This window comes from Leucothrix arctica (genome assembly GCF_003172895.1).
In the GTDB taxonomy this organism is placed as follows: domain Bacteria; phylum Pseudomonadota; class Gammaproteobacteria; order Thiotrichales; family Thiotrichaceae; genus Leucothrix; species Leucothrix arctica.
This window is the reverse complement of sequence record NZ_QGKL01000010.1, coordinates 1-115,343: the sequence shown is the minus strand read 5'-3', so window position 1 is coordinate 115,343 and position 115,343 is coordinate 1. Positions and strand designations below refer to the sequence as shown.

Below are 115,343 nucleotides of genomic sequence, written 5' to 3'. Positions count from 1 at the left end.
AATTGCTTCCAACGGTAGAGGTAGCTATACACGCTTAGGTGAATAGCTAAGCTTGCCGTTTTTTGTTAATCAGCCCTTGCCAACACAATGGACTGGTGACTTAAACAAAATGAATACCAAAGAAACTACATTGGATGTGCTTTTTTATTTATTCGAAAACTACTCTGATGTCGATGACGTCTCGCAGAACAAAGATGCGCTTCACAGCTACCTTCAAGAAGCGGGCTTTCCTCAAAATGACATTAGTAAGGCATTTGACTGGCTAGAAAGCCTAGCGGACAAAGAGCAAGTCTATATTACTGAACCTAGTGAGAAGACAACGCGTATTTTTTCACGCTATGAGTCACGTTACCTAAACTTCGAATGCCAAAGCTACTTACTGTTTTTAGAACAATCTAAGGTTCTGACACCTGAAATGCGTGAGCGCACTATTGATCGCATTCTTGAGTTAAAGGACAAAACGCTAGACCTAAACAAGCTTAAATGGGTAGTTCTTATGCTACTACTTAATCAGCCTGACTCTGAAGCTTCTTATATATGGATGGACTGCGTTGCAATGGGCAACGAACCAATTTGCTATCACTGATAATAATGACTCTATTTCACTAAAAACCGTCATTATTGGCATTAATAAGTAAGTAGTTTCCGTCCTAGCCTCTTTACTACTGTTCTGAATACAGTGTATGGTTGCCACAAATTTATAACCGTGACTGATAGTAATATGAGTGAAAATCTCGTCATTGTAGAATCACCTGCTAAAGCAAAAACAATCGAAAAATACCTAGGTAAGGGCTTTGAAGTGCTTGCCTCGTATGGACACGTGCGTGATTTAGTCCCGAAGACAGGCGCAATCGATACCGAGAATGGCTTCATTATGAAGTACGAACTCATCGACAGAAACAAGAAACACGTCGACCGTATCGTTAAGGCTCTGAAGAAAGCAAAAACCCTACATCTTGCGACCGATCCGGATAGAGAGGGTGAGGCTATATCGTGGCACCTATACGAATACCTAAAAGAAAAAGGTCTTCTAGAAGGTAAAGAAGTAACACGAGTTGTATTTTACGAGATAACTAAGAAAGCGGTTCAAGAAGCCGTCGCTAATCCTCGTGAACTCGCTATGCCCATGATTGATGCACAGCAAGCACGACGCGCATTAGACTACTTAGTAGGTTTCAACCTATCTCCTCTACTTTGGAAAAAGATCAAGCCGAGCCTATCTGCTGGTCGAGTACAAAGTCCTGCGCTCCGTATGATCGTTGAGCGTGAAGAAGAAATTGAAGCCTTTGACCCGAAAGAATACTGGACACTTGAAGCAAGTGTTGAGAAAGGCGATCAGCCATTCACCGCTAAGCTTCATACGCTTGCCGGTAACAATTTAAAACAGTTTGATTTAAACAACACTGAATTAGCGATGGGCGCTAAGAACACTGTTGTTACAGAATCAGGCTTAGTCGTTAATGCCGATGGCGAAACAACGACAAAGGGTAAGTTAACAGTTTCTCGCTTAGAGAAGAAACAACGTAAGCGCCACCCTTCAGCTCCATTTACAACGTCGACACTTCAGCAGGAAGCTTCCCGTAAGCTTCGTTTTACGACACGTAGAACCATGAGCGTTGCTCAGCAGCTGTATGAAGGAATTGACTTAGGTGACGGCCCTGTTGGTTTGATCACTTATATGCGTACCGACTCCGTGTCTTTGGGTAACGAAGCACTGGAAGATGTACGTGGATTGATTGATAAGCGCTACGGTGCGGACAATGTTAATCCTGAAATACGCGAATTTAAGACTAAGTCTAAAAATGCACAGGAAGCTCACGAAGCGATACGCCCTACTGCTTCTGCAAATATTCCTGATGACATCAAAAAGCACTTAACTGACGAACAATACAAACTGTACAACTTGATTTGGAAGCGTACAGTTGCAAGCCAGATGATCCATGCGACACTGGATACTGTATCTGCTGACCTTTCTAGTGGAGATGGCAACTTCTTCCGTGCAACAGGTTCAGCTGTTCGCAACCCGGGTTTCATGTCTGTCTACCAAGAAGACGTTGATGCGGATAGCGACAAAGAAGACGGTAAAGAAGTTAAGGAAAGCAAAGAGAAGATACTGCCATTAATGGAAGAAGGCGATGTGCTCGACCTTCACGCTGTTTCGGCTGATCAACACTTTACGGATCCACCACCTCGCTTCTCAGAAGCAAGTTTGGTTAAAACGTTAGAAGAGTTCGACATCGGTCGTCCATCTACTTACGCAAGTATCATCTCGACACTACAGTCTCGTGAATATGTAGAACTTGAAACTCGACGTTTCTACCCTACTGATATTGGTCGTATCGTTAATCGATTCTTGACTATGCATTTCACACAGTACGTTGACTACAACTTCACTGCGAACCTTGAAAACCAGCTAGATGAGATATCTCGTGGTGAGAAAGAATGGATTCCTGTACTAGAAGAGTTCTGGAAGCCGTTCCATGAACTAGTTGTAGACAAAGACGAGTCAGTAACGCGCGAAGAAGTTATGCAAGCGCGTGTTATCGGTACTGATGAAAAATCAGGTAAGCCTATTTCTGTACGTATGGGCCGTTTTGGACCGTTTGTACAAATCGGTCATCGTGATGACGAAGAAAAGCCACTATTTGCAAGTTTGCGCCCTGGCCAGAAAATGGACAGCGTTACTTACGAAGATGCTTTGGAGCTATTTAAACTTCCACGTTCTTTAGGTGAAACTGAAGAAGGCGAAGCAATCAGTACTAACTTTGGTCGTTTTGGACCTTACGTAAAGTACGGTAGCAAGTTTGTGTCTTTGCCTAAGGAGAATAATGATCCTTACGAAGTAACACGCGAACAAGCGCTTGAGTTGATTGCCGCGAAGAAGAAAGCTGACGCTGAAAAACTTATCCAAGACTTCCCAGATGAAGGCATCCAAATATTGAATGGACGCTGGGGACCTTATGTCACCGATAAGAACAAAAACGCACGTGTTGCTAAAGATGTCGATGCTAAAACACTAACACTTGAAGACTGCATTAAAATGCTTGCTGAAGCACCTGAACGTAAAGGTCGAGGCAAGAAGAAAGCGCCAGCTAAGAAGCCTGCTGCTAAGAAAGTTCCAGCGAAGAAAAAGCCAGCCGCTAAAAAACCGGCAGCGAAAAAAGTCGCGACTAAAAAGACTCCAGCCAAAAAAGCCGCTGCGAAGAAACCTACTGCTAAAGCGACTGATGACGCTACGACAACAGCTAAGAAAGCACCTGCCAAAAAGCCAGCGGCAAAGAAAGCTGCTCCAAAAAAGGCCGCGCCTAAAAAAGCAGTTACAAAAGACACACCAGCATCTAACTCAGATACTAGCAGTGACTAAATACTATGTTGGTTACTTGCGAAATATCTGCCATTGCTGAGCAGGCAAAACAAGGCAAAGTAATTGCTTATCCAACTGAGGCCGTTTTCGGCCTTGGTTGTTTGCCTGATAACAAACAAGCATTACAGCGTTTGCTAGATATCAAGCAACGTCCCATTGAAAAAGGTTTGATTCTAATTGCTGCAAACTTTGAGCAAGTTAGACCCTACCTCGCACCAAATATCCAACCGACGACAGAGCAAATGACCCCGAACAACATTACTTGGGTCTTCCCTGTGGCGGACAATGTATCACCGCTTTTACGAGGCCGCTTTGACAGCATTGCGATTCGTATTAGTAAGCACCCTTTAGTTCAAGCTCTCTGCAACTCATTAGATAGCCCACTAACCTCAACCAGTGCGAACATCACTGGAGAGTCGCCTTGTTATAGCGCGCAAGCCGTAGTGGAACAGTTTCAAGACCAGCCATTAGCACCAGATGCTGTATTGGATGGACCAACCAGTGGGCAATTAAATCCTACTGAAATCCGCGATGCTATTAGCGGAAAAACTCTTCGTCACAGCTAATAATTATGCCTTTACTAACTTTACAAAATGTCCAACTCAGTTACGGCGGCCCTGCCCTACTTGACGGTGTTGATCTAACTATTGAGCCGGGTGAGCGCATCTGCCTAATCGGCAGAAATGGTGCCGGTAAATCAAGCCTAATGAAAATCATCAAAGGCACGCACAAACCAGACTCAGGTAACCGAGTGCTTGAGAAAGGCACTGTTATTACGCAGCTTGAACAGGAAGTGCCACACCACCTTGGTGGAACTGTTTATGATGTTGTAGCTGATGGCTTGTCAGAAGTTGGCGCACTCCTTAAAAAGTATAACCAGCTAAGCGCACAACTAGATAACCACGATGAAAAGTGGATGAATGATCTAGAAAAAACTCAACAAAAATTAGAAGCCTGTGACGGCTGGAAATTTGGCCAAAATATTGATAGCACCATCTCGCTATTAAAACTCGATCCTGCTGCTGACTTCACTAAGCTATCTGGTGGTGTAAAGCGTCGTGTGTTACTTGCTCGCGCTTTAGTACAAGACCCAGATATTTTGTTACTTGATGAGCCAACCAACCATCTTGATATTAGTGTTATCAACTGGATGGAAGAATTCTTATTAAGCTATAAAGCAACGGTCGTATTCATTACCCATGACCGTAGTTTCTTACGCAACCTAGCAACCCGTATCGTTGAGCTTGACCGTGGAAGAGCTAATAGCTGGCCAGGTGACTACGACAACTTCCTACGTCGCAAGCAAGAAGAGCTAGAAGCTGAAAGCGCAGAGAACGCCCGCTTTGAGAAAAAGCTTGCTCAAGAAGAGATATGGATACGCAAAGGTATTAAAGCGCGTAGAACCCGTAATGAAGGCCGTGTACGTGCATTGAAAGCTATGCGTGTAGAACATCAGAAGATTCGCCAAGTACAAGGCAAAGCTAATATTCAAGTAGAAAGTGGCGAACGTTCTGGTAAACGTGTAGTTGAAGCTGAAAATATTAGCTATAACCCAGCGGATAAAAACCTAGTCAATAACTTCTCGACGCTAGTACAGCGTGGCGACAGAATTGGTTTAATCGGTCCGAATGGTGTGGGTAAAACGACCCTACTGCGTCTCTTGCTTGGAAAAATCGAGCCTGACTCCGGTACAATCAAACTAGGAACAGGTCTGGAAGTTGCTTACTTCGACCAGCTGAGAGATCAGCTCGACGAAAACAGCACTGTAAAAGCCAGCCTAGACCGCGGCTCAGACAACATCACCGTTAACGGCAAAACTAAGCATGTGATTAGTTATTTGCAGGATTTCTTGTTTACACCAGAGCGTGCAAACTCCCCTGTTAATGCACTGTCAGGTGGTGAGCGAAATCGTCTGCTACTTGCAAAGCTATTCATCAAGCCAGCTAATATTTTGGTACTCGATGAGCCAACCAATGACCTTGATGTTGAGACATTGGAGCTACTTGAAGACCTACTAACAAACTATGAAGGTACTGTACTTATCGTAAGTCACGACCGTACCTTTATTAATAACCTTGTTACTAGTTGCATGATCTTTGAAGGCAACGGTGTTATTCGTGAGTATGTTGGAAGTTATGACGACTGCATGGAGCAACAAGCTGAGCGTGTTAAGCAAGAAACGTCTAAGCAAAAAACCGTTACTAACAAACAAAAGCAATCAAAGAACAGCGCGCCTGCAGCTAGCGAGAAAAAACTTAGCTTCAAAGTGCAGCATGAGCTAGATAGCTTGCCTAAAGAAATCGAAAAGCTAGAAAAGAAAATTGCAGCAACGGAAGAAGAAATGGCTTCAGCAGCTTTCGCAGTGAAAGACCATAAATCAGCCGCAGCAGTAACAGACAGCTATCAGGCCTTGCAGCAAGAGCTAGAACAGAAGTATGCTCGTTGGGAAGAACTTGAGGGTTAATCCTAATGAAGATTGCAGATTATCGAAGAGAATATACGCAGAGCGGTTTGTATCGAGCAGATTTAGATACAAACCCTTTTCAGCAGTTTGATCGCTGGTTTACCCAAGCGATTAAGTCTGATTACCCTGATGCAAATGCAATGACACTGGCAACAGTGTCAGCAACAGGGAAGCCGACTCAGCGTACTGTTTTACTGAAAGGTTATGACAGTAAAGGGTTTGTCTTTTTCACTAATTACGACAGTGGAAAAGGTCATGATATTGCTGAAAATGATCAAGTGTCATTATTGTTTTCATGGTTACAAGTGGAGCGCCAGATTGAGATATCAGGCACTGCGGTCAAGCTTTCGAGTGCTGACTCAGCGGAGTACTTCCACTCTCGCCCAGAAAGTAGCCAACTAGGCGCATGGGCTTCTCACCAGAGTCAGAGCATTGAGTCACGAGAAGACCTATTGAAGCAGTTAAATGAAGTCACTGAGCGCTTTAGTGGCGATACTATTCCTTTACCTGAACACTGGGGTGGTTATTTAGTCGTACCCAATACCGTTGAGTTCTGGCAAGGGCGTGAAGGACGTTTACATGATCGTTTTGAATATACGCTAAGTGATAAAGAATGGCATATGAAGCGTCTGCAACCATAACGCTAAGCACTTTATTTTAAGCATAAAAAAACCCGACCTAAGTCGGGTTTTTTTATGCTGCGAAGACAGTGAAGTGGATTACTTCAACTGCTTAGCCAGCACCATACTTTTCAGCACACTAATCGCAGTGTATAACTGGAAGTCTTCTTCAACTAAGTTATCGCTCTTAGCTTCAGCAAGCTTCTTCTTTTCTTCGTCAGTTATTTTGTCGTCTTTAGTCGCTTCTTTTGCAAGATCTTGAGCCGTCTTAGACTTATCATCTTCTTCACCCGATGGGTTCGACAAGTGACCTGCTAAATCTGCTTCTGACAAAGGCGCAATCGTTTCTTCATCATCCGTCTTCTTCTTACCATTGGTAAGCTTCAGCGGCTCAGCCTTAATGTCTGGCTCAATACCTGTCGCCTGAATCGAACGACCAAGAGGCGTGAAGTAACGCGCAGTTGTCAATTTAACCGCCGTAGACTGATCGACAGGCAGTACAGTTTGTACCGAGCCCTTACCGAACGTCTTAACACCAACGATCAAAGCACGCTTGTGATCTTGTACCGCGCCAGCAACGATCTCCGATGCCGATGCAGAACCTTGGTTCACTAATACAACTAAAGGAGCACCTTCAAGGATATCGCCTTTCTCAGCGTCATAACGCATCACAGCGTCTTCAACACGGCCTTCAGTGTAAACAATCTTGCCTGACTCTAGGAATAGATCACTAACGCCAACAGCACCGTTTAACACGCCACCTGGGTTATTACGCAAATCTAGAACCAAACCTTTCAGCGCGCCATCATTCTCTTTAACTAACTCAGCGATACCTTCAGCAACACCTTGTGTCGTCTTAGACTGGAAGCTTGAAATACGAACATAGCCGAAACCATCTTCAAGCATACGCTGCTTAACACTCTTCACGCGGATAATGTCGCGAACCACTTTAATAGTGAACGGACGATCTTTACCTTCCCGAACAACCATTAAGTTAATCGGTTCGCCAGGCTTTCCACGCATCAGCTTAACTGCGTCACTAAGGGTCAACCCTTTAACAGGCTTATCATCTAGACGAATGATCAAATCACCCGACTCGATTCCCGCTTTTTGTGCAGGCGTATCATCAATAGGTGAGATAACTTTAACAAAGCCATTCTCCATCCCTACTTCAATACCTAGTCCACCAAACTCACCCGATGTACCCACTTGAAGTTCTGTAAAAGCATCTTCATCAAGGTAAGCAGAGTGAGGATCTAGACCGGTAAGCATGCCACTAATGGCATCGCTCATTAATTTCTTATCATCCACTTCTTCCACGTAATCACGCTTGATACGCATATAAACTTGAGTGAATTTTTGTAACTCCTCCAGAGGAACTGAAGTAGCCTTATTATCTTTAAACGCAGAAACACTTAAACTAGCAGTAAATGCTACCCCTAATACAGCTCCAGCAATAAGCCCGGTAGTTAGTGTTTTATTGGTTTTGATTCGCATATTTTCTCCAAAGTAAACACCTGCAGTTATGGCAAATGTTAAAATCTCGCTCGTTTTTATTCTATAGTTAATTGGCGGCTCAAAGAGTGTAAGCATTAAACAAAGTTTTTGCACTTCGTTTCTTAAGAAACATTAACAATGTCTTTACTTACGACACTAATATCCGACTTTTAAGGGTTATTTACACCAAGCCGCAGGGTTTTTAGGTACAGATCCCTTACGAATTTCAAAATACAACGCCGTATCTTCATCTTCACCAGCATTACCTACCGCAGCAATAACATCTCCAGCTTGAACAATATCACCTGTCTTACGGTAAACTGCTCGATTGTACGTATACAGTGTGCGGTAACTTTTATCGTGCTGGATAATAACTACGTAGCCGTAACCACGTAATGGACCCGCATATTCAATTTTACCACGCGCCACCGCATGTACTCGCTGACCACCTGGTGCTTTAATAAGTACACCTTTCCACTTCTGCTTTTGGTTTCTAGCACTGCCGTACTTCTTAGAGATCGTTCCTTTAACAGGCCATGACAAACGTCCACGTAACGATGAAAACGGCTTATTGGCCGTAAAGTTCAACGTTGTCCGCTTACCCGACTTTTTAGTACTCTTTGGTGCTGCCTTTGGTGTCGCTTTCGGAGCAGCCTTTGCTACTTTAGCAGGTGCTTTTTTAGCCTCCGCTTTCTTCTTCGCTAGCGCAGCTGCTTTTGCTTCTTTAGCAGCCTGAGCTTTTTGTGCTCTTATCAGTTTTTCAAAGACAGCTTGCAGCGCAGCTTCTTCCTTTTTAAGAGTGTTGAGCTTCTTTTGCTTACTCACTTCAACACGCTTAGCCTGTTTTAGCGCCGCAGCATTTTTGTTCAACTCACTCTGTAGGCTTTTTCTGTCATCACCCAACGTCACTCGTAGCGACTTCAAGCGCTCTCTGTCTTTAGAGATATCACCTTCAATTTTCTTAACACGTGTCAATTTTTTACGTACTGTCTTAATTCGGTCAATACGACTCTTATTCAAATACTCGAAGTATTTCGTGGTTCTACTAATGTCAGAAGGGTCATCCTGCTTTAACAATAAGCGCAAGTGAGACTCTTCACCTGAGCTATACATCGCCAACAGCTGCTTAGCCAACGCTTCTTTTTCAACCTCAACCTCTGCTGTTAACGTCTGCTTTGTCTTATTGGATTCGATTAATTGCTTAGTAATGGATGTAATTTTGTTTTCAGCATCGTACTGCTTGCGCGAGAGTCGATTGATCTCGGACTTATTTTTGTCGATGACCACTTTAATGTTATTCGAATTATCTCGAGCCTTTTTCAAGCTACTATTAGCTTGTGTTATCTCAGCCTTAATTTTTTGGCGGTCTGTCTCGGCATACGACACAGAACAAAAAGACGTCAAAAAAATAACACTCAAAACTAGAAAACGATAAGACAAAACAAACACCTAAGACATAATTATTTTAGTAGGCCTAGCTTATAACTTTAGTTGTTTCATATATCAAGTAACTTGAACATTAAACAATGCTAATGCACTTAATCCAAAACACCAAACTGCCCGTATTGTGTAAAAGTTTGATACTTTACACTGATGCGAGTGCGTGAAGCTTTACCAGCGACCAAGCAAACGGTATCTTAACGCCCTATCAATTCACCACATGGTTTCAAGATGCAAGAATATACTGCTTTTTTTCAAAACAACCTCATTCTATTTCTCGGCTTCTTTGCCGTTCTAGCGGTTATTATCTGGACTGAAAAGACCCGCATGAGCCGTAAATATCACTTAGCTTCAATTAACGAAGCCGTAAAACTAATGAATGACGACAGCACAATCATTGTTGATGTACGTGAAGACCGTGAAATCAAAGACGCTGTAATCTCAGGCTCTACACATATTCCAATGACTGAGTTTGCAACTCGTCACTCGGAGCTGGTTAAATTCAAATCAGCCCCCATTGTTGTATATTGTTCAAGCGGTAACCGCTCTGGCGGCGCATGCAACACACTTACAAAAGAAGGCTTTGAGAACGTCCACAGCCTAGTCGGCGGAATGGCAGCTTGGGAAAAAGCAAGCCTACCTGTTACTAGACGATAAAAACGAGAACTAACCTATGCCAGCACAAGTAGTTATGTACAGCACACGATTTTGCCCTTTCTGTATGCGAGCTAAAAGCTTACTGAAAAGCAAAAACGTCGAATTTGAAAACATTGACGTTGGAAACGACAAGTCACTGTGGCAAAAAATGGAAAAATTAAGTGGCCAGAACACCGTTCCACAAATTTTTGTGAATGGTAAAGCACTTGGCGGCTTTGACGACATTAATCACCTTGACCGACAAGGTAAATTAGACGCATTATTAAACACTGAAAAATAAAGGATAGACCCATGGCAGAAGAAGAACAGGCAGCAGCAACGACACCTAAGGCAGAACCACAGTTTGTTATTGAGCGTATTTACCTAAAAGATGTGTCGTTTGAAGCTCCAAACAGCCCTGCAATCTTCACAAAAGATTGGGAGCCAGATACTAATCTACAGCTTAATACTCAAGTAAACCCTCTAGGTGATGGTCACTATGAAGTTGAACTGATGATTACTATCACAGTTAAGAGCAAAGAAGAGACTGCATTCTTGGTAGAAGTAAACCAAGCGGGTGTTTTCAACATCTCTGGCTACCCAGCAGAACAGTTGAACCACCTATTGGCAAGCTACTGCCCTAGCAACCTATTCCCGTATGCACGTGAAGCGATTGCAAGCCTGATCTCTAAAGGTAGTTTCCCAGAAATGCACTTGTCTCCAATCAACTTCGACGCGCTATACGCACAACGTCAAGCTGAAGAAGCAGCTGCTGCAGTGACTGGCGGTACAGAAGAAGCTTAATGACTAATAAGTCTACTAGCTTTTCAGTGTACGGAGCGGGGTCTTGGGGCACCGCTCTGGCACTACAACTCGCGCGAAATGACATTAGTGTTCAACTTTGGGGTCATCGACCTGACAGGCTTGAGCAATATAAAAACGCGAGAGAAAATACTGACTATCTACCCGGTGTTGCATTTCCTGACACACTGACTTGTCATAGCAGTATCGAGTCATTAGTCGCTCATAGTGACTACCAACTCATCGTTGTGCCTAGTCATGGCTTCCGCCAGCTACTAGAACAACTAAAACCACTCCTTACCTCAGAACACAAAGTACTTTGGGCAACCAAAGGCTTAGAGCTAAGCAGCGGTAAACTACTACACGAACTTGTGGAAGAAGTCCTTCCTCAAGTCAAAGAATACGGTCTGGTATCAGGCCCAACCTTTGCCAAAGAAGTCGCTGAAGGCCTACCTACTGCAATGACGGTAGCGGCCACAGATGAACAACTCGGCGAAGCAGTCGCAAAGGCATTCCAATCAGAAAATTACCGCGTATACACCAGTACAGATGTGATTGGTGTAGAACTCGGTGGTGCAGTTAAAAATGTTTTAGCCATTGCCGCAGGTATTGCAGATGGCCTTGGTTTTGGCGCTAACGCGCGTACCGCAATTATTACTCGTGGGCTTGCTGAGATTTTGCGACTTGGTAATGCAATGGGTGCACAGTCAGAAACACTGATGGGACTTGCAGGAATCGGTGATCTCATACTGACCTGTACGGACAACCAATCACGTAATCGCCAACTAGGCCTCGCACTGGGTGCAGGTAAGACATTAGAGCAAGCGATTAAAGATATTGGTCAGGCGGTAGAAGGGGCTAAAACGTCCCAAAGCATCAACTTACTCGCTGAACGCGCAGGTGTGGAAATGCCTATCTGTAGCGCTGTACAACAAATTCTTTATGAAAATCTTTCTCCTAGAGAAGCCGTAAAGACGCTCATTTCACGCAAGCCTAAACCCGAATTTTAAGCCACTGAGATACAAGTTTTCTTTAGGTTTTCAGGAATCTATGGTAAAAAGTATTCAGTGAAACATGTAGTTAACATTCCTACATCAAGGTATCTAATCCCTCAAGGAGACACTGAAATGCTAGACAATCTAAATATGAGTGATGCTGTAACACTTGGTAACGGCGCACTAATCTTGATCGCATCTATTCTTACAATGATCAGCTCAGGCTTCATTTGGCTACTTGTTCTTATAGGTGCAGGTATTATGCAGTCTGCGTTTACTGGCTTCTGCCCAATGACGATGCTTTATCAAAAGTTGAATTTGTTTACTGATAAGTAAATAGATTAACTTTAGATAGAACACAAAAAAGGGACTCGTTTGAGTCCCTTTTTTTATGACTAAGCCAAAGCTTACTGATCAAAGCCAAACAAGATTGACACAAGGTAACACTAGTTGTTATAAATTAATTATAATTTTCAAACTCCTGAATTGCAGGTACTAGATATGACAACCATCAAACTAACAGACGAAATTATCAATGATGTGAAGTTCCTTGCTGATGAACAAGGTCGCTCACCTCACTGGGTCATGCTCGAAGCAATTAAGAAATACGTAAGAGAGTCAAAGCAAGCTATTGAAGACGAAAAAGCATGGCTACAATCTGGTGTAGATGCTTTAAAAAATGCCGAAGAAAAGGGCTATGCTTACACAGCAGAAGAAATGAATGATGAACTTGACCAGCTAAAGAACACATTACAGAAGAAGTAAATATGAGCTATTCAATTCGTTATACTACTGAAGCCGCTAACGACCTACGTGAGTTGATTACGTTTGAAGTTCAAAATACAGGTGAATCCAAAGGTGTAGATCATCTAAGAATGATGTTGGAAAACCTAGCTGATAACCCTAAAATCGGCACGAAGTATGAAGAACATTCTGGTATTCGTCAAATCCATATTCCTTATGGAAAGTCTGGCTACTCTGCGCTTTATAAAGTGCATGATGTTGTGGAGATTGTGGGTATTCTTAGAATTAAGCACCAAAGACAGAATAATTACACCTGACCTTAACAGGAACACATTGTTACGTGCTCGAGGTATCAACATGGAAGGGCATAAGGAGCTGCTTAGGCTGTGAATCACTGAAACGAAAGTCGTTTATTTAGCGATTTAGGAAGCCTCGAATTTTAGTGTGTTAAGTCTAAACAGAAAAAACATAGTTATTTCTTATAACTTCTAATTGACCTTACTGCATTTAATCATACGCATACCAAGATTGATATGTATTAGACGTGGTAGGGCTACCCGCTCTTTTTTTATTATTACACTCTCTACATAAAAGCTGAATATTGGAAATATCATTGAGACCATGTCTAGCCAGCGGAACTATATGATCATAATTTTCTAAATTTATTAACCCGGAAAGATCTTTATCACACAAAACACACCGCCCTCTATCTCTAAAAAACACGGCTCTTTGAACCCATTTTGGGATTGTTTTGCGCAGTAGCGTCCCGTTTTTTTTAAATAGCTTACTCACACTGTCAGGAATGCCATCTTCAACTTGATACTCTATATTTCTTGAAACCATATCATTGAAAAGCAGCATTAATTCCCTATTCTGGTACAACACATGAAAGACTTCTTTAACAGTTTGGTCGATTAAAGCTTCGTATTCGCCAGTAAATCGAAGCTCAGCCATATAATCATAGATATCATCTTCATCACAACTCAAGAAATCCTTACTCTTCCCAACCAAATAAGCCTCAAATGATTCATGCTTAATGTTGTGAAATTCCAGAGCTAACTCAATTGGCAATTGCCTATACTCATCACCTCTTAGGGCAGTAGGAAGACTAGATAATCGTTCTAAGTTATTTTTTCTCTTATCTAAATCTACGGATGACGCATTTTCATAAAAAACATCATCTACTATAAACTCGATAAATTGATGAAGTGAAGAGTACCTATCAAACGGACCTACTAGATTTATGTAAGCTCCATCGCCATAGAATTCGTTTAAATTCACAAGATAAGAAAACTGGTCATGCAGTATATTTCGTATAATATTGCAGAAGTAGTATGTTTCATAAAATTTTGCTTGTATCAACAGTCTCTCCTAGAATTCAATATTTCGAATATCAATTTAATGTGACTAACGCCCGCATAATTCGATCATTTAAAACCCTGAGAGCACCACTCAGAAAGAATACAGACTGCTACTCAATAACCTCAACCATTACACAAGACTTTCAAATTGCTCAAAGCGGTTACGGTAAACTGGTGGCCAGTGCGATACACCCGAAATCATGTGCTTTCTAACTAAAAAAATCTGAAAACACCACCAGCACCAAGTACACAACCATAATAGAAACCTTACAATTCCAAATACAACTTTATCTAAGCCTTAATTTATTCTCTGTCCCTAATAGTAGTCTTCGGATATTTTCCCTATGTTTAAAAACAACCATCGCAGTCATGAAACAAGCAAAAAGGTTAAAATAAAAGGTACTTTCAAATACTGGGAAAAAAGAGAGAACTACAAAGAGCATAGCTGCGCATACTGAACCAAGAGAAACGTACCTTGTTGAAGCAACGATTAGTACGAAGAAACCAAGGCATATTAGCGCCATAAGCCAGTTCACCATAAACAATACAGTGACCGCTGTAAGCACTCCTTTACCGCCTTTAAATCCAAAAAATACGGGCCAGTTATGCCCTACTACAGCACCTGTGCCAGCAATTAGCAGACTTATACAAACTTGTGCACTTTCAGAATAGAAGTAGACACTGAGGTATAACCCAATTAAACAAGCTATTACCCCTTTTAAAATATCACCGACTAGAACAAAAGCCGCCGCAGATTTCCCAAGCACTCTAAGTGTATTAGTCAGCCCAGCACTTTTGCTACCATGCTGCCTAATATCTTTTCCATAAAAGCGGCTAACAATCAAAGCAGTATTTAGGCTACCTAGTAAATACCCAGAAGATAGGGCTAGCATTAACTTCACAATATCCACCAACGTCTTACCCTTCTAAGATTTATTTACTTCATCGCTAAACAACAACGCTGTTATAGCACTTTAGGCACTGTCATCACTGCTTGAACATAAAGCCACATTTAGAACAAGTATATTTCGGCTTAAGAAGTAATAGCACCAAACCAATTGGAAACAGAATGATTACAAAAAACCAGAGCCAGAAACCTCTTTTCCCGTTAGATATACCTGCACACTTAGGACATGATAACTGCGCCATAACCCCCCTCCAGAATTTCTCTTAAAGTCAGTGCTAGCTGAATGACAGAAGGTATTCCACCCTCAACTAGCACAACTCACTACCTAATCAACCAACCCAAACACGAGCATTACGGAACATACGCATCCACGCGCCATCTTCCGCCCACTCATCAGGAGCCCAAGAGTTAGTCACAGCACGCTGCACACGCTCAGGATGAGGCATCATAATCGTCACACGACCGTTATCACTACACAGACCTGTCAATCCGCCCACAGAACCATTCGGGTTCTCAGGATAGTGTTCAGTCGCCTGACCTTGTGCATCAACATAACGTAGCGCTACTTTCTGTGCAGCCACTAGTGCGTCAATCGACACCTCAGTATCAAACACAGCACGACCTTCACCATGTGCCACAGCAATCGGCATCTTAGAACCAACCATGCCTTGCAAGAATACAGACGGCGACTCAGTCACCTCAACCATAGCCACACGTCCTTCAAACTGCTCAGAGTGGTTACGGTAGAATGATGGCCAGTGCGATGCACCCGGGATCATGTGCTTCAACTGAGACAACATCTGACAACCGTTACAGACACCCAGCGCAAACGTATCTTCACGTTCAAAGAACTCGCTAAATGCCTGACTCGCTTTCTCATTGTTCAAAATAGTTTTTGCCCAACCGCCACCAGCGCCCAATACGTCACCGTAAGAGAAACCACCACAAGCAACTAAGCCCTTAAAGTCAGCGAATGACACGCGACCGCTTAGTACATCAGTCATGTGAACATCAACGGTACGGAAGCCCGCTTTATCGAATGCTGCTGCCATTTCGATCTGACCGTTAACGCCCTGCTCTCGCAAGATCGCCACTGCTGGACGATTACCAGACGCAATCAAATCAGCCGTAATATCTTCATTTACATCAAAACTTAGGTCTGCGAACAAACCTGTATCTTTTGCATCTGCAATGCGTTCAAATTCTTGATCGGCACACTCCGTGTTATCACGTAGCGACTGCATACGGTAACTAGCTTCTGACCAGAACTGATGCAAGGTCACACGTGCGTTACTGTAAACAGTCTCGCCAGCCAAACTAAACTCAACCGTATCTTGGTCGTTTAACTGACCGATCACGTGCGTGTAGTCTGCCAAACCAGCATCAGCAAAGGCTGTTTCAACGGCTACTAGATCACTAGCTTTCACTTGAATAACTGCACCAAGCTCTTCGTTGAATAAAGCCTGTGTTGCATCAGCCGCAACCTTATCTAGCTCAACACTCACACCGGTATGACCTGCAAATGCCATTTCAGCAACAGACGCCAATAGACCACCGTCAGAACGATCGTGATACGCCAACAACTTGCCTTCAGCACTTAATGTCTGAATCGCTTTAAAGAAACCAAGCATCATGTCAGTGTCTTTAAAGTCAGGTGCGTACTTACCGACTTTCGAGTAAACCTGTGACAACGCAGACGCTGCCATGCGGTTCTCGCCTTTACCCAAGTCGATCAACATCAACTTAGTGTCACCTTTATCAGTGCGTAACTGAGGTGTTAGCGTGTTACGAATGTCTTCTACACAAGAGAAGCTCGTCACAACCAGTGACAATGGTGATGTCATTTCACGTGGCTCATCGCCCTGCTGCCAAACTGTCTTCATCGACAGAGAATCTTTTCCAACAGGGATACAGATACCTAGCTTCGGACAAATCTCTTCACCCACCGCACGTACTGTGTCGTAAAGTGCTGCGTCTTCACCGTCATGACCTGCTGCGGCCATCCAGTTTGCAGACAACACCATGTTAGACAACTCACCGATGTTTGCTGCTGCAATATTCGTAATCGCTTCACCAATCGCCATACGACCCGATGCTGCTGGATTAACCAATGCAATCGGCGTGCGCTCACCTAGCGCCATCGCCTCACCTGTATACGACTTATAATCCGTTGCTGTTACCGCAACGTCTGCCACAGGCACCTGCCAAGGACCAACCATCTGGTCACGATTAACCATACCCGTGATGCTACGATCACCGATAGTGATTAGGAATGACTTAGACGCAACCGTCGGCATACGAAGTACACGCTCAATCGCTTCAGCAAGATCAATACCCGAGTAATCAAACTCTGGCTGCGTGAATTCAACATGCTTCACGTCACGCAACATTTTTGGCGGCTTGCCAAGTAGTACGTTCATTGGCATATCAACAGGCTTGTTGTCGAAGTTTGAATCAGCAACTAACAAGTGCTGATCTTCTGTTGCATGACCCACAACGGCATATACCGCGCGCTCACGCTGACAAATATCTTCAAACTGCGCTAGCTTAGTTTCATCAACGGCCAACACATAGCGCTCTTGCGCTTCATTACACCAAATCTCCATTGGTGCCATGCCCGGCTCAGCGTTTGGTACAGAGCGAAGTTCGAACTTACCACCACGACCTGCATCATGAATAATTTCTGGAATCGCGTTAGAAATACCACCCGCGCCCACATCGTGCATAGACAGTAACGGGCTATCGTCACCTAGTGCATTACAACGGTCGATAACTTCCTGACAACGACGCTCCATCTCTGGATTACCCCGTTGTACCGATGCGAAATCTAGCTTCTCAGCACTAGTACCACTCGCCATTGACGACGCTGCACCACCACCTAGACCGATCAACATCGCTGGGCCACCTAGCACAACAATCGGAGTGCCTTCTGGTAGCTCTTTCTTCTTAACGTTGTCTGGACGAATGTTTCCTAAACCACCTGCCAACATAATTGGCTTGTGGTATCCGCGCAACTCCATGCCTTTAGGGCCAGGCACTTCTGCTTCAAAGCTTCGGAAGTAACCACACAGGTTAGGACGACCGAACTCATTATTAAATGCTGCCGCACCAATCGGACCTTCCAACATAATGTTAAGCGCCGAATCAATACGTGCAGGACGGCCGAAGTCATTTTCCCACGGCATTTCATATTCTGGAATTCTTAAGTTCGATACTGAGAAACCACACAGACCTGCTTTCGGCTTAGAACCGTTACCCGTCGCGCCTTCGTCTCGAATCTCACCACCAGAACCTGTTGCAGCACCGGGGAAAGGAGAAATAGCTGTTGGGTGGTTATGTGTTTCAACCTTCATCAACATGTGAACAGGCTCATCGTGATGCGCGTATTCATTGCTACCAAATTTCGGGAAGAAACGACTTGCTGCTGGGCCTTCAATAACTGAAGAGTTATCACTATAAGCTGTCAGTACGCCTTCAGGTGAACACTTGTACGTGTTACGAATCATGCCAAATAGCGTTTCTGCTTCTGGCTTACCATCGATAATCCAGTCAGCGTTGAAGATCTTATGACGGCAATGCTCTGAGTTTGCCTGTGCAAACATCATCAACTCAACGTCTGTTGGGCTACGCCCTAGCGCTGCGTAGTTATCCGCTAGGTAGTCAATCTCGTCTAGAGAAAGTGCCAAACCTAGCTCAGTGTTTGCATCGCTTAGTGCTGTTTGAGCGTCTGTGCCCAAGTCAATAAAGCGTAGTTCAGCAGGTTCTGCGTGACTAAACAGATCATCTACACCTGAGTAATCAAACTGAACACTTTCCATCATGCGGTCATGTAATTCCGCACAGATTAGTGCTTTCTGATCTTCGTTAAGCGCTGCACTTGATTCGATGTAGTAAGCCGTTGCGCGCTCCACTCTTGAAACAGTGGTTAGACCACAGTTATGAAGAATGTCAGTTGCTTTACTCGACCAAGGAGAAATCGTACCTTGGCGAGGCGTAACCAAAAACAACTCACCTGACGGCGTCGCTGTATCCTGTTCTTCGCCGTAGCTTAGTAGGTTTTCAAGCAATTCTAATTGCGTCACATCTAGGTATTGCTCTACATCAGCAAAGTGCTGGTAGCGTGCGTGTACTGCCGTCACAACAGGCACATCGCTTTGTAGTTTTGTCAGTAACTTAGATTGAATAAAGTCAGAAAAGGCTCTGCCACCGGGGATAATTAGCATTGGTTGGCTACATCGTTAGGAATGGAGCGGCTATAATAGTGCATCTAGCCTTTAGGTTGAATGCCGATTTTTAATTTTTTCGTGCAAATACAGGGCAGCTTACCTATCATGTGCCGCTTATCTGAATTCAAGAATGGCTGAACACCCCCAATATGCGTCTAAGTAAGATCAAACTGGCTGGATTTAAGTCCTTCGTTGACCCAACTACCCTCGATTTCCACAGTAATTTGACCTCAATTGTTGGTCCGAATGGCTGTGGAAAATCTAATACCATCGATGCTGTTCGTTGGGTTATGGGTGAATCCTCCGCAAAGCACCTTCGCGGTGCGTCGATGGAAGACGTTATTTTTAACGGTTCGTCCTCTCGTAAAAAAATTGGTCAGGCTTGGGTTGAGTTAGTCTTTGATAACTCAGACGGCAGTCTTGGTGGCGAATACGCTCAATACAGTGAGATATCGACCAAGCGACTTATCAGTCGTGACGGCAAGTCTCAGTATTTCTTGAACGGCACACGCTGTCGTCGTCGTGATATTACCGATATTTTCTTAGGCACAGGTCTTGGTCCACGTAGTTACGCGATTATCGAGCAAGGCATGATTTCTCGCCTGATTGACGCGAAGCCAGAAGAGCTACGTGTTTATATTGAAGAAGCGGCCGGCATTTCAAAATACAAAGAACGTCGTCGTGAAACAGAAAATCGCATACGCGCAACTAAAGATAACCTCGAACGCCTTGATGATTTACGTGAAGAAGTTGATAAGCAACTCGGCACGCTAAAACGTCAAGCCAGTGCGGCTGAGCGTTATAAAGATTTCCGTGATACTGAGCGTCGTCTTCATGCAGAGCTATTATTTTTACAGCTACAAGCGATTGATCAAGAGTTAGAGATTCAACAAGCTCAAATTACCGAGCAAGCAGCAGAGCATACTGAGCACTTCAAAGAGCAGCGCGCAATTGAGTCTGACCTAGAGGCACTCCGTAACAAGCAGACTGAAGCCAATGCCAACTTTAACCAAGTGCAGGCCGGCGTATATGAAGCAGGTTCGGAAGTCTCGCAACTGCAACAGCAAATCAAACATCAACATGAAATTGTTGAGCGCGATAAGTTGCAACGTGAGCAGGTAAATCAAGAATTACAAAGTGCGCGCACTCACCTACAGCATGATGAACTTCGCTTGTCTGACGCCCTAGCCTCTTTGGAGTTACTAGAGCCTCAAGCTGAAGAAGTGTTGGAAGTACGTGAAGCACAGCAAGAAGCACTAGACACCGCCGAAGAGTCACTCAACAATTGGAAACAGCAATGGGCGCAGGCGCAGCAACAGCTGACAGAGCCAACACGCCAGTTGAGTGTTGAGGCAAGTAGAGCACAGCAGTTACAGCAGCAAATTAGTCGTAACCAACAGCGCCTTCAACGTTTAGAGCAACAACAATCTGAACACACTGAAGATGCAAGTTCTGATGAAGACATTGAAGCGTTAAACGAACAACAGGCGTTACTCTCTGAGCAGTTACAAGAAGCCGAGTTAATACTTGAAGATATTAAAGAACAAACCTTAGCGCAGCAGACGAGTCAACGAGAACAACAGCAGCAACAAGACCAACTTCGTAGCACTTTGCAGCGCGCAAAAGGACGTTTGAGTTCTTTAGAGACACTGCAACAAGCTGACTTAGGTAAAGACAAGAAGTCACTAAACCGTTGGTTGTCAGAGCAGAACCTCGACAATTTGCCGCGTTTAGCTGAGCAAATTAAAGTGTCGTCTAAGTGGGAAAAAGCCGTTGAGGTTATTCTTGGCCCAACGCTTGAAGCACTTCAGTTGCCTGACAAGCAGAAGCTAGAAAACATTATTAGTAATGGCTGCACTCAAGCGTTAGAACTGTTAATTCCGAATACATCAAAAAATGACTTCAGTGCTGATAGCTTAGCTAATCAAGTGATTGCGCCTGAAACATTAAAGCCATTACTAGCAAATATTATTTGTGTGAAAGACCACAAAGAAGCGTTAGTGATGCAAGGTAGCTTGGCTTTTGGTGAACGCTTGATTACGCCAAATGGTGATTGTTACGCAGCTAACTGGGTGCGTTTTAGCGGTAACAAAGACAATAACGAAGGCGGTGTTCTGGCCCGTCAAAAAGAAATTGAGTCGTTAAAAGCGCAGATTGATCTTGATGAGGCGGCACTTGCTGAAACAGAACAGCAATTAGTCACACTTCAAGAAACTCGAAAGCAGTTAACTGATAAGCAGCAACAGCAACAGCAGCAGCAACAGCAGCTTCACCGCTCTGAAAGTGAAGCGAATGCGCAATTGCACAGCCTTAAGCAGCGCCAAGAGCAGCAACAACAGTTTGCCGCTCGAACCTCTGAGGAAGTAGCTGAGCTTAAAGAACAGCAAGAGCAAGATGCGGAACAGCTGACGACGTCAGAAGAAACTCAAGAATTAGCACAAGCGCAGATTGAGCAGTTAAATGAATCACTTGAGCAGTTGCGTGAACAGCAGCACTCGTTAGAGCAGGCAGTGAGTCACTGTCGTGGATCTTTGCAGTCAAGTCGAGATCAGCATCAAGGCTTACAGATTCAAATAGAAACACAGCGCAATAATAGCCAGAACAGCCAGCAACAACTGACTCGTATTACCGATCAAATTGAAACACTGCAAGCACGTCAACTGAGTCAAACCGAGTCACAGTTAGATGACAAGTTGATTGCTTCGTTACAGCAGCAGTTAGATTTGATGGTGGCTAAGCGTGAAGAAGTTGAAGAAGAGCTGATGCAAGCGCGTCAGTTACTGAGTGATATTGACCAAAATATACGTGAGCAAGAGCAAGCTCGCGGTAAAGCAGAAGCTAAAGTTAATACGCTCCGTGAAAAAATAGAAACACTTAAGCTTAGCTGGCAGAGTGTGAATGTTCGCCGTGAGACACTGGTTGAGCAACAAAACGAAATAGACTATGAAGTGGATTCATTCCAACAGGAAATGGATCTTGAGAAGCACATTAAAACTCACCAAGATGAGTTGATTGCGATTAAGCAAAAAATACAGAAGCTGGGTGCGATTAACTTAGCGGCTATTGAAGAGTTCAGCGCTCAAAACGAACGTAAAGTTTACCTTGATGATCAGCATGCTGATTTGACCAAAGCGATGGATACACTTGAAGCAGCTATTCGTAAAATTGACCGTGATACACGTGGACGCTTTAAGGATACGTTTGAGAAGGTCAATGAGCGTATTCAAGATATGTTCCCTCGCCTGTTTGGTGGCGGTAAGGCTTATCTAGAAATGACCGGGGATGATTTACTCACCACGGGTATTGCGATTATGGCTCGCCCACCAGGTAAGAATCTAAGTAGCATCCAGTTGATGTCAGGTGGTGAAAAAGCGTTAACCGCTGCGGCGATGGTATTTGCTATCTTTGAGCTAAACCCTGCGCCATTCTGTATGCTTGATGAGGTTGATGCACCACTGGATGAGGCTAACGTAGGGCGCTTCTGTGCACTGGTAAAACACATGTCTGAACGAGTACAATTCATCTTTATCACACACAATAAGACAACGATGGAACTGGCAGAAAATCTCATTGGTGTTACCATGCGTGAACCAGGTGTATCACGTATGGTCTCGGTTGACGTGGACGAAGCTGCAAAAATGATTCAAGAATAATTGCTTAAGTTGGTAGGCTAAGGAAACAATATGGACATAGTTAGTATTCTAATTACGGTGGCGCTAGTCATCCTGATGATTGCGTTCTATATCATGGGACGTATGTCACAAAACAAACTCCCTCAAGAACACGATAAAAGTATTCCTCGTATAAATGATGACTTCGGTGAGGTGACCTCTTCTATAAAGGAAGATGTAGCTGCAACTGACGGCTCAACACCCGTTGTTATTGAGAACGACTTTGATGTACTTGAAGAAGAAATCACTGAAATTAAGCAGGCTGCTACGCCACGACAGTTGGTGTTATTCATTGCGGCTAAAGAAGACAGTTCGCTGTCTGGCGATAAAATATTAGAAGTGCTTCCTAAGTACCAAATGGTTTTCGGTGAGATGGATTTATTCCACTACCCTATCGAAAACGGTGGCGAGCCTTCTAAGCTATTTAGTATCGCTAATGGTGTTGCACCTTGGACGTTAAACCCTAAGGACATGGCTGGTTCAGAGACACCTGGGCTATCTATCATGATGCAATTACCAAGCGCTATAGATGACAGAGACGCGATTGAAATATTGGTTTCAACGACTCAGTTAATCTCCAAAGACATCAACGGTATTCTGAAAAATGATAGCCAACAGCCTTTTAGCAAGCAAGATGCTGAAGCGTTAATGGCATCATTGGACGACTGATATAACTAGATAGACGGTAAGCTGGACTAAGCATTGGTTCAGCTTATCTGAATGATAATCGATCAAAAGAACACTCAATAATTACAATAAAAATGCCATTGAGGCAAAGTGAGTAAACTATGATCGGTACGAATAAAGAAGTCTTAGACGAAATTTTCCAGTCGGCAGATGTACCACCAAACACTGGATCTGATGCAGATCAAAAAGAACAGAAGATTAAGCCTCACATGCTGAGACGAAATATTGAAGACTACCAAGAACGTAAAGCGCTTGAGCGAAAGCTACTTGATCTATTTGATGATGACTACCCTCTGGACTAATCACTCATGCTAACGATGGAATTTGTTAGCTTCTGACGTGATATTGATTATCCGTTAGAAGCTAGTTTCTATAATGCTCTGATTAACGCAAAACTCCCATTCCCGAAGCTTCTAAAGTCATACCCGCCTGCTGTATTTACTCTTTAAAAAAGCTTACTTCACTCACAGAATAATCATTTATTTTATCCAATGTATGGCGTGCTTTACGCTCCCCGTCAATCAACCGAAGTACATTTTGTTGAGCCTTATCATCAGACATATACGATAGTTTGAAGTCAACCTTATCACTATTTTTTGGCATACCAATAACCTCAAAGATCATCGATGTAGTGTGATTACCGAGTTTAATACGCCCTTTCCCAAGGCTAAGTTGGATTGGTTTTTTTGTGATTTTTCCACCTTTATCTACACGCTGTAACGCAGTGACATCAAATCCAGATTTTATATAAGCAACAATCAGCTCCTTATACTCCTTGCTACCAGCAACCAAATCTTTCTTATTGTCAGCATTTATCTGACGCATTGATCGATCTAAACCGTAAAGCGGTGCATTTAGTTCAAACCCCCATTTGCCGCTACTCAGGTGAATAAACTTTAAAGTAGCCACGTTGCTATCGTGCGCAAGCGCGGCTGAAGACAGACTTAGTAACACAACTAAAACCATACGGCATAAACGTTGAATCATATGCACACTCTTAAAATTGGAGTCAAAAAAAGCGCGTGCTTCGAGCTAAGCAGTTAACTTAAAGGCACGCGCTAGATACGTTGAAATGACTTTATCGAACAGTTACATCGTTCTCAACAAAGCTACCTGTTAGACAAGCAGGAATATTTGGCGCAGTGTTTTCGAGGGCATGATAGTGATAAGCACCTGACGTAAACTCCGCTGTTGCGTGTGTGTGACCATTACACTCATCTACTGTTGCAACGGTATCTGGCAGCACATTTTCATCATTTACTGAATCATAAGCACCATAGATTGGGTAACCATCTTTAGCTAGACCAGAGAAAATTGCTGGCTCATCAAAAGCAATTGTCGAGTTGCTACAGGTCATACCGTAGTCTTGAGTATAGCTATACTGATCTGACTCAAGCACTGTATTCGTTGACTGAGGAATCATGTGCCAGTGGTAATAACCGGATGGGTCGGGATGTCCTCCACATAGATCAAGCGCTGGAATATTTCCGCTACCTGTTCCACGGACAGCAGGGTCAGTAATCGTAACACTGGGGGGGTTACCTTTTAACGGAACACCATTTAGACCTACACCCACACTAGCAATCGTGCCAATCTCGTAGACTTCAGAACGAACTTCTGGCGTTATTGGTATCAGATAAGTCACTTCTAAATCTGACTCAAGTGCTGCTGATACGCAGTAATTTAAAGAGGTATCACCCATACTTGTTGCATCATTGAAGTTAACCGTTCCGTCTTCATTTACAACATCATAACCATCAGCATCCATCGACTGAACAGCATCGATCAAAGACTGAAAACCTGGGTTTGTATCGCCGTCATAGATACCCATACCGGTATCACTTCGAGCGACGGTAATATCATCTGGGCAATAAGGACCAACAGTCCCTTCACCTTCTGTATCACCCGAACCGTTGGCAGAAAAGACCAACACGTTACACAGTGTTGTGCTGCCATTTTCTAGCGTACAGCTGGCTTGGGTAACACTTTTTAATGCACTACCAAACATAGCACTGCTGAAGAAAGTAGTGGTAGTAGTCGTTTCACTGTCATCGGTTGTTGAGTCTGAGTCACTAGTTTCGGTACTGTCTGTAGTATCTGTAGAAGTGACGACTGGTTCAGACTCAGAAACACAGGCAGTCAGCATCAGACTTATACCAACAACACCCATCAATAAGGTGGGGCGAACGGACGAAATGAAACGCATAATAACTTCCTCAATATTAACTTATTTTAATAGTCACAGTACGATAACGGAACAATGTGTAGTAAGTATGGAAGATTATCAACATTACGCTTAATGGTTAAGTAATGGCTTAAAAGTATTTGTTTATTTTTTATTAGCTACTTTTGATATTTAGTAAATACGAGAGGTTTTCGTTTAGCTTTGATACGAATCCAATTGATAGACTTGAGGACTTTGGGCATCGTCACAATCTTTTCGATGAGATCATGCTTACCAGAAAAATCTATTAATCCGATTCCTAATAATATGGTTAGTAAGCCCTGTCCGGGTAATACCAACATCAATATGCCCATGACAAGTAACATTAACCCTAATAGATTTTTACCCGTGATGAGTAATGTTCTAACAACAGGATGATGTTTCGCCCATGGCTTAATATTTTTTCGAGATACACTGAAGTAATCATCCGGTATACGGATAACGACAATTGGAACAATAAGCAAGGAAAGTACAAACATTACTGCCGAAGCAATGCCTACCAAGACTAGCCATTCAGAATTTAATTGTTCTAAGTTGAACATAAAATACCAAAAAACCGCTGGTGGCGGCAAGGCCACCAGCGCAAATATTGAATTGGTATATCAGTCAAAGCAACTTAGTCAGCTTGATTACGCAAGAAAGCTGGAATGTCTAAGTAGTTCTTGTCAGAACCCGCATCTTTCGCTGCTGGCTCAGATGTAGTGTGGTTAATGTCACTACCTGCAACTTTCTTTTGCGTCTGCTCGATTTGAACAGGACGTAACCGTGTTGTTGCTTGACGCTGCGTAGTAGGCACTGAAGACTCATTCAAACCTTCTAGACCAGTCGCAACGATAGTTACACGGATCTCATCAGTCATCTCTGGGTCAATTACCGTACCAACAACCACTGTCGCATCGTCAGAAGCAAATTCGCGAATCGCGCTACCCACTTCTTCAAACTCATGGATACCCATGTCTAGACCAGCGGTGATGTTAACCAAAATACCGCGAGCGCCATTTAGGTTTACATCATCAAGTAGCGGGCTAGAGATAGCAGCGTTAGCCGCTTTAGTTGCACGCTCTTCACCACTTGAACTACCGGTACCCATCATAGATAGACCCATGCCGTTCATAACAGTTCGAACATCCGCGAAATCCACGTTGATCAAACCAGGGCGTGTAATTAGCTCAGCAATACCCTGAACAGCGCCTAGTAGTACATTGTTAGCCGCTTTGAAAGCGTCCAATAATGTGATGTTCTTACCCAAAGATGTTAGTAGCTTAGCATTTGGAATTGTAATCAAAGAGTCCACACTCTTAGATAATTCAGCAATACCTGCTTCAGCCATTTTCATACGCTTAGGGCCTTCGAATGGGAAAGGCTTCGTCACAACAGCAACGGTCAAAATACCTAACTCACGTGCTAGTTCAGCAACAACAGGTGCAGCACCTGTACCTGTACCACCACCCATTCCAGCAGTGATGAATAGCATGTCTGTACCAGCAATTAATTCTTTAATACGTTCACGATCTTCAAGTGCGGCTTCACGACCAATTTCAGGATTGGCGCCGGCACCTAGACCTTTTGTTAGCGAGTTACCAAGCTGAAGAATTGTACCAACACCTGAACCTTCAAGTGCTTGAGCATCTGTATTTGCACAGATGAAATCAACACCTTCGATTCCTGAGTCGACCATGTTCTTAACAGCGTTACCGCCACCGCCACCAACACCAACAACTTTAATAACTGCGTTCTGACCTTCTGAATCCATTATTTGAAACATACCTTTTCTCCTTGTACTACCAATTCAATGTGACTAACAATTGACCTCTAGGTTTTATTCGTCCTAGATGGCTTCCCCTCACGAAAGACTAAAAGTTTCCGTTAAACCAGCCCTTCACTCTTTCCCATATCCCTACAGATGGGCCTGTTACAAATGCACCGCCTCTACCCGCGGCCATTTGCTGTGCTCCATAAATCAACAGACCAACACCTGTTGAATGGATAGGGTTGTCTACTTCCCCTTTTAAGCCACCCACTTTACGTGGAGATCCTAGGCGAACAGGCATGTGGAATATTTCTTCCGCAAGCTCTACCGCACCTCTAATTTTAGATGATCCACCTGTTAAAACGATACCGCCACCAATACGTTCGGCATAACCACTGCGACGTAACTCTGCCAAGATCAGTGAAAACAGCTCTTCATAACGAGGTTCAATCACCGATGCCAGTGTTTGGGTGGAAAGCGTTCTCGGCTCTCTCTCACCCACACCCGGCACCTCTATAATTTCTTCATCAGTAATCAACTGGCGCAATGCGCTGCCATGTTGAATTTTTAATTGCTCTGCAAATTGCGTCGGCGTACGGACTGCAACTGCGATGTCATTTGTAACTTGGTCGCCCGCAATTGGGATAACCGCTGTATGTTGAATCGCGCCATTTAAGAAGACGGCGATATCACTAGTACCACCACCGATATCAACTAGACATACACCTAGCTCTTTCTCATCTTCTTCTAGCACTGCGTAGCTTGAAGCAACCTGCTCTAAGATCAGGTCATCAACATCCAAGCCACAACGCTCAACACACTTAATAATGTTTTGTGCCGCACTTTGTGCACCTGTTACCAAGTGAACACGTGCTTCTAAACGTACACCCGCCATACCGATTGGATCACGAATACCGTCTTGATCATCAATCACGTATTCCTGAGGAAGTACGTGCAAAATACGCTGATCAGCAGGAATAGCTACCGCACGTGCAGCATCCATGACGCGCTCAAGATCAGCTTCAGTCACTTCTTTGTCTTTAATCGCCACAATACCGTGAGAGTTCAAACTACTAATGTGGCTACCAGCAATACCTGCGTAAACAGAGTTGATATTCACACCAGCCATTAGCTCAGCTTCTTCAACCGCTCGGTTAATTGACTCAATCGTTGAATCAATATTAACCACTACACCTTTTTTCATGCCGTGTGCAGGGTTCTTACCGATACCAATAATTTCAACTTCACCGCTAGCGGCTACTTCACCAATAAGCGCCACGACTTTAGACGTTCCAATGTCCAAAGCGACTACCATGTTTGTTCCATCTGCACGTGACATACTGTGTACTACCCCTTTTTCCGGCTGGCTTCTTGTTTTATCTGCCAGTTACTCTTCCATTTCACTGCAAAACCGTTGGTGTAACGCAAATCTACGGTATGAATTTTCTCAATACTATCCACCAACTCACGTTTGTAACCAACCACAAAACGTCGTAAGCGTTTTTCCTGCTTTTCACGGCCAATATTTACCGTCAAACCATTCTCTAACTTCAACTGCCACGAGCCACGCGCATCCTCACGAAACTCAACAATCTTGACAGGAAAGTCTCTTGTCCATTGCTGCACTTTCAAGTAGTTCTCAACCATCATTCGCCCGTTATCTTCAGGGCTAAACAACACCGGTAACTGTCCTACTTTATCTGGCAACTCAGCATCAATGATTTCACCATATTCATTAAGCATACTGCCCTCGCCCCAAAAGGCGATTGGTCGCTCTTCGTATATGGTGACCTCTAATTTTTTTGGCCACATTTTAGTCAAAGAAGCAGAATAAACCCACGGGTTAAACTCTAACTCTTCTTCTAAACCTTTTGCATCCAACATAAACAAATTGGTTGCTACAAACGGCTGCACGATAGGGCGAAGCTCGTCTTTCGATAAATACTGCAAGCCATTCACTCTATCTGAACTACCAATCGTTACCGACTCAATCGTCAAATTTTCAGGACGATTAAACCAAATATAACTCGCACTAATCAGTAGCACTGGCGCCAATACCAATAAGGTCGTCGATAAGCGCTTCAGGCCTTGAGCCGATACGCTTGGTTTTTTCCACGACATACCACCACTGGTATTAGGCTGCTTTACCGTCTTACGACGGGTAGCTTGTGGGCGCTTCTTCTTAGTGACTTGAGTGGCCATAATGCTACCTTGTCGTCTCTAATATTTTCACAACGAGTTGCTCAAAACTAATACCAACGGCAGCTGCTGCTTTTGGCACTAAGGAATGACTTGTCATGCCTGGCGCCGTATTCAATTCGATCAACCACGCTTGACCCCATCGGTCTTGCATAAGGTCGATTCTTCCCCAACCTGTTGCACCTAGTAAGTCAAATGCTTGCTTAGCCAATACTTGTATTTCTTTCTCAGCCTCTGCTTCTAAGCCACACGGTATTAGGTAACGCGTGTCATCCGACTTATATTTTGCTTCGTAGTCATAAAAAGCACTGTCAGTTTCAACACGAATCACAGGTAACGCTTGCTCACCGACAATCGCGATGGTGTACTCAGTACCCGTCACCCATTGCTCAGCAAATACTGAACAATTGTACTGACTTGCTAATTTATAGGCTTCTGGAAGCTGCTCTGCCTTAGTCACTTTCGTCATACCGACGCTAGAACCTTCATCAGCAGGCTTAACCATCAATGGCAAACCGTATTCAGCAACCACTGCATCAAAATCGGTATCATCAGTTAAAATCGCATAAGCAGGTGTTTTCAAACCACAGCCCGTCCAAATGCGTTTAGTCATCAACTTATCCATACTGATCGCCGACGCCATAACGCCACAACCGGTATAAGGAATTTGTAATAGCTCTAGTGCGCCTTGAAGTACACCATCTTCACCGCCACGACCATGTAATATATTGAATACACGATCAAAACCGCCAGCCTTAAGTACTTCTGCTATATCTCTTCCTGCATCAACGCCATGAGCGTCAACACCTGCAGACACCAATGCTTTAAGTACTTCAGCACCACTATTTAGGGAAACTTCGCGCTCTGCGCTCCAGCCACCCATTACTACTGCAACTTTGCCAAAATCACTCATTATTCGCTCGCCTCAATTGATAGCTGCTCAGGTAACGCGGCTGAAATAGCACCCACACTTCCTGCGCCTAATGTTAGTAACACATCACCATCCTGAAGCTGATGCTTCAAGTTTTCTAAGATATCGTTATTGTCTGCGATAAAGACTGGATCAACCTTGCCGCGGTTGCGTATTGCGCGTGAAAGAGAACGGCCGTCTGCCCCTGGAATCGGCTCTTCACTAGCTGCATAAACATCCAACAATAATAACACATCTGACTCTGAAAGCACCGCTGCAAAGTCTTCAAATAGGTCACGAGTACGCGTAAAACGATGCGGTTGAAACAGTACCACCATGCGGCGATTCGGCCATGCAGTTTTCACCGCTTTCATCGTCGCAGCCATCTCAGTTGGATGATGTCCATAATCATCCACTAACATCACTTTGCCGTTCTCTGTTGCTAGGTCACCATGTACATAAAAGCGACGACCCACACCTTGGAATTTCGCCAAGCCACTTTGAATCGCTTCATCACTGACGCCAACTTCTGCTGCAACAGCAATCGCTGCCAATGCATTTTGGACGTTGTGCTCACCCGGCATGTTTAGCTCAATAGACAACGTCTCTTTGTCTCTGCGCTCAACATCAAAATAACTCTTTGGTCCGTCATAACGAACATTCACTGCGCGAACATCAGCGTCAAAGTGAATACCGTAACTAACAATCGTACGTGACACATCTGGCAAAATTTCACAGACATGCTCATCATCCACACACATTACAGCGATGCCGTAGAAAGGCAGGTGATGTAAAAATTCGACGAAGGTTGATTTCAGCTTTTCAAAATCACCACCGTAAGTGTCCAAGTGATCAGCATCGATATTTGTAACGATCGAGATCATCGGATTAAGCAATAAGAATGACGCATCACTCTCATCCGCTTCTGCAACCAAGTACTCGCCTGTTCCTAAGCGTGAATTACTTGCTGCGCTTTTTAGCTGACCGCCAATAATAAAGGTTGGATCAAGCCCACCTTCCTCTAACAAACTAGTCACTAGACTGGTTGTTGTCGTCTTACCGTGCGTACCTGCCACTGCGATACCGTTACTGAAACGCATAATTTCAGCTAACATTTCTGCGCGCGGTACCACTGGAATGCCATTCGAGCGTGCTTCGATAACTTCTGGGTTATCGTCACTCACTGCTGAAGACGTTACGACTACATTTGAACCATGAACATTTTCAGCGGCATGACCAATGTGAATCTTTACACCAAGATCTTTCAAACGATCAGTCATTGGGCCCTGAGCAATATCAGAACCTGTTACGCGATAGCCAAGATGCGAAATAACTTCCGCAATGCCACCCATACCCGCACCACCGATGCCAACAAAGTGGATCTGTTTGATGCGTCTGCGCGCTAATTCATTCGCTGGCTTCATGCCGTAACTCCAGTGTTAAACGTGTAATTTGCTAGCTCTGCAACGATTGCTGCAACTTCTGCTGTTGCATCAGGCCTTGCTAATTCTTTGGCTTTTTCGCCCATTTGCAGCAAGCGCTCAGGCGACTGTAATAATCGCGTTAGATGCTCTGCTAATGAGGCAGCCGTTAAATCTGTCTGTGGTAACAAAATCGCTGCACCATTCTCAGATAAATACAAACCATTCGCTGTTTGATGATCGTCTACCGCATAAGGGTATGGCACAAGTACCGAAGCCAAACCTGCAACGGCAACCTCTGCCACTGTTAATGCACCTGAGCGACAAATTATTAAGTCAGCCCAACCGTATGCCTCAGCCATATCTTCAATAAAAGGGGTAACCGTTCCTGTTACGCCTGATTTTTCATATTCAGCAATCGTCATTTCATCTTTGTTACGACCCGCTTGATGACGAATCACAGGACGAGTCGCTTCATCTAATAATGAGACTGCTTGCGGCACTGTTTCGTTAAGCGCTTGAGCACCTAAACTGCCACCAATCACTAACAGATTAAAACAACCTTCACGACCCTTCATTCGCTCTGCTGGTGTCGGTAGGCTAGCAATATCTTTACGCACTGGGTTACCCACAGGCACCGACTTAGCTTTTGCCGAGATAAAACTGCCCGGAAAACCCTCCAATACTTTGCGACTCAACTTACTTAACAAGCGATTTGTTAAGCCAGGAATTGCATTTTGTTCGTGAATCACGACAGGTATGCCCATCAATGACGCAACCAAGCCACCCGGCCCTGCAACAAACCCACCCATACCTAATACGGCGACTGGCTTGTGTTTGCGCATAATACCCACTGACTGATAAATCGCTTTAACCAGTTTAAACGGAGCCAACACAAGTGCTGCTGCGCCTTTACCACGTAAACCTGAAACGTCTAACCACGCCATTTCGATACCCGCTTCTGGGATAACGCGTGCCTCTAAACCTTTATGCGTACCCATCCAAATCACAGGAATACCCTGCTCTTGAAGTGCACGAGCAACGGCTAGTCCAGGGTAAACATGTCCACCTGTACCGCCTGCTGTAATCAATACTGGTCGCTTACTTTCCACCGAGCAGACCTCCAAATATTGATGTTGATTTACGCTTTTTCATCGTTTTTGCTCTCTTAGCGGGCACTTTACGTGGCGTTGCTGCTTTATTTCTTTGTTTCTGACGGCTTAACTCTTTCTCAGACAAGCCGAATAGCGCGATTTGTGTATCTCGATGCACTCGCATCAACAAGCCCATCGCGATCATAATACTGAGCAAACTACTACCACCGTAGCTCACGAATGGTAGCGTAAGTCCCTTTGGCGGCAAGATTGCTAGGTTTACACCGATATGGAATAACACCTGAAAACCAATCCAAAAACCGATACCGTAAGCAACATATGCGCCGTAGTGTAGCTTCGCTTTATCTGCATTAAAGCCGATAACAAATGCGCGTTGTACTAACCAACCAAATAGCGCCAGTGTTACCAAAATACCAACGAAGCCAAACTCTTCTGCTAATACTGCAAACACATAGTCATTATGTGCTTCTGGTAGGTAGAATAATTTTTGTACGCTAGCCCCTAAGCCAACACCAAACCAACCACCATCACCAATACCCATTAACGAGTGAACAGTTTGATAACCTTTACCCTGTGCATGCTCCCACGGGTTTAAAAAGGCAATCACTCGCGCCACACGATAACCACCTGCCATTACCATTCCCACCATTGCGACTAGCGCAATCATAAAAATAAACAGCAAGCGATGTAACTTTACACCACCCAAAAATAACAGCGACAAACCGGTTGCCGTTACCATGATGACGCTACCAAAATCAGGCTCTAAGATAAGCAACGTATCGATTATCGCAACCACCATTAGGGGGATGATTAATGGCTTATAAGATTTTGACTCTGCAAGCGCTTTACCATGTCGAACCAAATAGCCCGCCATGTACAAAATCACACTCACCTTAGTGATTTCAGACACCTGAATTGATACAGGGCCAAAACCTAACCAACGTGAAGCGCCGTTCACTTCTTTCCCGACTATCAATACAGCGACTAGCATCAGAAAGATCGGTATTAAAATAGCGGGGCCAGTACTTTGCCAGACCGTCATACGGAACTGGTAAACCACATAAGCCGACAGGCAACCCAGCGCCAAAAACACCATTTGACGATTCAAGTAAAAGAATGCCGAACCATTATTTTTCTCAGCAATAGCGATAGATGCTGAGGTCATTACAACCGTTCCAAACCCTATCAATAGAAGCAAATTGATCAGCAATGCACGATCAACGTAGCGCTCCCACTCAGGGTAAAAATCAGCAAGAATACGCTTTAGCATTGAAGTTCCTTCTTCACCGTGTCTATAAAGACATCACCGCGATTTTCGTAACTAGTAAACATGTCAAAACTTGCGCATGCAGGTGAAAGTAAAATGTTGTCACCGATATTTGCTAACTGATGTGCCTGTTTAACCGCACACGTCATATCTGTTGCAAAAACAATAGGAATATCGCCTTTCAGTGCTAATGCAATCTGCTCTGCATCTTCACCGAATAGCACCACTGCTCTTGCATAATCTTGTACTACATTAGCTAACGGCGTGAAATCGGCGCCCTTGCCCTGCCCACCCGCAATTAAAACTGTCTTATTTGGAAGACCTTGTAATGCAGCTACAGTCGCTCCAACATTGGTTCCTTTTGAATCGTTAAACCAGTTGATACCGTTACTTTCTGCAACCCACTGTGTGCGATGCGGTAAACCTGCAAAGGCACGTAATACTTGTAAGCATGGCTTAAGTGGCAAACCTGCCGCTTCTGCCAATGCAAGCGCTGCCAATGCATTTGTTTCGTTATGACTACCGGCAACTTTCATATCAGCCGTCGATAATAATTTTTTCTCGCCTTTAGCTAACCACTTGACGCCATCAGTAATAACTAAACCGTAGTTATCTCCAGTCGGAGCATCTGCTCCAAATGTGATTGCATAAGCATCATTCGCCAACGTCACGACTAACTCATCATCACGGTTAACAATCTTGTTTTGGCAACGATCATAAATCTTCGCTTTAGCGGCAGCGTAAAGATCCATTCGACCCGAGTAGCGATCCAAATGGTCTTCAGAAACATTCAAGATGCTCGCTGCTTTGCACTTTAAGCTATGCGTTGTTTCAAGCTGAAAACTAGACAACTCCAATACATATAACTCAGTGCTTTTTTGCGTCAGTAACTCTAGTGCTGGCATACCGATGTTTCCACCAGTCCCTGCTTTTACGTTCGCTTGTTTCGCCATAAGGCTTAGTAAGGTAGCAACTGTCGTTTTACCGTTTGACCCTGTTACTGCAACAATTGGCTTCTTAGCTTCGCGAGCAAACAGCTCGATATCGCCAATCACTTCAATCCCTAAAGAGCGCGCCTTTTCAATCTCTGGTGTCGCCAAAGCAATACCAGGACTAGCAATGATTCTAGTCGCAGCACACATAACGTCAGCGTTTAAGCTACCGAAGTAACATGCCGTCTCTGGGAATTCACTCAGTAACTCATCTACATTTGGTGGTGTTTCACGAGAGTCCATGACCGCAAAACTCACACCTTGTGCCGATAAAAAACGCGCAACCGATAGCCCAGTCTTACCAAGACCGAGTACCAATGTATGCCAATTTACCTGCTCAAACTGCTTCATGTTTTAACGTACCTTTAGGGTTGCTAAACCAACCAAAACTAGAACAATCGTGATAATCCAGAAACGAACAATAACCTTCGGCTCTGCCCAACCTTTTAACTCGAAATGATGATGAATAGGTGCCATGCGGAAAATACGTTTTCCTGTCATTTTGAATGAAGCCACCTGCAATATCACAGACACTGCTTCCATTACAAAAACACCACCCATAATCGCTAGCACCACTTCTTGACGCACGATCACGGCAACAATACCAAGACCTGCACCTAGCGCTAACGCACCTACATCACCCATAAATACTTGTGCTGGGTATGTGTTAAACCATAAGAAACCTAAGCCAGCACCAAAGATCGTGCCGCAAAAGATAACCATCTCACCGACGCCTGCGATGTATGGAATGCCTAAGTAGCCAGCGAACACACTGTTACCACTCAAGTAAGCAAAAACACCCAAACCTGCTGCAACCAAGATCGTTGGCATAATCGCCAAACCATCTAAGCCATCTGTTAGATTTACTGCATTACTAGAGCCAACAATTACCAAATAAGCCCAAGGAATGAAGAAAATACCCATGTTAAAAAATGCATCTTTAAACACAGGAATATAAAGCGTTGTCTCTGTCTCTGTTGGCGCTAGTACATACAGTACTGTGACACCAATGAAAGCAATCAGAGAAAGACCAAGGTACTTCCAACGTGCTGACAAACCTTTACTGTTCTGATACTTCAACTTTAAGTAGTCATCTAGACCACCAACCACACCAGAGCCTAGTGTTACGAACAGTGTTACCCAAATGTAGTAGTTACTTAGGTCACCCCATAACAGCGTTGAAACACCAATCGCTAGTAGGATTAACGCGCCACCCATCGTTGGTGTGCCCGCTTTAACCAAATGCGTTTGTGGGCCATCATCACGAATGCTTTGACCAATTTTAAGTTCCGTCAAACGACGAATCATCAATGGGCCCATCGTCAGACTAAGGCTTAGCGCTGTTAAGACACCTAAAATCCCGCGTAACGTAAGGTATTGAAAGACAGCAAAGAAACTAAAGTATTCCGCCAACCAACCAAAAAGAAGAACTAGCATGTGATAGCTGCCTCTTGGGTTGCTTCCGTTACTTCTAATGCTTCGATCACTCGCTCCATGCGCATGCTGCGAGATCCTTTCACCAATACCGTCATATTATTATTCATTTCTTGTTTTAAGTTTTCCAAGAGCGGTTCTAGCTCAGCAAAGTACTGTGCATTTTCCCCGAACGCCTTGGCTGTTTCTGCCGTGTACTGTCCCAAGCAAAACACTTGGTCAATATTTTTTGCACGCGCATACTCACCAATCTCTTGGTGTAACTCAATCGCATTTTCACCTAGTTCGCCCATATCACCCAAGACCAATATCCTTTCGCCTTGACTGAAACTAGACAGCACATCAATCGCTGCCTTTGCTGATGATGGGTTTGCGTTATACGTATCGTTAATTAAGCGCGAACCCTGTTGCCCATTTACCGAAGCTAAACGACCTTTTACCGGTTGAACTGCTTCCAACCCTTGCTTAATTTCAGCAAGTGTCGCACCAACGGCTATTGCCGCACTCGCCGCTGCCAAAGCATTGCGAGCGTTGTGGAGGCCTAACAAGCGTAATGTAATTTCTATAGACTCATCGTCTGTAGAAAGTACCAACGTCCCTGTTGGTGAGACCTCTCCATGTACTGTAGCGGCATTGTCGATACCGAAACTGATCACACGTCGCTCTGTATTGCATGACATCCAAAAGTCAGCATAAGTATCGTCGGCATTAATCACCGCAACACCCGTCGCTGTTAACCCGTGGAATATCTCTGCTTTAGCGCGTGATACACCTTCAATGCTGCCAAACCCTTCAAGATGCGATGCCCCTGCATTATTCAGGATAGCCACATCAGGCTTAGAAATTTGAGTTAAAAATTCTATTTCACCGAAATGGTTAGCGCCCATTTCAATCACAGCAAAGTCATGCTGCTCACGAAGTCGTAACAACGTTAGCGGCATGCCTAGGTCATTGTTTAAGTTACCCATTGTCGCTAGTACTTCGCCTTTAACGCTCAAGACTTCACTTAGCATTTCTTTAACTGTCGTCTTACCGTTGCTGCCCGTCAAACCTACTAAAGGCTTTTTGAACTGCTGACGCCAAGCGGCTGCGAAATCAGCTAAACCTTTGCGCGTATCCTGCACAACGATTTGCGGTAAATCACAGTCTATTTTCTTATGTACAAGTGCCGCGCCTGCTTTACCTGCAAGACCTTCAACGAAGTCATGTGCATCAAAACGCTCACCGGCTATCGCAATAAATAACTGATCTTGCCCAACAGTCCGTGAGTCAGTCGCAACAGAGTCGATACAGGTATCTTCGCCGTGTAACTCGCCATTCGCCATTACAGCTATTTCAGAAAGCATCCAAGTCATGCTATCGCTCCCTTTAATGAATCACGAATCTTTTCACGATCATCAAATGGCAACTCAGTACCATTAATGATCTGCACTTGCTCATGACCTTTACCAGCCACCAACACAACATCACCGGCTTGCGCTTGCTCAACAGCAAGTTGAATAGCCGCTTCACGGTCATGCTCAATAAATACTTTTTCAGGCTGTTTAAAACCTGCAATAACGTCAGCCATAATTGACTCAGGGTCTTCTGAACGAGGGTTATCGTCTGTTGCAATCACAACATCAGCCAAACACTCAGCCACTTCTGCCATCAAAGGACGCTTGCCCTTATCACGGTCACCACCACAGCCAAACACACAAATTAGTTTGCCCGAGCAATGCACTCGTAACGCACCTAACACAGAGCTTAGTGCGCCCGGCGTATGTGCATAATCAACCACGGTTAAAAAGTCCTGAGACTGATCAGTCGTGACTTTCTCAATACGTCCTGGCACAGTATGTAGCGCTTCTAACGCTGCAACCGCATCTGCTGCTGTGTAATCTAGTGCGATCAATGCACCTGTTACCGCCAACAAATTACTCAGATTAAAGTCACCTAATACACCCACTCGAAGTGAGTACTGCTGACCTTGCCAATGAATACTTGCACTTAAACCGTTATGGTCATAACTCGCACCCGTTGCAACTAATGTTGTTTCAGAGAAGTCGCTTGGCTGACCAATTGCGTAGCCAATTACTTTCGTCTCAGATCCAACCAATTCAGCCGCTAGCTTCACACCAAACGCATCGTTTAAGTTAACGACCGCAGACTTTGGTGAGTGCTCTAAAAATAGTTTTGCCTTGGCATCCGCATACGCTTCGACCGTCCCATGATAATCAAGATGATCACGGGTTAAATTTGTCAACACAGCCACATCAAAACCAACACCCGCTACGCGTTGCTGGTCAAGAGCATGTGAAGAGACCTCCATCGCCACACAGCGACTCCCTCGCTTACTGAGGCGTTGGAGACTTTCATGAACAGTAATAACATCAGGAGTGGTATGCGTCGCTTTTTCTAAAGCGTTGGGGTTACCAATCCCTAGCGTTCCTATCACAGCACACGACCCACCACAAGCATTCATTGCTTGTGCTAAAAAGTGGCTTACAGAGGTTTTTCCATCGGTCCCTGTTATTCCGACAATCTGCAGTTGCTGACTCGGATAGTCATAAAGACGGGCTGCAATTCCGCCTAGGCTTGCTGGTAAATCTTTTATCGCAATCACCGGAATCGTTAACTCAGGCACTTCAACAAACTCGTTAAACTCCCAAATTATCGCTACTGCACCTAAGCTTTGTGCCTTTAGTGCGTAACTTAAACCGTGCTGCTGTGTACCTTGCAAAGCTACAAACAAACAACCTACTGTTACTTTTCGGCTATCTAATGCCATTGACGTAACCTGAGTTTCATCAACACTAGACGACACACCACTAACACCTTCTAGTAAGTAACTTAGAGAGCAACTCATCAAGATGCTCCCTTTTTAACACTGACAGCAATTTGCTCTTTACTTAAATTATCCGGTGGGATATCCAAAATACGCAAACTGCTAGACATAATTTTTGAGAACATCGGCGCAACCAAACGGCCACCCGTAGCTCTTTCAACTCTTGGTTCATCAACGGTTACTGCAACGATCAAACGAGGATTGCTTGCAGGTGCAAGACCAATAAAGCTCACTACTCGACGGTCTGTACGGTATTTTTTATTAATGTACTTGTAGGCTGTTCCTGTTTTACCGGCAACCGTATAGCCTTCGATCATTGCACGACGCCCTGTTGCACCTTCTTTTACAACAGCCGTCATCATTCTTAGTACTGCATCTGCATTTTCAGCCTTCATCACCTCAGTACCTTGAGGTCGTTCACTAAGCTTAAACAGTGTCGACGGGAACATCACACCCTGATTTGCAAAAACAGTGTAAGCCTGAGCCAACTGCAGCAAACTAATTGAAACGCCGTAACCGTAACCATGTGAAGCACGGTCAACCTCGCCCCAACTATCGTAATAACTTAAGCCACCATTAGTTTCAGATGGCGCACCCGAGTTAGGTCGCATACCAAAACCAACACGGTTTAAAAACTTCCAATGTTCTTTCGCTTCCATCAACAACGCGATCTTACTTGCGCCAACGTTACTAGACTTAGCCAACACCATATCTAGTGTCAACGTGCCGAAGTTACGAGGATCTTTAACCGTTACCTTACCTAATTTAATCGTACCCGGTGAGGTATCAATCGACACATTAGGGCCAATGACACGTGCTTCCAAAGCCGCGGCAATAGTTAAAGGCTTAATCGTTGAACCTGGCTCATACGCATCCATCAACGCACGGTTACGATAATTCTCAGCCTTTAGAGAGCCACGTGCGTTTGGATTAAAGCCTGGCATGTTAGCCATTGCTAACACCTCACCCGTCTTCGCATCCAACACAACCACAGAGCCTGCTTTAGCACTCAACTGGTGAACCTGTTCTTTTAATACTTTGTACGCTTGATATTGAATACGGCGATCGATGCTCAACTGAACATCTTGCCCAGGAACCATACGTTCAACCTGCTCAATATCCTCAATCAGACGACCCGCGCCATCTTGAATAACTTTCTTCTCGCCAGACTTACCCGCCAGCAATTCATTTTTTGCAAGCTCCACACCTTCAACACCACTGTCGTCGATATTGGTAAAACCAACAACATGACCGATTGACTCAGCCATAGGGTAAAAGCGTCGATATTCTGATTTAGAACCAACAGCAGGAAGTTTCAACTCATCAACATCTCGACCCAAAGCAGGCGCAGACTGTCTTGCTAGGTAAAGAAATCGTTTACGCTTGTTCGTTGTTAACAGCTTATTCAACTCGCCAGACTTCATATCTAGAAGCTCTTCAAGTCTAATAAGGTTTACATCTAAGTTGTCCAGGTCATCCTGTGCTTCTGCCGCTTCTTCTGCGTCATCACTTTTAGATAATTTCACTAAAGCCGCGCGTGCACCGAAGAATTTAACAGGGTCACACCAAATAGACTCAACAGGTGAGCTAATTGCCAACGCTTCATTATTGCGGTCAACAATCATGCCGCGATAAGGAGGGATTCGCATGGTACGCATCTGGCGCTTATCCGCTTGAACCTGCAACCACTCCTGCTGGAAAATCTCTATATAACCGGCACGAAACAGCAGCACGACCATACCGGCGAGCAAAAATAGCAACAAAGCCAAACGCCTCCCCCTATAAACGGGCGAAGCTAGTGCTGTATGTTTAGCGCGACGAGTCACTCTTTAATAATCCTTATATCTACTGCACGAGGGATGTGCATTCCTAGTTCACGACGCGCCTGTGCTTCCACACGCACCTCATTTAAATCAGTACCTTGCTGTAACTTCAACTGACTCCATTCAGCAGTCAAAACGTTACGCTGTTGTTGCGACTCTTGAGACTCAACGAATAATGTACGTGTGTAGTTACGCTGAGTAACCACTTGAATAGCTGTAAACATCACGCCTACATACAAACCCAATAACACATACAGTTTCCAATGCCTCATGCCTTCCTCTCTAAAATTCTCATTACCGAACTACGTGACCGGATATTCTCTGATACTTCATCCGTGCTCGGCTTTATTGCTTTTCCTATCGTACGAAATGGTAGCTCGATATCACTTTCTAGAATTGGCAGCCCTCTCGGAACTGGCTTTGGCGTTGACTGTGCCTTGAAGTAACGTTTAACCATTCGGTCTTCTAAAGAATGAAAACTTATAACAACCATGCGACCATTCATTACCAACGCTTTAGCACCGTCTTCTAAACACTTCTCCAAATCCGCTAACTCTTGATTAATGAAAATTCTAATCGCCTGAAAGCTTTTTGTTGCTGGATTCTTTTTCCCATGAAATTTACGAGGTACCGCACCAGCGATTAACTTAGCCAGTTGCATAGTTGTTACTAACGGTTCTGTCTCGCGAGTTTCAATAATCTGTCGAACAATACGGCGAGCAAAACGTTCATCCCCGTACTTCCACAACACATCCATAATTTCCGTGTCTTTCGCCGTCGCTAACCACTCTGCAGCTGACATACCTTGCTCAGGATTCATTCGCATATCCAACGCACCATCACGTTGAAAACTAAAACCACGCGTTCCATCATCAATCTGTGGTGATGAAACACCTAAATCCAACAACACACCGTCCACCTCCTGTGGCCACCCTGCATCTGCTAGCGCCTGATCAAACTCCGCAAACGAACCATGGTAAATACTTACTCGTGGATCATCGCCGTATAATTCTTTTGCAACTGCTATAGCCTGCGGGTCTTTATCTACAACTAGCAAGCGCCCCTCTGCTCCTAATTGCTCAATAATTTTTCGTGTGTGCCCGCCCCGGCCAAACGTACCATCGATGTAAATCCCATCAGGCTTTACTGATAGTGCGTCGACGGCTGCATCTAGCAACACCGTCACATGTTGAAAGTCATCAGCCATGTAACCTATTTCCTGCTTTAAAGTGAGAATTGATCCAAAACGTTATCGTCGTCAGAATCTTCTTGAGCTTCAGTAAGCCATATGTCTCGTTGCGACAACCATGTTTCCTCACTCCACAATTCAAATTTATTAGCTTGTCCAACTAATACCACTGGCTTATCAACACCAGCGTATTCCCGTAAGGGAGCAGACAACCGAATTCGTCCTTGCGTGTCTAACTCAACCTCAGAAGCATGACCCAACACCAGACGCTGCATGTTTCGTACTCTTCTGTTGCTGTTCGGTAAACGCATAAGCTTTCGCTCAACGTTTTCCCATTCATCCATGGCATAAATCAGTAAGCAGCGATCTGTGTGATCCACTGTTACAATCATTTGGCCTGTTGAACTTGACTGAATCGACTCACGGTAACGCGAAGGGATCGCGATGCGCCCTTTCGTATCAACATTGAGATTGGATATTCCACGAAACATTGTGTTGTTTTCCGATTCAGCGGGAGTTTCAAGTAGAGGAAAACCACAATTCCCCACATAACTCCACTTTTTGCCAATATAGCTACCTAAGCCCCACAGGTCAACACTGTTTTTCTAAAAAACATCTATAAAAGACAAATACTTAGGGGAAAAAAGAGACAAGAAAACTGAATGAAAATGAGATTGTTTTTAATAAACATAATAGTGTTGGGGCTATTTAAGGACGCACATTACGCTAAACAGCTAAACTATTGATTTATATAAAAATGGCGACTTTTTAGAACAAAAAGTCGCCATTTCAAAAGAAGTAAGTCGAGTTAGCCGATAAGCCGGGTTCTGTCTTGGACAATCATTCATCTGAGTATACGTCGCCGCATACTTCAAGCAACCTACCCGGGTACAACGCGGGTCGCGCCATAGTACCCCTATTTGGTCTTGCTCCGGACGGGGTTTACCTTGCCACAAACTGTTGCCAGCTGTGCGGTGCGCTCTTACCGCACCCTTTCACCCTTACCACTTACGTGGCGGTCTTCTCTCTGCTGCACTTGCCGTCAGCTCACGCTGCCCAGAAGTTATCTGGCGTCCTACCCTATGGAGCCCGGACTTTCCTCCCAATCTAGGCTGAAACCTAAATTGCGCGATTGTCTGGCCAACTCGACGCGGGATACTAACAAAGAAGACTGATGCATCATAGCTCTTTCAGCGCCATTGCCTTTTTATAACAGGCGTTTTTGTTTTCACCGGTGATTTTGGACGCTAAACCAGCACTTTGCTTGACTGATAGCTCAGCCATCAACAGCTTCAATAACGGCTCCAATGCCATGCCCGATGTTTCTTCGGTGGGGAGCGCGCCCTGAATCATCAACACAAACTCACCTTTTTGATGATTTGAGTCAGATTCTAACCAATCTAGTAACTCTGTAGCGGTTCCCGCGAATGACTGTTCAAACAACTTTGTTAGTTCACGACACACTACAACCTGCCGATCTAGCTCAATAATATCGATCAAGTCACGCACACTCGCCACTATGCGATGACTTGACTCGTAATAAACTTGAGTACACGTTTGCTGCGTCGCCTTTTGATACATCTGCTTACGACCAACCGTCTTAGCAGGCAAGAAACCTTCAAAGACAAAACGGTCAGTCGCCAAGCCAGCAACTGACAAAGCCGCGATAATGGCGCTTGCACCTGGGATTGGGACAACTTTGACACCCTCTTTACGCAGATGCTGCACAAGATGATAACCAGGGTCACTAATTAATGGCGTACCGGCATCACTTATAAGGGCCAAGCTCTCACCCGCTTTCAACCACTCTGTCAACTGGCCAAGCTTATCTCGCTCATTATGGTCATGTATCGCCACAAGCGTTTGCTGAATACCAAAATGAGTTAATAAGCGTCGGCTATTACGCGTATCCTCAGCGCACACTTTATCTACACCAGACAATACTTCTATTGCACGATGCGTCATATCACCCAAGTTACCGATAGGAGTCGCTACTATATATAAAGTGCCGGCTTCGATTTGCATACCATATTTCCTGTCAAAAGTGTCTGGCGTAGCGTCACATGCTAAGGTATTTAACACTATAAAAATAAACGACGTACACCCATGAACGAGCAGCAATATACACCAAAAACCACTGCCGCTGCGACCACTCGCCAACTTAAAGGCGAGTCACAAGAGCAGCGAGCGTGTGAATACTTACAAGCACAAGGACTCACGCTGATCACCCAGAACTTTAGCTGCCGCATGGGCGAGATTGATCTCATTATGCAGCAGGGTGAAAGCTTAGTATTTATAGAAGTGCGATTTAGACGGAATAAAGACTTTGGAGGGGCGGCAGCGAGCGTTACCCGAAGTAAGCAACGAAAGATCATTCGTACTGCACTTTTTTACCATCAAAAGTATGCGCCAAAGAGTTGTATGCGTTTTGACGTTGTCGCCATCGAGGGTGATAATGAAATTAATTGGATCCCTAGCGCATTTGATGGCTTTTAGGGCTACTCACCACTTACAACATAGTCGAACCAAACATGTCATTCAATCACAGCAGCTTAGTTGGTTTCTTTCGGGAAGCCGCTCCCTACATTCACATGCATCGGGGAAAAACGTTCGTTATCGCCATTTCGGGCAGCATTTTACAACATGACGCGATTCGTAAGCTGCTTAGTGATGTAGCCCTACTGTCAACACTTGGGGCTCGCATCATTCTCGTTCACGGTGCACGCGCACAGATTGAGGCACAGCTAACTGCTCATAAACACCAAGGTATCATTCACAACGGCTTGCGGATTACCGACGACAAGACACTTGAGCTATCCAAGGCTGCGATTGGTGCGGCAAGGCTCGAAATTGAAAACCATCTAAACCGAGCATTAAACCGACCACCTATTGTTAACAACAGCCTAGGTATTATCTCTGGGAACTTCTTAACCGCAAAACCGGTTGGTGTTATTGATGGCTTTGACCATCTGCATACTGGAAAAGTACGTAAAGTTAACGAGCTACAACTTGAGCAATTACTGGAAAACGGCAATATCGTATTACTCTCGCCATTGGGCTATTCCCCTACGGGACAAATTTATAACTTACGGTTTGAAGAAGTCGCGGGCTTTACTGCCAGCAAGCTTAAAGCGGACAAGCTTATTTTCATTCACGACAAAACAAACTTGCCTGAACTACCCGAAGAGCTAAATCTAAAGAAGCTGGATGAAATCAAAAGCACCTCTAATGAACAGATGTTCCAAGAAATCAGCCACGCCATGCGCAATGGTGTTGAGCGCGCCCATTTGATCGCAGCTGATACAGATGGCGGGTTACTGCTTGAGCTATATACCCGCGATGGTACTGGCACCATGATTGACAACAGTCAGTATGACGAGCCAAGAGAAGCTAGTATCGATGATGTACAAGGAATTTTGGACCTGATTCGGCCACTAGAAGATCAAGGTATTTTAACCAAACGATCAAGGGAACAAGTAGAGCTTGATATTGCAAACTTCAGCATTATTGAGCGTGATGGGAAAGTAATCGGCTGCGCAGCGCTATACATCATTGAAGAAAACAGGTCCGCAGAGTTAGCTTGTTTAGCAATACACAAGGATTACAGATCAGGACAAAGAGGAATAAAACTAGTCAGCCATATTATAGCACTGGCTAAAAAAGCAAACGTTAAAAAGCTAATATGCCTTACCACACAATCAATAGATTGGTTTAAAGAACGTGGCTTTGTGTCAGATAGTATAGAGAACCTTCCATCACACAAAAAGGCCCTCTATAACTCCAGTAGAAAATCTAAAGTAATGTCTAGAAACATATGACTCTTACAAAAAATTATCGTCTGCCATTCAGATTAACATAAGCTTCGCGTAGCCTATGAACATTTGCTTTTAAGTAAGCAGGACTTAAACGTTGATTCTCATAAAAATCATCTTTGAGATTTTTATGAGATGCTGGGTTCTGAAGCTTATTTAAACGAATAGGGTTACCGCCACTCACTAAAGGGTCTTTAATAGTTGAACCTTGACTATAAGACCAGTGCTCATTACCTCTTACGAGTAAAGCCCCACGTTTGAAGTCTTTTCTCGGTGTCAAAGGTAGGGTAAGTTGAAGCCCTGCCTCAATATTATCTGTATCAAGATATTTAACGTAGCTAGAAACATCTGCGGCACCAAATTGTCGAGTAAGGTCTAACCTAATTCCGGTATCTTCTTCAAAGAACTTACCATAACCAAGCTCTACACTCGCCGCATACTTCGGAAAATCCTGTCTCACAGAAACCAAACCCACATTAATTAAATCAGAGTCACTATCATCCTTTGATTCAAAAGTAGCGGCTTTGGCATATATCCCCGAATTTCCTGAACTTGACGTCAAACTAGCTTCTGATTGCAAGGTATAGTACATATCGTTTTGTACTTCCAATACTCCTGCACTACCAGCAACAACAGAAGTACTTGAAGGTTTAATCACCTGCTGAATCAAAGCTTCATTTAAACCTGACTGTTGGCGCGACTGGGCAAAGACACGCCCATCATCAAACAGAGTACTATTTGAAACTGGAGCAGAGCCTGCAACATGCAAACTAGCACCACGCCACAAAGGCACATCAAGATCAGCTCTTGCAGCCAATGAGTATTCACCCTCAGACCACTCATGACCTATAACAGTCTTCACCTTAGGTTGAATGCTTATATCAAACCAAGTTTTATTTTTTGAAGCCATACCCTCAAGCCACTGAACGCGCTTAGGCGATAAAAATGCCTGCGTTGGGTACCAAACCCGTAACCGATCTGTAAACCGCGCCCTGCTCTTTAGATCATTTTTAACAAAATAATCCTTAAGCGTCACCAATGGAAATCGCACTGCAAGCTTCGCAAGCTGATTATCGAGTACAACCAAATTAATCATTGTATCGTGCTTAACATACCTAAGCGCCGCTCCAGCAACCAAGGCCATACCATCTAAATAACTATGATTATAAACTTTATTTTCATAGGCAATCACTAACTCACCATTAGCAGTTTTACCCAATGAAATCCTCTCTAAACCATAAGACTTAAGCGTTGCCAGCAATGAACTAAAATCATCACCTTTACTGTCAAAAGATAATGGGGTTTTATTAGAAATTTCATTATTTCGCTTATCTGCTGTTATAGACTTCGACACAGACAATCCAACTACTAACTCGTCATGGTCATCGTTTTCTGAACCAAAAGGCATACTTGCAGTGAAAGCCACGGGTAACTTCAATAACTGGCTAAAATCATACTTTGCACCAAGGTTATACTTATCTGACGCGTACTCTGCCATAACGCTAAAACTATTGGTTACATCATACTTTGCACTTGCAAAAGCACCTTCTAACTCAGGATTATCCCCAGCACCATAACCTATGGAAAAGACACCTTTTCCTAGCTCTTTCGTACCCACAATATATTGACTACGAAAATGAACAGCTTGACCCGCAATGTCATTCGCCCCTATGGCAAAATCTGGCAGACCATAACCAAGCTTAGGTAACTTCACCTTAACATTAGCGGACAAATCTCTTCGTCCTGCATTAATACCGTTATCTTGGACCTGACCAGGATTATAATATTCGGTTAAACGCCCCCCTATTTCTAAAAAAGGCGTTAACCCTATCGTCATAACGTGATTAAAGGTTTCACTGTACTGATCTTTATAAAATTCTTCACCGAAGTTATTGTACTGATAAGCAAATCGCCCTTGCTCCAAGGTATTAGCATTTGGTAAAAACAGGGTACCAGTTGCGCCCGTATAAGTTACATCATCGGCCAAGAGAACATCGCTACTCAGCACCATCATCCCTAGAGTTAGTGAACTCAAATATTTAAAACTCATCTTCCAAATCCCTCGAAAGTTATCTTTTTACAACCAAAAAAGGCAACTCTGTTTCCAGAGCTGCCTTTATTTTTTATACCAAACTAATTGGCATTAGTTACCACCAACACTACCAGTGGTGACTACACATTCTTGCTCAAAGTCAACAACAAGAGGATCAGATGCGGTACCTGGTGTAAATGGTATAACTACCGGTGGGCCAAACGTCACACTATCTGATGCAAAGATATTGTAAGCCGTGTTTTCATCCAAACCAGAAAATGTCAACAAGCCATCGGTATCAGACTGACTCGATGAAACTACACTCTGACCAGCCTCATCAAGTAGATACACCGTTGAATTAGCTACTGCCTGAGGTGCTTGAAATTCATCTAATGACTCATCACGACATGATGTTTCAACCTGAACATTTACATCAACCGTAACGGGGGCGGCTTCGAGAACAACATTTTTTAGAAGCTCAAAATCAGTTGGACAAAAGTTATACCCCACTTCAGGACTATATTCGTTACCGTTAACAGTAAGAATATCAATATCTTCCCCTGATGCTCGGTCATATACTGTCATTTTCACATTCTCTCGCGGAGATCTAATGCTTAATAAAAAGCCATCACCGTTAACCCTTGTAGTACGTGAATAACCCGCATCTAACCTTGTATTTACAGACAATTGGCGGCGATCAACAGCACCGTCTGGCGTCCTAAATACAACAACATTTATGCCAAAGCAGTATGGAACACGAAATGCTAAGCTCCAATAACTAAGGTGAGTTACAGCAAATCTTGCTCTCAGGTTATCACTATCTGCCTCTTCAAAAACATTAGCCTCACCGTCATAGGTCCATTTTGCCGTCTCTTCATCATAGCTCCACACAGGAATTGAATCGCCAATAGCAACCAGTTCGTTAGTATTTGGGTTTATTGTTTCTTTAGATACTAAGGAAGTAAGCAGCAAGCCTTGCTCTTCAACCCCGTCACCATCTATATCCACCCCTGTTGAGCCATCGAACTGAGTAATATCCTTACCCTCAGAATCAGTTACTTCAAGTGATACAAAGCCAGCAGAAATAAAGCCTGTTGTATCTGACTCTTGAGCATCATCAGAAACGATAACCTCAGGTGCCTCAGACTCGTTCTCTAGGCTATCGCCAGCTTCAAGACCACCTGGAAAAGCGTCCAAAGCTACATCTGAAGAGTTTTGATAGACTGCGGCGGTTACAGTAATCTCACCAACAGAGGGCTCTCCGTCCTCTGTCTTTAACTCAACCAACTCAGGAACCAAAATCTCAGCGACCACTGTGCTTTCTTCACCTTCATCTGCCGTCGTCTCTTCAATTCGAGACACACTACCTTGGACTGATACGGCAATACCTTCATCATCAACAACTTCAACAACTTCCTCTACAAAGGGCTGCTCAGTGGCTAATGAAATAACTTCTTCAGTTTCACCTTCATCATTAACCTCAACGATAGCAGCTGTCTCTCCAGCTTCTGGTAAAGCGGTAAGTGTTAACAACTCTTCGACATCAGCTTCTTCACCAAGAATGACTTCTTGAGCTACTTCAACGAAGCCTGGGTCATCTACTGTAACGAGTAAACTACCCGAGCTAACACCATCCGCTAACACAATAGAGACGAAGCCAAATTCATTCGTTGTCAATTCAGCACTAGCATCATCAATAAGACCTAAGTCACGATCATCAACGGATACTATTACTCCTGCTACACCTGCCCCAGTCTCATCTTGCAACCTAAGAGATACCGTTGAAGCTATCTCATCAGGGGTGACTTGCAATACAGCCTGCTGAATTTCTTCAGGATCATTACTACTACTACATCCCCCCAACAGGATAGAACCCGCTAAGAAAAAACCTAATTTATTAAATTTCATTTTAAACCTCATACACCTTTATTAATTACGGACTTATAAGAACACACAATAAAATCACCCTACGAGAATAATTATAACTCCGACCAAAACGCAAAGTACATAACGGGACTGATAATATTTATTATTGATACAACAAACATAAATAACAAGCTAAAAAACCTATTTCAACTCACCAAAAAAACAAACCACCAAGAAATAAACGATTTTTCTCAATAGACAGACACAAGTGGAGAGCAGCCACTATTAAAAATAAACCACTTAGAGAAACTGAAGTTAATTAACAATTAAGAAACTATTTATTTAAGGAAAATAGTTAAAAACCTAAAAACACTATCCGGCCAATTTTTTATTATTCTCGCCATATTCGTATTGGTAAACATCACCGTAGTACGATGAATAGCCATAGCCATCTTTAACTTTGGTGAACAGAACACCTAATAAGTTCGACCTTGCCTGCTTCAACTTCTCCAAAGTTATTTGAATCGCTCTTTTATCAGCAGCATCAAACGCAGAAACGAGCACAGTCGCTTTCGCTCGGTTTGAAATCACCAAAGCATCTGCTAAGCCAATAACAGGTGGAGAATCAACAATTATGATATCGAAACGATCAGGGGCTAAATCAAAAATACTCTCCAAACGCTTACTTGATAACAACTCGGATGGGTTTGGCGGTATCGGCCCAGATGTAATAGCAAAAACGCCATCAACAAGCGTTTTTTGAAGAACATCTTCAATTTCAACCTGATGAGACAAGAAGCTACTCAAACCTAGAGAGTTATCTAACTTCAATTGTTTATGAACTACCGGCTTTCTCATATCAGCATCAACCAATAAAACACGGCTACCCGCATGAGCAAAAGCAGTCGCAATATTCATGCAGCTACTAGACTTACCCTCTGAAGGAATAGAACTTGTCACAGCAATGACTTCAGGAACACCATCAGCACTAGAAAAGAGTAGGTTTGTTCGTACCGCACGGAAAGCTTCAGCACTACCCGATGATGGATGATCAAATGTTGCTAAGAAGTGACTCCCCGCTTTCCCCTTAACCATAGGAATAATACCAAGTAATGGCAACCCCAGAGCCTTCTTAAGCTCCTCACTAGACTTAATCCCATTACTCATAAACTCAAGTAAAAAGGCAATAACCACCCCTAACATCAAGCCTAAAACCCCGCCTAAAGCGAAGTTCATTTTTAAATTTGGTGACTGAGCCTTGTATGGCAAAATGGCGGAATCAACTACAGATATATTATTTGTACCTATCCCAGCCGCTATCGATACCTCGGTCGCACGTAGCAACAATCCTTCATATACTTTTCTCTTAATACTGACCTGTCTTAACAAGCTTCCGTACTCAATTCCTTTATCACGCTCAGTCAGTAACAAATCTTTTTGCTGACCTAACGAAGACTTTAAATTCGCCTCTTTCTCTTTAGCGGCTAAATAAACAGCCTGCAAAGAACCTCTTGTCGCTCTTTTAATGGCCGCAGTCTCAGTCTCTATTTGTTGTTGGAATTGATAAATTTGCTTCCGCATACTGATCATTAATGGGTAGCCTGACTTATACTTTTGTAAGTTTTTTTGATACTCCCCTTGCAACTCAACAACCGTCTGCTTTAACGACTGCAAAGCAGGGCTTTCAAGCGCTCTTACCACCCCTTGAGAAGAGCTAAGCTCACGATAACGCGCCTCAGCCTCAATTCGCTCACCCTGAGCTATTGTCAGTGCAGCACTCAACTCTGCAGTTTTTTGGGCACTTAAACTCTGAGAGCTCTCACCATCGATCTGAACAATAGATTCCTTTTTCGCATAATCAATCAGAGTTTGCTCCAACAACTCCAAGTCACTAGCCGCTTGAGTCACTTTTATGTCCAAAAACTTCTGCGCATCCTTCGCAGCATCAAAACGCCTAGCTAACGTCATTTCAATAAAGTGCTTAGAAATAGAATTAACAATATTCTTCGACAGTTCAGGGTCTGAACTATCGTAGCTCACCTTTACGATTTGAGACTTCTTAACAGGCGCAATCGTCAAGCCAGAGATAAAACGCTCCTCTGCTGGATACTCTCCCAGCGGAAACCCCGCAGCTTTTTCCTCGCCATACAGAGTCGCTTTAGAGACTTTTACAACCCTATCCAATAGCCCACCACCACTCGTTAAACCTGAGCTGAAGTACTCCTCTAACCCTAGGTCATCAATAACCTTGCTAGCTAGCGTGTAACTCTTTAATAATTCGTACTGTGTTTGGTAAAATTCATCATTGCCACTTTCTCCAAGTGCCACATCAAAACTCAATACCTGTCCGCTATCTTCCGATTCAATCTGGATTTTTGCTGACGCTCTATACGTTGGCTCAATGCCTAACGTAAAAACAAAACACGCCGCAAATACTAGAAACGCCACAAGGATAATCAACCAAAGGCGCTTTCTTAAAACAATGAACAACTCCTTAAGGTCAATTTCATCGTCACGATCACCCTCAGAAGGCGTTGGCATTACATGCTGAGGCAACTCTGAAGACATATACAGCTGCTTACCGTCATTACCATTGTTAATGACAAGATGTTGGTTATCCATTCAAACAATCCATTAAAGAGAAATATATCTAGATTTAAAGCAAGCCATTAAGCAAACTAAGCGGTGCCAAAACAGTTGAAGCTTCTTTCAACCAGTAACGACTATTAGAGCGATGGACAACAATACGATCATCGTGAGCAATATAAGGATCAACACTTTTACCTGCACGGATAGCAGATAAGTCAACATGGTATAACCGCTCTTCACCATTACTCCGTCTAAACAAAATAATCTTTTCTGGCGCAGCAAGCCCAGTAAGACCACCGCCTAATGCAATTGCCTGCAACACCGTCATTTTATCTTTATAAGGGTAGACACTCGGCCTAACGACCTCTCCCTCAAGCGTCACACGCTGCTCTAATCGGCTAACAACGATACGGTCCTCATTTTTAACTAAAGGGTCACCCTGCTGACCATTTCTAATCGCGCTCAGATTAACCGAATAACCCCTCACACCTGAGTTGCTCTTTCGGAAAAGCACGACAGAGTCAGCCACCGCAAACTCTGCCAAGCCACCTGCTGTTGCCACGGCCTGAAGCACTGTCACATTTCCCTTAATTGGAAATACGCCCGGTCTTTTAACTTCACCCTCAATGGTCACCCTCTGAGCAGTGTGCTCTACAACAAACACCGTTACCTTAGGATTTTGAAGCAAATCTTTACGAAGCATACCTTCTAAGCGGTGCTCTAATTGTCGCGAAGACAAACCAGCGGATAACACACTACCCAGCAAAGGCATACTGATATAACCTCGAGCATCTACCCTTGTTGTTAACGTCAGCTCATCCGCATCAAATACTTTAATATCCAGCAAATCAAAGAAACCAATTTTATACTCGGCACTTTCTCCTATACCCTTCCCAATCAATGGTGGGTATTTAATAGTTGCAGCCCGAGCAGCGCTCACACTTGGCACATCTCGATAACTCGGACTACTTTTTTCGCTATTACTTTTGACAGGCATACAAGCAGTCAATAGTGAGTAGCAAAGGCACACTAAAAGAATTTTTTTCATAGAAAAGCCAAACCTAAATATTGTTATCTAATTTATCGTCCAAGAAAACGAGATAACCATCCCGCTTTAGACGTTAAAAAATAAGAATCACGCCTCTAAAAACTGACTAATCTCAGCAAGCTTTGACGCCATCAGCGCACTATCGCCGCGCGTTTCTAAGTTCAAACGCACAACAGGCTCAGTGTTAGACGAGCGTAAATTAAAACGCCACTGGTCAAACTCAAAACTAATCCCATCGGTCGTATCAAAGCTGATAGCTAATGGCTCATAGTACTTACGAACTGCGTCAATTGTAGACTGTGCATCCGTTAAGCGGAAGTTAATTTCACCCGGAGATGGATAAGCACTGATACGCTCATTCACTAACGCTGATAACGGTTGCTGCTTTACACATATCAGCTCAGCCACCAGTAACCAAGGAATCATGCCACTGTCACAGTAAGCGAAGTCTCGGAAGTAATGATGAGCACTCATCTCCCCCCCATAAACCGCATCTTCAGCGCGCATACGCTCTTTGATAAAGGCATGACCTGTCTTACACAACACCGCAGTACCGCCACTTGCTTCAACGATATCAATCGTATTCCAAGTCAGTCGTGGATCATGAATAATGTTAGCGCCAGGCTGCTTTTGCAAAAACGCCTCCGCCAACAAACCAACAATGTAATAACCCTCAACAAACGCCCCTGTTTCATCAAACAAGAAGCAACGGTCAAAGTCACCATCCCACGCTATCCCCATGTCCGCACCATGCTCGATCACTGCACGACGCGTATCCTCTCTGCACTCTTGCAACAAAGGATTAGGAATACCATTGGGGAAATTACCGTCTGGCTCATGGTGAATCCTGATAAAGCTCACTGGTATTTGCAAACGATCAAACGCCGCTGCCAAGGCATCAACCACATGACCTGCGGCACCATTACCTGAGTTAACCACCAACTTTAGCGGTGCAATATTGGAAGGCGTGATATATGTCATTAGGTGCTCAACATAACTCGCCAAGCATGACTGCTTAGTCAGTGACCCACGTGCTGTCACGTCAGGAAACTCATTTAGCTCAGCTGCGTGCTGGATCTCTTTCAGCCCCGTGTCACCACTCACAGGTCGTGCACCCTCACGTACTAACTTCATCCCGTTATAGTTCATCGGGTTATGACTTGCCGTCACCTCAACACCACCCGCAACACCCAAGTGGAAAGTCGCAAAGTAAATCTCTTCCGTGCCTGTCATGCCAAGATCAATAACGTCAATATCGCTATCCATCAAGCCACTTGCCAAGGCCTGTTTAAGTGACTCAGATGTCAAACGAATGTCACCACCCACCACAACCGACAAACGCTCATCACCAGACGTATTGCTGTGCAGCCACACACCGTAAGCGCGACCGATACGGTACGCTACATCTTCATTTAACTCAGTGCCTAACTCACCGCGAATGTCATACGCCTTAAAGCAACTTAACTGACTCATTACTAATCCCTTATCCATATCCATCATCTATCGCGCTTACGACTGTTAAGCTGACTTCTTATCCGAACGACCATATCGATCTTCAAATCTCACAATATCGTCTTCACCCAAGTAGCTACCCGACTGCACCTCTATCAACTCCAACAATACCTTGCCGGGGTTAGACAAACGATGAGTTGAGCCTAATGGAATATAAGTCGACTCGTTTTCAGACATCAAAAACACATTTTCATCACACGTCACTTCTGCCGTACCACGCACCACAATCCAGTGCTCAGCTCGGTGATGATGCTTCTGTAACGACAAAGTCGCACCCGGCTTAACGGTGATGCGTTTCACCTGAAAGCGGCTACCACTATCAATCGAGTCATAAGCGCCCCACGGACGGTTCACTTCACGATGAATCGTCGCTTCCGTGCGACCTTCATCTTTCAATCGATCAACGATTTTCTTAACGTCTTGAACATTATCTTTATGAGCAACCAAGATCGCATCTTTCGTATCAACCACGATTAAGTCATCAACACCGACCAATGACACCAAACGACGCTCACTGTACACAAGGTTGTTCGACGACTCGTGCAGCATCGTGTCACCCCGTAGCACGTTACCGTTACCGTCTTGCTGTCCCACACTCCAAACGGCTGACCATGCGCCTACGTCATTCCAACCTGCATTTAGCGGCACAACCACGGCGTGCTGAGTCTTTTCCATCACGGCATAGTCAATAGAAATATCTGGGCATTGCTCAAACGACTTCGTGTCTAAACGAATGAAGTCACCGTCAGAATGTGTCTGTACCATCGCGCGCTCACAAGCTGCCAATACCAACGGCTGGTACTCACCAAGCGCTTGTAAAAATGAATCCACGCGGAACATAAAAATACCGCTGTTCCACAAGTAGTCACCACTGCTCACATAAGACTCAGCCGTCTCGTAGTCAGGCTTCTCAACAAAGCGCTTAACCGCACTCGCAGTAGTACCCTGACCTTCTGCCTGAATGTATCCGTAACCCGTCTCAGGCTGTGTTGGAACGATACCAAACGTCACCAACTTACCAGCTTTAGCCTCTACTTCTGCCAGCTCGATCGCTTCATGAAACGCCGCTTTGTCTTCAATAACATGGTCAGCGGGTAACACCAACAACACCGCGTCACTCTGCTGCTCACGTGCTTGCAACGCTGCCAACGCTATCGCTGGTGCAGTGTTACGCCCTACTGGCTCTAACACGATACCTTGGTTGTCTAGGTCAAACTCACGCAACTGCTCTGCCACCATAAAGCGATGATCTTCGTTACACACCACCAACGGACTCTCTAAACCCGCAATGCCTTGTAAACGTAACAAGGTTGATTGAAATAACGTCTCATCACCTACGACAGGTAAAAACTGCTTAGGACGCTGCTTGCGTGACAAAGGCCAAAGTCGAGAGCCCGAACCACCTGATAAAATTACTGGAATCATGTCTTACCCTCTTTATTTACGGTAATCGTTTTGATGCTCTAAGAACCAAGCGTAAGTCTGCTCAAGCCCCTCTAACAAAGAAATATTCGCTCGCCAGCCCAACTGAGCCAAACGCTCAACATTCATTAACTTACGAGGTGCGCCATCTGGCTTCGATGCGTCAAATGCCAACTCACCTTCAAACCCAATCACTTGCTTTAAACTCTCAGCTAACTCACGGATAGTGCAGTCAACACCGGTACCTACATTGATATGAGACAGCATAGCTTGTGTATGTGACTGATAAGTTTCAGTATCTAAGTCCATCACATAAATACTGGCAGCTGCCATGTCGTTAACATGCAAGAACTCGCGCATAGGCGTGCCAGAGCCCCACACAACAACCGAACTATCGTTGTTTAGCTTCGCCTCATGAAAACGACGCATCATCGCAGGGATAACGTGACTGTTCTCAGGGTGGAAGTTATCGTTTTCGCCATATAAGTTCGTCGGCATGACACTACGATAATCAACACCATGTTGGCGGTTATACGACTCACAAAGCTTGATACCGGCAATCTTAGCAATCGCATACGGCTCATTCGTCGGCTCTAACACATCCGTTAGGAGTGCTTCTTCTGACATTGGCTGTGAGACCGCTTTTGGATAAATACAACTAGAGCCTAGCAATAACAGTTTGGTGACACCTGCTTGGTAAGCTTGATGAATGACGTTGCACTCGATCATCAAGTTGTCATAGATAAAATCTGCGGGGTAAGTGTTGTTAGCGAAGATACCGCCAACCCTAGCGGCTGCTAGGTAAACTTCGTCAATCGACTCTGTTGCAAAAAAGTCTGCAACCGCTTGTTGGTTTGTTAAGTCTAGCTCAGCGTGCGTACGAGTGATGACTTCTACACCACCCGCTTGCATTAGTTGCCTGACTAAGCCCGAGCCAACCATACCTCGGTGTCCTGCTACATAAATGCGTCGCACGAGTTACTCCTTGGCTTGTGTTACGGCAAAGCCATTGTCGGCTAACAACTTATGTCGCTTCGCTTTATCTAAGTCAGACGCGACCATTTCTGAAACCATTTCTGGCAAGGTAATTTGAGGCACCCAACCTAGCTTTTCTTTTGCTTTTGTTGGGTCACCTAGTAGCGTCTCAACCTCAGCAGGACGGAAGTAACGAGAATCAACCTGTACGACTACATCACCGACTTTTACGCCTGGTGCGTCGTCACCTGTTACAGCGATAATCGTTCCTTTCTCTTCGACACCTTCGCCACTCCACTCAAGCTTGATACCAAGCTCAGCTGCTGAGAACTCAACAAACTGTCGTACCGAGAACTGAACGCCTGTTGCGATAACGAAGTCATCTGCAGTCTCTTGCTGAAGCATAAGCCATTGCATTTCGACGTAGTCTTTTGCATGACCCCAGTCACGAAGTGCGTCCATGTTACCTAGGTACAAGCATGGGCTTAGGCCTTGTGCAATGTTAGCCAACTCACGAGTTACCTTACGTGTTACGAAGGTCTCACCACGACGCTCTGACTCATGGTTAAACAAAATACCATTACACGCATACATGCCGTAAGACTCACGATAGTTAACCGTTATCCAGTAAGCGTACATTTTAGCAACGGCATATGGAGAGCGTGGGTAGAAAGGTGTTGTTTCTTTCTGTGGTGTCTCTTGTACCAAACCGTAAAGCTCAGACGTTGATGCTTGGTAAAAGCGAGTTGTCTTTTCGAGACCACACATACGGATAGCTTCTAGCAGACGAAGTGTACCTAGCGCGTCTGTATCCGCTGTGTACTCAGGGCTGTCAAATGAGACTGCAACGTGACTTTGTGCACCTAGGTTGTAAACCTCGTCTGGACGAACCTTTTGGATAATACGGATAAGGTTACTTGAGTCCGTGAGATCACCGTAGTGAAGAATTAGGTTTCTTTCGTTTACGTGCGGCGCTTGGTAAATATGGTCAATACGAGAAGTATTGAACGATGAAGCACGACGTTTTATACCGTGAACGATGTAGCCCTTTGATAAAAGGAACTCGGCAAGGTATGAACCATCTTGGCCTGTTATGCCAGTGATTAAAGCGACTTTATTAGACATTGTTAAACCCAATATTTGAAATATTGTTAAAAAGAGAGGAGATGTAAAATTTTGAAACTAAAGAGTTAAGGAACTCGTTTTTTTACCGGAACTGCTGGGCTTCCGACGCAAATCATTCCAGCAGGCATATCTTTAAATACGGAGCTTCTCGCTCCAATCACAGCACCTTTACCAATCGTGACACCCGGTGCGATATAAACATCTGTTGCGAGCCATGCTTCGTCTTCAATCACAATAGGCTTTTGATAAATATCGAAAGAGTCAGACTGATAATCGTGGCTACCGGTACATAGGTAAGACTTTTGGGAAACCACCGCATTTTTACCAACCCGTATGTCACCAAGAGAATATAAATCTACGTGATCTCCTATCCAAGAGTAGTCGCCAATTGAAAGCTTCCAAGGGTAAGTAATTCTTGCGCTTGGCCGAATGATAACGCCCTTACCAATCTTTGCACCAAATAAACGAAGTAAGTAGCGCCTCCATCCATACATAAACTGAGGCGAACAAGCAAAAAGAGTTGACTGAATTAACCACCAGAACTGGACATGAAATACTGATTTTCCTCGAAAATTACTGGATAATTTAAACTTACTTAAATCTTGATCACACATCATCAAAATACCAATATAAAGGCTATCTATGGCCATTAAATAGAAGTCTGGCGATATTACTTCTCTTAACAACACTAAAATGAAAAACCCAAGATATGAAAAAAACAGACGAGACCAGCAGTAAATATTCTGTAATCGCACCTAAATAAATATTAGAAAATAAAAAAACATAAAAAAATATCAAGAGTGGCTGGTGCAAAATATAAATAGTGTAGCTAGCATCTGAAAGCTCTTTTATTAAGAAAGATTCACGACAACCCAGCATATAAACTAGCGCTATTAAAAATATAACTAGAGATCCAACATACATTACATCTACCATATTATTAATAGTATTCGAAGAAAAGCTATCTAAACTTGAAAAAGCGTAAAGAGTTAAAAAGACAAAAAAAGACAAAACAGCATACTTAATATTTAAAATAGACACGAAAATATCTTTATTTACAAAACAAATAATTCCGATTAAAAAATAAGGGAAATAATAGAATAGCGGATAGAAAGAAACAAATATAAAATTACCATCATAAATAAACTTTGCAATTGCTAACCCAGTTAAAGATAACACTGGCAAAATAAAAAATAAAACTAGCAGCAATGAAAACCTACCTAACCTAACCCTATAAAAAAACCCGCAAAAAAAATAGGTAAGAAAAAAATAAATCAACAAATTCCCTAAGAACCACAAATGACCTAACCACTGACCACTATAAAAATAATTTAAATCAAAAGTAAAAGACTTGTTGTAGCTAAAAAAGTGCATTACTGGGTTGATAAAAAGACCACAAAAGAAAAGCGGAACAGCAACCCTAACTAATCGACCGGATAAAAAATTAGGCTTAGACTTACTAAAAACAAGCATATAAAAAAAGCCTGATATTAGATAAAATGCTTCCATTCGAAACATGTGAACAAAATTAGCCAGGAAACTTATTAGTTGCGATCTCTCATCTGATACCACATTCCAGCTATTACCGTAGCCATAAATCAACCCTGCATGATAGAACAGACCTAAAACCATAAAAACTGCTCTACAGAAATCAAGACCATGAAGTCTGTTATAAGGCTCTTTCATATATTCTCATCTTTAATAATCTAAAACAGCATTAAAAACGCTTGTTAATCACTTTACCTTCCCAACTACTTATCATTGATGGGATTGAGAAGTATTCTTTAAAACACAAAAACGCCTTATCTTCCTTTTTGATTTTTTCGTCATTAGATAAAGCGAGCCAACTCTCTAAGTTGCTCTCAGTACCAGAGACAGTATCGTCAGAGACAAACCCAGCACCACTAAAGTTGACCTCTTGATGTATGTTAATTTTATTTGATATTAAAATTGCTTTCTTACACGCGAGAGCTTCAACATTTGCTATTCCAAAGTTTTCTTGATGACTTGGTAAAACAAAAGCTTCACAGTTGTAAAAAGCACCCCATTTAGATTCACCAGATAACATTCCTGGAAAAAAAACATTCGACTTAAGTAGCTTGCTTTTATTCACTCTCTCCAAGATAGATTGACCATAATTAGTTTCTATACCTGGGCCTGCTATAACTAACATAGGAACCTTCAGCCTATCTTGAAATTTATTTGTAACAACGTTTTCATAAGCGTCTAACAAAATATCAACACCTTTTTTCTCATGTATTCTACTGAGAAACAAAAAATAAGGACGTTTTTTTGGAAAATCACAAGCGTCAAAAAATGAAACTCCCATACTTTCTTTGTAAATAGGTGGTGACTCAACACCTAAACCAACAACAGTTTCAGCTCTAGGGTAATAAGGAGAAAAAGATTGCCTTGCTAAAATCATTTCTTCTTCACATGTAAATAAAACCCCATGTGCTTCATTAACAATACGCCCCTGAACAAGCTTCCAATAAACCCAATTTCTGATTGACTTAAGACGCCTATCTTTTGCACTCTGAAAATAAGGATCAAGCATGCCATGAGGCATAACAAAAAACCTAACAGCTTTGTTATTTATCTTTTTCAATACTTTTCTAACGGCATATGCATTATGTAACCATAAACCATGAATTATCACGTAATTATATTTATGTGCATTTTGCAACAACCAAGGCACAAGAAGCTTGTTATATGACCATGAGTTATTGACCTTACCTAATGCATAGATATTAAGGTTACTTGAGCTAATAAAGTCTTTTTCTTCGTCATCAGAACTAACGACATCATTATTAACAACAGCACTGTTTAAACTTGTAGCTATTGTATCGACAGCTTTACTAACCCCACCTAAAACCGGATCCATGCTATTTACAACGTGCAATATATTAATCATAGTTACTGTCTTTAAGTAAAACTTTTTTGTATATAGATTCAAACCCATCAATTACTCTCGACTGGCTAAATCTTTCAATATTATCTATTCCTTTTTTGATAATTTTAGATTTTTCTTTTTCGTTCAATGTCGTTACTTTTTCTAAAATACCAGCAGAGTGTTTTTTCCAAAAATCAAGCTCCTCGGGATTGTTACGAGGCATAAGGTCTATATAAAATGCTGCATTGCCACCAACCTCTGTCATCGGAGCCTCATTAGTAGTTATTACAACCGCTTCTAATGCCATTGCCTCAGCAATTGGCCAGCCAAAACCTTCCGCCAATGATGGAAAAAGAAAGCAAGATGATCCACTATAAAACTTATCTAAATCATCATCTTCAACACCGCTTAAAAATATTATATCTTTTTTAAAATCAGACGATTCTGCCTCTAACAAAATCTCTTTGCTGGGTTTTTCCCCTACTAAGATAAGTGGTAGAGACTTTTCAATATACTCTTTACGCCAGCTATCATAGATAGTTACAACACCCAGCCTGTTTTTGTACCACTGGTTACCACCCACATGAAGAACATACCCACTTTCTAATTTCAAGTTATACTTACCGCTCAAGTATTTCCTAGATAGTTCAATACCAGAATTTACAAAAATTCTATTTAATCCGTTATAAACAACTTGTGATATTTCAGGCTTTTCCTTTAAAAAAAAATGTAAGTCAGATTGTGTACTAGTAGACACTGAAATAAAATTCCTTCCTTCAGAGTAACCATTATAAATATACTTTTGATATATTCTTCCGGAGAGCTTTGTGACGTTTTCAGGAATAAAACCTAATGCTGATTTTTGAGCTAAGAAATCATGACAATGTATAACATGAGGTCTTCTCTTAACTAGTTTCACCCATGGCCCTAAAGCTTGGTCACAAAATACAAACAGTGTTTCTCTGGACTGAGAACTTAACTTTCTCCTAACAAGCATTGGAAAAACAATATATTGGTCTATATACCCCAACCATTTTCCTATAATATTTTTTCCATATAATCTAAAAAAAAATGGTTTCGGTGTCCACACTGAAACATCATGCCCTTTAGCTTGCATCCCTTTAAGGATCATCTGACTAAATCTAGGCATACTTTGATGTCCTAAAAAATCAGGGTGAGTAAAAAGAACAATCTTCATATAATATTTTCTTTAAAAGTTAACATTAGATTTATTTGAGTAAAATTTATACTGAGATAGAAAAATAGTTAATAGAAAGTAGCCAAAAAAGTTAGCACTCAATTGGCCAGACATTGGCCATGATATGAAAGAATAGAAAACACTAAGTGACAATAAAAAAGGAAAGCTATCTTTTTTCTTAATTAAGATTTTAAAAGACCAAATAAACCCAAGTATACAAGACACCCACTTAATTAATGTCCAGACAATGCCTACTAAACCAGCTTCTAAGTGAACCCTTCCAGGCTCCGTCTCAGCTAAGGAAAATCCTCTCTCGCCTGACAGAAAAATTGCTCCTGCGTTGCTTCCAGCACCGATGCCATTACCAAAAAGTTTAAAATCATTAAAAACGTAGGGTTCACCAAAAAAAATAGCTAATATACGTGAGGAAATTTTTTCTGCCTCGCTAGCTGATTCAAATCTACTAATATAAGCATCAATATTATTTTCGAAAATTATAGTAACACCAAAGTAAACAACTAAACTAATAAAAGGAATAACTAATAAATACCTTGCACTCATTCTACCAGAAAATACCTCAGCCATAAGCCAAGCTAAAGTCATAATTGAAAACCAGATTATTGTCGAACGAGAGCCACTAAAAACAACCATTAAAATCAAACAAAGAACACTCAAGATTCTAATTTTTTTATCGCGGCATAAACCTTTAAAAGAATAAACTAGAGGAATAATAACTACTAAAAAATATGTAAAGCCAGATGTGAATGAAAAAGTTCCAGTTGCTCTTACTATATCGCCGGCTAAGATAAAAACACCAACACCTTCTAAAGCAGGATCTGAATTAAGAAAATGAGAAGGAGGTAACGTAGATTGATAGTAGACTAGAGGAGTCATAATAATTAGAAAGTAAACTAAAAACTTTAGCGACTTACTAAATTTATCAAAACTCACCAAACTAGCAATCGACAGAGAAATCCAAAGGTATAATAACCAAAAACGCAACCCAATCAGTGAAACAATAATAGGTAAGCTTAGTGACATTGACTGTAAAAGCGCTACCGAAATTATTAAAACTGACCAAACTAACAAAATAGCACTTAGAATAGGGAAAACCTTAAATTTCTTTAAGTAAAAAAATCTACAAACTAATAGTACACCTAAAAAGTCACGAAAGACCATCGATACAGTCATTGGCACACCGAACCACTTAGCAAGAGCACCTTCTAATATGGCAATTGAAATAATACCTAATAGCAGTAAATAATCTAAGTTACTCTTTTTAAGGCTAAGCTTCATTTACTACTCAATGATAAAATTAATTCGGAGACTCTAGCTCTGTAATTCTCCCACGTGAAATACTTTGAAGCTTCTAATGCAGCTTTTTTGGCTGTTTCCAAGTCATAATATCCAGACAAAATACTTTGTATTGATTGTTTAAGCTCTATATAACTTGCATCAATTACCCAACCTGAGTTTGGAAACATTTCTATCATTTCTTTAGCCCCAGTATTTGAAGAAACTATCGCTGGAATACCAACAGCCATTGCCTCCGCTACAACCATACCGAATGCATCAAAACGAGATGGTAATAATAAGCAGTCGGAGTCTGCAAGATATTGATATAAAGCTTCCTGTCCTACAGAACCAACATAGGTTACATTTTGTATTGAGTTAGCTTCATCTACCCACTTCTGATCTGTAGTACCACCAACAATGTATAGCTCTACATTATCTTCCTTTGTAAATTCTTTGAAGACTTTTAGTATTATATCTATTGACTTTCTTTCCATCATTGAACCGGCAAAAATAAAGCGAATTTTGTCACTCTGCCTTGTACGACAAACACCTTCTGGTAACGTTGCTCCAAGAAGTACTGGAAATACCTTTTCCTTTGGTACGCCGTTATCAATATATGTCTTAGCAGCAAACGTGGAGCAAGTAATCACTGCATCAGCTAGTTTAATTTCTTCCAACTTTCTTCGATTAATTTCAGCTAAATATGAGTGCTTCGGTTGACTGCCTAGTAATTTATCTGCTGATTGGTAATGAATAGATGGTGCATCTAAAATACAAAAAATATTATGCTGCTTAGCCTTTTTAAAAGTGTGATACCCATTGTTTTCAAAGCAAATAACAGCTTTCATATTTCTTTTTGGAATAAGTAAAGAAGTATAGAAATCAAAAGCATGAAAGACTCTATGAACAAAACCTTCAATAACTGACTCTTTGCCTAACTTTCTTAAGAAGAGTTGTCCAGAGCGCTGGATTAGCTGAAAGACTATAGGGTGATGCCTCAAGCTGCTAGCTATATCTGTTTTCTTTAATTTACTAGAAAGCTTTTTAGGTAAGAGAAAAAAATCCGACTTACTAGACCTGACTGGTACTCCAGAAATATATTTTGCTAAACTTCCTTTACTATACAAGGCCCATGCTAGCTGATATGAGTGCTGAATACCGGGATGTAATACATATACACCATTTTTATCATTTTTCATAAGTACCAACTTATAATTAATTTAACTCACATAGCTTAAATTTCACGTATATAACCAGACGGGTTTCTCTTAATATCTTCTGCAATACCTATACCTTTGAAAAAACCACTCCACCCACCAAGCATTATTCCTGCAAGTTCTTTAGGCCTTTTCAATAAAGCATGAAGCATGTAATACAGCCCAGGACAATAACGACTACCAATAGCCAACATATAAAAAGTATGCCTAAGCTTCATGGAGGTTGAGGCTACTGAAAATTGAGACATTGTATGATTACAACTCTGCTGGAAACACCGCTCTTTTGTCCATTCCCCCCGCTTTATCTCATGTCTCACAGCAGGATAATGATCAACAATTGCATTAGGGTCTAAGCGTATTCTCCAACCAGCTTTGCGTATGTTTAGACAAAATAGTAATTCATTATCGAACTGTGCTCCCATACCTAATAACCGACTATCAAGCCTTCCAGTACCAATAGCGGAGCGCCTAAAAGACCAGTTACAGCCCTTTAGTGCATCTACATCTCTTGCTTTACCAACAACTAAATGATGGTTACCTATCAGGTTACCCCAAAAATCAATTACTCCGGCCACCTTCACCTCTGGTCTATCTAACTTTACTCCATTAACATCTACTACATCACGTCCGCCCACTGCTCCAACGTCATCATCTTTATATTGATCTAGTACTAGGTTCAACCAATTCCTTCTCGGTACTGCGTCATCATCAAAGATAGCTATAAAGTCTTTCGTAGCTACATCAAGACCAGAGTTTATAGCATGCACTACACCTGGTTGATCAACGTCAATAATTTTCCATTTTTCTTTCTCTACCGCAGTTGCAACCAACCATCGATGAGTGTCTTTATCATCAACTGATCGACATATAATTAGTATCTCTCCAATCTCACCTTCCATTTGTTCTATAGCTTGTAAACAATTTTTTAAAACACCTAGCCTTCTATATGTTGGTACAATTATAGACACCTCAGGCTTACTTGTTTCGGCCATTTGAACCTCTCTTAAATCATAAAGTAAGTTAAACACTTCTTTTTTCTTTAGTTTCACCTGTAAAAAAATCTATTAAACCACATATAATTGCGCAAATAGCAAACCCTATTTGAAGTTGAAATGCACCTATAATTGTTGATAAATCTATTAGAAAAACCGCAATACCGACCCATAGAAAACCCAACGGAATTTGTAAAAAGTTATATTTCATTTTTCCTCTAGAAGAAACTAGATTTCTAAATACACCTGATGTTACAGATATAAGAGTTGCAAAAACTGCCCAAATTATTTCATTATGCATATTAGAATAGTTAGGCCCGATTAACCATAAAAGCATATCGGGATAGAACACCGAAATACACAGCAGAAATAACCCAGGTGCCAAAGAGAGTAGAATAAATAAAATGAGTAACCTACCCACGTTTTCTGAAGCACGTGTATAAATAGGAATTGAAAAAGCATACGTAAACATTGTTACAGGAACCAGCAATTGAGCAATTCGTCCTAGAGCACCAAAACCAGCCACATCTTGGCTATTACTAAAAAAGCTCAAGCAAAATAATACTATTTGTGCTTGAAAGACATAATAAATTTCAACTGGTAACTGCTTCTTTACACTTCCATTTATTTCTTTGGTGAATGAGTTATTATTTTCAACATCTCTAGTTTGTAAAAATTCTCCAGCCCACTTATTAATAGGTAATATTCTTAAAGAAGCTACCAAAACACTTATTAACATAACTGGTAATATGTATATTGAGCTAAATAGATAAATAACTGATATAGCGATTAAACGAAGTATTGATAGAAAAGTATCAAGAACTTGTATAGATGTTGTTATTTTAGCATAAAATAAAACCTGCTCTACTAAGCTAGTTTTCATATCTGCCCACCAAAGGGCAACTATAAATAAACACAAAATAAAATTTTCTATAAAGCTAACTTCATTTCTATCCAATAGAAATGAAGTAGAAGCAATCACAAATGGTAAAACAAAAATAGATACTTTCTTTCTTACATTAGTTACTGCAAGCACCGCTTCTGATACAAGTTTTCTATCTGGCCAGACTCTACCTAAAATTGCTGAGTAACCGAATGTAGCACCTCCTTTTGTCAATATACTCATGGCTCCAATTAGGGTAATCATAATTGTGTATGTAGCATAATCAGAAACAGCTAACCATCTAGCTAACAAAAGTCCAGTTAATGCCGAAATACCCTGCGCTGCGACACTCCCTGTTAAGAAAATTAGTGCACGTGAAGAGTTACCTCTTACTTTCTTATATAAGTCATACATGCCCTAGTTTATTTACCTTTTCAGTGAAAAAAATAGTATTTAGTTTTTGCTTACTATCCATATAAGCCTATTAAATATATATTTTAACTTATATATTATATTAAAAAATATTTAAATTAATATCACTCCTAAACTAACAAACATGAGTAACAAAAATACTAAAAAAAAATCTACCCCGTATCATAAATAAAAAATTCACAGCTTAATAACAAGTATTTTTCTAGTAGTATTAAAAATCAAAAAAATATTATTTATTGCTTATTAATCCAATCCAATCCAAGCTTCAAAAGGTGCGATAAACCTAACTGGTGAGTAGCAAAAGACTTCATTTTTTCTTTTCTTTACAAGCTTTGCAGGATTTCCAACTACTACCTCACCGAATCCAACATTCTTAGACACTACAGCTCCTGCTCCAATGATCGCATTTGAATGTATAATTACTCCAGGCAAAATTGTTGCATCTGTTGCAATCCAGACATTATCACCAATAGTAGTATTTTTTGAGATTTGACTCCAAGTTTTACTATCAATGTCATGCGATGCGGTGATTATTTTCACACCATCATTAATTACCGTGAAATCACCTATATCGACATGACCATGCAACATAAGATTTGACTCTCCAATAAATGTTTCTCTACCTACTTTAAGCCTACTAAGTTTTCCTTGAAAAATACACCTTCTGGATATTACAGATAACTCACCTATTTTAGCTCCCTTTAGTGTAATTTTATTTTTATGAAACTCTAACATTAACAAGGCTCTAAAATGCCACAATCTTTTAGCAACTAGCTTAAAAAACCTTTTAGTTAAAATATTTTCTTTTTTCCTGTTATTAAATAAGTAACAAAAATAACTCAAAAAACACACCTCGTTAAATTAATATCCAATAAAATACCTACTACGTGCGCCCAATAAAAACTTAACCCCAACAGATATAAAGCAACACAATGAAATAACCATAAATACCATCAAAAAAAGTGTCAACCAAGATCCTTCATCTTTTGAAAAACCAAAGTTAACCTTATACGCAGCAAACAATAAAAAAGGATGTATGAAATATATTGAGAAACTCATTTCCGAAATTTTCGTAAGTATTAAACTCTTCCTACTTTCATACTTTATTAAAAACAAAGAAATTAAAAAACATAGCAGGATTTTTTGAATAAACATAATATCAATTTTCGTTATAATTAGAGCATCTTTGGTATATATACCATTATTACCCGTAACAACTTGAATATAAGAAAACAGAACAACAAGAGTAAACAAGAAAAAACCTTTACCTTTAAAAAAAATCAATACAGATTCTTTATGCATAGAGAAACTAATACCTATAAGATAAATAGGAAAAAAATACAAAGCATTCTGAAATATATTTTCATTAAGTATGGATCTATGTAAGAAACAAGAAACACCAGAAAATAAAAAAATTATTACCATTCTATTAGTTAAACTAAATCTTATAAATAGAACAAACACTGGAGACAATAAAAAAATCAACATGGCAAATGGTATATACCAATAAGCAGTCATAAACTGACCAGTAGAATAATATTTAACTATTGGCAATAAATACTCACCTAGAAGACCATTAAAACCGAAATTATAATCACCATTATAAGCATTTGGTCTAAAAAAAACCCATGTTAATATTGGAAGAAAACCCAGCACTAGATAAGGAATAAATACCGTCTTTATCTTTCCTTTAATAAATCTTCCATATGAGAACTTTTCATAAAAAACATAATGAAACATGTACCCCGAAATAAATACAAATAAACTTGTACTTCCAAGAATAATATTAAGAAAAAAAGCATCCAAAACACTATCATTCTTTAATCCACTAGCACCTATCGTGTGAACTGTAACAATTAGAATTATCGCTATAGCTCTAAAATTACCAAATGAATTAAGATAAACCTTCTTAGTCAAAGTAAAACCTCATTTTAAACCAAGCCTGTGACCATAAGTCTATATTGCTATAAACCATAACCTTTCACTGGTCGAGTATCACCAAGATTCAGCTACATTAAAAATCTCAATTTCTAAAATAAAGTCACTTATAGATAAATTTAAAAAAACTGAGTTACATTCTCTAAAATCTAACTTGGAACTTATTTACGTCTAAAACTTACTTGCTAAACACCTTGCGTAAGGACACCCGAATACCGCGTCGCTCTTGGCTAACCAAGCGCTTCAGCATTTTTTCAAAGTCAGCAAGGATTGCTTCTTTATCCAAGAAGTTATCCGCGTACTGTATCGCTACTTTGTTAAGGGATTGTTTCTGAAGTGCTAGATCTATTCCTTTAGACAAAGCTTCATCATCTTCTGGTGCGACGAGTGTCGCTATCTCTGGGTATTTGCTCACTAGCAGTCCCATTTCAGTCTCTTCAGTGGCTGTGATCACCGCGTTTCCACCGACAGCAAGTATGTTTGTCAGCTTTGATGGCAGTACTGCATCCGCAACACCGGCGTTTTGAACCACTAAGTGTACGTCTGCAAGTTTTAACAGTCTCGGCAGGTCTTCAAACGCCTGCAAGGGTAGGAAGGAAAGATTTGTTAGTTCTAGCATCTTTGCCATATCTATCAAGTCTTGCTTTGCTGCACCGTCACCACAGATCACAAAGTGTAAGTCGTTGTTGTCACGCTTTTGCCATGCAACATTCACCACTCGCTCTAATCCTTGCTTGCGACCAAGGTTACCTGAGTAAAGGATGATCGACTTATCGTCTGGTAGACCAAGCTGTACTTTCAACGCACCGGCACCATCAACATTTTTAAACATGGCCAGTTCTGACCAGTTTGGTAGCAGGTAGGTATTTTCTGACTTAGCACCTTTTCTAATCGCGTTATTAATCATCGCTCTAGAGATCGACGATACGCTTGATGAGCGCTTAAACATGACCTGCTCAGCCTTGCTCCATACCTTTGCAACGACGCCTTTCTTTGCCATTCCCAGACCAAACATCGCGTCACTTTCAAAGTCTTGAATGTGCGTGACGAGCTTTGCTCTAACTATTTTACTGAAAAGCATGGCACCTGGTGTTGTAAATAGTGCAGGTACTACGTTGATAACCGCATCTGGCGACCAACGCGTATTTCTTAGTAGTGTTGGAAAACTACTAATACTGTATGAGGTCAGATGTATTAGGCGCTTAATGGTGGTGATTTTGCCTTTAGGTACATATAACGGGCAGCGGTATACCTCGACACCGTCGACGACATCTTTGGTGTAGGTGTTTTTGTAGTTCCCACCAATACTCCACTGCGGGTAGTACGGTGGTGCTGTTATTACGCGAACTTGATGGCCTTGTGCTGCTAGCCACGTTGCCATTTCTCCTGTGTACTTTCCTATGCCGGTTAGTTCTGGAGAGTAATTTAAACCGTATATTAAGATTTTCATTTGAAAGGACCTTTTGACTGTATTGTCATTTACAAGCGATAGGCTGGTCATCCAAGTGTTTGAATGGCCAGTTTTTTGGGTAGCTTTGAGGTGATATTTTGGTTGATTTAAATTAGTACGTATTCTTTGTGTTGAGTACGGTAGAGATTGTTCTAAAGAGTATTTTGAAGTCTAGCCCAAGTGACCAGTGCTTTATGTACTCTAGGTCGTAGCGGATGCGTTCTTCCATGTCTCTCACCTCTACCGTTTCTCCGCGTGACCCGTTTACTTGTGCCCAGCCTGTAATGCCGGGGTGCATTTTGTGTCGAGCCATGTAACCCATGACTTTACTTCGGTAAAATTCGTTATGTGCTACTGCGTGTGGTCGCGGCCCAACAAGTGACATTGTGCCTTGCAGTACGTTGATCAACTGTGGCAATTCATCAATCGATGTTTTACGTATAAACGCGCCGATCTTAGTGACTCTTGGGTCTGTACGCTGGGCTTGCTTTACTTCGCCACCGTTCTCAGTGACTGACATAGAGCGAAACTTCCAAACGAGTATTTCTTTGCCATCTATTCCGTAACGCTTTTGCTTGAAGAAGACGGGCCCTTTTGAGTCACTCTTTATGAGGTAGGCGACTATCGCAAAAACGGGGCTTAGTAGTACGAGCAAGACACTTGCGATGGTTAGGTCTTCTATGCGTTTTAGTATGGCTCGCCAACCTTGTGCACTTGACGCTGACATGTTCATGATCGGCATACCGATCATTTCATCAACTTTGTAGCTATCAAGGTTAAAACCGTATAGGTCTGGTACTAGGTACACACTAGCGGCGGTGTCTTGTAGCTTCTCTTGTAGATATTCAATTCTGTCTCTTGCGCTCAGTGGCAGTGCGATCCACACATGATCTATTCGTTCGTGACTGTCTCTTGAGCGGTATGACTCTATAAAGCCTGCAACATCATTCACACCACCAATGACTTCCACACCACGATAGTTTGAGCCGTGTAGTGCTTTTTCATCATCAAATAAGGCCACTGCTTTGACCCCTGCCCAAGTTTCACGACTGATGGTGCTGCATACCCGCTTTCCTAGTACACCAGCACCGACAACGACAATTCGTTTTTGGTTATGCCCTGTTGCTCTCAGGTAACGTATTAATACTCGTGCTATTGAGCGGTAGCCGATCATACCTACGTAAGCAGTTATGAAGGTTGACCCTACCCATAGTCTTGAGAACTCATCTCCCGTTCTAAACAGAAACACGAGCGCTCCCATGATGAGCGAAACAACTAGCAGCGCCAAGGTGACGCTGACTAGCTCTTGTATAAAGGCTTTACCGCGCCAAGCTCTATACACTGACATGAAGTTAAATATATTTAGTGTCACAAAGCACAGTGTTGTTATAAAAAACACATATTTTTCGGTGACTTGTATGACTCCAAATTGGACGTATGAGACAAGTAGACTGCTAAGCAGTATTGTCAGTATATCGACGAGTCGAAATGTTCCACTTATGTATTGTTCTCTTTTCAAAATATGACCGCTATACATGAATCACCACTTAAACCTAGTTAATTAACCCCTGCTGAAAGCGCTTTCTCAGCTTGCTAAAGACTTTTTCACATACTCAGAACGTAGTGTTACCTTGCTTTGCTGGCTTAGTAGATTAAGCAATACGATGACTCGCTCGTCACTCGCATAGCCACTAAATACACCATTGAGTCCTTTCAGTGGACCTTCATCAATAGCGACGACTTCGCCTTCTTTGAAATCTGGTCTTGGCGTGCTGCTAGACATGCTTTCTTGTAATAGCATTCGCTGCTTTAGCTGTGCTACTAACTCGTCTGTTGCTTTTGCAGGCTCTTGACCAAACCTAACGATACTGCTGACCCCTAGCGTTGAACTGATAGGTGCCCAGTTGTCGTTTTCTTTGTCTAAGTAAATAAATAGATATCTAGGGAATAGTGACTCTTGTACGAGTACTTCTTTATTCCTTCGCTTTTTCTTTAGGGTTAATGTCGGTCTAAACGTTATATAACCTTGGTTGTTTAGGTTTTCTTCTGCTCGCTCGTCTTGTTTGGGCTTGCAGTTTAAGAGATACCATTCTCGGCGGTTTTGATTTTGGCTCATTACCTATCACCTATTTAAGGTTATATGCTTAACGATTAGGCATGCTACCGCCATACCGTGTCATCACAGTAAGTTTTTTGGAGTATTTAGGAATGCGCACGTTTATTACTCAGAATCAAAAAATCCTGAATAAGTGCATGTAAGATGTGTGAGTAACCACGACAACCACTGGCTTGATTTAAGCCTTGGTTTTCCCCCTTGAAATAACTAGTTATCAGAGCTCCCACAATAAGAACCAGCATTATAGGTAATTATAAGACATAATATATAAATATTTAGATCTTATTAAACTTATGTTCAGGATAGCTAGAGATTAATAATAAAGCAACACTAGCATACGCCATTCATCAAACATTAATCATTTAGGATAAAAAGACCCAAATTAGTGCAATAATATTCTTAAACTACCAACAGAGCACCAAATCAGTGCAATATGATAATGAGTCACTATAAACTAATCTCCAGATAAAATCTGGGATATTTTATTCACCCGTTTTACCCACCTCTAGTTAGACAAAAAACAACCTTAAAGTCTTGTTTTTAATGATAATACAAACACCTCCCTAAAACCTATTAACTCTTCCTATGAACAACCACGTTAAACAAGCACCAATAATAAGCCATCTTTGTTCTGTCATACTTGGTTAGAGCAGTTAACGCACAAAATTGAGGCAGGCACGGAGATGGCTGACTTCAAACACATGGTTTACGTGCAAGACCGCCCTCAGTATGAAGCTTAAGAAGTACGCTGGAGAGCCAGTGGAGGGTTTACACGCCTGAGAGAATTGCAGCCGCTAGTCGCCAATTTTCAATGTACTTCGCTTGAGACTCAATTCGCGTTTGATATGGTTATGACAAGGTTATTTATCTCTTTATAGAGATACAAATATCAAATCAAATCACTTTATTAGACTTAGAGTCTCATCTATAATCGGCCTACTTACACATTAGATGTGATCTCTATATTAACCAACTACAGAATGAAACCGTGAATATGAAGAAACATACCCATTTAAAACAGCTGGAATATGAAAGTATTCAAATTCTTCGGGAAGCTGCCGCAGAATCAGAAAACCCTGTCATGCTCTACTCGGTAGGTAAAGACAGCGCAGTTATGCTTCACTTAGCGAAAAAGGCTTTTTTCCCTTCTCCACCACCATTCCCATTGCTGCACGTCGACACTACTTGGAAGTTTCAGGAAATGTACAAGCTGCGTGAAAAAGCAGCTAAAGATGCAGGCATGGAGCTACTGGTCCATAAAAACCAAGAAGCAGTAGATAAAGGGATTAACCCATTTGACCATGGCAGCCTGCACACAGATATGTGGAAAACCGAAGGCCTTAAGCAAGCGCTAGACAAGCACGGTTTTGACCTTGCTTTTGGTGGTGCACGCCGTGATGAGGAAAAGAGTCGCGCTAAAGAGCGTATCTTTTCTTTCCGTAGTAAGAACCACGGATGGGACCCTAAAAACCAGCGCCCAGAGCTATGGAGCTTATACAATACTCGCAAAAACAAAGGTGAGTCTATTCGTGTGTTTCCACTATCTAACTGGACTGAGCTGGATATCTGGCAGTACATCTATATGGAAAACATTGAGATTGTTCCATTGTACCTTTCAGAGATGCGTCCGACAGTTGAACGCGATGGTATGATAGTGATGGTGGATGATGACCGTTTCCCACTTGAGCCAGGCGAAGTGCCTGTTCAACGCTCTATACGATTCCGTACTTTGGGTTGTTACCCACTGACAGGTGCTGTTGAGTCAACTGCAAAGACATTGCCTGAAGTCATTCAAGAAATGCTACTGACCACGACGTCTGAACGTCAGGGTCGAGCAATTGATAAAGATGCATCCGCGACGATGGAAAAGAAAAAACAAGAGGGTTATTTCTAATGACTGATAATGCTTATCGTCCAGATGCGTTGATCGCTGAGAACGTTGAAGAATACCTTAATACACACCTTGAAAAGACTATGCTGCGTTTTATTACCTGCGGCTCTGTCGACGACGGTAAATCAACACTGATTGGTCGTCTGCTTTATGATTCCAAAATGATCTTTGAAGATCAGCTTGCTGCACTAGAAGACGAGTCAAAAGCGGGTGGTACTCAGGGACAAGATATTGACTTTGCTTTATTAGTTGATGGTCTTGCAGCCGAGCGCGAACAAGGTATTACCATTGATGTTGCTTACCGCTTCTTTGCGACTGAAAAGCGTAAATTCATCGTAGCTGACACACCGGGCCACGAGCAATACACGCGTAACATGGTGACTGGTGCATCTGACTCACAGCTAGCAGTAATTCTTATCGATGCGCGTAAAGGTATCCTGACGCAAACTCGTCGCCATAGTTATTTGGTGAACTTGCTGGGCATCAAAAATATCGTTTTAGCAGTCAATAAGATGGATTTGGTTGACTACGATCAAGCGACTTATGACCAGATTGTTTCAGACTATCGTGTATTTGCTGACTCTATTGGTATCGCTGAGTTCACTGCTATGCCTATCTCTGGTTTTAAAGGCGACAACATTGCCTCAGTCAGTGAAAATACACCGTGGTATAACGGCATCACACTGATGAATCACCTTGAAACCGTTGATGTTGGTGAAGATGTAAGACAAAGCGGCCCGTTACGTTTTCCTGTGCAATGGGTTAATCGCCCTAATCTCGATTTTCGCGGTTTCTCCGGACAAATTGCGTCTGGTGTTGTTAAGCCTGGTGACGAAATTAGAGTATTGCCTTCTGGTAAGACATCCACCATCAAGAGCATTGTTACAATGGATGGGGACTTGGAACAGGCCTCAGCAGGCGCGTCTGTTACGCTGACGTTTAACGATGAGATTGACTGTTCACGCGGTGATGTCATTTGTGCGGCAGCTGATCCTGCAGAAGCTGCTGACAGCTTCGAAGCTACTTTAGTTTGGATGGATGAGCACGAGATGCTACCGGGTCGCAGCTATGTGATGAAGATCGGTACTCAATCGGTTAACGCTACTGTTCAGCACCCTAAGTATCGTGTTGATGTTAACTCTATTGAGCAGCTTGCGGCTAAAACGCTACAGCTTAACGATATCGGTGTTTGCTCACTGACCACGGATAAGCGCGTGGTGTTTGAGTCCTACAATGATATTGCGCGCGGTGGACATGAGTTAGGTGGTTTTATCTTGATCGATAAGATGACCAATGCGACTGTCGCAGCAGGTATGTTAAATTTCGCTTTGCGCCGTAGTGACAATGTTCATTGGCAGGCGACAGAGGTTGATCGTACTGCACATGCTAATCTGAAAAACCAAAAACCAATGGTACTGTGGTTTACAGGCTTATCAGGGTCAGGCAAGTCTACTATCGCTAATGAGGTGGAGAAGAAATTACACCTTATGAATAGACATACTTTCCTGCTGGATGGTGACAATGTTCGTCATGGACTTAATAAGGATCTAGGCTTTACCGAAGCTGATCGCGTTGAGAATATTCGACGGATTGGAGAGGTGTCTAAACTAATGGTAGAGGCTGGTCTTATTGTGCTGACCGCATTTATTTCACCTTTCCGTGGTGAGCGTAGAATGGTGCGTGAAATGCTACCAGAGGCGGAGTTCGTTGAAATTTATATTGAGACGCCGCTAGAAGTAGCTGAAAAGCGTGATGTGAAGGGCTTGTATAAAAAAGCACGTGCGGGGGAGTTGAAAAACTTCACTGGCATTGATAGCCCTTACGAAGCACCAACCAACCCGGAAATTCGTTTGGACACAACAACCCAAACACCGGAAGAAGCAGCTCAGAAGGTTATTGCTTGGCTATTTGATAGTTCAAATCAGTCGTAACATGTTCACTCACCTAATTTCAACTTTTGTTGGAGTTAGGTGTTTTATGACAATATGACTTTGCTTAAGCTAGATAACATGGGCTTGATTAACTAATTAGTTTTTCTCTTCCATAAAAAAAGGGTGACTTTTATAGTCACCCTTTTTTTATGTCTTGCGAACAATCAAATGTTCGTTATGCGTTGTTGTGGTTACCCACACGAATAACTTTCATTTGATTAGTTCCACCATCTCGACCCATTAGATCACCTTTAGTCACAATGACTTGGTCGCCATCTTCAACCACTTGCTCTGTGATCAAATGGTCAATAACAACACGGTTAGCAACAAGAGGATTATCTAGCTTCTCTGTTAGCAGCACTGGGTAAACACCACGGTACAAACTAACCAAACGACATGTCTTCTCATGGTTCGTTAGTGCAAAGATTGGAATACCAGAACTGATACGTGACATCCATTTTGCTGTTGAGCCAGATTCAGTCAAAGCGCCAATCGCTTTGATGTCCATGTGGTTAGCAGCGTACATTGTCGCCATTGCTATACCTTCATCAACACGATCAAACTTAAGATCCATACGGTGAGCAGAATTTTGTGAATCAGCAGATTGTTCTGCTTTCTCACAGATATCAGACATGATTTCCACAACTTTGTATGGATGTGCACCCATTGCTGTTTCGCCTGACAGCATTACTGCGTCAGTACCGTCGATTACCGCATTCGCCACGTCAAATACTTCTGCACGTGTTGGGATTGGGTTTTCGATCATTGTTTCCATCATCTGCGTCGCAGTGATAACAATACGGTTTAGCTTACGACAACGATTAATCATGTTCTTTTGCGCTAGTGGCAAGTGAGCATCACCGATCTCTACACCCAAGTCACCACGAGCAACCATAATTACGTCAGATGCTAGAATGATTTCGTCTAGTACTGGCTGAACAACAACTTCAGCACGCTCTAGCTTACTCACCATTGCTGCGTTTCCGCCCGCTTCTTTCATTAGACGGCGTGCGTAGTGCATGTCTTCTGCTGAACGAGGGAAAGATACTGCTAGGAAGTCAACATTGATGTCAGCAGCTGTCTGGATATCTTTGATATCTTTTTCAGTTAGAGCTTCAGCTGATAAACCACCGTTACGACGGTTGATTCCTTTGTTGTTTGACAGTGCGCCACCATTAACAACTTCACAATGAATACGGTTGCCTTTGATTTCTTTTACTATGAAGATAATACGACCATCATCAAGTAATAGCTCATCACCTGGCACAACTTCTTGTGGTAATGTTTTGTAGGTTAGACCAACACCATTGATATCGCCATCTTCTACACCTAGATCTGAATCTAGGAAGAAAGCATCACCCTGCTCTAAGAAGATTTTGCCTTCTTTAAAACGGTCGATACGAATCTTTGGACCTTGTAGGTCTCCTAGGATTCCAACTACAACACCTAGCTTCTTCGCAGCATCACGAACCATTTTCGCGCGTAGTGCATGATCTTCTGACGAACCGTGTGAGAAGTTTAATCTCACTACGTTTACGCCAGCTTGGATTAGCTTTTCAATGCTTTCTGGTGTGTCCGTTGCAGGACCTAATGTCGCAACAATTTTAGTACGTCTCATATCTTTTTAAACATCCTTTGCACGTGCTTCTAACATAGAAACAACGGGTAATTTTTTACCTTCAAGAAACTCTAGGAACGATCCACCGCCAGTTGAGATATAAGAGACTTTGTCACTTATGCCATATTTATCAACTGCTGCAAGAGTGTCACCACCGCCTGCTACTGAAAAACCGTCTGATTCTGCGATGGCCATTGCGATTGCCTTTGTGCCTTCACCAAACTGGTCAAACTCAAAGACACCAACAGGGCCGTTCCATACGATTGTGCCTGCGTTGCGAATAACTTCCGCTAGCTGCTCAGCGGACTCAGGACCGATATCAAAAATCATATCGTCGTCTGCTACATCGGCAACTGCTTTTAGGCTCGCTTCTGCTGTTTCAGAGAATTCTTTACCGCACACAACATCAGTAGGGACAGGAATACTGCCGCCATTTGCTTCCGCTGCTGCTGTAAGACTTTTACAGGTATCAATCAAATCAGCTTCGTAGAGTGACTTACCTACGTTATGGCCTTGAGCGGCAATAAACGTATTCGCAATTCCACCACCGACGATTAGCTGGTCTACAACTTTTGATAGTGACTCTAGTACGGTCAACTTAGTTGATACTTTAGATCCACCCACGAGAGCGACCATTGGTCGTGCTGGGTTATCTAACGCTTTACCAAGTGCTTCCAACTCACCTGCTAGCAGTGGACCTGCTGCAGCTACTGGTGCAAATTCACCTGCGCCATAAGTTGAGGCTTGTGCACGGTGAGCTGTACCAAACGCGTCCATTACGTATACATCACACAATGATGCGTAATGGCGAGACAGTGTTTCGTCGTTTGACTTTTCACCTACGTTGAAGCGTACATTTTCTAGTAGCGCAACTTCACCATTTGCAAGCTCTGGTGCAGTATCTAGGTAGTCAGTAATTAGCTTTACCGGCTGGCCTAGTGCTTCACTCATGTAGTCTGCAACGGGCTTTAGCGAGTAGATATCTTCCGGCTGCCCTTCTGTTGGGCGACCTAGGTGTGACATCACCATCACTTTTGCACCGGCCTCTAGCGCTAGCTTTAGACTTGGTAAAGACGCATCAATACGCTTTGCTGACGTCACTTTGCCGTCTTTTACTGGTACGTTTAGATCTTGTCGGATAAGTACACGTTTACCGGACAAATCCAAATCTGTCATCTTAATAACAGCCATCGAACACCTCTGTTGTAAATTTGCTGCGAGTTTACAGTAGTTTAACTACAAAATCATGAATCTTACTGATATATTAGTTAAACTACTGTGCAGTTTATGCGGTAACTTTGTTTATTGCTTCTACAACTGCTTCCGTTGTGATGCCAAAGTACTCGAATAATTGTGGTGCTGGCGCTGACTCACCGAAGGTGGACATACCAATTACTTCACCATTCAAACCTACATATTTGTACCAACCGTCCATGATTGCTGCTTCAACTGCAACACGGGCTGTTACTGCACTTGGAAGTACTGACTCTTTGTAAGCTGCGTCCTGTGCGTCAAACTCTGTCGTTGACGGCATAGATACAACACGTACTTTTTTGTCAGACTGCTCTGCTGCGTTCATTGCTAACTGAACTTCTGAACCTGTTGCGATAACGATTACGTCTGGTGTGCCGTCAGTATCTTTAAGAATGTAACCGCCCTTACTAACGTTAGCCAACGTTGCTTCGTCACGTTCCATGTGTGGCAGCGCTTGTCTTGAGAAGATTAAGCAAGAAGGCTGCTCTTTCTTTTCAATTGCTGACTTCCATGACACGACTGACTCAACCGCATCACACGCACGCCATACGTTCATGTTTGGGATCATACGTAGTGTAGGGATTTGCTCTACTGCTTGATGAGTTGGACCATCTTCACCCAAACCAATCGAGTCATGTGTGAATACGAAGATGCTACGAATCTTCATCAGTGCTGCCATGCGAAGTGCATTACGAGCGTATTCTGAGAACATTAGGAATGTTGCGCCGTATGGCATTAGTCCACCATGTAGCGTCACACCATTCATGATTGCGCTCATTCCGAACTCACGTACACCGTATGAAATGTAGTTACCGGTGAAGTCTTTATCAGTACCGTGCGCTGAGTTGATGTACTTACTGCCTTTGAAGAAAGTGTTGTTTGATGGCGTAAGGTCAGCTGAACCACCAAGGAATTCTGGTAGATGTGGGCCGAATGCGTTTAGTGCGCCTTGTGACGATGAACGTGTTGCTTGTGTTAGTGCTTGATCAGCGATGTCTTTTACCGCTTGTGTTGCTACTTCTTCCCAGTTGTCCGGCAAATCACCAGCCATGCGGCGTGCGAATTCTGCTGCTTCTGTTGGATACTGTGCTTTATAACCTGCGAACTTTTCGTTCCATGTTGCTTCTAGCTCTGCGCCCTTCTCCTTTGCATCCCAGCCAGCATAAACTTCGTCTGGAATTTCAAACGGCTCGTAGTCCCAACCCATTGCTTTACGTGTTGCTGCAATCTCGTCAGCGCCTAGTGGGGCACCGTGTACGTCATGACCTCCTTCTTTATTAGGTGCGCCTTTACCGATGAGTGTTTTACAACGGATTAGTGTTGGCTTAACTATTTCAGCACGTGCTTTTTCTGTTGCAGCTTTGATCTCTTCAGCATTGTGACCATCTACACTCAGTACTTGCCAACCATATGCTTCGAAGCGCTTTGTTGTGTCGTCTGCAAACCAACCGATAACATCACCGTCGATTGAAATTCCGTTATCGTCGTAGAAGCATATGAGTTTGCCTAGCTCTAGTGTGCCAGCCAGTGAACATACTTCGTGAGAGATACCTTCCATAAGGCAACCATCACCTAGGAATGAGTATGTGTAGTGATTGACGATTTCGTGGCCTTCACGATTGAACTGCGCCGCCATGATTTTCTCTGATAACGCCATACCTGCTGCGTTACCAATACCTTGACCTAGTGGGCCAGTGGTTGTTTCTACACCAGGTGCATAACCATACTCTGGGTGACCTGGTGTTTTTGAGTGTAGTTGACGGAAGTTACGAATTTCTTCGATAGGCAAGTCATAACCAGATAGGTGTAGCACTGAGTATGGCAGCATTGATGCGTGGCCGTTTGACATTACAAAGCGATCACGGTCAGGCCATGAAGGATTTTGTGGGTTATGCTGCATGAAGTCGTTATAGAGTACTTCGGCTATATCAGCCATACCCATAGGTGCTCCAGGGTGACCTGAGTTGGCTTGCTGGACTGCATCCATGCTAAGTGCGCGAATTGCATTGGCTAATAAACTGCGAGATGACATTATAAACAACTCCTATTTTTGGGGCGTATTTGAAATAGGATTATTTTATCAGAACACTGTTTGATAAGCTCTGTCATTCCTTAAAAATCATTGATACTTAGAGCCAAGTTTCATGACACTAAAAGTGTTTAATGGATTATCCTTTTGCCACTCGTCAGAGAAGTTGTTATATTCGCAGTGATAAACTAGCAAATAACAACATAAAAGTATTATCTGCACTATCTTTGCACAGTACCCCAATCGAAGTTAAAAAATCACACATGAAAAATCAAAAAATTCTTCTCAGTTTGATAGCCGTAATTTCGCTGAGTGGCTGTAGTTCGCTCAAAGCAAGGTTTCTTGGAACCTCATTGACTCCGACTGCTTCTACCAAGCCGCTGGAATACAACTTTTCGCAGCCTCGTCGTGGTAGTTTGGACTCTGCTACGTTGACAAAGTTGAACAGCTCTAATGCAAGTAATAGTGCTTACAGGTACTACTCTGCTAATGGTCATGAATGTAGAAACATATCATCTGACTTCAGTCGCACGGCGTGTAAGGTGGATGGGGCTTGGAAGGAAAGTGCGCCAATCTTAGTTGTAAGAATCCCCTAGAGTGGGAGCGTTTCTTAAGGCAATTAGTGTCAAAACTAGGATTATAAATGCGCTGTTTATACACTCGATTCTGACTGAGCATGGCAAAAGTAAAATTGGTTACTTAGCTGCACTTGCTAAACCGCTCTTCCAAATAGTAATGTTGACTACAATGTTTACATTTTTGGGACGAAGTCCTGCAATTGGAGATAATTTAGTCCTTTTTTTAGCAACGGGCATAATTCCTTACAACTTATGCATCGGTCTAACAAATAAAATGCTGCAAATTAACAAATCATCTAGGAATATATTAAACAATACCCTCGCAACACCTTTTGATATTTCGATTGCTTTTCTTCTTTCAGAAACGGTTATTATATTAATCTCTGCAGCAACTATATTAATAGGTCTAGGACATTTTGGTTATTGGGACTACAGAGTAGATTCACTTTTAGGAATACTACTCATCACAATCACATCTATCATACTCGGCTATGGTGTCGGCCTTCTAAATGTATCTGTCTCAGCCATTGTTCCTTCATACGAAAAAGTATGGAAAATATTAAGCATGCCTCTTTTTCTTATGTCTGGTGTTTTCTTTGTTGCAGACCAAAGATTCCCTGCGGAAGTTATAGCAATACTAAAATATAACCCCCTCCTGCATATAATAGAGTCTATGAGGGACAGCTTCTACCGATCATGGGAAAGCACATTATTTGATATGGGCTACCTGTTAACATTTACTACCATCGCACTCCTCACAGGGTTATTGATGCAGAAACTAACTCAAAAAAGGCAACGAGTATGAAGCTTGAGTTTCTTAATGTTTCAAAAATTCACAATCGTAAACGACAAACTTACGACCTTAACGAAGTATGCACTTCATTTGTAGAACAAAAGAGTGTCGCTATTTTGTCTGTGTATGAAAGGTCCTCTAAGTCCCTTTTAAAACTAATATCAGGTATTGAACAGCCCACAAGGGGAAGTATCATAAGAGAAGGAATCTTTACAAGCCTAATTGGCGACTCAAGCTATTTTCATAGGGAAATGAGCGGCGAGGAGAATATAAGATTTATCTGCAAGCTTTATGGACAAGAAACCAACAAAGTTATCCATGAAATTAAAGAGTTTGCCGAAATAAAAAAAGAACTGAAACAGAAAGCAAAAAGTTACACTCCAGTACTAAGACGAAAAATTGCTATCTCTACTTCGTTACTGATGAAAAGTGATATTTATCAACTCAATGGTGGACTGCATCATCCACAGCCAAAATTTAATAACAAAATCCAAAGTAAACTTATGGAACTCACCACTCAATCAACCATAGTTGTCACCGCTGGAAACCCTGATATCTTGAAAAAATACGCCAGTTGTTCTGTGGTAATTGACCATGAGGGCCGCCTACAAAGCTTTAACGATGTGCAGTCTGGCATAGAAGCATTAAAAGTATTAAAAAAGGACTCTTAATAATATGCTGTCGAACAAGTTTACTTTTTTTCTATTTGTAATAATTCCTACAATCATTGCAGGTATATATTACTCAAACTATGCCAGTGATAAATACATTTCAGAATCAAGATATATCATCCAAGGAAATAAACAAGGTACAACCGATGTGCTTGGTATGGTCACCGGATTGACAGGAATGGCTGCATCAACCCCCGACTCACTTGCCGTACTCAACTACAGTGTCTCACATGACTTTCTAAGCAAAGTGCTGCCAAATATTGACATTATGAAACACTACGGCAGCCCAGAGTATGATTGGTGGGCAAGAATCCCAGCTGATGCGACCCAAGAAGACCTACTCGACTACTGGGATAATGAAATTATTAACATTTCCTACGACAGTGCTTCCGGTATATCTAAACTAGAAGTTACCGCTTTTGACTCAAAAGTAGCAAAACAGATTTCAAGCCTTGTATTACGAATCAACGAGCGTTTTATCAACAACTTATCTTCAGAAGCGCGCTCTGACGCATTAGTCTTCGCTCAGGATGAAGTCATTAAGGCAGAAACAGACCTACTCTCTATTCGCTCTAGACTGGCACGCTTCAATGAGAAAGAAAAAGTCATCAGCGCAGAACAAGCCGCTCAAGCAGAGCAAGGCATAGTCGCAACCCTAAAACAACAGGTCGCAACTAAAGAAGCCGAACTAAAAAGCCTTAGTACATACATGCAAAGTAACTCTCTCAAAGTCAGGTTTCTTGTCAACGAAATCAACTCACTAAAAAAGCAAACACTTGCGCAGCAAGCTAAATGGGCAGACCCTGCAACAGGAAAAACGGTCACCCAAGTAGTATTGGATACCGAACAATTAACCTCTGAGCTAGCCTTTGCTGAAAAGCTATATCTGACAGCTATTTCAAGCCTAAAACAGGCCCAAATAGATGCAAGCCAAAAACAACGATACTTAGACATTATTGTCCCACCACACTTGACCGACGAATCATTAGAGCCAGAGCGCATCTACTCAACATTTAGCGTATTCTTAGCGAGCATAATGCTATGGGGAATATTCGCGCTACTTATTTCTGCCATCAAAGATAACTTAGGCTGGGCATAAACATGAAAAACAAACTGCTACACAAAAGCATTATCACTCTTATACTTGCCAGCTTAACTGTGCTCTCGGCAATATCATCTGCAGCCACCTCAACGGATATAGATGCAACGACCACCGCCTTTGACGAAGGAATTCCAAGCAGAACACGTGTAAATACATCACAACCTTTTGGTTCAAGCTTATTTTCTGGGAACTTTTCAGCTCAGCAAAATACAGGGTTAGACCCAAACTACATCATCACACCCGGTGATACCGTATCACTTCATATTTGGGGGGCAATACAAGCTGACGAAACCACCTCAGTCGATGCACAAGGTAATATATTCTTACCTGAAATAGGCGCGGTAAAGGTTGCTGGCAGTCCTGCAAGCGCTTTACCGAATCTCGTTCGTGGTAAACTTCGAGGGGTCTATAAAGATGGTGTTGATGTTTATGTAAACCTTGTTACTGCAACTCCAATTAACGTCTTTGTTACTGGCTACGTTAAAAAACCAGGCCAATACTCTGGCATGCAAACAGATAGCGTTTTATCATTTTTACATAAATCAGGTGGAATTCTACAGAATCAGGGTAGCTACCGTGATATTCGCATAATGAGACAAGGCAAAACCATTGGTAATGTCGACCTGTACGCATTTTTACGATGGGGACAACTTCCACGCCTAAGCTTTAAAAGTGGCGATACCATTTTAGTCAACACTCAAAAATCTACCATTAATGTTATGGGCGACGCACGAGGAAACTATAGCTTTGAACTCAAGCAACCTAATGGACTTGGTCGAGAACTAATGACCATGGCACGACCTAACCCAAGTGTTACCAATGTAGCATTGACTGGCTCGCGAAACCGTGTGCCTTGGTCTGTTTACCTTGGTTTAGGTAAGTTTTCTAGTACTGTCTTAAGGGATGGTGACACTGTGCGCTTCACTACTGATGCAACTCCTAGCACAATGGATATATCCGTAGAAGGTAGTCATCTTGGTAATTCCTTTTTTGCAGCAAAAAAAGGAACTCGACTACAGGAGTTACTAGACTATATAGCAATATCGCCAGATGAAGCAGACATCAACAACATCTATATAAAACGAAAAAGTGTAGCGCTTCGCCAAAAGAAGAATTTAAATGACACTATTGATCGACTCGAACGCAGCGTATTAACATCCCCTGCAAAGTCAGATAGCGAAGCAAGCATCAGACAACAAGAAGCCTCATTACTCTCTGCGTTTATTAAGAATGCTCGTAAAGTAGAACCAGATGGTCGAGTTGTTGTTAGTGAAAACGGAGTAGTTGCCAACATTCGACTTGAAGATGGCGATATTATTGTTATCCCATTCCGTAGTGATGTAATTACGATTAGCGGCGAAGTGAATATTCCACAAGCATTAGTTTATGCACAAAATGCAGCGGTTTCAGATTATATTGCTAGATCAGGTGGCTATACAGAGCGGGCTGAGAAGCAGAAGATTATCATCCGAAAACCAAATGGACAGGTACTTATCTCAACAAATACTGTGCTTCAACCTGGTGATGAAATTTTGATTTACCCTAAAGTCGACACTAAGAACCTACAATTTACCAAAGATATTGTGACGATTATTTTTCAAATAGCCGCAGCAAGTGCAGCAATTGGGATAATATAGAGCTACTGTGAAGAAGTCCCTACTTAGAAGAATTAATTATCACTACAATGCAACCAATGCACTAACACCAGCATCAGGCATTTCGCATTATACTAAATCAGATAATGCGTTTGATTGGTCAATTAGCTCCCTACCCGCTATTCTAAAACTAGAGAAGCACCCCTTGCTTGCTGGCTGGTATATGATCGAAATCATCATAGCAGCTAGTGAGCAGTACTTGGATTGTAAACTAAAAGTTGATTATGACGATGGGTCTTTTCGTACACATACGTTTATGGTGATCAACCAGCATATAATGAAGCGGGTCTTATTACTTAAGCGCGGCTTTAAACATATAACGCTTATCCCTTCTGAAAAGGCTGTATCGTTTAGCATGAGAAAAATGAGCTTTGTAAAATTAACAACAGGCGCAGCTTACAAGTTCATGCATAAAAAATTGCTGACGTATAAACCAAATCATGATTTTAAAACCTCGCTTCATTTATGGCGTCATTATGAACTTCTCTATAATCGGCAGCACAAATCAGAAACTGACTATCAGGACTGGATTAACCGACGAGAGTTTAATCAATTAAAAAGAGCGCTTCATTTAACGCAAACAGATAGCTTTTGTTTTGTTATCGATGCAACACACAGCGCGGATCTCGATGCAATCTCTCAAAGTTTAGACAGTATTCGCTGTCAAACTTATACGCTCTGGCAGGCCATAGTAATTGCCCCATTTAGGGATATTGAGTTAGCCGAAAGCGTGCTCATGACAAGTGTTCATGCTTCATCAGAAAACGTTACAATCATCAGTAAACCACTTCACATCAACTCATTATTTGAGACGTTGTTGAATACATCCCATGCAAAATATTTCATTACCGCTGAACCAGGTACGATTTTTTCACCTCATGCCTTATCAGCCTTCGCACGATACCAAAACGAACACCCCGATAACACAATTAGCTATTCGGATCATGATGCTATTAACGGTCAAGGAGAGCGCTACTCCCCTTTCCTGAAACCGGATTGGAATCCAGACTTGATGCTTTCTACAAATTACATAGGAAGCACTATTGCCTTTAACAGGCAACTTTTAACCCATAAAGGGAACAATATACAATTATTTACGAGCCTATTTGCATGGGTATATGAAGTATTGATCAAAGCTGCAATTAAAAACTTAACTCTGCCAGGTCATATACAAGAAATCCTATATCATTCGCCTAGCCATAGCATAACTGTTTCCCCACTAAAATCACAAAATCAATTAAAAATACTAAATCAGTCCTTAGCTTTTCATGGTACCAAAGCAACGAAAACTAGTAATGACGGTGTGTTTAAAATAGAGTGGCCATTACCAAATAATTTACCATTGATCAGTATTATCATTCCAACTAAAGACAATCTACCAACACTCATGCGTGCTATAGAAAGCATCATAAGTTATACAGCCTATACCAATTACGAAATCCTTATTGTTAACAACCAAAGTCAAGCCCCTCAGACTTTAAACTACTATAAAAGTATTGAACTAGACCACAGAGTCAGTGTATTAAGCTATGATAAGCCCTTCAATTATTCAGCTATTAATAATTATGCAGTACAACACACCAAGGGATCTTTTATACTATTATTAAACGATGATGTTGAAGTTATTAATAAGCAATGGCTTGGTGAGTTACTTCGCCATGCCCATCGTGAAGATATCGGTTGTGTCGGAGCTAAACTTTTCTACCCCGATGGTAGAATACAGCATGGCGGTGTAATTGTTGGTTTAAGCGGTTGTGCAGGGCATTCACATAAATTTTATCCAAGTGATGACCCAGGTTATATGCAAAGGCTACTCTGCACACAGAACTACAGCGCGGTAACAGCAGCATGTTTACTAGTCAAAAAGGAGCACTACTTAGAGGTAGGCGGACTAAATGAAAAACACCTGAGCGTGGCATTTAATGATGTTGATTTTTGTTTGAAGGTTCAAGCACTGGGCTACAGAAATATTTGGACTCCTTGGGCTAAACTGTACCATTATGAATCACTTTCTAGAGGACAGGACAATACTAAGAAAAAACGCAAACGACTCACTAGTGAAATCCAGTTCATGAAACAGACTTGGAACACAACAGCATATGAAGACCCCCACTATAACAAACGTTTAACAACGCTAAGAGAAGACTTTGGCCTTGGATTCTAGGGGCTTTTTATCATTATGAAAAAAGAAATATTTATCCATATCGGTCCACCAAAAACTGGAACCTCGGCGATTCAAAAGTGGCTAAGTGAACATAGAAAAGAGCTAAAAAAACAAGGCTTATACTACCCTGACCATAGAACTGATGAAAATGGAGTAAGCTCTGGTAATCTTCTCTCTATTTTTAGCCGTAAAGAGGATAATTCACTTTACATCGACACTACTAAAGTCGCCTCATTGCTCAGTTGTTTTTACTCTAATAATAAATACAACAAGTTACTACTGTCATCTGAGTTTTTCTTTATGAGGATGAATGAAGTAAGAGAGGCAATACCTGATGCTATTTTTATAGGTTACTTGCGAAACCCTATAGAAAAAAGAGAGTCACAATACAATCAAGGCGTTAAGAGGGCATTATTTAAACACAAATACCCAAATAAGACACATCATAATGCACAAGACTTATCTATATTAACAAAATACATTAAAAGCCATACTTGCAGTAAATTAATACTACGCCCTTACGGCCCTCAATTTTTTTCTGGAGGAAATATTGCAAGTGACCTGTTAGAAACTATTGATTTAAATAAAACTGAAGCTAAACTACCTAATATTAATAACTCTTATAATCTAGAAGCCTTAGAATTAAAGCGATGGCTTAATAACTTTCCACTAGGAAATATAGCGACAAAAATTGATATCTGTCTACAATCTTTTGACTCAGGAGTAGCAGAATACACTTTAATTAATCCTGAAATTCTAAAAAAACAACTTAAAATAGACTTGAAAGCAATCAGGTTGTTTTTTGAACTAGTAGATACTAATTTTTCAGAGGATTTTATTGGTAATATAATAAACTCTAAAAAACAAAAATTTTACGATCAAGAATTAGAAAGCTCTAAGCTAGTTAATGTAATGCGATACCTAAAGAGAAAATTAGGTAATGAGAGTAAAATACTTTTAAAAATATTAGAGAATGATAAAGAGACTAAAAATGACTACGCTATTATATTTATTGAAATATTAAAAGAAAAAAACACCTACGAACTAATAAAAAAAAACATTTCAATAAAACTTAAAGTTTTTAATTTTTTCCATTAATCTCAAATTATGTAAAAAAGTTTTTTTTCCTAGGGGCAGCTCAACAGAAAATCCTTTACAAGATAAAATATCCTTATCTAGCCGCTTCAAAGCCGCATCATAAAGCACTATATCTTTTTTGATCAATGGATAAAGTTCTTTTCTTGTCTCAGTATCATCAATATTGAAACCATAATTTCTCCTATTAACGTTAGCTATAGGCGCACCATGGAAAGTAAGCTCTAAAGATAGTTTATAACTCACATAAGCTAAAAAGTCATCAAGCCTTTCTAAGGTTCCAACAAACTCAACGCTATCAAGGTTTAGCAAAGCTCTTTTTATATTTTTTTTAGGGCTCATAAAAATTGTTTGGGTATTGTGAAGATAGCTAAACCCGAACTCCTCCAACCAACTAATAAAACTTCTGATATCACCTGCAATACTAAAATCGAACTCCTTCATTTTAACTGCAATTTTTTGTATATTTTCAGGGTGTTTTTGAAAATTCTCACGCTGATCTTCATCAGCTAACCGTCTAATCCAACACATGTGGGAAACTACAAAACTATACGGCTCTCTAAATGTCACCATTTTTCTCCAGGATGGATCTAAAAGTGAACTAACAGCAGGAAAGGTTAAATGCCCAGAAATAAAATCATATTTACTAAGATCTAAGTTAGTTTCTTTTTTAAGATCAGCCTCTACATGTACTAACGCAGTCTCCGGGTAAACCTTCATAAAATACTGATTAACAGAAGTACCTCCAGTTTTAGGAGTATGAATATAAAATAATCTTGTTTTTGTATTTTTTTTCATGATGGAAAAACCAGGTTAGGAAATCCTTTTCAAATGCTTAGCTATCAAAGAAGGATTATAATCAGTATTTCTAACAATGACATCTTCAAAACCAACCATATCAATACCAAGTGGATTATCCCTTAAAACTTCAACTTTTAAAAATGGAAAGTTGTTTTCTAGTAACTTATCCCAATAATACTGCAAGCAATTGAGATAAGACTGATCTGCTGCAGTGTAATAAGTGCCAACATTCAGACCTTCGGAGCTTATTAGTCGCGCTGAATAAGCTACTTCACAATTTTTAATTAGCGACTGCTTATCATCAAATATTTGAAATCCAGCCCAAAACTCTTGGAAGACCTTAGAGGAGAATGCTTTGCTACTATACTGTATAAAGTAACTCTGTAAATGGTAACCAAGCTCCTGACTATCTGTCATAGACCAGACATCATAAACACCCTGTTCCATCTTATTTACAATTAAATCTAATTGCTGCATTGGACCATAAACACTATCGTTACAAAGCAACAAAAAATCATAACTATTTAACTTATTAAAAACATAATCTAAACCAGTTTTCCAAGCACCAAAGTCATGACCTTCATTAACCTTTACGACATATGAAACACACAATGAGGAAATCTTCTTTAGCTCTCGAGCGCTAATTTTTTCACAGGTTGTTACAAAAACTACATCATAAAGCTTACTTAATTTTTCTAAGTAAAACAGGACATACTTATCAATCTTATGATCTTTATCATAGTGAGAGAATATACATAGGCGTCTGTGATTAGCTTCACCCAAACCAGAAAATTTAATAACTTTTTCTACATAAGGCCTTCCCACATATGCCCTATAAAGGCGACTTACAGATGGCGAAATTCGAAAACCTCCACCAACAACTCCTAAGTTTGGGTTGTAACAACTATCATAAGTATCAAACTGCATACTATGCGAATCTAAAAGTTTTCTTGCCTCACAAGCATTTCGCTCTAAACAATCAATAGAACTTAACTCAGACTTAATCTGCTGAGGTTTACATTGGATTGCCTTAGCAAATGGTGTAAAAACATTATTAACCCCCGTTGCTTTAACCTTCAAACAAAAATCCACATCTCTATACAAGCTAATAGAGAATTCATTACTAAACCCACCAATAATTTTAAATAAGTCACTTTTAACCATTAAAAAATCTGCTGTTATAGCGCTGTAATTACAGACCCCACAAAGATTTTGGTAATTACTTATTAAGCGCTCCGCCACCCCTGAAGATACAGAAAGAACTAAATCTTGAGCCTCTTTATCCAGTATATAACCTGCATGACTGATTACACCAGTGTCGCTAAGAATTGTAGTACTGACGCAGCCTACTGAGCCCCTTTGAGCATGTATCAACATCTCTTCAACCCATTGTGGGGTAATCACCTCAACCTTGCTATCCACAAATACTAGAAACTCACCACGACTAAACTCAAAGGCAGCAATATTATTTAAACATGAATTATTTAAAGGCTTATCTAGCCTGTATAACTGCACTCTTTCGTCCAGAGATTCTATGCACAATGCTTCATCAGTAGTTACCTCATTGTTACTGCTTTCTAAAACGCCTATTATTTCAATTTGTTTATACGTTGTTATTTCCAGAATAGCTTCAATGCATTTCCTAAAGAGCTCCAACTTATCATTCAGTACAATAACGATGCTTACTAAGGGCTTATAAGCAATACAATACCTAACATTGTACACACCTGGGATAATACCATTCTCAACTTCACCAAAAATTCTTCGACGCTTTAACGCATTTTCTAAGGCTATTACTCCGCTTATCTTATTATCTAGGGTATTATTTGATTGTCTCGAAGAAGTAAATCTCGAGTGGTATAAAACTTTTGGTATATGCTGAACTTTGTCCGTTAACTCATGAATCTTTAGAAATAAATCATAATTTTCCGCACCTGGTAATTCAACCGACCACCCTTTAGCCTCATTAACTAAAGATCTCTTAATAATAAATAACTGACCAATAAAGTTGTAACTCATTAGCCTATCAAGCGTAAAATCTGGTTTGAAAACAGGCTCAATATATTGGCTTTCGTCTCTAAAGCGATCCTCATCACTAAATATAAATTCAGCACCTTTATTGATTAACTTTACAACTTCAAACAATGCATCTGGGGTCAACTCATCTTTGCTATCCATAACAGTGACATAATCACCTTCTGAAAGTAATAAAGCTTCATTTAGTGAATTTGGTAAATCAAGCATAGCCTCTGAAGGTAACACTTTTACTTTTACAGGGTAAACAGAAGCAAGGGAAGTAAACACAGGTGCCTTCGCAGTCTCATCGCAAGCGATGCAAATCTCCCAATTGGTGTACCATTGGCTATTTATAGAAGCAACAGCGTGGTCAAGCCATCGGAAGCCCCCCCCCCAAGGTATTAATATGGATATTAATGGCTTAAATGGAAAGCTAGTTAAAAGGTATCTAGACTCAGGGTTAAATCTAGGCTTATGGTAAAGATAGCCTCCATAGGGCTGAATCACGCGCTCTCCTCTCACCGCTTGGGGTAGGCCTACACAAAGAAAGTGCTCAAAAGGAGAAGTTAAACTGCCATCTCTTAAATATTGGTCAAGCTCAGGGAACTGCATCAAATACTCAGGCTCAGAAAGTCTTCCTATAACAGGACTAACCGGACGACCTAACTTTTGAGCTTCAAAAATACCGTATTTTGTAAAGTGCTCCCAAGCACTTGTGATTTTTTTTTCTCGTAATGCAAGCTGAATATCTGAGTTCGCTAACAGATAGCTTTCCTCGTCAAAATGCTGCTCAATGCATTTGGCAACTATCTGAGACTTCATTAGCGGGAAATATCCGATAATTACTAGCTGACCGCTCTTGTATTGACTATAACCGAACTCAATAAAGTGCTCGTAAGCTTTATCGGAAGAAGAGAGGAAAGGAAAGGATGGGTTGTATTTCCTATACACATTTGCATCAAAATATGGAAAACCCTCACCTATTAACCTCTTTCCATCCTTAACTTCCCAAAAACCAACATGATGAAAGTGCTCCACCGCGCTTTTATATCTGCCTTTTTCAACTAGACTAACTATATCCAGATTTGCTTTAGAGTAGCTCTCCTCATCAAATGTAGATAAGAAAGCATCTGATAATTCAACGGGAGGCCTTGTCTCTGTTATAGGAGTTATTTTTCCCAGAAAATTGATAAAAAATTGCTTTATCAGTTGCAGCCCCCTTCTTTACAGGTAGTAGTCACTCACTTGTATTTAGGAATTAAGAAGAGCCATGAGGTACTTCCCGTATTGACTTTTACTAAGGCCGCTTGCAATTTTTAACAACTGATCGTCATCAATCCACTTTGAACGCCAAGCAATCTCTACAGGTGATGCTATCTTCAGCCCCTGACGCTTCTCTACAGTTTCAATAAACTGCCCAGCCTCTAATAATGACTCATGCGTGCCAGTATCAAGCCATGCAGTTCCTCGGCCAAGATTGGTAACTTTAAGACTACCTTGTCTTAGATAAGCTAAATTAACATCTGTAATTTCTAACTCACCACGAGGAGACGGTCTTACACTCTCAGCTATATCAACAATCTGATTGTCATAAAAATACAGTCCGGTAATTGCGTAGTTTGACTTTGGCTGAGATGGCTTCTCCTCGATACTGATGGCTTTACCGGCATCATCAAACTCGACGACACCATAGCGCTCAGGATCGTGTACATGGTAAGCAAAAACATTTGCTCCAGATTCTAAATTGGCCGCAGATTTTAATGAATTTGCAAGGTCATGTCCCCAAAAAATATTATCTCCCAGTACTAAGGCACATGAATCATCCCCAATAAAATTTTTTCCTAAAATAAAAGCTTGTGCTAAACCATCAGGAGTTGGTTGAGATACATAGTTAAGGTTTATTCCCCATTTGCTACCATCACCTAGTAGTTTTTGAAATAAGCCCGCGTCTTGAGGGGTCGTAATAATTAAAATATCTTTTATTCCAGCAAGCATTAATGTACTTAATGGGTAAAAAATCATTGGTTTATCATATACCGGCAGTAACTGCTTACAAACAACTTGAGTCAGTGGGTAGAGTCTTGTTCCAGATCCCCCAGCAAGAATTATACCTTTCATCTATAAAACCTTTAACACTAATTAAAACAAATGTAACTAAAAAATAAAAAATGATAATTTACCTCTAATATATCAGAGACATATTTCCAAAATATTCTAGAACTACTACGGGTATTTCCAACCTGTTAACCTGGCTAACATCTAAATTATTATTTTTCACAATAGTACTTCATTTGAAATACCAATGCATCAAGAGTACTAAAAAAATTATAGATCTATTGTGTCTACGCAGAAGATCATACTGAAATGAACTCAAATACTTCTTAGTCTAGATCAAGTTTTATATCTATTATACCGACAAAAGTGAACTTATCTTGAATTAATAAATAAAAACCCATATTAATAAACATTGTAATGTTTCATTAAAAGTATGAGTTATAATTTTTGCAATGAATAAAAGTTTTGGATAAAAAAATATTACTTAAAGTCTAGATATTTATTAACTTAAAGTACTCTAGCTAATGCTAATCGTTCATCAATAAATTTTTTCTTCGACTGAGTATGAAATAACAGGCCCCATAGAACGCCATAAATTGTTGGTTGTAGACCGACATTTAAATCTACTAATGATTGTGCCTCAACACTTGTTACATCTAGATAGTAATCTTCATTAGATAATAATTTACTTGTACTTTTGTATCCAAGTAACTTATGTTCAGGAGAAAACTTTGAATAAGACAAATGTCTTTGAGCAATAACTTCTTGGGTGTATGCTTCCCATAATAAAACTCTGATTTTACCCTTACTACCCTTGATTATATCGTATAACCTATCACACCTTTTCAAATAAACTTCGTCATTGCTATTGATATTTCTAATGTTTGAAATAAAAATTATTTTTTTACTTGTTGTATTATTAAAAGATTTCAATTCTGAAAGCGTTACTTGTGGTATTTTATCTCCGGAAAAAATACCATAGTCGATATATTTATTCAAATTCCTAACGAAACTTGAGTCACCGCAGAATACGAAATTTTCTTCATCGAGGTATTTTTTAATGTTAATTGCTTTATTATAATTATACCTTTCGCCAAAAATACTATTGTATAAAAAGAAATAACCTTGAAGTGAAGGGTGGTTAGAAGAGTCAATATAGAAGTTCGTCATATCTACACCAACTAGTGAAATTACATTCTTTGAAAATTTATTTTCTATATCCAGCAAATTCCAAACAGGGTGCTCATAACAGCCATTAGATAGATAATTTCCCGCTAATTTATTATTAAACTCTCTTAAAGCCACATCCCAAAAAATAAAACTTATTTTCTCCTCATGCTCTGAATTTAAAACACGAGTACACTCACTCATAACTTTATTGTACAAAGTGACATCGTTATTAAGGTTGATTAGAGCACGATCTATACCAAACTGGTTTCTTTTAAGTGATGAATCAGTCAAGTATTTATTGCCAAACCTAAAATCTCCTACTATATATATTATTCGACTATATTCAGAAAATTTTTCTTCTTTTGATTTATTAAAGTCACTCCAGATTGGATTACCTCCACGACCATGAAAGTCTACACCTTCAAGTTTCTTTAGTACACCAGTCTCTATTCCTTGTATCCATCTCATTATATGAGATGGACCTAATATTAAAGTTTTCTCTGCCATAGTGCCTCCGCAAAGTCAAAATCATCCGGCCAATCAATATCTACTGACTTTACTTTCTCCTGCTCAATTAGCTTGGGTGAGTCACCAATTCGATCATTGAAAGTCAAATAGTTTTCAACTGATGAGATAAATGCCCCACTATCAATCTCATAAAGGGGATCAATATTTTGTGTCATTGGCCATTTAAGCTCATCACGATTATAGCTAATTGGGCCACTCTGGCTCCAGATAAACCCTTGTACCTTTAAAACTGTCATTAAAGAATCATAGCCTTGTTTCAGGCTTTCATCGTACTGCTCTATCAACTTCGTGTAATCATTTTCATTCATAAAAGGAGAAGTGACATGAGTCCAAAGTATATGACCTTGGTCAATTAAAGTTGGTACATATCGAATCAATTCATCAGTGGTAGTGCTATTACTACCCAAGTGATCAGCTCTTTCATCAATTGTAATTTTCGAGTGGTTCAATGACTCTGTAAACGATAGTACTCGATCATCATTTGATGAAACAACAATATTATCTATTCTTTTACAAGCGATCAGTTGTTGAAGTTTAATTTTTAGTAACCCACCATCAATACCTGCAAACGGCTTAATATTCTTATCGGGAATACGTTGACTCCCTTTGCGGCAAGGTAAAAAGGCAGTAATCATGTTAGCTCCGTCCATGTTTTAATAACATTGAATCCATTAGCCTTAGCCTCTAAGTTCAACTTTTCAGGAATATTGGAATAAGGGGTGTACCCGATAAAATCGATATCATTTTTAAGTGAAGCATCTAAGTCCGATATCGCATCACCAATCATGACGGCATTTAACGTGCTTTCTAAAGTTAGAATATGCATAATATTTTCTGCTTTTGCGGTTGGAGAACCAAAAATACCCTCAAAGTGTTTAGCTAAACCACGCTCATCAAACACTTCTCTTAATTCATCTTGAGCTGACCCACTTGCAATATACTTACGCCCTTCTAATTTAGATAACATTTCAAAGAAGTAAGGTGTGACCGCTGCCGATTGATACAGAGATTTACATTGCTTAGAGAAATTTTCAATTAAACTTTCTTCAAGCATTAACTTATCAGTAGTGTCACTTAACTGTAAATACTGCTCTATAAATACTTTGACATGGTGAAAACGAGATTTTCCAAAATTTTCGCGAAAATATTGGATACATTTTGATACTTCTGCATTACCAAAACCTAATTCGTGCAGCGTTTTTTCCATTGCATCTATTTTGAGTTGATTAGAGTCCAAAATGACGCCATCACAATCAAAAATATATACTTGATAATCATCAATTAATGGCATAAATAGAGCCCTTCGCCACGGGGTAAGAAGAAGGCGTTAGTGCAGTTAATGGAGGCGCTGCATTGGTATTATTATATTGACTAAAGATACTTAACATACCTTGTTGGCGGGAGTCATTATTCTCATAGCCTTCAAACCCCACTAAACTAACAAAGGCAGGCTTACTTACTAAAAGCACACCTAATAAGTAAGCACTAGTGTAGTCATACTTAGTATCAACAAAAGATGATGTAATACTTAGTTGCGCTGCATCGTTATTAAAACCAAAGTCTATATATTTTACACCTGCTAACTTCGCAACTTCATCTTTGGAGAACCGGTGCTTAGGTAAAATAATTGGCTTATTTAGAGACTGATATTTTTGAGCATCAATTAAAAATTTCACATTATGAGAAATTATATAATAATCAATCAAGCTGGCATCAATGAATTCATTGATGTTAACAGAAATCACAATCGGTTGCTTTTCTTTAATGTAGGTCTCAATAGCAGACTGATAAGTCTTTGTTGAGATAGCATTCGTTATGACTAGCACTTCACACCCTTGGAATAAGTTTACAAGAGCTTCAGAACCAGAGACTTCTTCAATACTTGAGTTAAAGTTCACAGCAGTTTCTAAAATCGCACCATTATAAGAGGTGGTGCCATCTAGTTTACTAAGGTAACTGATTGCTGCAATTACTTCCTCAGTACCGTATTGGTCACTCGATAATAAATTTTGGATATACGTTGGATGCACGTCATGTTGTGCTCCAAGAAAGTATAGTAAATTACTTCCCCAACCATAGTCTTTCTGCATTTCTTCAAAATATCGAATTACTAAGTCATAAACAGGTAATTGATTATAAGCATCCGTTTGAGTTGCTAGAACAGCTAATAATCGTTCCGTTTGTGTATTTCCTGCACCTCTCCCCATTCCAGTAATTGTTGAGTCTAACCATGTCACACCTGATTTTTTTGCGGCAAGGCAATTATCCAAACCTTTGCCCATGTTATCATGTGTATGGATACCTAAAGGCTCACTCCACTCAACACGCAAGGCTGTTATGATCCGGTCTACTTCTACTTGATCCATATTACCCAATGAGTCAGCAAAATAAAGCACATCTAGATTATTTCCCCACGACTTAACAATTCGGGCTTTCTCAGTAATAACCTCAAAGGGCTTTCCGGCTGACTGCATAAGGTTATAACCAACAACATAGCCAAGTGCTTTTAAGCGAGCAACCATCGGACCTGACGCATCAACTTCATGATAATGAGCAGCAATACGAACTAAGCCAATTTTACTTTCATCGCAGGGGACAAATAATACATCAATAGCATCCTCAGAAGATAGCTCAGAGCTTAAAATAGTTTTAGCATCAATCATAACGCCATAAACTGGCCCTTCGGGCAAATGTAGAGTATTCAGGTGTTGCTCAGTTGTATATGCATAAGCCCCCAAAAAGCCACTTCGTGGGAAGTTTCGAAGACCTAGTTCAACGTAATCAATTCCAGCATCTGCTACAGCATTTAAATATGCATCTACAACTTCCTGAGAGAAGTCCCAATTATTGTAATACCCACCATCACGTAATGTGCAATCTAGTAATTTCATAATAATTCCTGATCATATTTGGAAAATCTTTCTGCAAGCGCACCATTAATTGGGACTATTTTTGATAGTTTGTAATAATAAAAAAAATATTCTTTCTTGTATTTTAGTTTTTTACAACAATCTAAAATAATAAAATAAGCTTGAAAATATGGTTTACCTAGCTCTACACTTGCCTGCAAAGTGACAGGAGATAATATAGATAAAACTTTATTATATTTCTTATTTCTAAATAGAATTTTTGAATACATCATTGCATTCTTTCCACAATTAGCATTTAGTAAATAGGAGTCTCTTGCAAACATAAGTGCTTGCTCATGTAATTGTTGCTGACTATAGTAAAGAGCAAGCCTTCTAAAAACATAGCTTTTGACTTCTTTACTTTTAATATTCAAATCAACATTAAGTATCGACTCATAATTTTTTTCAATATCAAACTGATAAAGCGACTCAATGACACAAGGATATTTTAGCAACTCTCCCGTTATAAGGTACTGAAAATCTACTTCCCCACCACCGGAAACTATAGAGCTAATAAAGTAACTTAAACCAAAAATATCATTTATCTCTTTTACAACTACATGTTCTGCATTTATCAAGCTAAATTTAAATAAGTTATCTTGATCTGGAACAAGAGATAAAGAAGAGGAATCAACAATATTATTTTCTCCACAAAAAAAATATATTTTTGAATCAGTGTCTTTAATCAAATCAATATAATCTATTTTAAACTCTAATGTATCTCTGATTTTACACTCTCTTTCAAAAAAGCCACCTCGTATCCCTAACTTTAGTTCCGGAGAAAATGAAAAAACGTAATCAGCATTACATCTAGACCCGTAATATAAAGCACCGCAAGCTCCCATTGAACTTCCGAAAAACACAACGGGCCCCATCTTTCGATATCTTTCTACTAAGTGTTCCAAAGAACTTAATCTACTAATGCCTTCTAGTACATCTCTTAAATACCAATCATTATCTTTAGTATTTATTAATATAACATTCCAGTCTTCAGAAAATATTTTTGACCCAGTAAACTTACCTTCTGGTACATTAGCGCTTGAAAAAACGAATATTGTTTTATTTTTATTTTTATTTACTATTTTTAAGTAATTAGACATTTACTAACCTTCTATTTTTTCGTTAATCAATATTGAAACATCTAAATAAAACCCATGGTACTCTTCCTTGTTTTTACAAACGAATCTTTTTAAAATATCACGATACGTAAATTTATGCTTTGAGCTTATCACAATAGAACTAAAACGCTCTGGTATCTTAGAGTCATGTTGAAGTGCCATCAATGCAACGATGGACAACTTAGATAATCGAAGAAGAACCTCACAGTCTAAATACTGAAATAAAATAAACTTATTACTGGCATTATTAACTGTTAAAATTGAATTACTTGATACATCGAATGCACAAGTAAAAGCAGCAACCGCTCTGGGCTTTTCTTTGTCATATAATATCAACCCTAAATTGATCATACAAAGAGCATGATTCCACCCTATTGCCTCGGATAAAGGAAAATAACATGAATTTCTCCAAAATCTTTGTAGGCATTTCTTTGCCTCTAGAGTACGGCGACTTAGTAAAAGTATTGTTGAAAAAGCGGCACAAGAAGAAACATACCAACGTATGCTTACCGAATCCAGTAAAACCACACTCTTATCATAATCGTTCTTTATTAATAGTATCTCATTAATATAACAGCTACGTAACTTGAAATTTTCTCCAATTCGGTAACTAAGTAGAGTTATTAAGCCACCTAAAAACTTACTATCTCTTGGGAACTTTCTCAATAGGTGTATTAATTGAAAAAAAAGTTCATCTGATTTGAACTCACGAGAAGGTGCTGCAAACAAAACTCTATTTAAATATTTTTCATCGTATAAAAGATTCAAATCAAGCCGGTATTTATCAAAAACATAATCTATTGAAACTGACTGACCTTTTCTAGTCAGATTCACATCTTCGTATATAAAATCATATTGATCAGTGCTAAACGTAACAGAGTTGCTCTCTATTGCAACAGTACTGCCACCAATATTTAAACTACATGGTTCATTGCCATGGCCAGAAAGAGTTAATTCCCCACCCTCTATTGTTACACTTAACACCTATCCCCCCACTTATCATGGCTTATACCAAGTTCTTTATTTCTAACAGAAATATTTGACATTTTTTTGACTGCATACTCACGCCACTCATCAGGCATAACGAAACTTTTTGTCTTATTAATTTTTTTATTTAGCTTTTCTTGATTTGCTGGTATTTCTTCAATCCCTAAAAATTTTTGCACCTCTGCAAGCGTCTTTTCAGGGTGCTCACGAAAATCTTCAAAATATAAGAGCATCAATTCATCATGTTTAAGAGAGTTTTGAAGTAACTCATAGTTATGAGCATACTCAGCATTAACCCAAAAGAAGTGCTGATCCAATAAATGTTTGAAATTTTCAAAGCCCGCTTCAAGAGCGTCATCTTCACGATTCACCCACTTCATGTGAAACTTGTAGTGAGACCATATACGCTCTAAAGGATCACGTAATGTGTAAATTACTTTGATATTATCGGAAACTTTGCGAACATTTTCCCATCCCTCTACTCCCATTTGACAATAAAGGTTTGAAAAGTCAGCACAAAACTTTCTATTTTTATTGAATCGAAATAAATTTTGATACCATTGATTGCAAATATCATCTGGTAGGGCGAATTCAGTGTACCAACTAATTTCTTCTAAATGTTTAGCAATAAATTTAGGGTTGGCATTCGCTGTTTTCTCTAATACGTGCTTTAGTTTAATAATTCTATTGCGATGATTAAGTTGATTTTCAATTCCTACTTTATTTGCGAAGTAATGAATTTCTTTTTCAGGAGTAAAGTGAATCTCTGGGTGTTCCTTTAACTGTTCGTAAAGCCAGGTCGTACCAGCCTTCATGGCACCAACACTTAAAAATAGATTATCAATCTTTTTCACAACTTTTCCTCTTCTTTTATTCAATAATGAGCCTAATTTCTTCAAGATTTGAGCCATTAGACTATATTTAGCACACCGATTAACCTGCCTACATCTTTGTGGTCATTATCTTCAACCAGTCTAAATCAATCTCTCCCCGACATTTTCATTTATTAATACACAAATTATAAATAACTCTCACATGATTTAAAAAATCACAATATTATCGCCAGATATAGTTTCCGATTCATTTATCGTACGCGGCAAGCCCTATCTTATTTACTTGTAAAGTCATAACACCAAGTAAAAAACTAACCATATACTTTAGGAATACCAACAATACAATATTGTTTCCTAGCTATCGTAAACTCCAGTTAATTCTTCAACTTGTTTTTGCACTAAACGAATTTTGCTTGATTTCGATAAGCCTTTATAGCGCTTGGGTGTTTTATCAATAACTTCAATGGTCTCAGACAAGGACTCTAAATCCGGCTTAATACGGTGCCCATTGGTTACTTCTATATCCTCACCAATCCCCCCCATATTACTAGCTACAACCCAGCAGCCACATGCGACTGCTTCACGAGTAACTAAGCCGTAACTCTCAGGCCATTTTGACGGTGCAAATAATACATCAAGCTTTTGATATAACTTATCTACTTGATTTTGAGCAATGCGCCCAATAAAAGTGACCGGAACATCACCCCACTGTGTGTTGTTAACATAGCCTTCTTCTTTTGAATGATCAACAATCAACATCTCAATATTCTTTGGCTGTATAACCTCGATCGCATCTTTTAGTAGGAAGTAGCCTTTATGCTCCGCCATACCACCAATATGAGCACAAACAACTTTTTCCGTATAAGCCGTATCTTTTGGATGCCAATCAACCGACTCACTTAAACCATTCTTGTTAACTTTAATATTATCATAACCATTTTTACGGTAAATCTTTGCAAACCCTTCAGATACTGTTAACAACGCTTTCGCACCATAAAGCAATACTCGGAAATACATCATTCGCTCAATGGACTCAATTAGAGTGGTATTAGGCAGCAATACTCTTGGCGCATAGATATCTGGGTGACCATCTGGATAGACCGTATTGTGTTGATCCACCAAAAACTGGAAGTCTGATATCCACCAAGCATCATGAGCTGTAATGAAATAAGGTATTTCAGCATCCTTAGTTGCTTCAATTACCGATGCTGTTAAGCGCTGAACACAATGGAAATGAACAATATCTGGCTTTTCTATCTCTAAAAACTGTTGAAACAGTTTATACATATTGTCGTCTTTGGGATGCCAGTCCATATGCTCTCTATAAAGAATAGTGGAGCGATATACAGTTATTCCTTGATGTTGGTAACAACTTAGTTGATAGGGCGTTGTACAATGATTATCTGAAGTAAATACAACTAGATCAAAATCATCGCCATGATGCTTTTGTAACTCATCTATATTATCTGATACGACACGAGTAGCACCGCCTATAGCTTGGGGCGGAAAGAAAACGTTAACAATGGCAATTTTTTTCTTCTTAATTTGCCTTTGTGGTGTTTGCGCCTCAAGCGTACCCTTTAAAGATTGGACTAGTGATTGCCCCAAAGCTTCAACACTGTACTCACTTCTCACACGAGCAAGGGCGTTGGCTGCAAGGGTTTTACGTAACGCTTCATCTTTTATTAGCCTCCTAAGTGATTGCGTCCACTGATCAGGCGCACCAGCTAATAGAGCATCTTTACCATGATTAATCACATCTCTGTAGTTTGCCGTGGTGCTTAAAATCGAAGGGACATTCATGCAAGCAGCTTCAAACCACTTCAGCTCACTCTTGCAACCATTAATTACATCATCAGTTAAAATTGCTAAGTTTATATCCGCTTTCTCTAAGAAGCTCCAGTATGCACGTACACTTTTCACTGCTGGAAGAACTACCAATTGAGATGCAAATTGATCTTTAAACGATTTAGGTAACTCTAAATAACCTGCAATTACCAAACGGACTTTCTTGTTCTCGGTTAGCACAGTGCTTAGTGGCTCGAGTACTTGCTCAATAAAATCACTATTATGTGCCTGTGTCCCACTACCATAAAATATATCAACAGTATCTTTTTGGCTTTTATCTAAATTTGAGAAATAATTGATCTTATCTAGCCCATTGCGGTGTAATAAACAAATGCCAGATTGCACTAAGGGCGCTAGTCGCTCTTGCAGCAACTTGGTAGAGGCAATGCCAAAGCGACAACGCCTAGCGGCAGAGGCAAAGTTAGCCGCAGATTTCCTTAGTTCAATATGAGTATTTACGTCAACATACCCGCCAAAGGTCTCTATAGGTGCTGGGTAGCTAGTTTCAAACAACAAATCATCAATTTCATAAAAAGAAGCTTTACCATTGGCATTTATTTTAGCAATCGCTTTTAAAATTGCAGGCAAAGCAGGAACACGATAAAAAATCACCACGTCGTGCAGCATTAGCTCACTTTGACGCTGACTCAACTCACGCCAATCAATCGTTGAAACAGCCTTACCCTGTGACTCTAATTGCTCAGCCTTCTGATCAATACGGTAACGGATACACTGTGGAATATGGTAATCACCAACAATGAGCACCCGATCTGTATTGAGGTTGTTACGTAAAGCCACTTCTGATGTAGTAGTATAAAGTTGAAAATACGATTGATAGATTATTTCGACATACTTTTCTGCACAATCCAATAAAGCCTGGCGTTGATTTAAGTTAGCAAGAACTTGCATTTCCCCCATATTATCGAGATATAGCTTTTGGCAAAAATCATCAACCCACTCAACAACCGCGCTTTGGTCTGGGTTATCCTTATGGTATTGGGTTAAAAAATGTAGAGCACTGGTGATATTAGTGAGCTTTTCAAAACAGGTTAGCAAGGACCCCACAGCCCCATGACTTAGTTTCTTATCAACTTGATAAGCTTGCTCATATACCTTCTGTGCCGTGCGGTAGTCACTTTGCGCATAAAACGTACCGGCTAAAATTTCGAGAACCTCTGATGAGGGTTTAAATTGACAAGCAATACGCCACGCACTACGTGCAACTTCTAACTTATGACCTTCATTTCTATGCTTATAATGGTCATAAGCGGTAAGTCCGACTTTTTTATAGATTTCAACAGTATCGTTAACATTATCTGAAAACTGTATTGGCTTAACTACATTTCCTAAGCAGCTGTCTAGTATATCTCTGACAGTAACAGAAAGGCCACTATTTTTGGTTAAAATAAAACCAAAATCTAATTTACTAGGGTCAAGCAAAAGTTGATCTTGATTTTGTGTGTCAGCCCATTGCTTAGCTGTTGCGACTCGCCCTTCATTTTTCCCATATCGGAACCAGTGTAACTTAGCACCGACTTGATTAACTATTTTCGACGTTGCTAAATCTGGATAAAACCCTAAGTAAAAATCGCTATCAAGTACAAACTGCATTTCTGGTGCAAATTCGACGAACGCTTTTTCATTTGGATAACGGCCCTCTTTTTTGCCATAGCTCGTCCAGTGACTTCTTAGCTCGTTTTCAGAGTGTTTTTTTAGATCCAAATAATGTGCGCGGTAAAAAACAATATCGAGTGACCAATCAGAATAAGGATGGAGCAATATCTCGTTCTTCTGTTTTATATCCACATTATCATTAAGTTGCGGTGGTGGTTTTGTAGAGGATTTGCCAAGCTGCTCATCTTGATTAGTATCTGTAACTTTGCTTTGCTTTACACCTTCGGAGTCAGTTGTTTTTTGAGGGGTTATAGTTGGTTCGACACTCGATTGGGAAAGTTTTTTCTTATCCATAAGAGTATTTAATCCCGTTTCATGTACTTTAATTGAATTTTTTTTACTACTCGCCATATTTTAATCACTGATGTAATTTAGAGCAAACAAAGTTGGAACATATCATATTAATGATAAGTTATCGGTTTCTTCTCAAGCGTACGTCTGGCAATTAAGACCAATTAATCACAAGAGATCTGACGCAGCTTTGCATACACTAAGTATTCAGAAAATAGAGCGACACCTATTCCATGAGGGGTTAAAGAGGTCTATGAACCCAACATCGTATTTAATTTAACACTAGCTAGCTTAAGAGTATAGAATTTTAGACTAAAGACCGCTAGTTTAACCATCTGAATTTATCAGCCTTTTGTAACGCTTTCGCGAATCTACCAAAGCTTAATGATTGTCATCAAGGGGAATATCTAATGAATACTTTATTCTCCTCCACAAATATCTCTTCGTAAGACTTTTTTTCACATAAAGGTGGTAAATCACTCCTTGCAAGTAGCATTCATGTGCTGCCATAATGCCTAGAAAACTACCCCTCTATTAAAATCTTTATCACTCTAAAAACCTCATGCAAAAAAAATCACCATTAAACATTCTAGTCTCACTATGTCTCGCCCCCCCCCTAGACCAAAAGTCATGACCTCTACCATTGAGAACTATGTGGGTAGTTAAGATAAAAACGCTAAAAAGTGATAGGGAGCCCTCTTTTATCGCCAGTAAAACTATTGCTTATCTTACTGAGTAACTTTAATTAAAGAGCTCTAACTCTTCATCACTTATAGAGTATATAAATATGCTAAAGAAACTTAAAAAGTTTATAAAGAAGCAGTCTGGAACAACAGAACACTCACACTTGAAGCTTATTGAAACAACAGATTTATTTGATGAAAATTATTACCTAATTCAATACCCCGACCTTCAAAGAACAGGGTTAAACTATGCAAAACATTACCTAAAAAAAGGCTGGAAAGAGGGGCGCAATCCGAGTCAAGCTTTTAACACCAACTCATACTTAAATGCTAACCCAGATGTCAAGAACAGGGGTATGAACCCTTTGCTGCACTACATCTTGTTTGGTCAATACGAAGGTCGTACACTGACGCACAAAACAAACTCTCCAACTCACCTGAGTCAAACACCTCCGTCCCCAGCACTACAACCCAACAAATGGTTAAACGAGACAACGGATACTGCACAGACATACAGATTATTGAAGGACTCTCAATTGTTCAGCGATAGTTACTATATTCAGCATTATTCAGATATCCAACAAGACCCTATCGAACATTACGTATTGTATGGTGCAAAAGAAGGGAGAAACCCGTCACATGAATTCAATACGTTACATTACTTAGAAAAAAATCCCGATGTTGCGGCATCCGGCATGAATCCACTTGAGCACTTTATTCGGTTTGGTCAAGGCGAAGGGCGCAAAGCTAGAGTAAAGTACGTTAACCCGTGTGCTCATCAACTAACTAACTCCCCTTCACTGATTTTTGTATCACATGAGGCTTCAGAAACAGGAGCACCTGCTGTTCTTCTTTCTCTCATGAATTGGCTTAAAGAACACACAGATATCAACTTCTCAATTGTGGTCGGTGCGGCAGGTCCATGGGACGCTAAATTTGAAGCCATTGCTCCAACCTTCTTCATGGATAGACCTCATACAGGTGACGATATTGCTGACTTTTGTGGTGATCATGTACAAACTATATATATAAATACTATTGCTGCCGCAAGTTATGCGAAAGCTTTTGAATTTTTACATGCGGAATTTGTTACGCACGTGCATGAAATGGAGAATGTTTTCCAAATTTTTGAACATAATGTAGCTATATTAAAGGATATTTGTCAAAAGTACATTGCTGTCTCGCCTGGTAGTGTTGAGTCATTAAACAAACGCTTTGCTGATATAGACCTACAGTATCTTAAGCCCTTCATCAATCGTTATTCTCAGACTGAGAAAACCACTCACCCATGTGAAAGCAAAAAACTGATTTTTGGTTGCGGCGCTGTCGAAAAAAGAAAAGGGTTTGACTTATTTTGCAAAGTCGCGCAACAACTTAAACAAAACAAAACCCTTAATATTGAGATGCATTGGATTGGCTCTGACCAGAATAAAGACCTCAACGCTGCCAATACCATTGCTGAGTTTGATGTTGAAGATATCGTAAAATTTATTGGCCCCAAAGGTAATCCAAGGGATTACTTTATACACGGTGACCTCTTCTTACTCACTTCTCGTGAAGATCCTTACCCGTTAGTGTGTATGGAAGCAGCTGAACAAAGACTCCCTGTGATCTGTTTTGATGAACAAGCCGGAGGTATGCATACTTTTGTCGAGACAGATGCTGGCAGAGTAGTGAAATATTTAGATGCCAATGCAATGACAGCAGCAGCAGTTGAGTTATTAACTAACGAAGAGCTAAGCAGAAGCATGGGCAGTGCTGCGAAGCAAAAAGTGATAGAGCGTCATTATGTAGATGTAATTGCTCCACAGATCCTCGATTTTTTGCCCGCGTCAGCGACTGTTGGTCAACTTGATAAAATCGAAAATTACAAAGCGTTAATTGATAACGCAGACATCGTCTCTTTCGATATTTTCGATACGCTTGTTACACGAGAAATGGCACAACCAGAAACAGTGTTTGATATCGCTGAATACCAACATACAGCACAAGAAGCTGGTATTTTATCACTATTTGAAGAGCGCATGAAAACCGCTGGAAAAGTACTTGGCAGTAAACAAGGCAGAGTTGATGATATCTCGATTGATGAAATCTACCAACATATGCCTTTATATCGCAATAGCCAAATTGAAAAACGCGCTGAGATTGATACCTGCATTGAGCACCCAACGGGTAAAACGCTTTACCGCCATGCTCTGAAGCAAGGTAAAAAAATCTTCATTACTAGTGATATGTACCTTGATCGTGACACCGTCGAGCAAATATTAAAAACTAATGGTTACAATAAATGGAATGAGTTCTTCTTATCTTCAGAGCGCGGTAGGAAAAAAGACACTGGCAAATTGTTTAAAGATGTAATAGAAGCCGCGCTACAAATAGGCATTAAGGCTGATAAGATCATCCACATTGGTGACAACTGGATTGGAGATGTAAAGTGCGCTCGACAAGCGGGACTAAATGCGGTTCGTTTTTCTCCAATTTATGAAAGCGATAGCAAGATGATTCAACTGAGTCCGAAGCAACAGCAATCATTATCACAAATGGGACGGATCTGGGAAAGCTTTAACATTCAAGCAACTCGCTTGTGGGCACAAGCTAATCCGCAATTAGCCAACGACTTTTATACCAAATTAGGCTTTGAACTTACAGGCCCACTCACCACTATGATGGCCATGCACACCAAAAATATAGCTGATGAGCAAGGTATTAAAAAAATCGTATTTATGGCACGAGATGGCCGCATCATCAAAAAAGCATTTGATACTCTATATAAAAGTCAGATTGAACAAGGGCAATACCAGTCTCAATATTTACACTTATCTCGAGCAACAGTTGTCGGAGCCACACTTGAAGAACAGTTGTCTTCAAATGACTTGTATTTTTTAATTGAAGGCCTACACCTTGCGGAAAAACCTATCAGTTACTTCTTGAAGAAAGCCAAGCTTTCCCCAGATGACAGCTTTATAAAGACTAAAGTTGAAGCAATATTTAAGTCGGTAGATTATGTACCTAACTGGAATGATTTTTCTAAGCTATCTGATATGCTGGAATCTCTTTCAACAGAAATCTATCACGCCAACAGCGCACAGCGTGATGGATTAGCGCTTTACCTCAAAGAACATGGTGCTTTAGATGCTAAGAAAGTATTGGTAGTTGATGTTGGTTGGCTAATTAATATTCAATCTCGCCTAGACCGTTTTGTTAAATCACTTAACCCATCTACGAAGATCATTGGTGCTTATGTAGGAACCCGCGAGCGTGTCAATAAGAGTCTCACACACTCTTCTTTACTTTACAATATGGGTGAACCTACACTCTATTCTCGGTTTTTAGAAGATAACGTAACCTTATTTGAAGTTTTGTTTTCATCCCCAGAGCCTTCCGCAGCAGCGATTACTGCAATAAATGGTAAAGCAGAGCTGGAGCTTAAAGAACTGGGCTCACCATTACCAAAAGAATATATTGTTGCCCAAAAGCTACAAATGGGCGCAGAATCATACTTTGATAGATTAGTACAATCAGTCAATTCTCACTTACCGTTAAGTATTTCAACTGATTATTTCTACTCGATTTTTGAGGCTCTAGTCAAAACAAATAATGACATTGCCAAAGTAGAGCTTGGGAATTTTGAAGTACGCTTGGGCGGTCACCACGAGTTTGTCGCTTATCAAAGCTTAATAGCTACCGAACCAAATATTGACTACGCATATACACCACATAATGAATATTTTGAGCCCATTTCCTATTTCGCTGATAAAGAAAATGAAAATATTGATAGTCTAATCATTACTTCCGCAGGATTAGATAATGGTTCAACTAGATACCGAGCACTTCATTTAGCAGAATCGTTACAGTATCAGGGTAAAAATGCGGTTGTTATACACTCCCAAACCAGCTTAGAAACAGCAAAGGTATTAATTCAGCGCTCTCAGCGCATAGTCTTCCAACGAGTCTTTGCAGAACAAGGAAATATAGGAAAGTTTTTAGCGTTAGCAAGGCAATACGAGAAGTATTGTGTCGGTGAGATGGATGATTTAATCTTTCCTGAACACATAGCTGAAGTGGGCTCAGTAAAAGGTGGTGAGTGGGATTTGGATCAAGCAATGTTTGTTGCTACTGCTTATGAGAGTTTTATGCTTAAGTTAGACAGCATGATTGTTTCGACTCCTGCTCTTAAAAGTCATATAGAAGAGAAATACCAAATTAATTGTCAAGTCATACCTAATAAGGTCAGCGCTAAGGACATCCGTAAACCAGTGCCTAAATCAGGCCCATTAAGACTGCTTTATTCTTCTGGAACATATTCTCACAGAGAAGACTTCCAAATGATTGAGCAAGAGTTGTTTGATTATCTAAATGACACCCCTAGTGTTACATTGTCAATCTTAGGGGCAACCCAGTCTTCTGAACGTATTCTTTCTCTGTCTAATGTTAGTTGTTATCCATTACTAGCTTACAGCGCTATGCTTGAGTTTATTGCTAAACACGACTTGATGCTAGTACCCTTGGCTAATGATGTTTTTAACAATGCTAAATCTAATGTTAAGTTTGTGGAAGCTGGTGCGGTAGGTGTACCAGTCCTAGCTTCGAATGTCAGAGAGTTTGCTTCATGTATTGATCATGGGGTTAACGGGTATTTATTTGATAAAAGTATTAGTGAAATATTAATAAGTCTGGATAACAATAAAATTAATAAAATTCATAGTGATTTGCATACTGCAATAAAAGAAAAATTTAATACTAAAATTATAACCCAGTAATATTTTTGGGTCTTTAAGGTTGAATATGAAAAATTTATATATACACATTGGTATGCCAAAAACTGGAAGTAGTGCAATACAAGCTTTCTTTGCATGCAACAATGAACTTTTACAAGAAGTTGATTACTGTTACCCTTGGCACCCAGGATTTGGACAAGCTTTTCAAACTAGCGCAGGAAATGCAACTAATCTCCATCATTGGATTATTGATGAAAAATTTGAAGAATTAGAAAGAGCTATAAATAATATAGATCAAAAAAATATAATACTTTCATCTGAGGTTTTGTTTCACACAGCTAGGCTACACCCTAAAAGCTTTGCAAAGGCTCTAAAAAAATTCAACATTAAACTCATATGTTACATAAGAAAAATTGATGACCTGATGGATAGCTGTGTTAATCAGCTTGTGAAAAATCATGGCATGACAGACTATAGTGATTTAAAAACTATAATAAATGACCATGACTACTCTACAACATTGATAAATTTATCTAACTACATAGATAAAAAGAAAATAAATATTCGTATATACGATCGATCAACTTTTACTGATGGTGATATATACCAAGATATTTTAGAAGCAATTGAAATTAATAAAAACCTTACAATTTCTAACTTTAAAGCACCAGAGAAAACAATAAATCCTTCTTTAGTCCCTGAAGCATTTGAGTTAAGACGGCACCTGAACTCAATATCATTTAACACTAGCAACGACCAAATAAAGTATGATTTCAATGGCATTTTAGCTTCATATAGTGTAGAAAAAAATAAAGAAAAATTCAGCATACTTACAAAAGAGGAAAGAAAAAAAACTTTTGACCTCTTTAAAGAAAGAGAGATGAACTTAAATAAACATTTTTTCGGTTCAGAAAACAGAATTTTTTCTCATATAACTAATATCGAAAAACCAAAAATATCTCTTGATAAAATAGGTGATGTATTATTTTTTATTTACAAAAAGGACCCCAGACTACTATTTTCGATAATTAAAAAAACAAGTACATCAGAACAATCTAGAATTCTATTGAAAATATTTAACTTATATCTATTTGAAAAAATAGACAACAATGATAAAGCAAACATTGCGCCACTAATCAAACCACCTGTTCTATCTGTACTTCCTTACAATTTCAACTCATTAACTTATGGTCTAAGCAACGATACTCTGATAGAAAACATTAAGTATGCAACGAGAATAGAATCAACCGGCCGAGACCCATACTATTCATTAAGAACGATTAAATTAGAAAGCTCAACTATAATAATTATAATCACTATGAACTCTAATGTTAGTGGTAAAGCGCAACTTCACTATCAAACGAATAAGAAGCCGTTCTACGGGGAAAACAAATTCCAATTAAAAAAAGTGAGCAAAGGGTATAACGAACTTAAATTTATAATAAAAGAAGATAACTTAAATGGTAAATTCAGATTCGATCCAATAATGAGTGAAGGTATAGTTGATATCTACAATACATCTATATATTCTTAAATGAAGACTGAAAGCCTCAAGGATCATCATGAACACCAACATAAATGACTTTATTGATAAGATCTGTAACTGGAAAGATAACTTTGAAATATTAAGATATCCATCAAAAAAAAATGGAAAAGATGATATATCTATAATTACAAACTATATACGAGAAAATAAAGTTCAGGAATTACTAGATTATACAAAAAAATTCTATGTTTCAGAGTACTTTTCTTTGCCACACCCAGATAATGATAAGGTAGTTACTTATCCTTTTGCGTCAGTAAGCATAGGATATTGTAACTTTTTGTTTATGACCGATGAACTGCAAGAGAAACCGTGGATGCTAGTTCAAGCAGGTAATTTTCTTGATTGCTTTTTTACTCATACAGGTATAATTTATCATGTTAATAGGAGAAGTTCATGGCTGCCAGCAGTTTCAAATCTATCAAAGTTAATTAATAAAGAAAAACTTAAAGAAAAACTTAAAGAAAATAACTTCAAGAAGAAAAAGACAACAGGAATATTAATAAGCTCTAACAGACCGTATCATTTTTTTTACGACCAACTTTACGTTATTAATTATATATCAAAAATCTACAAGACAAACCGAGTTTACTACAATGATATATTTTGGCCAATACAAGATATTATTAATAGCGCCGAGCCTCAAAAAAGAAAGAGTGACATTAAAAACATATACATTTCACCTAAAGCTATTTCACAAACCAATTTCTATAAAAACAACAAACTAGTCAATAAAACGATGACTGAATTTGAAGAAAAGTGCTTAAGAAGCAAAAAAACATTACTTCAAAAAAAATTTAAAGAAAACCAATTAAAAATTGTATTGAATATTTCAACGGAAAAGAGAAAGTGGGTTGAACAGTCTGATGGATACTCAGAAATAATTAACAACCTATCCAATTATTTTGATAGATTATTTATTTTATTCGATGGAATGACATCCCAGATAAATCAACCGGTAAATACTGAAGAAAATATAAAAACATATACTGAAATACTAGAAAAAATAAAAAAATCAAAAAAAATTGAGACACATATAATATTTGGCAAAACATACCCTGATAAAATTGAATACTACAACGATTCAGATCTAGTTATATCTCCAATGGGAAGCAGTGCAATAATACCATTAAGATTCACTAAGAATAACACTATACAATTTTCCAATATTGATATGGGAGAAACTGTTTCTAAATCTGAAGGTGATTTTTTTGTAATAAATAGAGAATTAAAATTTACCTCACAAGAGAAACCAAAGCTAGGAAATCAATGGCAACATGCTGATTACCACATACCTTGGCAACATATTTTTAATCTTTCCGTAAGTCTAATAAATAAAACAAAGAATAAGGAAATACCACTATTACCCATCCCTCTTAATAAAAAAGAAAAGAACATATTTTACTTAAACCAAAAAAGACTCAAAGGTAACAACAAAGTTGAAGATGTATTAAGGGAAGTTGCCTTAGCTTTTGAACGATCTGGTAATATACAATTAGCATATGAACTAATTAGTAAAGCACATGAAATAAAGCCTAACGGTCCCTTAATAAATCTTAAGTTGAATGAATACAAGCAAAAATTAGATGAACAATGAACATACAACTTCTCGACTGCACTTTACGCGATGGAGGTTATTACAACAATTGGGACTTCTCACAATTAATTGTTGAAGCTTACTTAAAAGCAGTTGCGGATGCTGGTATTGACTACGTCGAACTTGGCTTACGTAACTTCCCTAAAAACAGCTTTTTATGTGTTTAGATCCAACTGGTTATGGGCTTTCTAAATTTGATAAACTATACCATGCTCGTCAAGTGATGAAAGATCTTTTAAACTCTGGAAAGCAAACATGAATGTTCATCGTAACGCTCGAACCACTCCTAAGACTCGTGAAGAAATTCATGCCAGTAAAGGCCATATGACCATTGATGTGGCAGCAAAGCACTTTAATGTAAGTCGTGGCACGATTATAAAGTGGCGTAAGCGTAAGAACTTCAATGATAAATCTCACCGACCTAACCGGTT

90 protein-coding genes and 1 other RNA gene (1 of these 91 running past the window's edge) are annotated in these 115,343 nt (G+C 40.8%); 31 read left to right on the top strand and 60 right to left on the bottom strand.

The window, feature by feature from the left end; translation table 11 throughout:
* From dprA to pdxH, 6 genes are all read left to right on the top strand, one after another.
* Positions 1–46, top strand: the final stretch of a protein-coding gene (gene dprA, locus DKT75_RS02845) for a DNA-processing protein DprA (RefSeq protein ID WP_109821919.1). Its footprint begins 1,082 nt before the window's first position; the window shows 46 of its 1,128 coding nt (coding positions 1,083–1,128); its start codon lies beyond the left edge, outside the window; its stop codon occupies positions 44–46.
* Positions 47–109: 63 nt separating this feature from the next.
* Positions 110–586, top strand: coding sequence for a Smg family protein (locus DKT75_RS02840; RefSeq protein WP_109821981.1), 477 nt, complete (start codon positions 110–112; stop codon positions 584–586).
* A 135-nt stretch (positions 587–721) separates the two neighbouring features.
* Positions 722–3,364: a DNA topoisomerase I gene (locus DKT75_RS02835; RefSeq protein ID WP_109821918.1), complete on the top strand. Its 2,643-nt coding sequence runs from the start codon at positions 722–724 to the stop codon at positions 3,362–3,364.
* Positions 3,365–3,369: 5 nt separating this feature from the next.
* Positions 3,370–3,930 carry an L-threonylcarbamoyladenylate synthase type 1 TsaC gene (gene tsaC, locus DKT75_RS02830; protein ID WP_109821917.1) on the top strand — a complete coding sequence of 187 codons (561 nt, stop codon included), beginning with the start codon at positions 3,370–3,372 and terminating at the stop codon, positions 3,928–3,930.
* A 5-nt stretch (positions 3,931–3,935) separates the two neighbouring features.
* The gene (locus DKT75_RS02825; RefSeq protein ID WP_109821916.1) at positions 3,936–5,828 is read left to right on the top strand and encodes an ATP-binding cassette domain-containing protein; all 1,893 of its coding nucleotides are present in this window, start codon (positions 3,936–3,938) and stop codon (positions 5,826–5,828) included.
* 5 nt (positions 5,829–5,833) lie between these two features.
* Positions 5,834–6,469: a pyridoxamine 5'-phosphate oxidase gene (pdxH, locus tag DKT75_RS02820; RefSeq protein WP_109821915.1), complete on the top strand. Its 636-nt coding sequence runs from the start codon at positions 5,834–5,836 to the stop codon at positions 6,467–6,469.
* Between the two features lie 78 nt (positions 6,470–6,547).
* Here pdxH and DKT75_RS02815 read toward each other — a convergent pair whose 3' ends face one another.
* Positions 6,548–7,945 carry a S41 family peptidase gene (locus DKT75_RS02815; protein WP_109821980.1) on the bottom strand — a complete coding sequence of 466 codons (1,398 nt, stop codon included), beginning with the start codon at positions 7,943–7,945 and terminating at the stop codon, positions 6,548–6,550.
* 177 nt (positions 7,946–8,122) lie between these two features.
* Entirely contained in the window at positions 8,123–9,385 is a 1,263-nt protein-coding gene (locus DKT75_RS02810; RefSeq protein ID WP_109821914.1) for a murein hydrolase activator EnvC family protein, read from the bottom strand.
* Positions 9,386–9,616: 231 nt separating this feature from the next.
* On the opposite strand from DKT75_RS02810, the gene DKT75_RS02805 reads away from it, so the two are divergent.
* From DKT75_RS02805 to DKT75_RS02775, 7 genes are all read left to right on the top strand, one after another.
* The gene (locus DKT75_RS02805) at positions 9,617–10,042 is read left to right on the top strand and encodes a rhodanese-like domain-containing protein (protein WP_109821913.1); all 426 of its coding nucleotides are present in this window, start codon (positions 9,617–9,619) and stop codon (positions 10,040–10,042) included.
* A 16-nt stretch (positions 10,043–10,058) separates the two neighbouring features.
* The gene (gene grxC, locus DKT75_RS02800) at positions 10,059–10,322 is read left to right on the top strand and encodes a glutaredoxin 3 (protein ID WP_109821912.1); all 264 of its coding nucleotides are present in this window, start codon (positions 10,059–10,061) and stop codon (positions 10,320–10,322) included.
* 11 nt (positions 10,323–10,333) lie between these two features.
* On the top strand, positions 10,334–10,825 hold the full coding sequence (gene secB, locus DKT75_RS02795) for a protein-export chaperone SecB (protein ID WP_109821911.1): 492 nt from the start codon (positions 10,334–10,336) through the stop codon (positions 10,823–10,825).
* The gene (locus DKT75_RS02790) at positions 10,825–11,832 is read left to right on the top strand and encodes an NAD(P)H-dependent glycerol-3-phosphate dehydrogenase (RefSeq protein ID WP_109821910.1); all 1,008 of its coding nucleotides are present in this window, start codon (positions 10,825–10,827) and stop codon (positions 11,830–11,832) included. Before secB ends, DKT75_RS02790 begins: the two co-directional genes overlap by 1 nt.
* Positions 11,833–11,949: 117 nt before the next feature.
* Complete coding sequence (locus DKT75_RS02785) at positions 11,950–12,153, top strand: YgaP family membrane protein (RefSeq protein ID WP_109821909.1); 204 nt, start codon at positions 11,950–11,952, stop codon at positions 12,151–12,153.
* Positions 12,154–12,318: 165 nt separating this feature from the next.
* Positions 12,319–12,582, top strand: coding sequence for a CopG family ribbon-helix-helix protein (locus tag DKT75_RS02780; protein WP_109821908.1), 264 nt, complete (start codon positions 12,319–12,321; stop codon positions 12,580–12,582).
* Between the two features lie 2 nt (positions 12,583–12,584).
* Positions 12,585–12,878: a type II toxin-antitoxin system RelE/ParE family toxin gene (locus DKT75_RS02775; RefSeq protein ID WP_109821907.1), complete on the top strand. Its 294-nt coding sequence runs from the start codon at positions 12,585–12,587 to the stop codon at positions 12,876–12,878.
* A gap of 190 nt (positions 12,879–13,068) precedes the next feature.
* Here the strand turns inward: DKT75_RS02775 and DKT75_RS02770 are convergent, their stop codons facing one another.
* The 3 genes from DKT75_RS02770 to purL form a co-directional block, all read right to left on the bottom strand.
* On the bottom strand, positions 13,069–13,923 hold the full coding sequence (locus tag DKT75_RS02770) for an HNH endonuclease (protein ID WP_109821906.1): 855 nt from the start codon (positions 13,921–13,923) through the stop codon (positions 13,069–13,071).
* A 286-nt stretch (positions 13,924–14,209) separates the two neighbouring features.
* Positions 14,210–14,833 carry a glycerol-3-phosphate 1-O-acyltransferase PlsY gene (gene plsY, locus DKT75_RS02765; RefSeq protein ID WP_211665136.1) on the bottom strand — a complete coding sequence of 208 codons (624 nt, stop codon included), beginning with the start codon at positions 14,831–14,833 and terminating at the stop codon, positions 14,210–14,212.
* Between the two features lie 325 nt (positions 14,834–15,158).
* Positions 15,159–19,052 (bottom strand): phosphoribosylformylglycinamidine synthase, encoded by a 3,894-nt coding sequence (gene purL, locus DKT75_RS02760; protein ID WP_109821904.1) that lies wholly within the window; start codon positions 19,050–19,052, stop codon positions 15,159–15,161.
* Between the two features lie 152 nt (positions 19,053–19,204).
* On the opposite strand from purL, the gene smc reads away from it, so the two are divergent.
* The 3 genes from smc to DKT75_RS02745 all read left to right on the top strand — a co-directional run bounded on the left by smc (position 19,205) and on the right by DKT75_RS02745 (position 23,715).
* The gene (smc, locus tag DKT75_RS02755; RefSeq protein ID WP_109821903.1) at positions 19,205–22,708 is read left to right on the top strand and encodes a chromosome segregation protein SMC; all 3,504 of its coding nucleotides are present in this window, start codon (positions 19,205–19,207) and stop codon (positions 22,706–22,708) included.
* 30 nt (positions 22,709–22,738) lie between these two features.
* Entirely contained in the window at positions 22,739–23,395 is a 657-nt protein-coding gene (locus DKT75_RS02750) for a cell division protein ZipA C-terminal FtsZ-binding domain-containing protein (protein ID WP_109821902.1), read from the top strand.
* A 119-nt stretch (positions 23,396–23,514) separates the two neighbouring features.
* The gene (locus DKT75_RS02745) at positions 23,515–23,715 is read left to right on the top strand and encodes a PA3496 family putative envelope integrity protein (protein WP_109821901.1); all 201 of its coding nucleotides are present in this window, start codon (positions 23,515–23,517) and stop codon (positions 23,713–23,715) included.
* 136 nt (positions 23,716–23,851) lie between these two features.
* Here the strand turns inward: DKT75_RS02745 and DKT75_RS02740 are convergent, their stop codons facing one another.
* The 20 genes from DKT75_RS02740 to rsmI form a co-directional block, all read right to left on the bottom strand.
* A complete protein-coding gene (locus tag DKT75_RS02740) occupies positions 23,852–24,400 on the bottom strand; it encodes a hypothetical protein (protein WP_109821900.1) in 549 nt (182 codons plus the stop codon).
* A gap of 91 nt (positions 24,401–24,491) precedes the next feature.
* Entirely contained in the window at positions 24,492–25,619 is a 1,128-nt protein-coding gene (locus tag DKT75_RS02735) for a YHYH protein (RefSeq protein WP_109821899.1), read from the bottom strand.
* A gap of 137 nt (positions 25,620–25,756) precedes the next feature.
* Entirely contained in the window at positions 25,757–26,179 is a 423-nt protein-coding gene (locus DKT75_RS02730; protein ID WP_109821898.1) for a PGPGW domain-containing protein, read from the bottom strand.
* 74 nt (positions 26,180–26,253) lie between these two features.
* On the bottom strand, positions 26,254–27,402 hold the full coding sequence (gene ftsZ, locus DKT75_RS02725) for a cell division protein FtsZ (RefSeq protein ID WP_109821897.1): 1,149 nt from the start codon (positions 27,400–27,402) through the stop codon (positions 26,254–26,256).
* Positions 27,403–27,490: 88 nt separating this feature from the next.
* Positions 27,491–28,726 carry a cell division protein FtsA gene (ftsA, locus tag DKT75_RS02720; protein WP_109821896.1) on the bottom strand — a complete coding sequence of 412 codons (1,236 nt, stop codon included), beginning with the start codon at positions 28,724–28,726 and terminating at the stop codon, positions 27,491–27,493.
* A gap of 8 nt (positions 28,727–28,734) precedes the next feature.
* Positions 28,735–29,589 (bottom strand): cell division protein FtsQ/DivIB, encoded by an 855-nt coding sequence (locus tag DKT75_RS02715; protein WP_109821895.1) that lies wholly within the window; start codon positions 29,587–29,589, stop codon positions 28,735–28,737.
* Between the two features lie 4 nt (positions 29,590–29,593).
* Positions 29,594–30,499 carry a D-alanine--D-alanine ligase gene (locus DKT75_RS02710; protein WP_109821894.1) on the bottom strand — a complete coding sequence of 302 codons (906 nt, stop codon included), beginning with the start codon at positions 30,497–30,499 and terminating at the stop codon, positions 29,594–29,596.
* Positions 30,499–31,920 (bottom strand): UDP-N-acetylmuramate--L-alanine ligase, encoded by a 1,422-nt coding sequence (murC, locus tag DKT75_RS02705; RefSeq protein ID WP_109821893.1) that lies wholly within the window; start codon positions 31,918–31,920, stop codon positions 30,499–30,501. The genes DKT75_RS02710 and murC overlap by 1 nt, the downstream gene beginning before the upstream one ends.
* Complete coding sequence (gene murG, locus DKT75_RS02700) at positions 31,917–33,029, bottom strand: undecaprenyldiphospho-muramoylpentapeptide beta-N-acetylglucosaminyltransferase (RefSeq protein WP_109821892.1); 1,113 nt, start codon at positions 33,027–33,029, stop codon at positions 31,917–31,919. Before murG ends, murC begins: the two co-directional genes overlap by 4 nt.
* Positions 33,019–34,302 (bottom strand): putative lipid II flippase FtsW, encoded by a 1,284-nt coding sequence (ftsW, locus tag DKT75_RS02695; protein WP_109821891.1) that lies wholly within the window; start codon positions 34,300–34,302, stop codon positions 33,019–33,021. The genes murG and ftsW overlap by 11 nt, the downstream gene beginning before the upstream one ends.
* Entirely contained in the window at positions 34,296–35,642 is a 1,347-nt protein-coding gene (gene murD / locus DKT75_RS02690; RefSeq protein WP_109821890.1) for a UDP-N-acetylmuramoyl-L-alanine--D-glutamate ligase, read from the bottom strand. Before murD ends, ftsW begins: the two co-directional genes overlap by 7 nt.
* Positions 35,643–35,645: 3 nt before the next feature.
* Complete coding sequence (gene mraY, locus DKT75_RS02685; protein ID WP_109821889.1) at positions 35,646–36,728, bottom strand: phospho-N-acetylmuramoyl-pentapeptide-transferase; 1,083 nt, start codon at positions 36,726–36,728, stop codon at positions 35,646–35,648.
* Positions 36,722–38,080, bottom strand: a complete 1,359-nt coding sequence (locus tag DKT75_RS02680; protein ID WP_109821888.1) for a UDP-N-acetylmuramoyl-tripeptide--D-alanyl-D-alanine ligase — start codon at positions 38,078–38,080, stop codon at positions 36,722–36,724. The genes mraY and DKT75_RS02680 overlap by 7 nt, the downstream gene beginning before the upstream one ends.
* The gene (locus DKT75_RS02675; protein ID WP_245923045.1) at positions 38,077–39,573 is read right to left on the bottom strand and encodes a UDP-N-acetylmuramoyl-L-alanyl-D-glutamate--2,6-diaminopimelate ligase; all 1,497 of its coding nucleotides are present in this window, start codon (positions 39,571–39,573) and stop codon (positions 38,077–38,079) included. The genes DKT75_RS02680 and DKT75_RS02675 overlap by 4 nt, the downstream gene beginning before the upstream one ends.
* Positions 39,573–41,378, bottom strand: coding sequence for a peptidoglycan D,D-transpeptidase FtsI family protein (locus DKT75_RS02670; protein ID WP_245923043.1), 1,806 nt, complete (start codon positions 41,376–41,378; stop codon positions 39,573–39,575). The genes DKT75_RS02675 and DKT75_RS02670 overlap by 1 nt, the downstream gene beginning before the upstream one ends.
* Entirely contained in the window at positions 41,375–41,647 is a 273-nt protein-coding gene (ftsL, locus tag DKT75_RS02665; RefSeq protein ID WP_109821886.1) for a cell division protein FtsL, read from the bottom strand. Before ftsL ends, DKT75_RS02670 begins: the two co-directional genes overlap by 4 nt.
* Positions 41,644–42,582, bottom strand: a complete 939-nt coding sequence (gene rsmH, locus DKT75_RS02660) for a 16S rRNA (cytosine(1402)-N(4))-methyltransferase RsmH (RefSeq protein ID WP_109821885.1) — start codon at positions 42,580–42,582, stop codon at positions 41,644–41,646. The genes ftsL and rsmH overlap by 4 nt, the downstream gene beginning before the upstream one ends.
* A gap of 17 nt (positions 42,583–42,599) precedes the next feature.
* Complete coding sequence (gene mraZ / locus DKT75_RS02655) at positions 42,600–43,055, bottom strand: division/cell wall cluster transcriptional repressor MraZ (protein WP_109821884.1); 456 nt, start codon at positions 43,053–43,055, stop codon at positions 42,600–42,602.
* Positions 43,056–43,364: 309 nt separating this feature from the next.
* Positions 43,365–43,712, bottom strand: an RNA gene (gene rnpB / locus DKT75_RS02650) — RNase P RNA component class A.
* 31 nt (positions 43,713–43,743) lie between these two features.
* A complete protein-coding gene (rsmI, locus tag DKT75_RS02645) occupies positions 43,744–44,589 on the bottom strand; it encodes a 16S rRNA (cytidine(1402)-2'-O)-methyltransferase (protein WP_109821883.1) in 846 nt (281 codons plus the stop codon).
* Positions 44,590–44,670: 81 nt separating this feature from the next.
* On the opposite strand from rsmI, the gene DKT75_RS02640 reads away from it, so the two are divergent.
* The gene (locus tag DKT75_RS02640) at positions 44,671–45,060 is read left to right on the top strand and encodes a YraN family protein (RefSeq protein ID WP_109821882.1); all 390 of its coding nucleotides are present in this window, start codon (positions 44,671–44,673) and stop codon (positions 45,058–45,060) included.
* Between the two features lie 35 nt (positions 45,061–45,095).
* The gene (gene argA, locus DKT75_RS02635; RefSeq protein WP_109821881.1) at positions 45,096–46,382 is read left to right on the top strand and encodes an amino-acid N-acetyltransferase; all 1,287 of its coding nucleotides are present in this window, start codon (positions 45,096–45,098) and stop codon (positions 46,380–46,382) included.
* 13 nt (positions 46,383–46,395) lie between these two features.
* On the opposite strand, the gene DKT75_RS02630 is transcribed toward argA, so the two are convergent.
* The 21 genes from DKT75_RS02630 to rfaH all read right to left on the bottom strand — a co-directional run bounded on the left by DKT75_RS02630 (position 46,396) and on the right by rfaH (position 73,360).
* Entirely contained in the window at positions 46,396–48,426 is a 2,031-nt protein-coding gene (locus DKT75_RS02630) for a YjbH domain-containing protein (RefSeq protein WP_109821880.1), read from the bottom strand.
* A 93-nt stretch (positions 48,427–48,519) separates the two neighbouring features.
* Positions 48,520–50,316 carry a carboxypeptidase-like regulatory domain-containing protein gene (locus DKT75_RS02625; protein WP_109821879.1) on the bottom strand — a complete coding sequence of 599 codons (1,797 nt, stop codon included), beginning with the start codon at positions 50,314–50,316 and terminating at the stop codon, positions 48,520–48,522.
* Between the two features lie 330 nt (positions 50,317–50,646).
* Positions 50,647–52,896, bottom strand: coding sequence for a GumC family protein (locus DKT75_RS02620; RefSeq protein WP_109821878.1), 2,250 nt, complete (start codon positions 52,894–52,896; stop codon positions 50,647–50,649).
* 34 nt (positions 52,897–52,930) lie between these two features.
* Positions 52,931–53,911, bottom strand: coding sequence for an SLBB domain-containing protein (locus DKT75_RS02615; protein ID WP_109821877.1), 981 nt, complete (start codon positions 53,909–53,911; stop codon positions 52,931–52,933).
* Positions 53,912–53,998: 87 nt separating this feature from the next.
* Positions 53,999–55,384: a phosphohexomutase domain-containing protein gene (locus tag DKT75_RS02610; protein ID WP_109821978.1), complete on the bottom strand. Its 1,386-nt coding sequence runs from the start codon at positions 55,382–55,384 to the stop codon at positions 53,999–54,001.
* Between the two features lie 45 nt (positions 55,385–55,429).
* A complete protein-coding gene (locus DKT75_RS02605; protein WP_109821876.1) occupies positions 55,430–56,848 on the bottom strand; it encodes a mannose-1-phosphate guanylyltransferase/mannose-6-phosphate isomerase in 1,419 nt (472 codons plus the stop codon).
* Between the two features lie 12 nt (positions 56,849–56,860).
* Positions 56,861–57,820: a GDP-L-fucose synthase gene (gene fcl / locus DKT75_RS02600; RefSeq protein ID WP_109821875.1), complete on the bottom strand. Its 960-nt coding sequence runs from the start codon at positions 57,818–57,820 to the stop codon at positions 56,861–56,863.
* A gap of 3 nt (positions 57,821–57,823) precedes the next feature.
* Positions 57,824–58,945: a GDP-mannose 4,6-dehydratase gene (gene gmd / locus DKT75_RS02595; RefSeq protein ID WP_109821874.1), complete on the bottom strand. Its 1,122-nt coding sequence runs from the start codon at positions 58,943–58,945 to the stop codon at positions 57,824–57,826.
* A 65-nt stretch (positions 58,946–59,010) separates the two neighbouring features.
* Complete coding sequence (locus DKT75_RS02590; RefSeq protein ID WP_281271399.1) at positions 59,011–59,595, bottom strand: putative colanic acid biosynthesis acetyltransferase; 585 nt, start codon at positions 59,593–59,595, stop codon at positions 59,011–59,013.
* Positions 59,582–60,631, bottom strand: coding sequence for an acyltransferase family protein (locus DKT75_RS02585; RefSeq protein ID WP_109821873.1), 1,050 nt, complete (start codon positions 60,629–60,631; stop codon positions 59,582–59,584). Before DKT75_RS02585 ends, DKT75_RS02590 begins: the two co-directional genes overlap by 14 nt.
* A 31-nt stretch (positions 60,632–60,662) precedes the next feature.
* Positions 60,663–61,859 carry a glycosyltransferase gene (locus tag DKT75_RS02580; RefSeq protein ID WP_211665131.1) on the bottom strand — a complete coding sequence of 399 codons (1,197 nt, stop codon included), beginning with the start codon at positions 61,857–61,859 and terminating at the stop codon, positions 60,663–60,665.
* Complete coding sequence (locus DKT75_RS02575; RefSeq protein ID WP_109821872.1) at positions 61,852–63,036, bottom strand: glycosyltransferase; 1,185 nt, start codon at positions 63,034–63,036, stop codon at positions 61,852–61,854. The genes DKT75_RS02580 and DKT75_RS02575 overlap by 8 nt, the downstream gene beginning before the upstream one ends.
* A 12-nt stretch (positions 63,037–63,048) precedes the next feature.
* Complete coding sequence (locus DKT75_RS02570; RefSeq protein WP_109821871.1) at positions 63,049–64,332, bottom strand: hypothetical protein; 1,284 nt, start codon at positions 64,330–64,332, stop codon at positions 63,049–63,051.
* Positions 64,329–65,531 carry a glycosyltransferase family 4 protein gene (locus DKT75_RS02565; RefSeq protein ID WP_109821870.1) on the bottom strand — a complete coding sequence of 401 codons (1,203 nt, stop codon included), beginning with the start codon at positions 65,529–65,531 and terminating at the stop codon, positions 64,329–64,331. The genes DKT75_RS02570 and DKT75_RS02565 overlap by 4 nt, the downstream gene beginning before the upstream one ends.
* A 35-nt stretch (positions 65,532–65,566) precedes the next feature.
* Positions 65,567–66,598: a glycosyltransferase family 2 protein gene (locus tag DKT75_RS02560; protein WP_109821869.1), complete on the bottom strand. Its 1,032-nt coding sequence runs from the start codon at positions 66,596–66,598 to the stop codon at positions 65,567–65,569.
* Positions 66,570–67,838: a polysaccharide biosynthesis protein gene (locus DKT75_RS02555; RefSeq protein ID WP_109821868.1), complete on the bottom strand. Its 1,269-nt coding sequence runs from the start codon at positions 67,836–67,838 to the stop codon at positions 66,570–66,572. Before DKT75_RS02555 ends, DKT75_RS02560 begins: the two co-directional genes overlap by 29 nt.
* A gap of 261 nt (positions 67,839–68,099) precedes the next feature.
* Entirely contained in the window at positions 68,100–68,699 is a 600-nt protein-coding gene (locus DKT75_RS02550; protein ID WP_211665128.1) for an acyltransferase, read from the bottom strand.
* An 18-nt stretch (positions 68,700–68,717) separates the two neighbouring features.
* On the bottom strand, positions 68,718–69,773 hold the full coding sequence (locus tag DKT75_RS02545) for an acyltransferase family protein (protein WP_109821866.1): 1,056 nt from the start codon (positions 69,771–69,773) through the stop codon (positions 68,718–68,720).
* Positions 69,774–69,972: 199 nt separating this feature from the next.
* Positions 69,973–71,244 carry a glycosyltransferase WbuB gene (locus DKT75_RS02540; RefSeq protein ID WP_109821865.1) on the bottom strand — a complete coding sequence of 424 codons (1,272 nt, stop codon included), beginning with the start codon at positions 71,242–71,244 and terminating at the stop codon, positions 69,973–69,975.
* A 112-nt stretch (positions 71,245–71,356) separates the two neighbouring features.
* Entirely contained in the window at positions 71,357–72,781 is a 1,425-nt protein-coding gene (locus tag DKT75_RS02535; RefSeq protein WP_109821864.1) for an undecaprenyl-phosphate glucose phosphotransferase, read from the bottom strand.
* Between the two features lie 48 nt (positions 72,782–72,829).
* A complete protein-coding gene (gene rfaH / locus DKT75_RS02530) occupies positions 72,830–73,360 on the bottom strand; it encodes a transcription/translation regulatory transformer protein RfaH (protein WP_109821863.1) in 531 nt (176 codons plus the stop codon).
* 994 nt (positions 73,361–74,354) lie between these two features.
* Between rfaH and cysD the strand changes: the two genes are divergently transcribed.
* Positions 74,355–75,254, top strand: a complete 900-nt coding sequence (gene cysD, locus DKT75_RS02525; protein ID WP_109821862.1) for a sulfate adenylyltransferase subunit CysD — start codon at positions 74,355–74,357, stop codon at positions 75,252–75,254.
* Positions 75,254–77,182, top strand: a complete 1,929-nt coding sequence (gene cysN, locus DKT75_RS02520) for a sulfate adenylyltransferase subunit CysN (RefSeq protein WP_109821861.1) — start codon at positions 75,254–75,256, stop codon at positions 77,180–77,182. The genes cysD and cysN overlap by 1 nt, the downstream gene beginning before the upstream one ends.
* Before the next feature lie 175 nt (positions 77,183–77,357).
* Here cysN and pyk read toward each other — a convergent pair whose 3' ends face one another.
* The 3 genes from pyk to tkt form a co-directional block, all read right to left on the bottom strand.
* Positions 77,358–78,800 (bottom strand): pyruvate kinase, encoded by a 1,443-nt coding sequence (pyk, locus tag DKT75_RS02515; RefSeq protein ID WP_109821860.1) that lies wholly within the window; start codon positions 78,798–78,800, stop codon positions 77,358–77,360.
* A gap of 6 nt (positions 78,801–78,806) precedes the next feature.
* The gene (locus tag DKT75_RS02510) at positions 78,807–79,991 is read right to left on the bottom strand and encodes a phosphoglycerate kinase (protein WP_109821859.1); all 1,185 of its coding nucleotides are present in this window, start codon (positions 79,989–79,991) and stop codon (positions 78,807–78,809) included.
* A 94-nt stretch (positions 79,992–80,085) separates the two neighbouring features.
* The gene (gene tkt / locus DKT75_RS02505; protein ID WP_109821858.1) at positions 80,086–82,086 is read right to left on the bottom strand and encodes a transketolase; all 2,001 of its coding nucleotides are present in this window, start codon (positions 82,084–82,086) and stop codon (positions 80,086–80,088) included.
* 260 nt (positions 82,087–82,346) lie between these two features.
* On the opposite strand from tkt, the gene DKT75_RS02500 reads away from it, so the two are divergent.
* The 7 genes from DKT75_RS02500 to DKT75_RS02470 are packed head-to-tail and all read left to right on the top strand — an operon-like array spanning position 82,347 to position 90,144.
* Entirely contained in the window at positions 82,347–82,679 is a 333-nt protein-coding gene (locus DKT75_RS02500; RefSeq protein ID WP_146201309.1) for a hypothetical protein, read from the top strand.
* A 1-nt stretch (position 82,680) separates the two neighbouring features.
* Complete coding sequence (locus DKT75_RS02495; protein ID WP_109821856.1) at positions 82,681–83,466, top strand: ABC transporter permease; 786 nt, start codon at positions 82,681–82,683, stop codon at positions 83,464–83,466.
* Complete coding sequence (locus DKT75_RS02490) at positions 83,463–84,125, top strand: ABC transporter ATP-binding protein (protein ID WP_109821855.1); 663 nt, start codon at positions 83,463–83,465, stop codon at positions 84,123–84,125. The genes DKT75_RS02495 and DKT75_RS02490 overlap by 4 nt, the downstream gene beginning before the upstream one ends.
* Positions 84,126–84,129: 4 nt before the next feature.
* Entirely contained in the window at positions 84,130–85,224 is a 1,095-nt protein-coding gene (locus DKT75_RS02485) for a KpsE/RkpR family capsule polysaccharide export protein (RefSeq protein ID WP_109821854.1), read from the top strand.
* A gap of 2 nt (positions 85,225–85,226) precedes the next feature.
* Positions 85,227–86,864 (top strand): polysaccharide biosynthesis/export family protein, encoded by a 1,638-nt coding sequence (locus tag DKT75_RS02480; RefSeq protein WP_245923041.1) that lies wholly within the window; start codon positions 85,227–85,229, stop codon positions 86,862–86,864.
* Positions 86,865–86,871: 7 nt separating this feature from the next.
* Positions 86,872–89,046 carry a glycosyltransferase family 2 protein gene (locus DKT75_RS02475; RefSeq protein WP_109821852.1) on the top strand — a complete coding sequence of 725 codons (2,175 nt, stop codon included), beginning with the start codon at positions 86,872–86,874 and terminating at the stop codon, positions 89,044–89,046.
* A 15-nt stretch (positions 89,047–89,061) separates the two neighbouring features.
* Positions 89,062–90,144 (top strand): hypothetical protein, encoded by a 1,083-nt coding sequence (locus DKT75_RS02470; protein ID WP_109821851.1) that lies wholly within the window; start codon positions 89,062–89,064, stop codon positions 90,142–90,144.
* On the opposite strand, the gene DKT75_RS02465 is transcribed toward DKT75_RS02470, so the two are convergent.
* The 11 genes from DKT75_RS02465 to DKT75_RS02415 form a co-directional block, all read right to left on the bottom strand.
* A complete protein-coding gene (locus DKT75_RS02465) occupies positions 90,109–90,939 on the bottom strand; it encodes a sulfotransferase family 2 domain-containing protein (protein WP_109821850.1) in 831 nt (276 codons plus the stop codon). The two genes, DKT75_RS02470 and DKT75_RS02465, sit on opposite strands and share 36 nt — an antisense overlap.
* Before the next feature lie 15 nt (positions 90,940–90,954).
* Positions 90,955–93,780 carry a rhamnan synthesis F family protein gene (locus tag DKT75_RS02460; RefSeq protein ID WP_109821849.1) on the bottom strand — a complete coding sequence of 942 codons (2,826 nt, stop codon included), beginning with the start codon at positions 93,778–93,780 and terminating at the stop codon, positions 90,955–90,957.
* Positions 93,781–94,209: 429 nt separating this feature from the next.
* On the bottom strand, positions 94,210–95,076 hold the full coding sequence (rfbA, locus tag DKT75_RS02455) for a glucose-1-phosphate thymidylyltransferase RfbA (protein ID WP_109821848.1): 867 nt from the start codon (positions 95,074–95,076) through the stop codon (positions 94,210–94,212).
* 444 nt (positions 95,077–95,520) lie between these two features.
* Positions 95,521–96,690, bottom strand: a complete 1,170-nt coding sequence (locus DKT75_RS02450; protein ID WP_109821847.1) for a hypothetical protein — start codon at positions 96,688–96,690, stop codon at positions 95,521–95,523.
* Positions 96,672–97,346, bottom strand: coding sequence for an acylneuraminate cytidylyltransferase family protein (locus tag DKT75_RS02445; protein ID WP_170310650.1), 675 nt, complete (start codon positions 97,344–97,346; stop codon positions 96,672–96,674). The genes DKT75_RS02450 and DKT75_RS02445 overlap by 19 nt, the downstream gene beginning before the upstream one ends.
* Complete coding sequence (locus tag DKT75_RS02440; protein ID WP_109821845.1) at positions 97,343–98,002, bottom strand: HAD family hydrolase; 660 nt, start codon at positions 98,000–98,002, stop codon at positions 97,343–97,345. The genes DKT75_RS02445 and DKT75_RS02440 overlap by 4 nt, the downstream gene beginning before the upstream one ends.
* A complete protein-coding gene (locus DKT75_RS02435) occupies positions 97,989–99,602 on the bottom strand; it encodes an aldolase catalytic domain-containing protein (RefSeq protein ID WP_109821844.1) in 1,614 nt (537 codons plus the stop codon). The genes DKT75_RS02440 and DKT75_RS02435 overlap by 14 nt, the downstream gene beginning before the upstream one ends.
* A complete protein-coding gene (locus tag DKT75_RS02430) occupies positions 99,599–100,720 on the bottom strand; it encodes a hypothetical protein (protein WP_109821843.1) in 1,122 nt (373 codons plus the stop codon). The genes DKT75_RS02435 and DKT75_RS02430 overlap by 4 nt, the downstream gene beginning before the upstream one ends.
* Before the next feature lie 3 nt (positions 100,721–100,723).
* The gene (locus tag DKT75_RS02425) at positions 100,724–101,722 is read right to left on the bottom strand and encodes a hypothetical protein (protein ID WP_109821842.1); all 999 of its coding nucleotides are present in this window, start codon (positions 101,720–101,722) and stop codon (positions 100,724–100,726) included.
* Positions 101,716–102,579, bottom strand: a complete 864-nt coding sequence (locus DKT75_RS02420; protein WP_158278783.1) for a sulfotransferase — start codon at positions 102,577–102,579, stop codon at positions 101,716–101,718. Before DKT75_RS02420 ends, DKT75_RS02425 begins: the two co-directional genes overlap by 7 nt.
* Positions 102,580–102,912: 333 nt before the next feature.
* Positions 102,913–106,374 carry a glycosyltransferase gene (locus DKT75_RS02415; protein WP_109821975.1) on the bottom strand — a complete coding sequence of 1,154 codons (3,462 nt, stop codon included), beginning with the start codon at positions 106,372–106,374 and terminating at the stop codon, positions 102,913–102,915.
* 784 nt (positions 106,375–107,158) lie between these two features.
* Between DKT75_RS02415 and DKT75_RS02410 the strand changes: the two genes are divergently transcribed.
* The 4 genes from DKT75_RS02410 to DKT75_RS21790 are packed head-to-tail and all read left to right on the top strand — an operon-like array spanning position 107,159 to position 115,079.
* A complete protein-coding gene (locus DKT75_RS02410; protein WP_109821840.1) occupies positions 107,159–111,814 on the top strand; it encodes an HAD-IA family hydrolase in 4,656 nt (1,551 codons plus the stop codon).
* A 25-nt stretch (positions 111,815–111,839) separates the two neighbouring features.
* Positions 111,840–113,306: a hypothetical protein gene (locus DKT75_RS02405; protein ID WP_109821839.1), complete on the top strand. Its 1,467-nt coding sequence runs from the start codon at positions 111,840–111,842 to the stop codon at positions 113,304–113,306.
* A 28-nt stretch (positions 113,307–113,334) separates the two neighbouring features.
* Complete coding sequence (locus DKT75_RS02400; protein WP_109821838.1) at positions 113,335–114,912, top strand: hypothetical protein; 1,578 nt, start codon at positions 113,335–113,337, stop codon at positions 114,910–114,912.
* Positions 114,909–115,079, top strand: coding sequence for a hypothetical protein (locus DKT75_RS21790; protein WP_158278782.1), 171 nt, complete (start codon positions 114,909–114,911; stop codon positions 115,077–115,079). Before DKT75_RS02400 ends, DKT75_RS21790 begins: the two co-directional genes overlap by 4 nt.
* The last annotated feature ends 264 nt before the right edge of the window (positions 115,080–115,343 follow it).

Excerpts from the sequence above, each read along its gene's own strand:
- DKT75_RS02590 (WP_281271399.1), bottom strand. The coding sequence starts at position 59,595 with ATGGCCATAGATAGCCTTTATATTGGTATTTTGATGATGTGTGATCAA.
- DKT75_RS02485 (WP_109821854.1), top strand. The coding sequence starts at position 84,130 with ATGCTGTCGAACAAGTTTACTTTTTTTCTATTTGTAATAATTCCTACA.
- DKT75_RS02470 (WP_109821851.1), top strand. The coding sequence starts at position 89,062 with ATGAAAAAAGAAATATTTATCCATATCGGTCCACCAAAAACTGGAACC.
- gmd (WP_109821874.1), bottom strand. The coding sequence starts at position 58,945 with ATGTCTAATAAAGTCGCTTTAATCACTGGCATAACAGGCCAAGATGGT.
- mraZ (WP_109821884.1), bottom strand. The coding sequence starts at position 43,055 with ATGTTTCGTGGAATATCCAATCTCAATGTTGATACGAAAGGGCGCATC.
- mraY (WP_109821889.1), bottom strand. The coding sequence starts at position 36,728 with ATGCTAGTTCTTCTTTTTGGTTGGTTGGCGGAATACTTTAGTTTCTTT.
- DKT75_RS02640 (WP_109821882.1), top strand. The coding sequence starts at position 44,671 with ATGAACGAGCAGCAATATACACCAAAAACCACTGCCGCTGCGACCACT.
- DKT75_RS02610 (WP_109821978.1), bottom strand. The coding sequence starts at position 55,384 with ATGAGTCAGTTAAGTTGCTTTAAGGCGTATGACATTCGCGGTGAGTTA.
- DKT75_RS02790 (WP_109821910.1), top strand. The coding sequence starts at position 10,825 with ATGACTAATAAGTCTACTAGCTTTTCAGTGTACGGAGCGGGGTCTTGG.
- tsaC (WP_109821917.1), top strand. The coding sequence starts at position 3,370 with ATGTTGGTTACTTGCGAAATATCTGCCATTGCTGAGCAGGCAAAACAA.
- pdxH (WP_109821915.1), top strand. The coding sequence starts at position 5,834 with ATGAAGATTGCAGATTATCGAAGAGAATATACGCAGAGCGGTTTGTAT.
- DKT75_RS02460 (WP_109821849.1), bottom strand. The coding sequence starts at position 93,780 with ATGAAGTCTCAGATAGTTGCCAAATGCATTGAGCAGCATTTTGACGAG.
- DKT75_RS02410 (WP_109821840.1), top strand. The coding sequence starts at position 107,159 with ATGCTAAAGAAACTTAAAAAGTTTATAAAGAAGCAGTCTGGAACAACA.
- DKT75_RS02675 (WP_245923045.1), bottom strand. The coding sequence starts at position 39,573 with ATGAGTTGCTCTCTAAGTTACTTACTAGAAGGTGTTAGTGGTGTGTCG.
- DKT75_RS02440 (WP_109821845.1), bottom strand. The coding sequence starts at position 98,002 with ATGCCATTAATTGATGATTATCAAGTATATATTTTTGATTGTGATGGC.
- murC (WP_109821893.1), bottom strand. The coding sequence starts at position 31,920 with ATGAAGCCAGCGAATGAATTAGCGCGCAGACGCATCAAACAGATCCAC.
- smc (WP_109821903.1), top strand. The coding sequence starts at position 19,205 with ATGCGTCTAAGTAAGATCAAACTGGCTGGATTTAAGTCCTTCGTTGAC.
- DKT75_RS02780 (WP_109821908.1), top strand. The coding sequence starts at position 12,319 with ATGACAACCATCAAACTAACAGACGAAATTATCAATGATGTGAAGTTC.
- DKT75_RS02585 (WP_109821873.1), bottom strand. The coding sequence starts at position 60,631 with ATGAAAGAGCCTTATAACAGACTTCATGGTCTTGATTTCTGTAGAGCA.
- rfaH (WP_109821863.1), bottom strand. The coding sequence starts at position 73,360 with ATGAGCCAAAATCAAAACCGCCGAGAATGGTATCTCTTAAACTGCAAG.
- DKT75_RS02775 (WP_109821907.1), top strand. The coding sequence starts at position 12,585 with ATGAGCTATTCAATTCGTTATACTACTGAAGCCGCTAACGACCTACGT.
- DKT75_RS02465 (WP_109821850.1), bottom strand. The coding sequence starts at position 90,939 with ATGAAAAAAAATACAAAAACAAGATTATTTTATATTCATACTCCTAAA.
- pyk (WP_109821860.1), bottom strand. The coding sequence starts at position 78,800 with ATGAGACGTACTAAAATTGTTGCGACATTAGGTCCTGCAACGGACACA.
- rfbA (WP_109821848.1), bottom strand. The coding sequence starts at position 95,076 with ATGAAAGGTATAATTCTTGCTGGGGGATCTGGAACAAGACTCTACCCA.
- DKT75_RS02710 (WP_109821894.1), bottom strand. The coding sequence starts at position 30,499 with ATGAGTGATTTTGGCAAAGTTGCAGTAGTAATGGGTGGCTGGAGCGCA.
- DKT75_RS02615 (WP_109821877.1), bottom strand. The coding sequence starts at position 53,911 with ATGAAAAAAATTCTTTTAGTGTGCCTTTGCTACTCACTATTGACTGCT.
- rsmI (WP_109821883.1), bottom strand. The coding sequence starts at position 44,589 with ATGCAAATCGAAGCCGGCACTTTATATATAGTAGCGACTCCTATCGGT.
- DKT75_RS02565 (WP_109821870.1), bottom strand. The coding sequence starts at position 65,531 with ATGAAAAATGATAAAAATGGTGTATATGTATTACATCCCGGTATTCAG.
- DKT75_RS02825 (WP_109821916.1), top strand. The coding sequence starts at position 3,936 with ATGCCTTTACTAACTTTACAAAATGTCCAACTCAGTTACGGCGGCCCT.
- DKT75_RS02620 (WP_109821878.1), bottom strand. The coding sequence starts at position 52,896 with ATGGATAACCAACATCTTGTCATTAACAATGGTAATGACGGTAAGCAG.
- tkt (WP_109821858.1), bottom strand. The coding sequence starts at position 82,086 with ATGTCATCTCGCAGTTTATTAGCCAATGCAATTCGCGCACTTAGCATG.
- DKT75_RS02580 (WP_211665131.1), bottom strand. The coding sequence starts at position 61,859 with ATGATTAATATATTGCACGTTGTAAATAGCATGGATCCGGTTTTAGGT.
- DKT75_RS02840 (WP_109821981.1), top strand. The coding sequence starts at position 110 with ATGAATACCAAAGAAACTACATTGGATGTGCTTTTTTATTTATTCGAA.
- DKT75_RS21790 (WP_158278782.1), top strand. The coding sequence starts at position 114,909 with ATGAACATACAACTTCTCGACTGCACTTTACGCGATGGAGGTTATTAC.
- DKT75_RS02430 (WP_109821843.1), bottom strand. The coding sequence starts at position 100,720 with ATGTCTAATTACTTAAAAATAGTAAATAAAAATAAAAATAAAACAATA.
- DKT75_RS02405 (WP_109821839.1), top strand. The coding sequence starts at position 111,840 with ATGAAAAATTTATATATACACATTGGTATGCCAAAAACTGGAAGTAGT.
- purL (WP_109821904.1), bottom strand. The coding sequence starts at position 19,052 with ATGCTAATTATCCCCGGTGGCAGAGCCTTTTCTGACTTTATTCAATCT.
- argA (WP_109821881.1), top strand. The coding sequence starts at position 45,096 with ATGTCATTCAATCACAGCAGCTTAGTTGGTTTCTTTCGGGAAGCCGCT.
- DKT75_RS02450 (WP_109821847.1), bottom strand. The coding sequence starts at position 96,690 with ATGGCAGAGAAAACTTTAATATTAGGTCCATCTCATATAATGAGATGG.
- secB (WP_109821911.1), top strand. The coding sequence starts at position 10,334 with ATGGCAGAAGAAGAACAGGCAGCAGCAACGACACCTAAGGCAGAACCA.
- DKT75_RS02805 (WP_109821913.1), top strand. The coding sequence starts at position 9,617 with ATGCAAGAATATACTGCTTTTTTTCAAAACAACCTCATTCTATTTCTC.
- DKT75_RS02570 (WP_109821871.1), bottom strand. The coding sequence starts at position 64,332 with ATGAAGCTTAGCCTTAAAAAGAGTAACTTAGATTATTTACTGCTATTA.
- DKT75_RS02750 (WP_109821902.1), top strand. The coding sequence starts at position 22,739 with ATGGACATAGTTAGTATTCTAATTACGGTGGCGCTAGTCATCCTGATG.
- cysD (WP_109821862.1), top strand. The coding sequence starts at position 74,355 with ATGAAGAAACATACCCATTTAAAACAGCTGGAATATGAAAGTATTCAA.
- DKT75_RS02540 (WP_109821865.1), bottom strand. The coding sequence starts at position 71,244 with ATGAAAATCTTAATATACGGTTTAAATTACTCTCCAGAACTAACCGGC.
- DKT75_RS02735 (WP_109821899.1), bottom strand. The coding sequence starts at position 25,619 with ATGCGTTTCATTTCGTCCGTTCGCCCCACCTTATTGATGGGTGTTGTT.
- DKT75_RS02535 (WP_109821864.1), bottom strand. The coding sequence starts at position 72,781 with ATGTATAGCGGTCATATTTTGAAAAGAGAACAATACATAAGTGGAACA.
- DKT75_RS02625 (WP_109821879.1), bottom strand. The coding sequence starts at position 50,316 with ATGAAATTTAATAAATTAGGTTTTTTCTTAGCGGGTTCTATCCTGTTG.
- DKT75_RS02745 (WP_109821901.1), top strand. The coding sequence starts at position 23,515 with ATGATCGGTACGAATAAAGAAGTCTTAGACGAAATTTTCCAGTCGGCA.
- ftsW (WP_109821891.1), bottom strand. The coding sequence starts at position 34,302 with ATGCTAAAGCGTATTCTTGCTGATTTTTACCCTGAGTGGGAGCGCTAC.
- DKT75_RS02715 (WP_109821895.1), bottom strand. The coding sequence starts at position 29,589 with ATGGCCACTCAAGTCACTAAGAAGAAGCGCCCACAAGCTACCCGTCGT.
- DKT75_RS02415 (WP_109821975.1), bottom strand. The coding sequence starts at position 106,374 with ATGGATAAGAAAAAACTTTCCCAATCGAGTGTCGAACCAACTATAACC.
- ftsZ (WP_109821897.1), bottom strand. The coding sequence starts at position 27,402 with ATGTTTCAAATAATGGATTCAGAAGGTCAGAACGCAGTTATTAAAGTT.
- DKT75_RS02400 (WP_109821838.1), top strand. The coding sequence starts at position 113,335 with ATGAACACCAACATAAATGACTTTATTGATAAGATCTGTAACTGGAAA.
- grxC (WP_109821912.1), top strand. The coding sequence starts at position 10,059 with ATGCCAGCACAAGTAGTTATGTACAGCACACGATTTTGCCCTTTCTGT.
- DKT75_RS02630 (WP_109821880.1), bottom strand. The coding sequence starts at position 48,426 with ATGAGTTTTAAATATTTGAGTTCACTAACTCTAGGGATGATGGTGCTG.
- DKT75_RS02490 (WP_109821855.1), top strand. The coding sequence starts at position 83,463 with ATGAAGCTTGAGTTTCTTAATGTTTCAAAAATTCACAATCGTAAACGA.
- DKT75_RS02835 (WP_109821918.1), top strand. The coding sequence starts at position 722 with ATGAGTGAAAATCTCGTCATTGTAGAATCACCTGCTAAAGCAAAAACA.
- DKT75_RS02785 (WP_109821909.1), top strand. The coding sequence starts at position 11,950 with ATGCTAGACAATCTAAATATGAGTGATGCTGTAACACTTGGTAACGGC.
- cysN (WP_109821861.1), top strand. The coding sequence starts at position 75,254 with ATGACTGATAATGCTTATCGTCCAGATGCGTTGATCGCTGAGAACGTT.
- ftsL (WP_109821886.1), bottom strand. The coding sequence starts at position 41,647 with ATGAGGCATTGGAAACTGTATGTGTTATTGGGTTTGTATGTAGGCGTG.
- ftsA (WP_109821896.1), bottom strand. The coding sequence starts at position 28,726 with ATGTCACGTGCAGATGGAACAAACATGGTAGTCGCTTTGGACATTGGA.
- DKT75_RS02555 (WP_109821868.1), bottom strand. The coding sequence starts at position 67,838 with ATGTATGACTTATATAAGAAAGTAAGAGGTAACTCTTCACGTGCACTA.
- DKT75_RS02500 (WP_146201309.1), top strand. The coding sequence starts at position 82,347 with ATGAAAAATCAAAAAATTCTTCTCAGTTTGATAGCCGTAATTTCGCTG.
- DKT75_RS02480 (WP_245923041.1), top strand. The coding sequence starts at position 85,227 with ATGAAAAACAAACTGCTACACAAAAGCATTATCACTCTTATACTTGCC.
- DKT75_RS02730 (WP_109821898.1), bottom strand. The coding sequence starts at position 26,179 with ATGTTCAACTTAGAACAATTAAATTCTGAATGGCTAGTCTTGGTAGGC.
- DKT75_RS02815 (WP_109821980.1), bottom strand. The coding sequence starts at position 7,945 with ATGCGAATCAAAACCAATAAAACACTAACTACCGGGCTTATTGCTGGA.
- murD (WP_109821890.1), bottom strand. The coding sequence starts at position 35,642 with ATGAAGCAGTTTGAGCAGGTAAATTGGCATACATTGGTACTCGGTCTT.
- DKT75_RS02435 (WP_109821844.1), bottom strand. The coding sequence starts at position 99,602 with ATGAAATTACTAGATTGCACATTACGTGATGGTGGGTATTACAATAAT.
- DKT75_RS02510 (WP_109821859.1), bottom strand. The coding sequence starts at position 79,991 with ATGGCTGTTATTAAGATGACAGATTTGGATTTGTCCGGTAAACGTGTA.
- DKT75_RS02740 (WP_109821900.1), bottom strand. The coding sequence starts at position 24,400 with ATGATTCAACGTTTATGCCGTATGGTTTTAGTTGTGTTACTAAGTCTG.
- DKT75_RS02575 (WP_109821872.1), bottom strand. The coding sequence starts at position 63,036 with ATGAAGATTGTTCTTTTTACTCACCCTGATTTTTTAGGACATCAAAGT.
- DKT75_RS02680 (WP_109821888.1), bottom strand. The coding sequence starts at position 38,080 with ATGACTTGGATGCTTTCTGAAATAGCTGTAATGGCGAATGGCGAGTTA.
- DKT75_RS02445 (WP_170310650.1), bottom strand. The coding sequence starts at position 97,346 with ATGATTACTGCCTTTTTACCTTGCCGCAAAGGGAGTCAACGTATTCCC.
- rsmH (WP_109821885.1), bottom strand. The coding sequence starts at position 42,582 with ATGGCTGATGACTTTCAACATGTGACGGTGTTGCTAGATGCAGCCGTC.
- DKT75_RS02605 (WP_109821876.1), bottom strand. The coding sequence starts at position 56,848 with ATGATTCCAGTAATTTTATCAGGTGGTTCGGGCTCTCGACTTTGGCCT.